We start from the raw sequence: 115343 nt of genomic DNA, 5'->3' as shown, positions 1-115343 counted from the left end.
ACAGGTTTTTTGCCAATAACACCTTCACCTTCAATGATTTCTTCGTTATTCAGCGCATCGAGAATTTTCCAATGACGAGAATTCAGCTGAACAGAATCTTTGCTTTGGTTCTCAATAGTTACTTTATAACCAAAGGCAAAATGCACTTTATAATTCTTATAAAATGTACCTTCAAAATTGGTTTCAACGGATATCTTAATTCCGCTTGTAACTTGTTGTACCATAAATTATTCTCGGAATGCGTATGCTAAAATAAAATAAATTTTCATTGAAGCCGCTAATTTTAGGTTAAGTAGCAGAAATTTTTAACATTTTCTCTGCAACAAAGGTTTCGAGGGTTTCAAAAAAGGCTAACACATCTTCTTTTTCTAGAACTGAATTGATGGTCACCATCCTTACAAATTCGTCATTATTGAAGGATCCAAATCCAACCATAAGCTTCGAATGCTCATACAAAGCTGTGCATAAATCCTTCGCCGGAATATCCTTGTAATTAAAACATACAGAGATAGAATCATCAAAACTGTAGAGTGTATAATCCTTGTTGTTTTTTATATAATCTCGTGCAATCTGAGCCATTTCAAATTGCTTATCTACGATTTTTTCTAAACCTAGAGTTCCAACTGATTTCCAAAGAGTCCAAATTTTTAAGGCATCATTACGACGACCGCATTGCATTGAAGTTTTTCCTAAATTGAAATCATCACCATCGGTTTGATAGAGATAATCGGCTTCGTTAGAAAAGGAATGATGCAACTGAGCTTTGTGCTGCGTCACAATTATTGAACAACTCAAAGGTGTGCCAAGCATCTTATGGGCATTTACACTAAAGGAATCTGAAAGTTGCAGATTGCTTAGAAGGTGTTTATAATTTCTACTGAAAATAACCCCGCCGCAATAGGCACCATCAACATGTAACCAAAGACCATACCTCTTGCATACCTTACTTATGGATTCTACGTCATCAAAAGCGCCAAGAACCGTTGTTCCAGCAGTGGCATTCACAAAAAATGGTGTGTAACCATTACTTATATCATTTTGGATGAGTTCATCTAAATGTTCGGCTAGCATTTCGCCCTTAGAATTTGTATCGACCAATCTCACTTGATTTCTGCCTAAACCGGTAAGCGCTGCGTTTTTGGAGATAGAGTAATGCGAAGCTGATGAGGTATAGAGTGTCATTTTAGGCGTAAGACCTTCAGCTCTAATATCTTCATTTTTTGCATCTCTTGCCATGATCATTGCCATCATATTACTCATAGAACCACCAGGTGCAAATGTGCCATCACTTTCCTCATGATATCCAGCTAAAGCACAAATGTTTTGAATGACTTGCTTTTCAATGCCAACTTGAGGACCGGCGACTTTATAAGTGTACATGCTATTATTGAACATCACTGCTAACAAATCTCCAAGAGTTGCTTTTCCGATTCTTCCACCAAACAACTGATTAAAAAATGACCGTGAAGCTGTTTTTGGAGTACTCTTAATAATCGCTTTGAGGGTTGCTTTTAAATCGTTGTCAATGCAACCTTCGGCATTAAGAGAAAGGTCTAATCTATCATATAATTCTGATGTGGGTATAGGTTCTGCAACAGGCACTTCCTTTTCATTTTGAAAAAGTGTTTCGCACAATTCTGAAAATAAGGCAATATCGTTTCGCATGCTGAATATCAAATAGTTGTGAAAGTTAACAAGAAAATTAGTCTAAATAAGTACAATTCCTTACAACTTAATTAGAAATATCTACTGAGGTGGTTTCACCATAACCGATTAATTTATCGAAACGAGCTCCAAGATCTCTATAATAAACTAAAGTTTTATAGTTATTTTCGGTTTGCCAGTAATTGCCACTAATGGCACCTTCATCTAATTCACCCGTTTCCTGATTGACAACTACATATTTGTAATTGTAGAACCCTTGTTTAAGTCGGAAACTGACTTCGTATTTCCCAGCTTCAGAATTATATTCCATTCGTGTTAAAGGCTCTAAAGCAAAGGCATTAAAATTACCATATACATATATGTCTTTTCCTTTCAATTCATTTTGAAAAAGTGAAAAATGAACCATAGTGTAATCTGCTTCAATATCAGTATCTAGTCTATCGGCAGCGGTGACTTGAAAGTTTCCATTTAAATCTGGGTTATAGGTGTAGGGTCTGCCTGTTCGAGCCCTATTGGGATACAGATAGCTTTGATAAATATCATCTAGATCTATAAATTGAACACCAATATTAGAGGTCCTCACATCCTTAGTTTCAAACCATAGGAATTCATTCCCGCCCCAAAAGGCAGATTCCGTATCATACCGATAAATAAGCTCATTGCCAAGCGTATATTGAGGTTTAAGATCTGAAATAGCTGTATTTAAATTATTATTCTGAATAATTAAGGTCTTAATAGTTTCAAGTGGATTATTAAAGTTGATACTATTTGTAGCCACTACGAGATCAACAGACTGAACCTCATCGATAAGAGTAACATCTCTCGAACGTTTAACGCGCACACCTACATTAACCAAATCTTCATAGATCATAAATTTTCTACTGAACATAAGCTCGTCGTATTCGTCATAAATGGAGATCATATAATTTCCACTTTTAAGAAGTCCTCTGGTTTGAATATTCGGAATTTGAAGCTTGTAGTGCGAATAGACCTGATACGTGTTAAATGAATTATAGTATTCTAGAATTCGTTGATTATCGAGTCCTCTTAAATATTCAGCTTTCACTAAAACTGAGGGCGTCCAATCAAAATTGAAATGCTCAATGACGTAATAAAAGTCTTCTTCATTAGCATTAAGGGCATCAAATTCCAGGATAAGTGGCTCACCTAATTTTAGAATCGGAAGCTGACCTTGGGTGGTATTACTTTTAAACGTAATCGTTTTTATAAAATCAGGTGGATTTACTTCAACGGCCTGAGCCATTGCTGTCATTGGTAATAACACAAGTAATAGTAAGCTGTAAAACGTCTTTTTCATTTGGAGTTGATAAAACATTGCTATAAATATAATCAAAATCCATGCCTTTGAATATTTAACTTATTTATAATGGCTATAAATAAAAAAGATGTGTCAAATTAAAAATTATTTGAGCATTAATTCTTAAATTTGCACGGATTTTTAGATAACTAATCTTTAAGTATATGTCAAAAGACATCAGAATTAAAAAAGGTTTAGACATAAAGTTGGTTGGCGAAGCCGAGAAAACTACAGAAAACGCCATTGTTAGCAACTTTTATTCTATAAGACCTGAAGATTTCCACAGTATAATTCCAAAACTTGTTGCAAAAGAAGGTACACGTGTTAAAGCAGGTGAGACGCTTTTTTACAATAAGGATAACGAAGCAATGAAATTTGTATCACCTGTATCTGGTGAAGTAACAGAGATTCAACGTGGACCAAGACGTCGTATAGACGCGATAAAAATTACTGCAGATAAGGAACAGTCGTTCGTTGATCACGGTAAATTTGATATGTCAGCAGATGCCGACAAAATTAAAGAACACTTGTTAGCATCAGGGTGCTGGGCGTTTATAAAACAACGTCCTTATGATGTGATAGCAAAAGCGGATAGTACACCAAAAGCTATCTTCATTTCTGGCTATGCAAGTGCACCTCTGGCGGCGGATCTCGATTTCACGCTTGCTGATAAGAAAGCAGAATTACAAGCCGCAGTTTCTGCCTTAGCTAAACTAACAGAAGGCAATGTTCATATTTCAGTAGGTAGTACTGATTCACCATTAGCAAATTTGAATGATGCCATTACTCATAAAGTTTCTGGTCCGCATCCTTCAGGGAATGTAGGAACATTGATTAATAAAGTAGACCCAATTAATAAAGGAGAAATCGTTTGGACAGTCAATGCCCAGGACCTTGTAATTATTGGTGAGCTCTTATTAACTGGTAAATTTAATGCTGAGCGCATCATCGCATTCGCTGGTTCTTCAGTGAAAAAACCAAGATATTTTAAGACGAAGATTGGTTCTGAAGTGGCCACTATGATTTACGATAATGGTGTTGAAAAGGATGGAAACGATCGCATCATTTCAGGAAACGTTTTATCTGGAAAGCAAATAGCTCCAGACGGAAATTTAGATTATTACAGCAATGTGATTACTGTAATTCCTGAAGGTGATGATTATGAATTCTTCGGTTGGAACAAACCAATATTTAATAAGGTTTCAACTTCCAGAGCATTTACGTTCTCTTGGTTAAATCCAAAGAAAAAATATGATCTCAACACAAACACAAACGGAGAACACCGTGCGTTTGTAGTGACTGGAAGCTACGAGGAAGTATTTCCATTAGATATTTATCCAATGCAAATCTTAAAAGCTTGTATGTATAAGGATCTTGATGAAATGGAAGCCTTAGGTATGTATGAAGTTGCACCTGAAGATTTTGCTTTGACAGAATTTATTTGTGTGTCTAAACAGCCACATCAAAAAATAATTAGAGAAGGATTAGATTTAATGCTTAAAGAGATAGGATAATGGGTTTAAAACAAAACTTACACAATTTTAAAGTAAAAAATAAGGATAAAAAGTGGCTCCCAGGATTTAATGCCCTTTTTACCTTTTTGTACACACCAAATGAAACAACTCACGGTGGAACTCATATTAAAGCAGCCGACGATCTAAAGCGTACCATGAATACAGTAATCTTGGCATTGGTACCGTGTTTGATCTTTGGGATGTTCAATGCGGGTTATCAACACTATGTTGCACAAGGTTTAATTGATTCTGCTGATGGATTTTTAGGAGCATCATTCTGGACATGGGATAACCTAGTCATCGGACTTTGGAAGGTTTTACCTTTAGTAGTTGTGTCTTATGGTGTAGGATTGGCCGTAGAATTTGTATTTGCTATTATAAAAGGTCACGAAGTTGAAGAAGGATACTTAGTAACAGGAATGTTGGTTCCTTTAATTGTACCAGTTGATATTCCTTTATGGATGTTAGCCGTAGCAGTTATCTTCGGAGTTGTGATCGGTAAAGAAGTTTTTGGTGGTACAGGAATGAATATTCTAAATCCAGCATTGACAATTCGTGCCTTCTTATTCTTCGCATATCCGACATGGATGTCTGGTGATAAAGTTTGGGTTCACGGAGCGGTTGAACGCGATGCAGCCATAGCAGCCGGTGAAAACTTAGATGCTTTCTCAGGTGAGACGCTTCTTGGATATTACGCTAAATCAGGACAAGAACTAACCGTAGCAGGTACAGATACAGTAACTACTTATGGTGACCGTGCAGCCGACTTATATTCTTATGCAGATATGTTCTGGGGAATTATTCCAGGGTCTGTAGGAGAGACCTCAAAATTCTTAATCATCATTGGTGCATTATTCCTCATCTTCACTAAAATCGGAAGCTGGAGAATTATGCTAAGTACAGTTATTGGTGCCTTGGTAATGGGATTAATATTTAACGGTGTTGTTGATGCAGGATGGATAGGCGAATCGAGCAAATTCTATGGCTTAATGAGCGTTCCTTTCTGGCAACATTTAATAATTGGAAGTATACTGTTTGGTGCTGTATATATGGCAACAGATCCGGTTACGGCATCACAAACAAATAAAGGAAAGTGGATTTACGGTTTCCTTATTGGTTTCATATCAATTATGATCCGTGTATTCAACCCAGCATATCCAGAAGGTGTATTCTTAGCTATTCTTCTAATGAATGTATTTGCACCAACTATTGACCACTACGTGGTACAAGGAAATGTGAAGAAAAGAATGAAACGTTTAAAAGCTAAAGTTGCATAGCGATGGAAAACAGAACAGATAAAAATTCATACACTGTAATTTTTGCCATAGGTATGGTGATCGTTGTAGGTGCTTTATTGGCCTACTTAGCATCATCATTAAAACCTAAGATTACAGAAAATCAAAGGTTAGAAAAACAGCAAAATATCCTTTATGCAATGGGCATAAATGAAAATGATGAAACAAGTGCTGTTTTCATTTCTACAGATAAAGCACCTGAAGCTTTCGATCAGAATGTAGCAGATCAAATTGTGATTACAATTGATGCTGATGGTAAGGTTATTAAAACGCAGTCTAGAGACGAGTATTTTGAAGAAACAAATCAGGAGCCGTACCTGATCGATGTAAAAAAGCAACAAGCAAATGCTAAGGATGGTAAGGAACGTAAATTACCTTTATTCGTCGGAAAAAATTCGGATGGGAAAACGGTTTACGTAGCGCCAATACGTGGTAAAGGTTTATGGGATGCTATCTGGGGTTATGTGGCTTTAGATGAAAATATGGTAGTTCAAGGAGCGTATTTCGACCACAAAGGTGAAACTCCAGGTTTAGGTGCAAATATCAAGCAGCGTTATTTTATGGACGATTTTATTGGTGAGCATCTATTATCTAAAAATGGAGAGTTTAAGGGTATTACAGTTGCTAAAGGTAATGCCGATCCAAAGAATAACGACAAGACTGATAATGAGGTAGATGCTATTGCAGGTGCAACAATTACTGGCGATGGTGTTACAGCGATGATCAAAAAAGATTTGAAATTGTACTTACCTTACTTTAATTCATTAAAAGGAAAATAAGCTATGGCAAAAGATAGTAGACTAATTTTAGACCCGCTAACTGACAATAACCCAATTACCATTCAGGTATTAGGTATTTGTTCTGCATTAGCAATTACTGCCGAACTCGAGGCCTCGATCGTAATGTCAATATCTGTATTATTCGTAATGGGTGTTGGTAATGTTGTGATCTCATTAATGCGAAATATTATTCCTTCAAAAATTAGAATTATTGCTCAGCTTATCGTTGTTGCAACGCTTGTAATTATCGTGGATTTAGTTTTGAAGGCATTTGCATATGAATTAAGTAAAACACTCTCAGTATTCGTTGGTTTGATTATTACAAACTGTATTATCATGGGACGTTTTGAAGCCTTTGCACTTGGTAATGGACCTTGGAGATCATTCCTAGACGGAATTGGTAATGCCTTAGGATACGGTATTATACTTGTTATCGTTGGATTCTTCAGAGAGTTATTAGGTTCTGGTACCTTATTAGGAATTCCTGTATTAGGAGATCCTATTGAAAAAACCGGACTTTACGCATACGGCTACGAAAACAATGGATTTATGCTATTATCACCAATGGCATTGATCGTTGTAGGTATCATTATCTGGGTACAGAGAACAAGGAATAAAGCATTAATCGAAGACTAAAATTAGTAAGCAGTTGGCAGTCACAGTAAAATAATACTTAAGACTGACCACTGAATACTGAATACTAAAAATATGGAACACGTAGAATTATTTTTTAAATCGATATTTATAGATAACATGGTATTTGCCACATTCTTAGGAATGTGTTCTTACCTGGCAGTATCTAAAAAAGTTTCAACAGCTGTTGGTCTTGGTGCCGCTGTAATTTTCGTATTAGCAATTACAGTTCCACTGAACTGGTTGCTAGATCAATACATATTACAACCTGGTGCTTTATCATGGTTAGGTGCAGAATATGCAAGTTACGATCTTAGTTTCTTGTCTTTTATTATGTTCATCGCAACCATTGCAACAATGGTACAGTTGGTAGAGATTGTAGTTGAGAAGTTCTCACCATCCTTATATAACTCCTTAGGTATCTTCTTACCATTGATCGCAGTAAACTGTGCGATCTTAGGTGGATCATTATTTATGCAATCTAGAGAAATTGCGACTTTAGGTCTTGCTTTAAATTACGGTATCGGATCAGGAATTGGATGGTTCTTAGCGATCTTAGCAATTGCTGCAATACGTGAAAAAATAAGATATAGCAGTGTGCCTCCTGCATTAAGAGGTCTCGGAATTACATTCATCATTACTGGGCTTATGGCCATCGGATTTATGAGTTTTGGTGGAATGTTAACAGGTGGTGACGAAGGTGCAAAGAAAGAAGAGAAAGCTGCGTCTATCGAAGTTATTGAAGAAGAAATTAATAAAGAAGAAGCTACAACTAAGTCTGACTTAGAACTAGCTCAAAACACAAATAAGTAATTGATGAGCATGATGATATTAGCCGCAAATACGATCGGAACTATAGTAGCTACTGTGGGTGCCTTTTTATTGGTAACCTTATTGTTAGTTGCATTGTTATTATTTGTAAAACAAAAATTATCACCTTCTGGTCCAGTTAAGATCAAGATCAACGGTGAAAAAGAAATCGAAGTAGCCTCTGGTGGTACATTACTTTCAACCTTAGGTGGAAACAAGATCTTCTTACCATCTGCTTGTGGTGGAGGTGGAACTTGTATTCAGTGTGAATGCCACGTACTTTCAGGTGGTGGTGAAGCACTTCCAACGGAAACGCCTCACTTTTCAAGAAAAGAATTACAACATGGAGCACGTTTAGCTTGCCAGGTTAAGGTGAAGCAAGACATGGAAATTACCATTCCTGAAGAAGTATTCGGAATTAAGAAATGGGAAGCAACTGTTGTGCGTAACTATAACGTAGCATCATTTATTAAGGAGTTTGTTGTTGAAATTCCTGAAGAGATGAATTATAAGGCTGGTGGATATATTCAAATTGAAATCCCACCTTGCGAAATTAAGTACGAAGATATTGACATTACTGCCCATCCAGAAGAGCATGATACTCCAGATAAGTTTCAGGCGGAATGGGATAAGTTTGGTTTATGGCCATTAGTAATGAAAAACAATGAAACTGTTGAGCGTGCCTATTCTATGGCTTCTTACCCAGCAGAAGGGCGCGAAATTATGTTGAATGTACGTATCGCTACGCCGCCATGGGACAGAGCTAAAAACCAATGGATGGCTGTAAATCCTGGTGTCGCATCATCTTATATTTTCGCTCAGAAACCAGGTGATAAAGTAACCATCTCAGGACCTTACGGTGAATTCTTTATTAATGAGTCTGAAAGTGAAATGCTTTACGTTGGTGGTGGTGCAGGTATGGCGCCAATGCGTTCACACTTATATCACTTATTTAAAACCATCAAAACTGGTCGTAAAGTAACCTATTGGTATGGTGGACGTTCAAAACGTGAGTTGTTCTACATTGAGCACTTCAGAGAATTAGAAAAAGACTTCCCTAACTTCAAATTCTATATGGCACTTTCTGAGCCATTAGAAGAAGATAACTGGAAAGTGAAAACAGATATCAATGATGAAGCAGGAGATGGGTTTGTAGGTTTCATTCACAACTGTGTGATCGACAACTATCTGAATCATCATGAGGCACCAGAAGATATAGAATTATACTTCTGTGGACCACCATTAATGAACCAAGCTGTTCAGAAAATGGGAGAAGATTTCGGAATCCCAGATGAGCATATCAGATTTGATGACTTCGGTGGCTAGTCGCTAAGAGGTTTATCAAAAAATGAAATAAAAAAGCCAGTTTTAAATGAACTGGCTTTTTCAGTTTATAGGGTAAATTTTTAATCTTGAATTGCGAGTTGTTTCACTTCGTAATTGAACAGATTTGAACAATCCATTACATTATCTCGTTGGTCTAATCGGCATAAAGTTGCAACAACTTCACTAAGACCATTGAATAAGATGTCTTTATCTTTAATAAAGTCTGGTTTATGGCAGAAATGATTTCCCAATCGATAACCACAACCTTTCAAGAATGAGGCTTCAATTTGAAGGAGTTCAAGCGGTGTATAACCGTTAAATCGTCTTCCTAAATTTTGATGCACTAATCCAACATAATTCAGCTTAACAGAACCGTGCATGTCGGTTAGGTGTTTCCAGCTATCTTTTTGATCTAGAATATTTCCAACGGCACACTGTGTGCAGTCTTCCGGATTTAAGGTATTGTTGTGAAATGCAGTGTACAATTTACTTACAGCAGCATCAAATCTATTTGAAGTATTCATTTGTAACTCTTTTTCTTTTTCAATTATGAAGATAAGAAAAAAGTATCATTTATGCTCAATAATTAAAAATACAGCAGTCGTCTCGCCAATGTTTACAGCTTCATGCACAATCTCTTCATCATTGGTAAAACTAAAGCCTGTTGGTATTTCAACCTCTCTAGAACCAGAACTATCTGTAATTCTAAATTTACCACCAGAAAGGGCATAACCAAAGTGTGGACTATGATAATGTTTTTCATGCCCAACGTTAGGTGGGAATGTGCATCGCAACACACGTACATTATCATTATCTTCAATGAGTTCGCATACCTTTTCGCCTTTCCAGCCGGCTTCTAAAGGGTCTGGTAGTGATTTGGTTTCTTCACAACTAAAACATAATAACAGGCCTGTAAGAATAAAGATTCTAAAGTAGTTCATAGGCTAAAAGATCAATGGTATAACAAACTGAAACATCAAGATGAGCAATCCAACCGAGATCAAGTTCAAAATAATTCCAACTCTAGCCATTTGATGTACTTTCACGTAACCACTTGCAAAGACAATCGCGTTTGGTGGTGTGGCCATTGGTAGCATAAATGCACAGCTACTTGCCATGGTTACAGGTATTAATAAATATAAGATTGGTAATTCCAAGCCAATAGCAATACCTGCAACAACGGGTGCCAAAACAGCTGTTAAAGCTACATTACTCATTAATTCAGTCATAAACAGCATCAGAACAATTAATAGTGAAGCTGTAAGTAGAATGCTAATATTACTACTAGCTATAGCGTTTGCAACGATATCTACAATTCCTGTGGCAGACATACCTTTTGCGAGTGCCAAACCACCACCAAAGAGAATAAGAATGCCCCAGGCTAACTTTTTTGTATCGCTCCAATGTAGTATGAAATCGCCTTTCTTAAGGTTGTGCGGTATGGCAAATAAAGCAATAGCACCTAAGACGCTGATCATGGTATCATCTATTGCTAAATCTGGAAGGAGTTTATTGATCAACGTCCTGAAAATCCAAAGCGAAACAATTACTGCAAAGGTATATAGCACTTGTTTTTCCTTGGGTGAAATTTTACCTAATTGTTTCAGTTCTTCGTTAATTACCGACTTTGAAGCATCGAAAACCAATCCTTTATTTGGAAATAACTTAATAAGAATAAAATAGATAATCGTAATCAATACAGCCGAAAACGGAAGTCCCATCACTAACCAATTAAGAAAGGTGACCTCGATCTGGTATTCGTTTTCAAGAAGACCAATCAAAACCGAGTTTGGTGGTGTACCAATAATAGTGGCAATACCACCTGCATTTGCAGAGAAGGCAATGCCCAACATTACGCTAAGCGCAAAGTTTCGGTCTTTTTTTGTAAATCCGTCTTCGTCATTAATCAATAGATGAATTACCGAAAGTGCAATGGGTAACATCACAACTGTACTGGCAGTATTACTGATCCACATGCTCATAAAAGCCGTTGCTAGCATAAAACCAAGAATAACCTTATTTGGTGTTGTACCAGTGAGTTTAATAATGCTCAAGGCAATGCGCTTATGCAGGTTTACTTTTTCTAAGGCAAGTGCTAAAACAAACCCTCCAAAAAATAAAAATACGATCGGACTCCCATAATTTGCCCCAACCTCGGCCATAGGCATAACCTTAAAAAGTGGAAAGATGAGTAAGGGTAATAATGATGTCACCGAAATGGAAACTGCTTCTGTGATCCACCAAATGATCATCCAAATTGCTGTAGCAATAACGGTATCTGCATTTTTTGAAATAAGCTCAAATGAAAATAATTGAAGACCAATAAATAACAATGGGCCTAAGAACAGACCAATACGTTTAGAAAGCGGATAATTCTTCATTGAAAGTAAAAATAAAAATTTAATACGAAACTTGTTATAAAAGACGTTCTGTACCTATGAAGAGATTATTACTTATTGTGGTTATCGTAGCGATCGTGCTTTTAGCCTTTCAGTTAAAACCTGTTGAAAAAACAGTAAATAAGGTGATTGCCTATGTGGAAACACCTAGTTTAATTAATAAAGATAGTCTAACTATTCGCACTCGAGTTAAGGTGCCTGAAGGGTATACGCGAGTTGCTTATCCGAAAGGTAGTTTTGAAGAATACTTGAGAAATTATAAACTCAAACCCTTTGGAAGTAAAATCATTAACTACGATGATTCTGAATATTTCTGGCAAGGCGGACATATTGGAATTTTAGATATTCCTGTGCCCAAGAACGGACTGCAACAATGCGCAGATGCACTTATTAGAGTTCGGAGTGAATACCTTTGGGACAATAACAGGAAAGATGAGATCGGTTTTAATTTTACCTCAGGACATTATTGTTCATGGAAATCTTACGCTCAAGGTTATCGCCCAAAAATAAATGGCAGTAAAGTGAGCTTTCATAAGACCGCCACCGAGGATCATTCGAAAACCAATTTCTATAAGTTTCTATACCTAATTTATACCTATTCAGGGACATTATCGCTGTATCATGAGCTAGACGCTGTAAAAGCAAAAGATCTAAAAATAGGAGATATGCTTATTAAAGGTGGTTCGCCAGGGCATATTGTTATGCTTTGCGACGAAGTGATTAATGCTGATGGAGATAAGTTGTTTTTATTGTTTCAAGGAAATACCCCAGCACAGAGTGTTCATTTGGTTAAAAACCTCGAAGATAATATTCATACACCTTGGTATTATTTAGAAGATGATGCGGTAATTTCCGTCTCTAATTACACCTTCGGAAATTCAAAATTTGTTCGATTTAAGTAAGCATCTTCGTATCTTTGCTAAAACAAATTTTACCGCTTTCGCGGGAATAGTATGAGCAAAGCTTTAAGTCCACAAGAATTACATAACCTGGCCATGAATCACGTCGGTAAAGATCTCGAAGCACGTGGTTTTGAATTTATTGCAGTAAATAGCAAATTGAAACGCCATCCACAATTTGTCTGCATTGATAAAAACAATCAATATTTTTTTGTGGTGGTTAGAGCAGTACTGCTTCCTGAAAACCCGAATAATTATGATGTGGTTTGGATGGAAACCTTCAAGAAGCACGCTTATGAAAAAGATGCCAAGGTTTTGTATGCTGGTGTAGGACTAGGAAATCCCAATGGTGAAGATCTACCAGTTTATTTGAATGAAGAATATCTTATTGAATACAATGGTATTCAAGTCATAGAAATGAATCTGAATTAATTCAAACCAAATTCAGTCGAAATTAAATTTTATAACATGAAAAAATTCACGTTTTTAGTCGTCATTGCAATCCTCAGTTTGTCTTGCAAGGAAGATAAAAAGCAAGTTGAATTGATTAAACTTTCCGGACCAGTATTCGGTACAGGTTTTAATATTCAATATTCAGATAATGAAGGGACTAATTATATTAATCAAATCGACAGCTTATTTGCCGTGGTTAATCAGTCTTTGTCGACGTACATTCCAGATTCAGATATTTCAAAAGTAAATAGAAATGAAGATGTTATTTTAGATGAACATTTTGAGCGTGTGCTAGCTTCTTCAAAAGATATTTATAGAGCAACAGAGGGCGTTTTTGACCCTACAATTGGCAATGTGGTAAATGCCTGGAATTTCGGAGCAGAAAACAATAAATTTCTAACCGATAGTACCACAATAGATAGCCTTATGCAATTTGTTGGATTAAATCGAATTGGTTTGGTGGCACGTAGAATTGTGAAACCCAAAACCAGTTATATAGAGTTTAATGCCATTGCGAAAGGTTACGGTGTTGATGTGATAGCTGAATTCTTAGAATCTAAAAATGTAGATCATTATTTGGTTGAAATAGGCGGAGAGATTCGTGTGAAAGGCAAAAATATCGAAAAAGATTCTCCTTGGAAGGTAGGTTTAGACGAACCACGTTTTGATGGCGAGCAGTCAGTTTTTAGAGCTTTAGCCCTAAAAGATGAAGCCATGGCAACCTCAGGTACTTATCGTAAGTTTAAAACCGATGAAAACGGAAACCGATATGCTCATATTATCAATACCAAAACGGGGTATCCAACAAAAACCAATGTTTTAAGTGTTTCTGTTATTGCAGAAGATTGTATGACCGCAGATGCCTATGCTACTGCTTTTCAGGCGATGGGCATTGAAAAAGTGAAAACATTTTTAGAAACCCGACCAGAATTAAAAGCCTATTTTATTTATGAAAATGAGAACAAGGAACTCAACACCTTAAGCCTCAATAACTTTCCTGAATAAAATGTGACCAATTCAAAAGTGCTGTGTCTTATAGATACTATTAACAACAATTAATATCCCTTAAGCTGCACTTTTGTTCGTTTTTTGTGCAGCTTTTTTTATTTTCTCACCAAAGGAATTATTTCACCTTTCGCTAATCGATACTTATCAATGGTTTCTTTTGAAAGTTGTTTGGTATAATCAATTTCTTCAACCTGAAATCCAATTGAACGCAGTTTATCAAAATAATCGCGACCATATATTCTAACATGATCGTATTGCCCAAATATTTTAGCACGTTCTGCTTTATCGGTAATGCTATCATCTTCAAAGGTAACCTCGCGACCTAAATCTTGTGGGATCTGGAAAATGCCCCAACCACCAGGTTTCATAACTCGATAGAGTTCTTGCATAGCTTTCGTATCGTCTGGAATATGTTCTAAAACATGATTACAGAAAATGACATCGTAACTGTTGTCTTCAAACGGTAAATTACAAATGTCGGCTTTCACATCGGCGATAGGTGAAAGTAAATCTGTAGTAGTATAGTTTAAGTTTTTGAGCTTTCTGAAGCGCTTCAAAAAACATTGCTCCGGTGCAAAATGTAGGACCTTAATTGATTTTGAAAAGAATTCAGTCTCATTAGTGAGATATAACCAAAATAGGCGATGGCGCTCGAGTGAAAGCGTCGACGGAGAAAGTACATTTGGACGTTGTTTACCGTAACCATAAGGTAAAAAAGTTCTAAATCCTTTACCATCAATTGGGTCCGTATAGGTGTTTCCTCTTAAGATAAAAGCCAGAATAGGTCTAATAACATAGCTGAGCCTTATTAATAAGGGTCTCGGAATAAGATTTAGAAAAAATTTAAATATTCTTGACATGTTTTTTAGTGCCTGTTCGTGTAATTCGTGTCAATATATGATTATTAAAATTTTATAGCTTAGTTGAACTATAGGCGTTGAAGAATTACTTACAAATAATCTTCTCGTACGGGCGTGAAAATATCTAGGATCTTACATGCTGTGATGGCCTTACCACTATGAGGAACATTTGATGGAATAACTAAAACCGAACCCGGTTTATGAACTTTGGTTACACCGTCAATAGTCATTTGAAATTCGCCTTCAAGAATTTGTGAGACCTGTTCATGAATGTGATTGTGCATAGGTAATTCGGCATTCGGCTCCACTACCCAAAAAGCTAAAGTCATAGAATCTGTATGAAGAAATCTGGCCTTATACCCTTTGACGATTTCCCTAGGCTCAATATCTAGAATGCGTTGGTCAACTGTCATAGTACCAAGGCATTTTGTCTGAACTCGTCTTCTTCGTCTGAAGTTATTCCAAGTGCTTCATGTACATATCCAAAAGTTGAGAGAATTTCTGGTTTCCCATCAACAATAGCAACATCGTGTTCAAAATGTACACTTGGTTTTCCGTCTTGGGTGACGATTGTCCAACCGTCTTTTAGTTGTTTCACTTTATGAGTACCCATATTGATCATAGGCTCAATAGCTACAACCATGCCTTCAATGAATTTTTTACCTCGACCGCGTCTACCGTAATTAGGCATCTCTGGATCTTCGTGCATCTTCCTACCTATACCATGACCAACTAACTCTCTCACTACGCCGTAACCTTCGGCTTCGCAATATTGTTGTATGGCATAACCTACATCACCAACGCGATTTCCAATGCGCAGTTGACGAATGCCTGCATAAAGTGATTCTTTAGTAATTCTGATGAGTTTTTTAGTAGCTTCATCAACATTACCAATTTCAAACGTATAGGCATGGTCTCCATAAAAGCCATTCATTAGTGCTCCGCAGTCTATGGAAACTATATCTCCATCTTCTAGCGGTCTGTCAGTAGGTAACCCATGAACTACGGCTTCGTTCACACTACAAAGCAGAGTTGAAGGGCAATCATACAACCCTTTAAAACCTGGTAAGGCACCATGATCTCTTATAAATTCTTCGGCTAAGGTATCTAAATGGTTAGTAGTTACGCCTTCTTTAACTTCACGAGCTAACATGCCCAAAGTCTTAGATACAATAAGCGCACTTTGGCGCATTAATTCAATTTCTTCACTGGTTTTTACAATAATCATGGCGATGTGAATTGAGCCACAAATATAGCTATTTATAACGATTAATTAATTTTGGAAAACATGATAAAAGACAGTTTTTTTCTACCTTATGAGTCTTAAGTTTGTCCAATAAAAAATTAGAAGATGTACACACCTGTAAGTGCCGAAGAAGCTTTAAAAATTGTAAGATCAAACGATAAAATTTATATACAAGCTGCTGCTGCAGCTCCTACTGTTTTAATTAATGCATTGGCAGAGCGACATGAAGAACTGAGAAATGTTGAGATATGCCAGCTACACACTGAAGGGCCAGCTCCGTATGCCAATCCAGAGTATGCTAAAAGTTTTCATGTCAACTCCTTTTTTATTGGGCGGAATGTAAGACATACCTTAAAAGCGGGCAACGGATCTTACACACCAGTGTTTTTAAGTGAAGTTCCTTTATTATTTAAGCGAAATATTGTTGATGTAAACGTGGCACTTATTCATGTATCTGTTCCCGATCAACATGGTTATTGTTCCTTAGGAGTTTCTGTGGAAGCCACCTTAGCTGCAATAGACAATGCCGACCATGTTATTGCTCAGGTAAATAAGCAAATGCCTAGAACATTTGGAGATGGTATAATCCATGTGACTGAAATAGATGCTTTTGTTGAGGTAGATGAACCATTGCCAGCCTTTCCGGTTACTCAACCCACTGATGTTGAAATAAAAATTGGTGATTATGTTGCCGAACTCATTGAAGATAGAAGTACACTTCAAATGGGAATTGGAAGCATTCCAAACGCTGTTTTATCACGTCTACACAATCATAAGGATTTAGGATTACATACCGAAATGTTTTCAGATGGTGTAATTGATCTTATCCTCAAGGACGTGATCAATGGAAATTATAAAGGAGTTAATCCAGGTCGCGCTTTAGCTACATTTTTAATGGGTTCACAGCGTTTATATGATTATGTCGATGACAATCCCTTTGTTGAAATGCGTTCATCAGATTATGTAAATGATGTTTCTGTCATTAAGATGAACCCTAGAATGGTAGCCATAAATTCTGCCGTTGAAGTAGATGTAACTGGGCAGGTTTGTGCGGATTCCATTGGTTCAAAGATGTATTCTGGAGTTGGTGGTCAAATGGACTTTATTAGAGGTGCATCTTTGAGTGAAGGAGGTAAGGCCATCATTGCATTACCGTCTGTAACAAAACATGGTATTAGTAGGATTGTACCAACACTTAAACCAGGAGCAGGTGTTGTAACTACAAGAGCACATGTTCATTATGTGGTAACCGAATATGGTGTAGCAAATTTATATGGTAAAACAATTCAGGAACGTGTTAAAGCCTTAGTAGAAATAGCGCATCCAGATCATAGAGAAACTATTGATAAGGCGTATTTTGAATTAATGTAGTCTTATTTGAACCAGCCGAATATTCCTTTTTTAGGAGGTTTAATATTCGGTTTTTCATTAGTAATTAATTGATAGATCTCTCCCCAACCGAGAATTCCACCGATATTACGATCGTCTATAAAAAGGTCTGCATGAATCTTGCGGCTTCTACTGTAATCGAATTTCTCTTCAGGAAAACTGGCATTAACGGCGTAAAAGTCAATTCCGTTGACTTTACAAAAATCGACAGCCTCTTGCAATTTGGTGCCACTGCGGTAGGTCCACAAGATGAGTCTATGTCCATCTTGCTGTAAACGTTTTAAGGTTTCGAAAGCAAAAATTCGGGTCTTTCCAATTTTTGGATAAGCATCTTCAACGATGGTGCCATCAAAATCAACTGCAATTATTAATCTATCCTGAAAATTCATGCTTCAATTTAATTGAAATGCAAAGTTACAACAATGCATTGGTTAAACAAGGCTATTTTGGGTCATGGCTTCGGGTTGCTCAATGCCAATTAATTTCAAAATTGTAGGAGCGAGATCGCCTAATATTCCGTCATTAATTGAAGTTAGTTCCTTATCGATCAAAATAATCGGTACTGGATTCGTGGTATGAGCAGTATGAGGTGTGCCATCTGGGTTAATCATAGTTTCGCAATTACCATGATCTGCTATTAACAATGTGGTATAATTATTTTCCAAAGCTGTATTAACAACATCTTTCACACATTCATCAACAGCTTCGCAGGCTTTTATGGCAGCTTCCATAACACCAGTATGACCAACCATATCACCGTTGGCAAAATTAAGACACACAAAATCAGCTTCGCCTTTTTGCAATTCAGGAATTAAAGCATCACGCAGTTCATAAGCACTCATTTCTGGCTTGAGGTCGTAAGTGGCAACCTTTGGCGAATTTCTCAGTATTCTTTTTTCACCTTTGAAAGGTTCCTCACGACCACCAGAAAAGAAAAAGGTAACATGAGGATATTTTTCGGTTTCAGCAATTCTTATCTGCTGTCGATTATGTTTTTCTAAAACTTCACCAAGAGTTTCGGTGAGATTATCTTTATTGAAAATAACGTTGATTCCTTTGAAATTATCATCATAATTAGTCATGGTTACGTAATGCAAATTCAGTTTATGCATATTATATTCATGAAAATCTTCTTGCGATAATGCCTGTGTTAATTGTCGACCACGGTCCGTTCTAAAATTGAAAAAGATAACCACATCATCCTCTTCAATTTTGGCCACAGGTTGCTCTTCATTATCCACTACAACCAAAGGTTTTATAAATTCGTCGGTAACATTCTCTTCGTAACTCTGCTGAATAGATTTCAAGATATTAGTTGTAGTAGTTCCTTGTCCAGAAACTACAGCATCATAAGCCAGTTTTACACGTTCCCAACGTTTATCTCTGTCCATGGCATAATAACGACCCGTTACGGTTGCGAGCTGACCAACGCTTTGTGCTAAGTGCTCTTCAAGTTCAGTAATGAAACCATATCCAGATTTGGGATCTACATCTCTTCCATCCGTAAATGCATGTACAAAGACATCATTAAGTCCATAATCTTTTGCTGCATCTAATAATCCAAACAAGTGATTGATATGAGAATGTACACCACCATCACTTACCAAACCTAATAAATGAACTTTTTTGTTGTGCTCCTTAGCATATTTAAAAGCATCTAAAAGTACCTGTTCTTGTTGCAATGTTTTATTCTGAACAGCTAGATTGATCTTCACCAAATCCTGATAAACTATGCGACCAGCACCAAGATTCATATGACCTACTTCGCTATTTCCCATTTGACCTTCGGGTAAACCAACATGAAGACCATCAGTTCTTAAGCTTGCATTAGGGTATTTTGTATAAAGCGCATCTATATAAGGTGTGTTAGCATGGTCTATGGCAGAAACTTTCGGATCAGGTGATTTTCCCCATCCATCTAAGATCATTAAGATAACTTTCTTATTCATTTTTTGGAATTTAGAAATTCAAATATAAGCTTTAGTAGACTACAACATATTTGTAAATCAAAAATTTTGAGAGTTAATTAAAAATTAACCTTTTGAACTCATAATGTTAGGCAATAAAATCAATTTGTGATAGCCTTAACATATTTGTTTTCAAAACGTTAAATGTATGTTATTTCAATTTTTGGAGTGTAACAAATTGTAATTATTGTCGTCTCTTAGATATAATCAAAAAACAAAATCAATTAAAAAAACCATTCATCATGAAAAAAACACTAGTAGTTTTAGCCTTAGCATTGGGCTTTTCAATCAGTAATCTAAATGCAACAAACGACATTACAACTTCTGAAAATTTAGACAAAGTATCTATTGAGCGTGTAGAAGTTAGCCCACTTTGTAAAGCAGTAGCAACAGGAAATGTTGAAGCTGTTAAGAATTTAATTAAGCAAGGTGCTGATGTAAACGCTAAATCTAATGGAATGAGCCCTATCCATTATGCTGCAAAGTATAACAGAGTTGAACTTATTAAAGTATTAATTACAGCTGGCGCTGATGTTCACAAATATTGTGACTTAGGCTACACCGCATTAAACCATGCGGAAAAGTCTAATGCAAAGGAAGCGGCACAGTTTTTGAAACGCTTTAAAAGAAAGACTGTCTAATTAAGACAATTATTTGAGTTAGTTAATTGTAAAAAGCATCCTTTTAGTCTAGGATGCTTTTTTATTTCTATACCTTTTGATGGCTTCTCTAATCTTTTCTATACGATTTTCGGGGTCGGGGTGTGTGCTTTGAAATTCAGGAACACGATTAGGACCAGCGGCGGCTTTTAATATTTTCATCACACCAATCATTTCCTCTGGGTTGTAACCAGCATCCATCATAAATTTTACGCCCAGTTCATCACTTTCCAATTCATCACCTCTTCCATTTTTTAGGAGTTGACCTTGCCCGTATTGTTGGGCCACACTTCCCATATCTATGGCAGAACTACCCATTGCAATAACCTTCCAGAAATTAGCATTTGTAATCCGTTCATTAGAGTGTTTACCAAGCACGTGACCAATTTCATGACCTAAAACTCCAGCGAGTTGATCCTGATTTTCAAGTTTTGATAACAAGGCGTAGGTAATAAATATCTGTCCACCAGGTAGGGCAAAGGCATTAATAGTACGTTCGTCTGCGAGCAAATGAAATTCATATTTATAAGGCGTGTTTTTCGCTATGCTGCTATTCACAAGTTTTTTACCGACATCATCCACAAGAGCTTGAAGTTTGTTGTCTGGATGAAGACCCCCATGCTGTTGCGCCATACCAGGAGCACTTTGCAAGCCAATAGCTATTTCTTGTTCAGGTGAAAGTGAGATGGCTTGTTTTTTTCCGGTATAAGGATTAACCTCTTCTTGGCTGCACTTTCTAATAAATGCAAAAGCAATAACCGCTACAGCAATTAATAACCTTACTTTTAAATTACCTCTTCTCATAATGATTTGCTTAGTCTGTTAAATGTACAAAAGTTTGACACAGTTTTAATTGAAAAGTCATCAGTTTTGCAGCCAAAACTTTAATAATTTATTTTTACACAAATAATTTTTCAGAATGAGTTATCAATTCAAAATACAGCCAGGTACTAATTTAGATGCTATTATTCCATTAGTTTATGAATTGAATGAGGGGCGAATTCCTGAAAGCGATCTTAGGGAACGTTTTGATGAAATGGCTCACCAAAATTACGAGTGTGCGGTTATACTTTATGATGATGAATATATTGGTGTTACAGGATTGTGGTATTGCACACGGCATTATATCGGAAAGTCGGTAGAGTTAGATCATGTTTACATTAAACCATCACATAGAAACAAAGGTTTAGGTAAACAGTTTATGGAGTGGATTCAAAACTATGTTTCCGAGAAAGGCTATCAGTCGATGGAACTCAATACCTATGTACAAAATTATCCTTCCCATAAATTTTATTACAATGAAGGATTTGAAATTTTGGGTTACCACTTTTTAAAAAAGCTCTAATTCAAATTTGAAAGATCAGTATTTGGAGCTATCTCGTAAGGCGCCTTACCATATTCGAATATTCTAGCATGCAAACTACCTCTTAGAGTGAGTTGATCATCCTTCACCTCAATCCAACTTCCTTCGCGTAAACCTACAACGGGCTGTGTGTTATAAGCATGAAATTCTTTAATTCGAGTTTCACGAGTTTCACCCATATGCGTGCTTTTTGAATCAGGATCTAAATAATGTGGATTTATATTAAATGGTACCAATCCTAGAGTTTTGAAGCTTGACGGATAAACAATCGGCATATCGTTGGTGGTGTTCATGGTAAGTCCGCAGATATTGCTACCGGCACTGGTTCCCAAGTAAGGAATACCGCTATTTACGGCTTCTTTTATGGCGATTAAGACATCGTTTTTATACAACTGATTCACTAATACAAAAGTGTTTCCGCCACCAGTAAAAATTCCTTTTGCATTCTGTATGGCTGCCTTCGGATCGTCGAATTCATGAATGCCTTTAACGGACTTTCCAATTTTATGGAACGCCTTTGCGACATTCGCCGTGTAAACATCATGAGTTATGCCACCTGGTCTGGCGTAGGGAATAAAAAGAATCTCATCGGTAGAGCCAAAATGAGTTTTTAGCTCGTCTAAAAGATAGTCTAATGGACCACTACCATGAACTGTTGAAGTGCTAGCAATAAGTATTGATTTCATTTTTCAAATCGAATTGATATCGTAAAAGTAAGATTATATGACTTAAAAGTTAAGGAATAGCTTTAACTATTTAACAAAGATTTATCAGCGAATTCTTATGAGAAATGAAGAATAACAACGACATTTATAGTACGATAAAACCAACATGAAACATATATTACTCATATTTTGCTGCCTTATTGGCATTTATACTTACGGACAAGAGGTTGAACGCGTTACCGTTAACGGTCGGATAGTGGTTTCGAGCGAAGATAAGGAAGGCGTAACAGTCTATAATACATCTTCAAACAAGGGTACGGTTACTGACGAAAATGGTGAATTTGAGATCAACGTTGCCTTAAATGATATTGTAGAATTTGGCGCACTTCAGTTCAAAGATTTTCAGATCACCATAACCGAAGATATTCTTAAATCTAAAAAGCTTACGGTCATCCTCGTGGAAGAAGTAAATAAACTAGATGAGGTGGTTTTATTACCCTTTGGATTAACAGGGAACATTAATGCCGATCTCGAAAATGTAAGAACCTATAATGTTAGCTTGGATGATGTGTATTTTGGATTGGATCACATTGAAGATTTTGAGTTTTCAGCCGATTTTAAAACAAAGGCTGAGAATGTGGCCTTTAACGAAAATAATCCACGGGTGGATAATATGCTAAATATTGTGAACTTAGCCGGATTTATTGTAAGTCAGGTGGTTGATATGGATAAAGAAAAGAAGACTGAAGAAGAAATAGCCATCGACCGCACGCCATTTAAAGAGGCCCTAGACAAGTATAGTGTCAATTACATACATACTAATTTTGAAATTCCACTCGAACAAGTCGGAGCATTTATCGATTATGTAGAACAAGAAGGTGTTGACCCAAAATTGTTGGAGAAGGACAAAGAATTAGAATTTTTAGAGCGCATTACCCAACTGAGCAAATCCTTTTTAAAAACTCAGCGTGAAGACGATTAAACAATTTTTTGGTCTTATTGCGCTGCTTTCTGTTATATCATTACATGCTCAGCGTAAAGAAATAAAAGGTCAGCTTGAAGCAGATGATGATGTAGAAGGCATACACATTCTGAATAAATCTGCGGCAAAATTTGCCATTTCAAATACCGATGGAAGTTTTACTATTCTGGCCAAAGCTTCAGACACACTACAAATTTCAAGTCTTAAATATGAAAACAAAGAGTTGGTTATTACTCAGGAAAATGAAAATAGTGGCACACTTACAGTGCCATTGGTAGAGAAGGTAACCTCTCTAAATAAAGTTTTAGTAGGAAGTACATTAACAGGAAGTTTACAATCTGATCTTGAGAACTCTAAAGCCAAAACAGATATTAATTTCTATGATTTAGGAATTCCTGGAAATACAAAGAAACCATTAACCCAAAATGAACGTAAACTCTACGATGCCGATGCCGGACCAATGGGCTATGTTGGATTAGGATTTGGACTAAATTTTCATAAGTTATTAAATAAAATTAGCGGCAGAACAAAAAAACTAAAAGCTATCGTAGAATTAGATGATCGTGATAGATGTATTACACGGCTTCGGAGTAACTACGAATCCATAATTTTTGAGAATGATAGTTTGGCTGCTAATCTTCGAAATGAATATTTTTTGTTTTCAATGGAAGACGAGAACTTTCTAAATTTGTGCAAGGAAAATAACGAAATTAAGCTATTAGAATATTTACAGGAAAAGCTAATCGCCTACAGAAAGAATAGAGAAGAGGCTGATAATGATTAATTTTGGAACACTTTTTGGAATTGTAAATGAAATTGAATTAAAATAATGAAACGAATATCCCTTATTCTAATCTTCTGTTTTAGTCTTATTTTGATATCGGGCAAAAAAATGCACGACTACTACGTAAGCGTAACTGTAATTGAATATTCTGAAAAACATAAATCGCTTCAAATCATTAGCCAAATATTTATTGATGATTTTGAAAAAGTGCTACGCGAGCGTTACGACGAGTCCCTAACACTTGCTGAAGATGACGAGCCTAAGATCGTCGATTCTTATATGAGAAAGTACCTTGCCAAAAAGTTGAAACTAAAAGTGAATGGCGAAGATGTATCCTTCAATTTTATTGGTAAAGAATACATAGACGACATCACTTACTGCTATCTCGAAGTTGAGAATATTTCAGAAGTAAAAACCCTTGAAGTTACCAATCAGACCTTATTCGATGTAATTTCAGAACAACAGAATATCGTTAGAATGAAAATGTTCGGTAAAAACAGAAGTTTTTTACTTTTTCCAGACAATGATAATTGCATGTTAAACTTTAACTAAAAATATGTTAAAGCCATATAAATTGGCTATTTTCGACATCATTTAAAAAAATTACTATTTCAGATGAAAACCTTAAAGTATTTCCTTTTTTCATTTTTGTTTATTTCTGCGGCAAGTTTTGCTCAGAATGAAATAAAGCCAGAGCGCAAACCTGGGCACACAAATCAGAACAAATTCAAGCAATTATACGACGAATTTGCAACCCCAAACATGTTCAGAACTGGTTCTGGAGCTCCTGGTCCTGCTTACTATCAGCAACAAGCAGATTACAAAATGGACATCGAAATCGATGATGTAAACGCAAGATTATATGGCGATGAAACCATTACTTACACCAATAATTCTCCAGATGTGTTGACCTACCTTTGGGTTCAGCTCGATCAAAACATGAGAGCTAAGGATTCTAAAAGTCCATTAATCAATGGTTCTGGTATTGGTCCGGCTACAACAGCAGGAAGAGCCGCACGATCTTACTTAAAAGAGCGATTTGATGGTGGATTTAACATAGAGCATGTAAAAGATATTAATGGAGATGACCTAGAGCATACAATCCATCGTACGATGATGCGTATCGAATTGCCTGAGCCAATGAAAACAGGTGATAAATTTTCATTCCAAATTAAATGGTGGTACAACATTAACGACCACGTAAAAGATGGAGGGCGTTCAGGATATGAATATTTCGAGGAAAACGATAATAGAATCTATGTCATGGCACAGTTCTATCCACGTATGGCAGTGTATAATGATGTGGAAGGATGGCAAAACTCTCAGTTCTGGGGGCGCGATGAATTCGCATTACCATTCGGTAATTTTGATGTAAATATAACAGTACCTGCAGATCACATTCTAGATGGTACAGGATATTTAGTGAACCGTGAAGAGGTTTACACAAAAGAAATGATGAAGCGTTACAATCAGGCTAAGAAATCTTACGATAAGCCAGTAATCATTGTAACAGAAGCTGAAGCTAGAAAGACTGAAAAGTCAAAAAGCACTAAAAAGAAAACTTGGAAATTATCTGCACAGATGGTTCGTGATTTCGGATTTGCAACATCACGTAAATTCATCTGGGATATGATGGCTGTAAAAATTGGAGATAGAGATGTTATGGCTGTTTCAATGTATTCTAAAGAAGGAAATCCACTTTGGGAGCAATGGTCTACAAAAGCTGTTGCAAGTACGTTAAAGTCGTACTCTCGTATGACCTTCGATTATCCTTACCACAAGGCTATTTCAGTTCATGCACCAATGGGGATGGAATATCCAATGATATGCTACAATTTCGGTCGTCCTGATGAAAACGGCAACTATTCAGATCGTACTAAATTTGGAATGATCAGTGTAATTATACATGAAGTTGGTCATAATTTCTTCCCAATGATCGTAAATAGTGATGAGCGTCAATGGACATGGATGGACGAAGGATTAAACACTTTCGTACAGTATGTTGCAGAGCAAGATTTTGGTGAGTGGTATCCAAGTGCACTATCTGAGGGAATGGATAAGTATCCATCGCGTCGTGGACCTGCTAAGAACATTGTAAGATATATGGGTGGAGATCAAGATTATATTGCACCTATTATGACTAAAGGTCTTAATACTTATCAATTTGGAAGCAATGCATATAGTAAGCCAGCAACGGGATTAAATATCCTTAGAGAAACCGTAATGGGTCGCGATCTTTTTGATTATTCTTTCAGAGAATATGCAAATCGCTGGATGTTCAAACATCCAACTCCTGAAGATTTCTTCCGTACCATGGAAGATGCCTCAGCGGTAGATCTAGACTGGTTCTGGAGAGGTTGGTTTTACACAACAGACTACACGGATATAGGTATTAAAGAAGTGAAAAAGTTTGCAGTGACTAATAATCCTAATGCAGAAGGAAAGCAGTTAGCTGAGCGTTATAATATCGATCCTAATTCATTAGTGTACTTTGTTGGTGAAGGTGAAGAAGGTTATGATGAGGCTTTAAACAATGGTTTGGCTATGGAAGACATGCCAACGGTTAAAGAATATATCATGGATAACTTCTCACCAGAGCAGCAAAAAGCCATGAAAAAATCACCGAAATATTTCTACCAGGTAACTTTTGATAAGCCAGGTGGTTTAGTGATGCCATTGATCGTTGAATATGAGTACGATGATGGTACAAAAGAAAAAATCACTTATCCTGCACAGATCTGGAGATTGAACGACAAAGAAGTGAGCAGAGCGATTGCTAGTGATAAAGCGATTGTAGCTATTACTGTCGATCCTGATTTAGAAACTGCTGATGTAGATACAACGAATAATTCTTGGCCAAGAGAGGTTGAAGAAAGTGATTTTGATAAGTTCAAAAATAAAGTAAAGGACTAACCGAGATAATATTAAATTATAAGCCGACTTTTTACAGTCGGCTTTTTTTTGTTTTTTTTGAATTATAATAGACCTTTCTAAACATGTATGGTCGAGGAGATTTATAATTTTAATTAAGATAATGTTAGTTAATATAAGTCTTAAACTAAGTATATTTGCATCGTGATGTATCCCAAACTTTTATTCATAGGAGGAACAGAAATTGTCTTTATACTATTCATTGTAGTATTAGTATTTGGTGCCGATAAATTACCCGAGATTGCCAGAGGGTTGGGCAAAGGAATGCGCACATTGAGAGATGCTACAAATGATATTAAACACGAGGTGACTAAGAGCGCTCAAGAGAGTAATATTGTAGATGTTGATGCTGCCAAGGAAATTCAGCAAGAGATCAATAAAGTGAAGGACGATTTAGAAGATTTTACCGGTTCTGTAAAGCGCGAAATGTAATTACTTCCTACGGCTAATGGTTAAGCCATCGCGAATAGGCAAAATAACAGTTTCTATTCGGTCATCATTTTTCAACATATCATTATAGTCTAATACTGCTTTAGTAGAAAGATCTTTTTCGTCGACGGGCTCCACTACTTTTCCATGCCAAAGGACGTTGTCTGATAAAATAATACCACCAGGAACAACCTTATCAATAATTAAGTTGAAATAGTTGCTATAGTTTGGCTTGTCGGCATCAATAAATATAAGATCGAAAGTTTTTTCCAAAGTAGGAATGATTTCTAGAGCATTTCCAACATGTTGAATAATTTGTGATCCGTGCCCTGATTTATCAAAATACTTTCTCTGAAAGTCAACTAACTCTTCGTTGATATCAATAGTATGAATCTCACCAGATTTATCTAGACCTTCTGCTAAACATAGCGTTGAATAACCAGTAAAAGTGCCAATTTCTAAGATAGATTTAGGTTGAATGAGATTAGATATCATACTCAGAACTCTACCTTGATAAGGTCCGCTAAGCATTATAGGTTGTAGTACTTTCTGATAAGTTTCCCGAGTCAATTGTTGCAATAATTCGGGTTCCTGCTCAGAATGGGCAACCACATAATTATCGATGGCTTCTGGCAAAAAATACATATTAGGCTTAATTTTATTGTAGTTATTCTGACGCCTCTTCTTCGGCAGTAGAATCTTGCTTAGAAGATTTACCAATAAAAAACAAAACGGCACCAATTAAAATCAATCCAAGCTTTACAGCTAAAGCTGTAGTTGGACCAAGTTTGTCAATTTCGCCAAAAAATTTAATGGTAAGATCAAAGTAAGGTAAGATTATCAAAGCTATACCAATGATCATAACATATACTCCAAGTTTTCGCATATCCTAGAAAGTTGATGATTTAGAATTTAAAGATAGAGATAAAAATTTTAGAGCAATTGATTAAGACATGATTCGTGTAATAAGCGCCTTCTTAGCCTCTTCATCGTCGCCACATAACCATCGGATGACATTATCTTCCCAAATGGCATCGCGTTCTTGTTCAGAAATAATCTGTCGATCTATGGCCAAATCTAATATTTTACCCGGATAAGATGATTGTCTGGTACTTTCCATTTCACCTAAAGGATAAGGATCATCTAGGCCCATTAATACTTGGTTACTCCCTTGATTTTTGATAAGTAATTCTAAGGAACCTGTATCATGAACCAAAGTGTCGAAGAAAATATTTTTATGACCAACCGCTTTTCTCGGATGTCTTTTACCTTCAAAAAGATCTGGTCGTCCATCAAATCCTTGAATACGTCTTCCAAGATTGATCTGTGCTAATTGTCCGCCATGCGCAAAACAAACACGCATGTTCTTATACTTTTCATAATAGCCATTCAAAGTGAGGAAATGGTAGGCATCTGCACATTGAGCTAGCATCCAAATCAGATGGAAGCGCCAAGAGGTATTTTCTAATTTAATAAACTTTTCGCCATCATACGGATGAATTTCTACCGCCAAATTGTACTTGTCAGCAAGTTCGAAAATTGGTTCATTTTCTTCATCAAAAATACATCGCCACGTGCCAATCGTGTCCATATAGTGTGTTGGCAAGCACAATAACTGAAGTCCTAATACTTCAACGCAGCGTTCTATTTCCCAACAAGCCCCGCGTACAAATCCTGGGTGTACTACAAAACCACAGGTAAATTTACTCGGATGGTCGCGCTGAATTCGAGCATTAAAATCATTCTGAAAACGTAATGCCTGTTTCATTTCTTCGAGGCGCAGGCCGTTGCCATAAAGCTGGGATAAGTTTAAAACGACGGCATGGTCTATTTTAAAATGCTCCATCCATGCTAATTTTTCGTCTAAGAAAAAACTAGAATCGGTGATAGGTCTATTCCAATCCTTTTGAAGCATGAATTTACGATCCTTATCCACCCAGAATATTCCTTTATCTCGCATAAAGTCTGGAATTTCTTCAGGATAGGGAAGAAGATGTGAGTGGCCGTTTATTCTAAGTTTGCGTTTAGCCATCAACTTTTACTTTTTTAGGTGGTTGCATTATGGCGTCGCAATTCGGACAACGACGTTTAGTTTCATCACTATAGTAATTATCGAATATCACCGGCATGTCGGTTTCAATATTGTCGAGTGTAAAGTCTTCTTCATAAAGTTTGGTGGTACAGTTTTCACAGAACCATAGTAGCGCATCTTTCACGCCTTCATCGCGAGGGTATTCTATTACCAAACCAACTGTATTTGCACCGCGTTGTGGTGAGTGTGGTACTTTTGGGGGTAAAAGAAATATCTCACCTTCCTTTATGTGTATATCTTTTGGGTGTCCGTCTTCGATAACTTTTAATACAATATCGCCTTCAACCTGATAGAAAAACTCAGGAGTCTCGTTGTAATGATAATCTTTTCTACTATTTGGTCCACCAACTACCATAACTATAAAATCGCCATCTTTCCAGACAACTTTATTGCCAACTGGTGGTTTTAGCAAATGGCGGTTCTCTTCAATCCATGCTTGGAAATTTACGGGTGGATATAATTTACTCATGATACTTTTGTTTAATAATTGCCGTTCTTAATGCTATTGAATGATCAGCGTTTTAAAGTTACAAACTTTTTGTTCTTCCTCCATCAACTGGTAAATTAATTCCATTGATGTAAGAAGCTCTTGCACTTGCTAAAAATGTAATAGCATCGGCCGTTTCTTCAGGTTGCGCAAAACGTTTTGCTGGAACTGAATTTTTCATTGCATTTGAAGCTTCTTCTTCGGTAATTCCGGTTTTATCAGATTTATTTTTAATGATTTGCGCTAAGCGTTCGGTTGCTGTTGCGCCAGGCAGAACATTGTTCACCGTAATACCAAATTGGCCCAGTTCGTTGGCTAAGGTTTTACTCCAATTGGCTACTGCTCCTCTTATCGTATTGCTCACACCCAATCCATCTAAAGGCTGTTTCACAGAGGTCGAAATAACGTTGATAATTCTACCATACCCTTCGCTTTTCATGTGTGGAACAAGTGCTTGTACTAAGACATGGTTGCATTTCAAATGTTGGGTAAATGCCATTTCAAAAGCATCTATATCGGCCGAGAAAGCTGGTCCACCTGGAGGTCCACCAGTATTATTTATCAATATATGAAAGCCGTGGTTTGAATTTATATATGCCTCAATCTTCTGCTTTAATCCTTTAGGATCTAAAAAATCGGCTACGATATAATCGTGTTGATTAGACTGCGGTAATTCGGCTAAAGTAGCTTTAAGCTTGTCTTCGTTGCGAGCAATTAAAGTGACAGTTACACCTTCGTTAGCTAATGCTATAGCTGTTGCTTTACCTATGCCCGCAGTACTTCCACAAACTAGCGCATATTTATTATTTAATTTGAAATCCATTTATGAATTTATTTTGAATGTATCTAGAATACTTGTGGCCACCTCTTGATATTTATCAAATTCTGCAAAGGTGCTCGTGAATGTAAGAATATAGGCCGTACCAGCATTGAGTACAACATATTGTTTGAACTTAAGTTGGAAACCATTACCAAAATCAGCAGACCAAATGGTCGATTTGGCCTCCATGCCATTCAGTGTTATATCTTCACTCTCTAAAAGCTTTGCTGTGGGAACTTGTTTTTTTATTTGACCGAGGGATAGTTCAATATATTCATCGAGGGTGAACTCTTGTCCTTGTAGATATTCGGTATTGAGGTTTATATTTTCCCAAAACATATCTTCTGTTTGCGAGGCTTCTTCTGCCTTTAATACAAACTGAATACTTGGTTGTGGTTTTTGGTCACTGTAGCTCCAATTTTCGGGATATTGAATTGAGTAATTGTCTTTTTCATAAGTTGTCCAGTCGTTTTCCTGACTGAAAAGCATCAAGCCAATAAATAAAGATAAAAGTGTTGCTATTTTAGTTTTCATGATATTTAGATTTAGTATTTAATACAAACATTTTTAGGTTCTGTAAAGAATCTGAGGGCTTCAAAGCCACCTTCGCGACCAACACCAGAGGCTTTAACACCACCAAAAGGCGTGCGTAGATCACGCATCATCCATGTATTTACCCAAACGATCCCGGCTTGCAATTCATTACTCATTCGCATGGTACGTTTAAGATTATTTGTCCAGAGTGTTGCGGATAAGCCATACTTTACTTTATTGGCCATTTGAAGAACTTTTTTTTCAGTTTGAAATGGCATTATCGTAACCACTGGTCCGAAGATCTCCTCTTGGTTGACGCGGCATTCGTCCGTAGGTACTTCAATAACGGTTGGTTCTAAATAATACCCATTTTCGTAACCTTCAACAACAACTTCATTTCCTCCGCAAAGGATTGTACCATTTTCTTCCTTAGCAATGTTAATATAACCCTTTACTTTTTCTAAATGTGGTTTTGATACCAATGCACCGATATTGGTTTCAGAATTAGAGGGGTGACCAACCTTGAGCTGTTTTACCTTTTCAACAAAATCACTTTTGAATTTATCATAAATCGAAGACTCTACAAAGATCCGACTACCACACAAGCATATCTGTCCCTGATTTGCAAAAGAGGAACGTACTGTGGTATTCAACATATCTTCATAATCACAATCACCAAAAATGATATTTGGATTTTTGCCTCCAAGCTCCAAAGAGAGTTTTTTAAACATCGGAGCCGCAACTTTGGCAATGTGTGCTCCGGTTGCTGTACCACCTGTAAAACTTATGGCTTTAATATTAGGATGCTCAATAATAGCTTGTCCTGCAGTTGTACCTAGTCCATGAACAATATTTAGAACACCTTTAGGCAAACCAGCTTCATTACAAATTTCACCTAAAAGATATGCTGTCATCGGAGTCACCTCACTGGGCTTGGCGACTACACAATTACCAGCAGCGAGTGCTGGGGCAATTTTCCAAGTGAATAAATAAAGTGGCAAATTCCATGGGCTAATACACCCAACCACGCCTATGGGTTGTCTTAATGTATAATTGATGGCATTTAAACCAACAGATTCATGGCTTTCACTGGCAAACTGTGTAATGGCATTTCCGAAGAACCTAAAGTTACTGGCTGATCTCGGAATATCCACTGATTTGGCTAAACTTACTGGTTTTCCGTTGTCTTTACTTTCTGCTTCTGCGAACCGTTGTAGATTGGTTTCTAGTAATTCTGAAATTTTAATTAGGATGCGACTACGGTCGATTAATGTTGTATTGGACCAAGTTTTGAAAGCTGATGCAGCGGCATTATAAGCGTCTTCTACATCTGCTTTTGAAGAATTCGGGATTTGGCTATAAACCTCGCCGTTAGAAGGATTGTAATTATCTATCCATTCCTTGGATTTTGGATTTTGAAAACTGCCGTTTATGTAGTTTTGAATGTTCATTTTAAGACTTCTTATAAGCCATTACTTTGATCTCCACCACTAAATCTGGATGAGGCAACTGATGCACTGCTACTGTGGTGCGTGTTGGTCCTGTTTCTTTATCAAAAAATTCAGCATAAGCTTTGTTATAACCCGCAAAATCATTCATGTTGACCAAAAAAGAGGTAACATCTACAACATCTTTGAGTGAGGCACCAACTTTTTGAAGATTCTTGTTAATATTCTGTAGAACCTCTCTTGTTTGGGTTTCAATATTTAATCGTTTTGTACCCATTTCATCAATAATATCTACGCCAGCAATGGTATTGTCTGCTCTGCGGGAACTTGTTCCTGAAACGAAGATAAAATCACCAACTTGTTTTACGTGAGGATAAGCTCCTCTTGGTGTTACGGTTTTGTTACTCATAATATCTTTTTGTCATTATGTTCATTTCTTCGATTTGACTTATATTTTACTAATCACTTCATGCTAGTATTCGACACGAATTTCACTAATATTCACTAATTAACTCATCTGCTAATTCGCTCATTTACTAATCAACCAAGTCCAGCTATTCTATCGTCTTCTAAAATGGCTTCAGTTTCCGCAGTGACTTTATCTAGTATATCATTAATGTCGTCTTCCACCGTGATCACTCCATCCGTAAGCATGTTAAGAATGGCTTTATCTTGAGCTCGTCCTCTCAGCATCGCTTCTCTATAGCCAATATGTTCGTTAAAGGTTACAAGGCTATATTTTGAAGAGTAATCTTCTGGAAACGTCTGTTCTAAGGCCATTTCAATTTTTCGCTTTTCCTGAAACACCGGATTGGCCACATGATCTTTCATTTCATGGAAATTATCGATAGCCAAATCGGCAATAGCATCGGTGTCTTTTTTTCTAAGCTTATTATATTCTGAAAATACCTTTTCCCAATCACCTTCGTACTGGTCTAAAATACTATCAAAGACCACAACATCTTCAAAGGAGGCGTTCATTCCTTGTCCATAAAAGGGAACTATGGCATGTGCTGAATCGCCCATCAATAGTGTATTGCCTTTATAATTCCAAGGAGAACATTTCACAGTTCCTAGAGGAGCGGTTGGGTTTTCAAAAAAGTCTTCAACCAAATTAGGCATTAATTCTAAAGCATCAGGAAATTCCTTTTCAAAGAATTCTGTAACGATTTCTGGGTTGGTGAGATTATTGAAATTGTATTCACCTTCATCGTAACTCAGAAATAAAGTTACGGTAAAACTTCCGTCGAGATTTGGCAATGCAATAACCATAAAATCACCTCGAGGCCAAATATGTAAGGCATTTTTGTAAGTTTTATAACTGCCATCATCATTGGGAAGAATAGTCAATTCCTTATACCCATGCGTTAACCATTGCTGTGAAAAACTGAACAAAAATTTCTTCTCTAAAAAGTAGCTTTGGCGTAAAGCTGAACCCGCGCCATCAGTAGCAATTATGCAATCTGCATCTTCAATAAACTCCTTTTTAGTATTATAATCTTGAAAATGTGCAGTGGTTTTTTCAAAATCGACTGATAGACATTTTTTATTGAAATGAATAGTAACATTCTCATGTTTTTCAGCCTCGTCTAAAAGCAAAGCGTTTAGCCCACCGCGCGAAATAGAATTGATATACTCATAATCGCGACCACTATAATTTGATAAGAAAGTATTGCCTTCTTTGTCGTGTAGCATTCGACCATTCATAGGAATACAAAGTGCCTTCACTTTATCTTCTATACCTACCATTTTCATTGCCTTATTTCCGCGATCTGAAAACGCTAGATTAATGGATCGCCCTGCTGAAATATCTGTGGTTCGTAGATCTGGTCGCATCTCGTAAACCGTGACGTTATAACCTCTTTGTCCGAGGCGTAAAGCCAGAAGACTTCCACATAGTCCAGCACCGATAATTAATATGTTTTGTTGTTTTTCAGTCATTTAATATCATTTTCAATTTTTCAACCATATGATAGACATCTTCAAAAGAATTGTACAATGGTACAGGCGCACATCTAATAACATCTGGTTCTCGCCAATCACTAATTACACCAGTATCTGTTAGTTTATTGAAAACCGTCTTATCCGCATCCAACACCTGAATGGACAATTGGCAACCGCGTTCATCGGGGTTTTGAGGCGTTATAATTCTAACCACATCTTCGCCTAATTGCTTCAGTAAAAACTCAAAATATCCTGTTAGTTTTTTCGACTTTGCAATAAGCTTTTCCATACCAACCTCATTAAAAATATCCAAGGAGGCTCTTATTGCGGCCATGGCGAGAATCGGTGGATTGCTCATTTGCCAACCTTCAGCACCTGGCAATACGTCAAATTCTTGGCGCATATTAAATCGCGTATCCTTGTTATGACTCCACCATCCTGTGAAACGATTCAGGTTTTTATCGTAGGCATGGCGCTCATGAACGAAGCAGCCAGATAAATTTCCTGGTCCAGAGTTCAAATATTTATAAGTGCACCAAATAGCGAAATCTGCACCAGAATTATGTAAATCTAAATCCACATTACCAGCACCGTGAGCACAATCAAATCCAACTTTACAACCATATTGATGACCGAGTGTTGAAATTCGTTTAAAGTCGAAAAATTGACCCGTATAATAATTAACACCGCCAATCATAATCAAAGCAATCTCTTGACCGTGAGCTTTAAGTATGTCCTCTAGATCTTCATAACGTAAAAGTTCTTCATTAGGTCTTGGCTTCCAAAGGATCAGTCCCTCTTTATCATCGTAACCATGGTGACGCAATTGCGATTCTACGGCATATTTGTCCGATGGAAAGGCATCACTTTCGATTAGAATCTTGTAGCGTTCTTTAGTCGGTTTATAGAACGATGCCATCATAAAATGAAGATTCGCCGTTAAGGAATTCATGGTCACAACTTCAATAGGTTTTGCACCCACTATTTTAGCTGTGGCTTCTGTTAAGAATTCATGATATGGCATCCATGGATTCTGGGCATGAGTATGACCTTCAACGCCAAGATTAGCCCAGTCTTCAAGCTCCTGATCGAGATAGGCTTTAGTCGATTTTGGTTGCAGTCCGAGTGAGTTGCCGCAGAGGTAAATAAGCTCCTTTCCATTTGTGTCTGTTGGAATATGGAATTGCTTCCTGTAGTGCGATAAATCATCTGCAGCATCTAGTTGTTTAGCATACTCCAGACCAAGTTTGAAGTCGGACAATGTAAGATTGATTTTTTCGATTTGTAACAAAAATAAGGATTTAAAAGCTAGGAGTAAAGCTGTTTTCAAACCATAATTATTTTATTTATCTTTAAAGAAAAAGATAGATCATGGGCAAAATAAAAGAATATAGTAATGGTGAAGTCACTGTGGTTTGGGAAGCCGGAAAGTGCATTCACTCAGCAATGTGTGTTAAAGGCTTACCAGATGTATTTCAACCAGATGCACGACCGTGGATTAGCGTTGATGCTGCTTCAACAGAAGAACTGATCGATACCATTAAAAAGTGTCCTTCTGGTGCATTGAGTTATTACATGAATGATTCTGAGGATAAATCCGCTGAAACTTTAGAAACCAAAGTTGAAGTTTTAGAAAACGGACCTCTTTTAGTGTATGGAACCTTGAAAGTAACTCTCAAAGATGGTTCAAAAGACACCAAAAACAGAACTACAGCATTTTGCCGATGTGGTGCTTCACAAAATAAGCCATATTGCGACGGTGCACATGTAGAGCAAGACTTTAGAGGATAAAAAAAAAGCGCTTTGGTTACAAAGCGCAGGTGAAAATATATAGACGCATAAAGCGGAAGTGTATTTTGTACATCATCTGAGTCGTTAATATGACGACATACTTACACTATATGTTACAAAAGTAATGCCAAAATATTTCCGATGTGTTAATCTAAGGTTATGCTAACATCGGCGAAGTTTAAATTCCAGTTACCTTCTTCTTTTTTATGGTCTATGGCAATCTTGATGCCATTGAAATCTTGATAATTTTCGAACGTATTTGCTAATGATGGTTCAGGAGAATTTCCTTGTCTGAAAACCCATTCTTTAATAAGAAAGTTTTCATCATAAAAAATATCGTAAGCATCACCAGGCGTGTAACCACCTTCATTAGGATAAGTTAAGGTAATCATTTGAAGGGTTTCCTTTTTAATTGGCGATTCCATTTCTTTTGGCTCTGAAATAGACGCTGAGGAATCCCATACCAATTGAAAAGGAATTAAAAGCCAAAACTTGTCATTAATGAAACCGCGATCTGCTCCGATATGGGCACTGTCGATTTGCCGTCTAGAATATTCAACTACAGCGTCACCAACGGTCATTTTAACCAAATCTTCTTTTGGTTTCCAAACCCAAGAACGGCCTTTGCCCTTGATACTGTCTCGGTCTACTTTGAAAGTAAATTGAACTTCAGAAACGTTTTTCCAGTTTTCAAAACCATGAGCGTTTGCAATTTTTTCTGCAATGGTTAATTCTTTGGTGCTATGATCTTCTGTGGTTTCTTTTTTTTCAGATTTACAAGCCGAAAGGCAAAAGAGACAAATAATTCCAAGGTATAGTGATTTCATAATTATAAGTTATTTTAGATGCAAAATTAACCAACGATGAACGACCATACTAATTATTTTAAGGTTAATAAGGCCACGTGGAACGAAAAAGTAAAGGTGCATTCGCAAAGTGGGATGTATAACATGGATGCTTTTTTGGCTGGCGAAACTACCCTGATGCCTTACGAATTAAAGGCCTTGAGAGATGTTTCAGGGAAGTCATTATTGCATTTACAATGTCATTTCGGTCAAGATACACTGAGTTGGAGTAGGATGGGCGCAAAATGTGTGGGTGTTGATTTGAGTGATGAAGGTATTAAATTGGCTAAAAAGCTAAATACAGAACTAGACTTAGATGCCGAGTTTGTGTGCTGCAATGTTTTAGATACTTCTGAACATATTAGTCAAACTTTTGATATTGTCTTTACTAGTTATGGTGTAATCGGATGGTTGCCCGACCTAAAACCTTGGGCAAAAATGATAGCAGAACGGTTGAAATCTGGTGGGACTTTCTACATTGTTGAATTTCATCCTATTATTTGGATGTTTGACTATGTGGATGGTACACCGAAAATGAAATACCATTATAACCAGAAGGAAGTAATCTATGAGGAATATGAAGGAACCTATGCAGATATGTCTTCAAAAATGGTAAGCAAAGAGTACGGGTGGAATCATGGTTTAAGTGAAGTCGTAAATGCGCTTATTGAAGCTGGTTTAACGATCGAATATTTAAATGAATATGATGAAAGTCCGTATAATGTATTTCCTGATCTGATAAAACAAGACAATGGTATGTACATCTTGAAGGATCAGTTATTTCCAATGTTGTTTGAAATTAAGGCGAGGAAGAAATAGTTCTCGACAAAAAAAGGTATCCTAATTTGAATACCTTTTCTTTTCTATTTTGATTAATGCTTTTCGTCTTCCTTCAATAATTCGGGAAACTTTGCTTTAAATCTGTTTAATCTTGGAATGGAAACACCACGAATATAGCGTTGGTTTGGGTTGCGTTTCTCAAAGTCTTGATGGTAAGCTTCTGCGATCCAAAACTTCTGGAATGGATAAATCTTTGCCGCAATTTCAGCATCGAGTTCTTTAGCTAAGGCTGCTTTTTTGTCTTCGATGATCTTCTTTTGTTCGTCATTCTGAAAGAAAATTATCGATCGGTATTGTGAGCCCCAATCTGGGCCTTGTCCATTAACTTGAGTTGGGTCTTGTGAGCCAAAATACACATCAACTAATGTTGCAAAACTAACCACTTCAGGATCGTAGATTACTTCAACAGCTTCAGCATGGCCAGTTCTTCCGGTGTTGCTTTTCTCGTAGGTAGGATTCTCGGTAAATCCACCAGAATATCCACTAATTACTTCATCTACACCCTTCACACTTTCATAAATTGCTTCAACACACCAAAAACAGCCGCTAGCAAAATAGGCTTTGGCCTTACCGTCTTCTAATGGCACTTCCACAGGATCGGCATCGATGACTTTTTGTTGTTCAGGATTTACTTGTGCCTGGTTCTGGCAACTAAAAAATAAGCTAATGCTTAGTACGTATACTAACTTTTTCATTGGTTTTAATCTTTTCTCTTTCTATAGACGTGTAAAATTACAATTCCTTAAAATGAATTGTTTTAAAATTATATTAAATAAAAAAGCCCTCACAATCGTGAAGGCTTTCATGTTATATTTTGAATGGATTATTTACTCAACTTAGCAAATAATTTATCCATTTTAGCTTTCTCTTCTTCAGCAAGTGCCGCATCAACTAAAATACGCCCACTATGCTCATCAGTGATAACTTTCTTGCGCGAAGCAATTTCAACTTGTACCTGTGGAGGAATAGTGAAGAACGAACCTCCAGAAGCACCACGCTCAATAGCAACAACAGCTAAACCATTCTTTACATTATTTCTTATTCTGAGGTAAGCTTTTACTAAGCGCTCGTCGATTTTCTTTTGAAATTCGTCTGACTTTGATAATAATGCTTCCTCTTCCTTTTCAGTTTCTTTAAGGATCTCGTTCAGTTCACCTTTTTTGTGCTTTAAGTGCGATTGGCGATCTTTTAAGCGGTCTTTAGTTTCAGAAATAACTTCTTTTTTCTGCTCTATTTGCGCTTTGAATTCTTTAATGTGCTTTTCAGCTAATTGAATTTCTAGCTCTTGGAACTCAATCTCCTTGGTTAAAGAATTGTACTCTCTGTTATTTCTAACATTATTTTGTTGCTCGCTATACTTTTTGATCAAGGCTTTGGCTTCTTCGATCAGATTCTTTTTGCCTTTAATTTCTTCATCAATAACCGCAAGGCTATCATTTAATTTCTCCAATCTTTTATTCAGTCCTTCTACTTCATCTTCTAAATCTCTTACTTCTAAAGGAAGTTCTCCACGGACATTTCTTATTTCGTCTACTCTAGAATCAATTAGTTGTAAATCGTAGAGCGCTCTTAATCGCTCTTCTACAGTAGCTTCAGCTTTTTTGGCCATAATTATAAATACTTTACCGGATTTGTATTTGTCGTTGATAAAATGATTGCAAAATTAGTAATTTTTTTCGAGAGATAGTCCACTAAAAACGTTTTTGTGAACTGTTCGCTTTCATAGTGCCCAATATCTGCTAAAACTATATTGTGTTCGGCACTAAAAAAATCATGATATTTTAGGTCTGCAGTGACCAGAAGATCAGCGCCTGCTGCCTTCGCAGCTCCTATAGCAAAGCTCCCCGATCCGCCAAGTACAGCTATCTTCTTAACCTTACGATTAAGAAGTTTTGAATGCCTTACAACAGTGGCATTCATTGAGGTTTTAATATGTTGAAGTGCCTCTTGTTCCGACAGTTCTCCCGAAACTTCACCAATCATGCCCATTCCAATATACGGACTTGAGTTGTCTAAAGTTGTGATCTCATAGGCAATTTCTTCATAAGGATGCGCATTAAATAAGGCCTTTAAAACCTTAGATTCAAAATGTTTTTCAAAAACGACAGAAATGGCAGTTTCATTTTCAGAATGTAATTGCCCTCTTTCTCCAATAGTTGGGTCTGAATCTTCATTGCCTTTATAAGTGCCTATGCCTTCAAAATTAAAACTACAGGCGTCATAATTACCAATACTACCTGCGCCAGCATCGGCTAATGCCTTTCTGAGTTCATCCGCATTAGCTTTTGGTATATAGGTTTGAAGTTTCTTAATCGTGTTTTTCTGAGGAATCAAAATCTGCTTGTTGACTAATCCTAAACGATCACAGATTATAGAATTTACCCCTTGGAAAGCGTTGTCTAGTGCTGTATGGATTGAAAATATAGCAATGTCATGTTTTATGGCTTTAATGACTACACGTTCAACATAGGTTTTACCTGTTAGTTTTTTTAATCCTTTAAAAATTATCGGATGAAAACTAACAATAAGGTTGCAATTTTTTTCGATGGCTTCATCTACAACGGCTTCGAGTGTGTCTAGGGTTACAAGGACATTAGTAACAGATTGATTTTTATTACCAACAAGTAGGCCTACATTATCAAAATCTTCGGCGTAGGTTAATGGCGCTAAATCGTGCAGTTGATTAATTACATCTTGAACAGTCATAAAAGCATATTTGTTTCAAAAATAATATATTTTAGTACTCGTGAAGTTTATCCGCATCATATTGTTTCCTATTGTGCCCATATACTATGTAGTAACATGGCTGAGGAATTACTTATATGATAGAGGCATAATGGCTTCAAAATCTTATGAAACTCCAGTTATATGTATTGGGAACCTGAGTACAGGTGGAACTGGAAAAACACCAACCATTGAATATTTAATTCGACTTTTAAAGGATAAAAAATCTGTTGCGACGCTAAGTAGAGGATATAAGCGTATTACCGAAGGATTTATTTTAGCTGATGATGAGGCTACAGCTGATACCATTGGTGATGAGCCCTTTCAATTTTTTAGAAAGTTTGAGGGAATTAAAGTGGCAGTTGACGGAGATCGTCAGAATGGTATAGAACAACTAATAGCATTAAAGGAAAAACCAGAGGTTATTCTTCTTGATGATGCTTATCAGCATCGAAGAGTAAAGCCAGGCATGAATATTTTATTGACAGCCTATTATAATTTATACTCTAAAGATATAGTTCTGCCCACAGGAAATTTGCGCGAACCTCGATCGGGTGCAAAACGTGCCGATATTATTGTTGTAACTAAATGTCCGGTTGATTTATCAGATGAGGAAAAGGAAAGAATTGCTTCAAAACTAAAAATTAAATCAGAGCAAAAACTTTTCTTCAGTCACATAGCTTATGCTGAAGAATTTATTTCGAAACAAGGGAAATTGGCATTGCGAACTTTGCCGAATTTCACATTGGTAACAGGTATTGCCAATGCAAAACCATTGGTTGAATTTTTAGAAAAGAAAAACCTGAAATTCAATCATATTGAATACCCTGATCACTACAGTTTTAAACCAAGTGATGTTGAAATGTTATCTAAAAAGGGTTTGTTGGTTACTACTGAGAAGGATTATGTACGCTTGTCTCATCATGAAAATTTAGAGCCTAACTTATACTATCTTCCAATTGAAATGGCCATGGATAAACCAGAGGATTTCAATGCGCTGATTGAGCAATATGTGGGTTAAAAGAAACTTGAAACAACACCTTTACCAGAAAGCACATCGTAAAGTTTACCTTCAAAATCTTCCTGTTTAAATGGTTTAGAAATGATATCATTAAATCCGGCTTCACCAAATTCATGCATTTTATCTTCTAAAGTAACTGCGGTTAGAGCAAAGATGACAAGTTCTTTATCAAATGTTCTAATGATCTTAGTGGCTTCAAGACCACTTATTCCTGGCATATGAATATCCATTAGTACCACATTGTAGCTCGTAGATTTAACTTGCTCTACTGCGGCTTCTCCGTTATCAACAACATCACAATAAAGCCCCATTTTATTGAGGATCTTCTTGGTGATCATTTGATTGATCTTGTTGTCTTCAACGACTAAAATTTTAACGTCACTTAGATCTAATTCTCCCATCTTATTAGATTGTTTGGTTTCTTCTACTTTAGGTGCTTCAACTTTTTCAGCTTTCTCTAAAGGAATTTCAAAGAAGAAGGTTGTGCCTTTGCCAAGTTCACTCTTCAAGTAGATTTTTCCTTTTAGAATTTTGATAAGTCCTTTTACAATAGATAAACCAAGACCAGTACCACCGTATTTTCGGTTAATTTGTACAGACCCTTGAGAGAAACTCTCAAACATCTCATCTTGTTTTTCTTTCGTAATACCAATACCATTATCTTCAATTTCGAAGCGTAAGCGATACATATCATCTTTCTGATCGATCTTGTACGCTCTCACCCAGATGTCTCCATCTTTCGTGAATTTAATAGCATTTCCTAGTAGGTTAATTAAGATTTGGGAGATCTTTAATTGGTCGCCATTATAAATTTCTGGCAAGCCATCTTCATAATCGAAATGTAATTCTGTACCGTTATCCTTCGCAGAATTTGAAAGGGCAGACATTACATTCTCTAATTTATTCTTCAGGTTGAAAATTTCGGGGTCGAGTTCAACTTTATTAGCTTCAATTTTATTGATCTGAAGAATATCGTTAATAAATGTCAATAAATAATCACCTGAAAACTTAAGTGATTTTAAATGCGGTACCTGGTGGTCCTTCGGATTTTCATCCAATAACATATTTGTTAAACCAGTAACCGCATAAAGGGGTGTACGAAGCTCGTGAGTCACCGTCGATAAAAAGTTGGCTTTAGTCTTAGAAGCAAGTTCCGCTTTTTCTTTTGCAACAATAAGCTCATCATTTTTCTTGTGAAGCATGTTGTTGGTCTTCAGCCTAATATTGTTGTTTTTATACAATGACAAAGTAAGCAGTGACAAGATTGTAATAAGTGCAATACTTAAAATTGTTGTAATTCTTGTAAAGTTACTTTCGGCATTTACTTCTTCAATTTGCTCAATAAGTTGCGCTTTTTCGGCGTCTTTATACTTATTAATGGATTGGCTTGTCATGCCAGGAGCCAAGCTTTCGCGCTTAATATCTAAGAGCGAATCTGATAGTCTTATATGCTTAGTAATGTAGTCGTAAGAGTTTTTATAATCACCTCGCGCTTTATGAATATCGCTTAAGGTTAAGTAAGCTTCATTTGTATTTTCAAGATGGTTGTATGCCTTAGCAATGACTAGACCTTCTTCTACTTGCGTCAGAGCCAATTCATTGTTGTTAAGAGCGCTCGAAACTTTACCACTTTGGATCAGCGCACTACTCAATAGGCGTCGCTGCTCATACTTTTTTGATAATATGATGGTTTTTTCTAAATGGGCTTTTGCTTCTTCATAACGCTGTAGCGCAATATACGCTTTGGCTTCATTGAGTGTAACTTCAGAAATATATTCTTCAAGATCTTCTTGCTCGTATAAGTTTTTAGCAGAATTATAATATTCTAAGGCATCTTCGTATTCCTTTTTAGTATTATGAATAACACCTTTAATATTGTAGGCTACGGCAAGATTAGCATAGTCATTATTTTCCCTTTGAAGTTGTATAGCTGTGTTCAGTGATACATAGGCATTATCAGTTTCACCAACGAGATATCTTACCTTGGCGATCTTTGTATGGATAATTCCTTGATTCTTTTTGTCGTTGATTTTTTCGGCAATCTCTAAAGCATTTTCAAGATTTCCTAAGGCGTCGTAATAGTCACCACGATCACTTTCTAATTTCGCTTGATTGATCCGCTCTTGTAGCCTCATAGTCAGCATGTCTGTATCTTCAATCCCATCTTGTTGGGCGAAAATCAGACTACAAAAACACGCTAAAAAAACAAATATGTAATATTTGATTCGGGACATTTCAGCTCTCTTTATAAGAACAAATATAATTATTTATTCGACAAAAGTGCTTTTTTATCCGATAAATTGCAAATTAAATCTAAAATTCTTGAGCTATAACCACTTTCGTTATCGTACCAACCTAGTATTTTCACCATGTTGCCGATAACGGAGGTCATTTGAGAATCGAAAATGCAAGAATGTCGATTTCCTACGATATCAATAGAAACTATCGGGTCCTCGGTATATTGCAAAATGCCTTTTAAATATGTTTCGGAGGCATTTTTGAAAAGCGCATTAACTTCAGCAATTGTGGTGCTTTGCTTAATATTTATGGTCATATCTGTAAGTGAACCATTTGCTACTGGTACTCGTATTCCACAACCTCCAATTACCTCTGATAGGTCTGGAAATATTTTAGTAAGCGCTTTTGCTGCACCTGTAGTTGTTGGTACTATCGATTGTCCGGCTGCACGTGCACGTCTCAAATCTCTATGAGGTTGATCGTGTAAACTTTGGTCTGTTGTATAGGAATGAACAGTTGTAATATAAGCTTGCTTGATCCCAAAATGTTCTCTAATTAAGGCCATCATTGGTGCCGCATTATTAGTGGTGCATGAGGCATTAGAGAGAATGGTTTCAGTACCATCTAGTGTATGATCGTTAACCCCTAAAACAATGGTTTTTATGTCATCTTCTAACGGTGGAACGGATAAAATTACCTGTGTTGCTCCGTTTTTTATATGGTGTTGAAGTTCGTTCTTTGATTTAAATTTACCAGTAGCCTCAATTACAAAATCAGGATTTACAGTGGTCCAATTAATCGATTTTGGATGCGATTCGTTATATAAAGGAATAGCCTCGCCATTCACAATAATATGATGATTATCTGCTGCGATGTTGAGGTCTAATACACCATGAATACTATCGTATTTGAGTAAATGACTCAAAGTTTTTGAATCTGCAAGATCGTTAATAGCAACAATTTGGATCTGCGGATGTTGAAGTGCTAATCTGAAGACACGGCGACCAATTCTACCAAATCCATTTATGGCAACCTTAATCATTAATTGATATGTTTTTGTGCCTTGTAAGATGATCTCACAAGTGCACTACTTTCCACATGTCTAAATCCAAGGTTTAAACCAATCTCTTTGTATTCTTCAAATTCATCTGGATTGATAAAGCGTTGAACCGGCAGGTGTTTTTTACTGGGTTGAAGATACTGCCCAATCGTTACCACATCAACATCATTTTCTCTCAAGTCGTGTAAAGTTTCTATGACTTCTTCTCGGGCTTCACCTAATCCAAGCATAATTCCAGACTTAGTTCTACGTTGTCCCTGTTGTTTTAAATATTTCAAAACACCCATACTGCGATCGTATTTCGCCTGAATTCTCACCTCGCGTGTTAATCGTCTAACCGTTTCAATATTATGAGAAACTACTTCTGGTGCAACTTCTATAATTCTATCAATATGGCGTTCTATCCCTTGAAAATCTGGGATAAGTGTTTCGAGGGTTGTTTCCGGATTCATTCTGCGAACAGCTTTCACAGTTTCTGCCCACATAATGCTACCCATATCTTTCAGGTCATCTCTGTCAACACTTGTTAAAACTGCATGTTTGATCTGCATGATCTTAATAGAACGAGCTACTTTTTCAGGTTCATCCCAATCAACAGTTTCTGGTCTACCGGTTTTTACACCACAAAAGCCACACGAGCGTGTACAGATATTACCTAAGATCATAAATGTAGCTGTACCTTCGCCCCAACATTCACCCATGTTAGGACAACTTCCAGAAGTACAAATTGTATTGAGCTTGTACTTATCAACAAGACTTCGGAGTTCGGTATATTTTTTACCTGTTGGTAATTTTACGCGTAACCATTTCGGTTTGCGTTCTGGTAAAATATTTGAAGCTACTTTCGTTTCCATTCATTTCCTTTTTCAGTTAGCAAAGATACGAAGTAAATAATTAAAATTGTTGCAACATTGTAATGTACCAAATGCTAAATCCTATCAAAAATAAAATCCCTGCCCACGATAGTATATGAAGGATTATACTTGGCCTCCAGGCCTCTGGTGTATGCTTACTTGAAATTAGTTTGTAATTGATTATTGCGTAGAAAGGCGCCGTTACGAATGATAAAATGGTAGCAATTTTAATGAGTAATCCCATTTCTGATGCAAATGCAAAAAAGATGAGCACAGTACCTATTGCGAGAATAAATATCCAGATGAGATATCCATATTTGTGTGTTTTATTGAAAAGTATCTCCAAAGACCTCGACATTACTCGTGGTGAGGCATCTAATGTTGTGATGGTGGTGCTAAACATGGTGGTGAATGCCGCAATACCAATAAGAATATAAGCCCAATTGCCTAAACTTTTTGTGTACAAGTCAATTAATTGGTTAGAAAATTCACCAGCCTTTGCACTGAAGGATTCACCTGTATTGAACATCACAAAATACCCTAAACACACAAATGAAATTCCAAGAATAATTGCGCCGATATACCCAATATTGAAATCGAGTAAGGCATTTTTAGGCGTAAAGCTAGCTTCGTCTTTTTTCTTTTCTATTGCCCAAATAGAATGCCATACTGAAATATCTAAAGGTGCAGGCATCCAACCCATAAATGCAATTAAAAAAACAATTTCAACTTTACTTTCAGGAAAGACCTGAACATAATTAATGGGCGCTTCAAACTCCGTAAAAGCAAAATAAACGGCCACCAAAGTACTAATGGTGAGAATCACAATAATTACTTTGATCAGTTTATCTAAAGTACTATACTTTCCGACGAAAAGAATAAATAGACAAAGACTAAGTATAATGATCGTCCATAGTTCTACACTACTAATGCTTTCTATTCCGAAGTTCAAAAAACTAATATCTCCAAAGAGCGAGTTTGCTAATCCGGCTGTGACAATTGTGACGGCCGTTTGAATGGTGAACATCACCGCTAAATTGAGAATAAAGTAAGTGATTAAAATTCCTTTACCGAGCTTGTGATAGCCTTCCAATAAGCTTTCACCAGTTGCCGAGGCATATCTTGGGCCATATTGAAAAAATGGGTATTTGAATAAATTCACAAGAATCAATGCCCAAATTAGCCCCAATCCGAAATCTGCACCGGCTCTCGTAGACTGCACCAAATGCGAAACACCAATTGCTGCACCAGCAAATAATAAACCTGGACCGAGCTTTTTTAATTGTGAAAACATTAGGCTTTTGTGATAATGGCAGCTAAGAGTTTCTTTGCCCTCAGCAGTTTTACCTTGACATTATTAATGGGTTCCTTAAGTTCTTCGGAAATTTCCTTGTAGCTCAATTCCTGAAAATACCTTAGGTTGATGACTTCCTGATAATGAGGTTTTAATTTTTTTATATCTCTTAGTAGCTTGGCCAGATTCTGTTCGGTGATAATTTTATCTTCAGGACTAGGCGAATCGTCAATGATCTCGAGATAGCTGTCTTCATTGTCTTTAGAAGTATTTTGAATAGACTTCTTCTGTCTTCGAACTAAATCGATATGAATATTTTTTGAAATGGTAATCAGCCAAGTTTTAAACTTATAGTCTTCGTTATACGTACTGATCTTATCAAAAGCCCTAGAAAACGTCTGAATGGTAATATCTTCAGCGTCGTTTTCGTTTTGAGTGCGTTTTAGCTGGAAGGTGTAAACGTCGTTCCAAAAAGAATCTAATAGAAAGTTGAACGCAATCTGATCATTCTGTTTGGCTTTGTTAATTGCGTCTTTTATTTCCAATGCTTGGGTGTAGATATTAGATTAGCAATAAAGATACTTAATTGCATACTAATTAAAAATATTTCTAAAAAAGGCGCCGTAAATACTAGATTTATTTCATCGAGTTTTTTCGCTGCCATACCAAAATTTAAAAGTTGAATGATAAACCGGAATAATGCGAGTGCCAAGAGCCACTGCCAATTATATCCGAGTAAAAACAGCAAAATAGCTAATACCCAGAACAAGAGTTGTGTTATATAGAATAAACCTAATAGTAGTTTATGTTTGAATTTATAAAACGTGGAAGTACTCACATGTCGCCTTTTTTGTAAAAACCAATCTTTGAAAGTGGTTTTGGGTTCAGAAATGGTGAAACTTTCTTTAGAAATACAGATCTCAGTGTTTGATGCATCAGCTACTTCATTAATAAAGAGATCATCATCACCAGATTTTATAGCCATATGCCCATTGAAGCCATTGTTAATGAAAAAGAGTTCTTTTCTGTAAGCCATATTTCTACCAACGCCCATATATGGCATTTTTAACCTAGCAAATGAAAAGTACTGAATGGCTGTGAGTACGGTTTCAAAACGAATCAATTGGTTGAGAAGTGAAAAGCGTTTTTTAGCATAAGCGCCATAGCCCAACACAATAGCTTTCTGATTTGAAAACTTACTACTCATTTGAGCTAACCAATTTTCTGAATTAGGTTTGCAATCGGCATCAGTAAAAACAAGAAAGTCATTCGAAGCTGCCTTTATACCTAGCGTTAAGGCGTATTTTTTATTACCCCAAAACGCTTCATTGGTTTTTACATCTACAATTTTAATATTGGAATTCTCAGCTTGAAACCGCTCCATGATCTGTAGGGTTTCATCTGATGAACCATCATTTACCAGTACTAATTCAAAATTTGAATAGTTCTGGTTTAAAATTTCAAGAAGATTTCGTTCTAAGTTTTCCGCTTCATTCTTGGCGCAAATAATTACCGAAACAGGAATTTGTTTCTTAAGTTTTATTTGTTCCGTCTTGCTCGAAAAAGAAAAAAAGAAAGAGAGATAATAAATAACTTGAATACCAACAACACCTACGAATACATAGAAAAGTATTGCTGTGAAACCCATTAACAATTAAGAATGTTGAGGTTCCTTACAATCTTTGAATTGGTCGGGTGTTTTACCGCAAAAACCACAAGCTTCACCTTCTCTGTTGAGCATTGGGTTTTGACTGGCACATGTACCAGCAAATTCACCGTCTTTTTTTGCCCATAATTTAATGGCTATACCTGCAATTGCAAGGGCTAACATGCCAAGCGTAAGAAGAAGTAATTTCATAGTTTTACTAAATTTAATGCAAAGATAATGCTTTTATGTATATTTAGTATGCCTCCTGCACTGTGACTTCACCATTAATTCTTGTGTCACATAATTATTAAACATTTTTTACTAACTAATTATTTATCAATTATGAAAAAATTATTTGCTGAGTTTTTCGGGACATTTTGGCTTGTATTTGGTGGTTGCGGTAGCGCAATCTATGCTGCAGGTATACCAGATCTTGGAATCGGATTTGTAGGAGTAGCATTAGCTTTTGGTCTAACGGTCTTAACTATGGCATATGCTGTTGGTCATATTTCTGGCGGGCATTTCAATCCTGCTGTGTCAATTGGACTTTGGATCGGAGGAAAGTTTGAAGCCAAAGATCTCATCGGTTACATCCTTGCGCAGGTTGTAGGTGCAGTTGCTGCTGCGGCTGTATTGTATCTCATAGTTTCAGGTAAATCTGGATTTGAGTCTGTTGGTGGATTTGCTGCAAATGGCTATGACGACCTTTCACCTGATGGTTATAACATGATGTCAGCACTAGTCGCAGAAATTGTATTAACTGCGTTTTTCTTATTAGTGATTTTAGGAAGTACAAATGCGAGAGCTCCTAAAGGTTTTGCGCCTATTGCTATTGGTTTGGCTTTAACCCTAATTCACTTAATTAGTATACCAATAACAAATACTTCAGTTAACCCTGCAAGGTCATTAAGCCAGGCTTTATTTGCTGATGGCGCTTATATGTCTCAAGTTTGGTTGTTCTGGGTGGCGCCAATTGCAGGTGCCATTATCGGCGGTATTATTCATAAGGCTTTATTCGAGAAAGAATAATTCTCAAAAATAAAAAAGGCACCGATTAAGGTGCCTTTTTTATGTAGTTGAATTTGATTATTCGTTTTCTTTCAAGGAGATCTCGGCTACTTCAGTATTATTTTCGTTGGTTTCTTCTCCATCTTTTCCAATTTTAATACTTAAGGCAAGAGCGTCTTCCATGTAAGGAATTTGCTTGAGCTTGCGATTTGATTCGTCTAAAATGCCCAAATTAACCATACGGTCCTGAAGTTCAGCCCATATCTGGTAATGCTGATCTTCTGGGAGCTGAGGAAGTGTAATAACATCGATCATTGATGTTTTTTCAACAGGGTTAATATAGGCTACAGTTTTTAAACTCTTGTAGCGTTCGTTACCATTGATTACGTATTTCCGAGCATCAGGATGATTCAATTTATTGAGCTCCGCTGACAATTCATCAAGTTTAGCATTGTTCTTTTCAATATCACTTCTGAGGTCAAAGATCTCTTCAACAACAACATTGTTTTCGTCCATTAAACCTTTGTTTTTCTGATATAAAAAGAAAGATGATACTGCAAATAAAACAGCAGCAGCTGTAGCAGCAATACTATACCATGGTGTTTTCTTGTTTTGAACTAACTGAATAACTTTTGTTTCGTTAGTTTCATCTAAAGCATTCAAGATATTACCCAAAACATGATTTGGAACATCAACTGCACCGGCCTTGGCAATTAAATCTAAATTATTCTGAAGTTTTTCATAGGCCTCAGCCGCTTCAGGATAATTAGATATGAAAAATTCTACCTCCTTAGTTTCATCATAGGAAGCTTCACCTACCAAATATTTATTGAGTAGGTTAGAATTTAAAAAGCTATGTAATTTTGTTTCCATATAAATTCATTTATGGATCGTAAACTTTTTTAAGTTCTCGTAATCCTATTTTTAATCTCGACTTAATCGTACCCAGCGGAATGTCTAATTCATCACTAGCTTCTTGCTGTGTCATGCCCTGAAAAAACAAGGCGTCGAGGACAATTTGGTACTTTTCTTCTAATCGACCAACGTGCTCCTTAATATCCAAAACATCTTGGTTTAAATTACTTGATGGTAAGATATATACGTTAGAAGTGTCGATTTGGACTTCCTTCTGAAAGCGATTATTATAACTACGCAATTTATCTATAGCCGTATTACGAGCTATCCGGAACAACCATGTGAATAATTTAGCTTTGCTCGGATCGTATTTATGCGCATTTTTCCACACTTTAATAAAGGTTTCTTGCAATGCATCTTCAGCTATTTCCTCATTAATTGTGATCTTTAAAATTACACCGTATAAGCTATTAGAATAGTTCTCGTAAAGTAGATTTAAAGCGCGTTTATCACCCTTTTCAAGTAAATCAATAATTTTTTGCTCTGTTGGTGTAATGCTCAAAATAGGAAGTCGCTTTTGTAATTTTTAAAATTTAGAAAACTATTTATTAGGGTAAATATACTATAATACAAAAGAAACAAAAGGACTTAACTTAAAAGCCTTACGACTTGTTAAATTATATTCACTTCGGTTTCTATGGTAATATCAAAAATTCGTTTTACCGTTTTTTGAATTAATAGTGCTAAATCATATATATCGCTGCCTTTAGCACCGCCATAATTAACTAAAACCAATGCCTGTTTATTGTGTACGCCATAGTTATTGAAGCGCTTCCCTTTAAAGCCAGCTTTTTCAATGAGCCATCCTGAGGGTACTTTTACAAGGTCTTCTGAAACGCTGTAAGACGGCACTTTCGGGAAGTTTTCTTGTAGCTTTTGAAATTGTAATTTGCTTATAACTGGATTTTTGAAAAAACTACCGCTATTACCAATTTCGTTTGGGTCGGGGAGCTTGCTTTGTCTAATGGCAATGACTGCATTTGAAATATCACGGATTGATGGTGAATCAATATTGGAATCTTTTAGCTGCTGCTTAATGGCACCATAATCTGTATGAAGCTTGTGGTTCGTTTTGGTTAATTTGAAGGTAACACTTGTAATAATATATTGACCTTTTAAATCTTGTTTGAAAATAGATTCTCTATAGCCAAACTGACAATCTTCCTTAGTGAAGGTTACTGATTCTTGATCTTTAATTCTTATGGTTTCACAACTCACAAAAACGTCCTTAAGCTCAACACCATAAGCACCAATATTTTGAATAGGTGCTGTACCTACATTTCCGGGGATCAACGACAGATTTTCAATACCGCCATAATTATGATCAAGACACCAAAGTACAAACTCATGCCAATTTTCACCGGCCATTGCTTTAATTAGGACGGTTTCATTTGTTTCTTCGACAACTTCAATTCCCTTAATATTAATATGCAATACCAGGGCTTCAATATTTTTGGTGAGTAGCATATTACTTCCACCGCCCAAAACAAAAAGTGGTTGGTTTTGATGTTCGCGTAGTTGAATCTTAAGTGCTTCGACCGAAGAAATATTGCAAAATGATTTTGCATTAACATCAATACCGAAGGTGTTGTAAGGCCTTAAAGAAACGTTTTCTTCAATCATTAGTCCTTATAAACTTTTAGAGCTTCATCTAAGATTTTAATCGCTTTTTTAAGGCGCTCTTCATTCAAAACATATGCAATTCTGATTTGATTCAATCCGACACCAGGAGTGGAGTAAAACCCTGCGGCTGGTGCAACCATTACGGTGCTATTATCATAATCAAACGATTCTAACAACCACCTTGCAAAGTCATCAGAATTTTTTACAGGTAATTCTGCAATACAGTAGAAAGCTCCATTTGGTTTGGCAACCTTTACACCTGGAATATTTTCTAGTCCTTCAATAAGGATATTTCGGCGCTTTACATACTCGTTGGTTACATCGTCAAAATAACTCTGAGGTGTATCTAAGGCGGCTTCACTGGCAATCTGAGCTAGTGTTGGTGGGCTTAAACGTGCCTGTGCAAATTTTAAAGCTGTACTTATAACCTCTTTATTTTTTGAAACTAAATAACCAATTCTAGCGCCACACATACTGTAACGTTTTGAAACAGAATCCACAACGATAGCGTGTTCTTCTAGTCCTGCTTCTTCAAGAATTGAGTAATGTGAAATACCGTCGTACACAAATTCTCTATAAACTTCGTCTGCAATAAGGAATAGATCGTGTTTCTTAACAATTGCTGCTAGTTTTTTTATTTCCTCTTTTGAATACAAATAACCTGTTGGGTTTCCTGGATTACAAATGAGGATGGCTTTTGTTTTGGGTGTGATTAATTTTTCAAATTCTTCAATTGGAGGTAATGCAAAGTTATTTTCAATCTTCGATATTACTGGAACTACATTAATCCCTGAAGCTGTTGAAAATCCATTGTAATTGGCATAAAAAGGTTCAGGAATAATGATCTCATCATCTTGGTCCATAATACTTCCGAAGGCAAACAATAAAGCCTCACTACCGCCAGTTGTTACTATGATATCGTTATGTGAAAGGGCAATGCCATTACGATCGTAATACTCAGCAATTTTCATTCTGTAAGATTCAGATCCTTCCGAACGCGAATACGCCAAAACTTCTATATTACTCGCTTTGATAGCATCGAGAGCTATGGTTGGTGTTTTTATATCGGGCTGACCAATATTGAGGTAATATACGGTCTTTCCGTTTTTATGAGCTTCTTCTGCATAGGGTACCAATTTTCGAATTGGCGATTCGGGCATTTCAAAACCTTTACTTGAGATCTTTGGCATTGTTATCGTTTTAGAATGCAAATTTCTGAAATTTCTTAAAGTTTATTAAAAAAATTACACTTTAAATACATAGTCGAATAAAGATTCGTAAATTCATTTTATATACAAAGTGTTTTGAAGTTTTTTGCACGACATATAATACTGCTCTTTTTAGGCTTATTTTCTTCTCAAATTATTGCCCAAGGAGGATTTATTTTGAATAGTAATTCTACAAGTAAAATCAATTTTGAATTTGTAAGCAACCTAATGATCATTCCTATTGAGATCAATGATGTGAAACTCTCATTTGTGTTAGATACGGGCGTGAGTAAACCTATACTTTTTAATTTGAGTAATAAAGATTCGTTAGGTCTTAAAAATGCGAAAACCTTTTATTTACATGGTTTAGGAGGTGATGGCCAGATTGAAGCATTGAAATCTGGTAATAATAAGTTTAGACTTGGTGAGGCCATCAATCCGAACCAAGACCTTTATGTGGTTTTTGATAAATCTATCGACTTTACACCACGATTGGGCGTTTTGGTTCACGGAATAATTGGCTATGATATCTTCAAGGATTTTGTGGTAGAGATTAATTATAACTCTAAGTATATCCGATTGCATAAACCAAGTGCTTTCAAGAAAAAGTCTTCAAAAAAGTGGGAAACAATTCCGATGGAGATTTACAATAAAAAACCATTTATTGAAGCTAAGGTTGATATTGATAATGATATAAAGGATATTAAATTATTAATTGATACGGGTAGTAGTGATGCACTTTGGCTGTTTGAAGACCAAGAGAAAGGTCTGATGCCTAATGATAGTTTGTTCTTTCGTGATTATTTAGGGAAAGGATTAAGTGGTTCTGTTTATGGCAAACGATCAAAGATTAAGAACTTTAATCTCAGTAATTTCAATTTGAAACAGGTTAACGTTGCTTATCCAGATTCTGCGTCAATTGTTATTGCCAAGACCTATAAAGATAGAAATGGCAGTTTAGGTGGTAACATTTTGAAGCGTTTTAATCTCTTTTTCGATTATCAGAATCAACAATTACATCTCAAGAAAAATTCTAATTTCAACGATGCTTTTACATACAATAATAGCGGTATTGTATTAGAGCATAATGGAACTATGTTTGTGAAAGAACGCATAAAATTGCCTTCAGGTAATGATTGGGGAATTCAGAATAAAAATAAATCTGTACAGATAGACTTATCGTACAATTATACCATGGTTTTAAAACCTATTTATCGTATCGTAGAATTGCGTGAGTCCTCCAACGCGTACAAAGCAGGTTTAAGAATAGGCGATATATTAATTACAATAAATGGTAAACAAGCCTACAATTTTAAGCTACCCGTGATCAATAGGACTTTACATGGAAAGACAGGAAGCACTATTAGGGTAAAGGTCGAAAGAGAAGGTAAGCCAATGTCTTTCAAGTTTAAATTAGATAATGCATTCAAAAAAAATGAGCCCTCAAATTGAGAGCTCATTATACTTTAATTAGACTGAGTTTTTTACTGCTCAATCATACTTTTTTCTTTCTTTTCTAATACACTCGATTTATCAGGGTCTACAACTAGTCCTTTAATTTTAAGTGCAACAGTTGGAGTTTCAGCATTAGAAATTACTGTAATTGTTTTTCTAATTGGGTTTACTCTATTGGTATCATATTTAACCTCAATTTCACCAGTTTCACCAGGCATAATTGGCCCTTTTGGTTTCTTTGGTACGGTACATCCACAAGTAGATTTTACACTAGAGATTATTAATGGAGCATTACCAGTATTGGTAAATACAAATGTTCTTACGCCATCCGATCCTTTTTCAATGGTTCCATAATCAATAACATCAGTCTTAAACTCAATTTTCGCTACCTTCTTTTCTTGAGCAAACGCGCCTAAACTGAAGATTCCAACAAATAAAATAACTATTAAATTTTTCATCATTTAAGTTTTTAATTGATAATCAAAACTACTTACTTTTTTAGTCTCCTCAAAATTAATTAGATGTATTACACTTCATTTAACAGTATTTAGTGCTTTTTAAGATAGAATAACCAACTAATAATTTTTCAAAAAAAGAAATATAAGTACTTTTGTCAGTTACTTAGCAAAAACAATACCAAAACATGGAAATCCCTTCTAAATATAACGCCTTGTCAGTTGAGAAAAAGTGGTATGACTACTGGATGCAGCACAACTATTTTCATTCTACTCCAGATGAAAGAGAGCCGTATACAATCGTAATTCCTCCACCAAATGTAACGGGCGTACTTCATATGGGGCATATGCTTAATAATACCATTCAAGATGTATTAATAAGACGTGCAAGGTTGTTGGGTAAAAATGCCTGTTGGGTACCAGGAACAGACCACGCGTCTATTGCGACTGAAGCAAAGGTTGTAGCCAAACTAAAATCTGAAGGAATTGACAAAAATGACCTCACTCGCGAAGAATTCTTAAAGCACGCTTGGGAATGGAAGGAAGAGTATGGCGGTGTTATTTTAGAGCAGCTTAAAAAGCTAGGATGTTCCTGCGACTGGGATCGTACTAAGTTCACTATGGATGACGATATGTCGGAAGCTGTGATCAAAGTATTTGTTGATCTCTACAATAAAGGAATGATTTACAGGGGCTACAGAATGGTAAACTGGGATCCCGAGGCCAAAACAACACTCTCTGATGAGGAAGTTGAGTATGTTGAAAAACAAGGGAAGCTCTATTATGTTAATTACAAGATCGAGGGATCAGATGATACTTTAACTATTGCAACCACGCGGCCTGAAACAATTCTTGGTGATACCGCAATTTGTATCAATCCTGAAGATCCTAGACATCAGAATTTACGAGGTAAAAAAGCAATTGTACCGATTTGTAATCGCGTAATCCCAATCATTGAGGATGATTACGTTGATGTTGAATTCGGAACAGGATGCTTAAAAGTAACCCCAGCACATGATGAAAATGATAAGGTGTTAGGTGAGAAACATCAGTTAGAAGTGATAGATATTTTTAACGAAGACGCCACACTAAATAGCTATGGACTTCACTATGAAGGGCAAGATCGATTTGTTGTTCGTAAGGGCATCGTCAAAGAACTTGAAGAACTCGGTCATATAAATAAGATCGAAGACTATAATAACCGAGTAGGAATTTCTGAACGTACTAAGGCCATCATTGAACCACGTTTGAGTGATCAGTGGTTTTTAAAAATGAAAGACCTTGCGCAGCCTGCTTTAGATTCGGTTCTTAAAACTGGTGATGTGAAGTTATTTCCTAAAAAGTTTGAAAACACATATCGCCATTGGATGGAAAACATCCGCGATTGGAATATTTCTCGTCAACTTTTCTGGGGACAGCAGATTCCTGCCTATTATTTCGGTGATGGAAAGGAAGATTTTGTAGTTGCTGAAACCATTGAAGATGCCCTGAAAATGGCTCAGGAGAGATCAGGAAATGAATCACTAAAAGTTTCAGATTTAAAACAAGATGCCGATGTTCTCGATACGTGGTTTAGTTCTTGGTTATGGCCAATGAGCGTATTCGATGGCATTCGTCATCCTGAAAACGACGAAATCAATTATTATTACCCTACTAACGATCTCGTTACAGGGCCAGATATATTATTCTTCTGGGTAGCGCGAATGATCATTGCAGGTTACGAATATAAAGGCAAACGTCCGTTTGAAAATGTGTACCTCACTGGTTTAGTGCGCGATAAGCAACGTCGTAAAATGAGTAAGCAATTAGGTAATTCTCCAGATGCACTTAAATTAATTGAAGCTTATGGTGCAGATGGTGTTAGAGTAGGCTTACTTCTCAGTTCTGCCGCTGGAAATGATCTAATGTTCGATGAAGCGTTGTGCCAGCAAGGGAAACAATTTGCTAATAAAATTTGGAATGCCTTCAGACTAGTTAAAGGTTGGAATATCGATGAAAACATCGAACAGCCCAACTCTAGCAAGATCGCTATCGATTGGTTCGAATCTAAATTCCAACAAACCATAGCTGAAATTGAAGATCATTTTAGTAAATATCGACTTAGTGACGCTTTAATGGCCACTTATAAATTGATTTGGGATGATTTTGCTTCATGGTTATTAGAAATTGTAAAGCCAGCATATCAACAGCCAATTGACAGAACAACCTACGAGGATGTGATTCGATTGTTTGAGAATAACTTAAAAATTCTTCATCCGTTTATGCCATTCTTAACTGAAGAAATATGGCAGTTTATTGAGGAGCGTTCGCCAGAAGACGCACTAATTGTGTCGGCATGGCCAGCAGCAACGGATATTAATAAAGAACTAATTGCTGAGTTCGAATTTGCTGCTGAAGTCATTTCAGGTATTAGGAATATTAGAAAGCAAAAGAACATCGCTTTTAAAGACGCCATAGATTTTTCGATAGTTAATAACGAAGGTGTAAAATCTACCTTCGATGCGGTGATTTCAAAAATGGGTAATCTTGAAAGCTATAATTATGTAAATGAAGCCGTTGAAGGTGCTCTAACGTTTCGTGTTAAATCGAATGAGTATTTCATTCCGATGGCCGGAAGTATTGACATTGAAGCTGAAATTAAAAAACTTACGGAAGAGTTAAATTACACTGAAGGTTTTTTAAGATCTGTTCAGAAAAAACTATCTAACGAACGTTTTGTAAACAATGCCCCGGAGCAAGTGGTAGCTTCTGAAAAGAAAAAAGAAGCTGATGCCTTGGCTAAAATTGAAACGATCAAAGCCAGTTTAGAAAGCCTTAATTAGTTAAAATTTCTTAAAATAATTGAAGTCAAATCTGGCTTCAAACAGTCAAATTCTTAGTATTTACCTGCTACGAAAACGTTTTCTATAAATGTTGTTTATATATATCATAAGAAACATATATAAAAATATATAGAAAATGAATATCATCTTTGTATAACAATTTAAAAACGCAATTATGATAAAAGTTTCTTTGGCAAAAGGTGATGGTATAGGTCCAGAAATTATGGACGCTACACTCAATATTCTTTCTGCAGCAGGTGCCGACATAACATTCGAGGAAATCGAAGTTGGTGAAAAAGTGTATTTATCTGGTAATTCTACCGGAATTTCAGATGAAGCATGGGACACCATCAGAAGAAATAAAGTGCTCCTAAAAGCGCCAATTACAACACCACAAGGAGGTGGATACAAGAGTTTGAATGTTACGATGCGAAAAACATTAGGCCTATATTCTAATGTAAGACCATGTCGCAGTTTACATCCATTTGTAACTACCAAACATCCAGATATGGATGTGGTAATCATTAGAGAAAACGAAGAAGATCTTTATGCAGGTATTGAGCATCAACAAACCGATGAGGTGGTTCAATGTTTGAAATTGATCAGTCGTCCTGGTTGTGAAAAAATTGTAACCTATGCTTTTGAGTATGCCAAGAAATACGGCAGAAAGAAAGTTACTTGTTTCACCAAGGATAATATTATGAAGCAGACCGATGGGTTATTCCATCAGGTATTTGATGAGGTTGCCTCGCGTTATCCAGATATCATAAACGAACACTGGATTGTAGATATTGGTGCTGCTTTATTAGCGGACTCTCCAGAAGATTTTGATGTTATTGTAATGCCAAACTTATATGGTGATGTCATGTCTGATATCGCTGCGCAAATCACAGGTTCTGTAGGTTTAGCAGGATCAGCAAACATCGGACAAGAGTGCGCTATGTTTGAAGCTATACATGGTTCGGCTCCTGATATTGCCGGTAAGAATATTGCAAACCCTTCAGGATTAATCAATGGTGCGGTTATGATGCTGAATCATATCGGTCAGAGTGATGTTGCCGAAAAAATTCAGAATGCATGGCTCAAAACCATCGAGGATGGTGTTCATACCAACGATATTTACGACCCAATAATGAGTACAAGACGCGTTGGAACCAAAGAATTTGCTGAAGCGGTGATTCAAAATTTAGGTCAAAAGCCGAAGCAACTTCCAGAGGTAATTTTCGAAGATAGAACTCCATTAATTCTTCCGAAGTACCAAAGAAAACCTTCAAAAGATAAAAAAGTAGTAGGAGTAGATCTGTTTGTGGATTGGCATGGCTATGATGCTAACATTCTCGCAGAAAAACTTCAAAAACTAAATAATGATGAGTTAGAACTCTCCATGATCACTAATAGAGGAATAAAGGTTTGGCCAGATGGTTTTGAAGAGACCTTTTGCACAGACCATTGGAGATGCAGATACTCTGCGAAAGATGGGAAAGAATTGTCAAAAAGAAAAATTATTGAAGTATTACAGGCGGCTATGGAGCACGATATAGACGCTATTAAAACTGAAAATTTATATACGTTCGATGGCGTAAGAGGTTACTCTCTTGGTCAGGGACAGTAACATATTGAGCAACTTACATTACACGGAACTAAAAGGGAGTTAGTAATGGTTATCGTGTAATGTAAGTTAAAATGTAGAGACACCATGACACTGGTAGATTCAGGATTGGTAAATTTTTTCATAGGTTGTTACATACTAATTATTCTACTTCTGTGTATTGTTGTGCTTAGGTCACAGAAGAATCTTAAGGGTAAAATAGTCTGGTTAGTATTATTGTTGTTTTTACCTGTGCTTGGTGTCTTCTTTTTTATTATGTCTGAAACGTTTACGACAAAAAATATTGGTTAATAGTAATTAATAGCAAAACGTAACTATTACAATAAGAGACTGCCTTTCATATCGGGCAGTCTTTTTTTACCATTCGTTGATTTTATTGCTATCTAACTTCACAAAAATGAAAAGTAAAATTGTGAAACCCCAAAGTCCGGAGCCACCATAACTGAAGAATGGAAGTGGTATACCAACAGTTGGAATTAACCCCATAACCATACCGATGTTTATCGTAAAGTGAATAAAGAGTATGGAGGCAACGCCATATCCATAAACGCGGCTAAATTGTGATTTCTGAGCTTCAGCGAGATATAAGATCCTGATAATGAGAAGTACAAATAAAATGACGACAGCACTACTTCCGATGAATCCCCATTCTTCACCAACTGTACTAAAGATATAATCAGTTTCTTGTTCGGGTACAAATTTTCCGGTGGTTCGGGTACCTTGCATAAACCCTTTACCATTCAACCCTCCAGAACTAATTGCTTTTTCAGACTGGATAAGGTTATAAGCTTCTCTTTTACGCATTTGTTCTAATTTCACAGGATCTTTTTCCAATCTCAAGAAAATAGAAATTCGGTTTTGTTGATGGGCTTTCAGGCCATGCTGATAAAACATTTTAACACCGTATGAAAACCCAGATGCAATAATTAAGACTAAAATATATTGAAGTATTGAGGCTCCTTTCCTTTTGGCTAAAAAATAATGAGCAATTAGAATTAGAGCTGTTGCAACGGCGGTTATAACAATACCAAATTTTAAGGCTAATACTGCTAATACGATCAAGGATAGCGCAACGATTAGATAGATTTGCTGAAGCCCTTCACGATAGAAGACAAAGAAGAAAGCCAAATACACCATTGTACTACCAGCGTCGTTTTGCAGTAAGATGAGTAGAGCAGGAATAAATATTATTGCTGCTACACGTATCTGATCTTTTAAGGTTTGCATATTGGTTTGCAAATCGCTAATATATTTAGCAACAGCCAATGCAGTGGCAAACTTGGCAAATTCACTGGGCTGAATGGTCATACTACCAATGCCATACCATGATCTGGCACCATTGACATCTTTACCAAATACAAACAGACCTAGCAATGCCAATATTGCGACCAGATATATAATACTCGCAAACCGTTCATAAAATTTTGCTTCAAACGAAAGTATTAGAATAATTAATACAAATGTTAAGCCAATAAAAATGAGTTGTTTACCGTAAAGTTGAGAGGTGTCAAAATAGCTAGTGATTTCACCAATATGCGATGCTGAAAGGATGTTTACATATCCAAACCCTACCAACAATAAGAAGAGAATTATGGTGAGCCAATCAAATTTAAACCGTCTTTGGTTTTCTCTAAGCATAAGGTTAAGACTTGGGTATTTCTGCTTTTTGTTTCAGTAAATCCTGAAACGCCTTTTCATCAATCGCTTCTAAGGTGGTCTGTCGGTTTATACCAAACGGTTCATCTGAAAAAGGCTTTTGGTATTCGTGCTCTAAAGAATAACGAAGCACAAAATTTTCCATATCCTTTCTGCTGATATCACCTTTAATATAATATTCAATCATAAGACTTGCCATACGTCCAGCAAAACGGCTTCCGAAGTAGCCATTCTCTACAAAAACCGCAATTGCAATTTTCGGATTGTCTTTAGGCGCGAAGGCTACAAAAATTGAGTGATCCGTTAATTGCGTTTTAACGCTATCAATAATTGCAAAGTTTTCGGCGGTACCTGTTTTACCACAAATTTCTATACCATCAACTTGCAACATGTCTGCTGTTCCTTTGTTATAAACGTCGAACATTCCCTGAATAACAGGCTCAAAATGGCGCTTATCTATGGTTGTTTTTTTAGGTGTTGTAAATTGTTCAGGGATTTCTTCACCTTCAATTTCTTTAATGATATGTGGTGTATAATAATATCCACGATTTCCAATAGCGGCCGCCATATTAGCTAGCTGAATAGGTGTAGCCAATACTTCTCCTTGTCCGATGGCATTTGAAATTGTAAAGGTCGTATACCATCTATTTTTTCCATAGCCGCGATCATAAGTTGCCGCCGTTGGCACCTTGCCAGGTTGTCCTACAGAAAGATCATTATTGAGGTAATTGCCCAAGCCAAAACTTTTAACATGCTTACTCCAATTATCCATGCCTTCAGCAGGCGAATCGTACTTGTCAATTATACGTCTGTAAACATTTGCAAAGTAAGCGTTACACGATTCATAAATACCGATGTTCATGTTTGCCGGACTCCGATGTACGTGGCATCCCATTTTGCGATTTCCATAACGATAGCCCATATTACAACTAAAGCGATCCTCAGTGGTAACAACACCTTCCTGTAAGGCAATTAATGCATTTAATGTTTTGAATGGTGAACCCGGAGGGTACATAGCTTGTAAACCTCTATCGAATAAAGGGTTCGCAATACTGTCTCGATATAGTTTGCTGAAGTTTTTTGAACGATCTCTACCTACTAATAAATTCGGATTGTAAGAAGGTCCAGAAACCATGGCTAAAATCTCACCAGAACTCGGTTCTATCGCTACAATTCCGCCGCGCTTGTTCGTCATTAGTAGCTCGCCATAAGCCTGAAGCTTGGCGTCGATCGTTATTTTAATGTCTTTTCCTGGAACGGGTAAAGTATCTAATTTACCCTCTTGAAAAGGGCCTAAGTCTTTATTAAATCGATCCTTTTGAATAAAACTTATTCCCTTAACACCGCGGAGTGTTTCTTCATAAGTCTTTTCTACTCCTTGCTTTCCAATAAGGTCACCCAGTTTGTAGTAAGGTTGCTTTTGTATGATACTTCGATTCACCTCTCCAATATCACCAAGAACGTTCGCACCAATAGTGGTTTGGTAAGAACGTAGTGACCGCTTTTGAATATAAAAGCCTACATATTTCCACATTTTTTCTTGAAGAACAGCATAGTCGGCTTTTGAGAGCTGCGGTACAAAAGGTGATGGAATCCTGTAAGAATAGTTTTTGGCGCGTTCTAGTTTTTTATCATAATCTTCTCTTGAAATTTTCAAAAGTTGACAAAATTCTTCAATAGCTTCGTCACTTAAGGGTTGAACTTCTCTCGGTATAACCATAACATCATAAGATGGCTGATTAGCAACTAAAAGCTTACCATTTCTATCGTAAACATAACCCCGTTTTGGATAAGTGTATTCCTTCTTTATTGCGCTATCATCAAAAACATCGTATTCATAACCACCATAGATCTGAAGATAGAATAACCGTGCAATAAATGTTAAACCAACAAGTACGACTATAGCTAAAAGTAGAAGTTTTCTCATTTTTTGTTGCGACTAAATAGAATTATGATAAGAAGGCAAAGTATTATAGTAAAAATACTGGAGAATAACGTCTTTTTTAATATTAAAAGTATGCCAGAGATGTTAAAAATCTCTAGTGAAAATAACACCAAGTGATGGATTAAAGTGCCAAATGTTATGTAGGTAATTAAACTTCCTATTTCAGTGTTACTAAATTTTATGCTTTGGTGCTCATAAAGCATACCGAAGGATGTCTTTAATAGTATTGGTCTGGTGTAAGCTAAGAATACCGATGCGGCAGCATGCACACCACCCGAATCTAAAAACATATCAACTAGCATTCCGAGTAAGAAACTAGTTAGTAAAAGGACCAAGCGATTTTCCCGAATAGGAAATAAGAAAATAAATATGATATAAATGTATGGGTTGATATAACCTAAGAAATTTATATGACTACAGATCACTACTTGTACCAGAAGTAATGCAATGAATCGAATGCTATGTAACCCAAAAACACTATTCATTGTTACTACTCTCTAAGTCTAGAATTTCTGCTCTGTCGAGATTTTCGATAATATAAATAGTACCGATATTAGTCATATCGTTAAATAGTTTCACCTGAAGTGTGTAAGTGTCTCCACTAATATCTTTTTCGATGCTATCTACGGTGCCAATACCTATGCCTTTTGGGAAAATAGCTGATTCTCCACCAGTCTCAATGGTATCACCAACTTTTACCGGTGCAAAAGTTGAAATGTCTTCAAGTTGGGTAAAATGAGGTGATTTACCATCCCATGTTAAAGAGCCTTTATGGGTAGTTGACTTTAATTTTGCATTGATCTTACTTTTCTTATTTAAAATGGAAAGAACCGTAGCATAATTACCAGAGATATTATCAATAATACCAACAATTCCTTTTGAAGTGATCACGCCAAAATCTTGCTGAATACTATCGTTTTTACCTTTGTTAATGGTGAGGTAATTGTTTGTAAGCGAATAACTATTCTTGTACACCTCGGCAGTTCTTACTTTGAAAACCTTACCTGCAAACGAAGAATCAACAGTAACACCATTGCTTGAATTTTTTAGATTGAAGAGTGCTTCCTTAAGCTGCTTATTTTCTTCAGATAGAATTTCGTTTTCCTTTTTCAGACCAAAATAACCGTCTACTGAATTTGAAATACTGTAAACACCACCAGTTAAACTGTTGGCTGAGTTTATAAACTTGCTTCGGTGATAAGAATGCGATTGAATGGTTAGGGCTAGAGCAATGCTAAAAAGTAAAAAAAACAACAGGAACGTTTTGTTTCGTATAACAAAATTGATGATTTGTTGCATTATTTACTGTTTATTTTATCAATACGCTTTTGTATTTTGAAAGGTTCTTAAGAACAATCCCGGTTCCTCTTACAACAGCTCTAAGCGGATCTTCAGCGATGTAAACAGGTAGGTCAGTCTTTTGTGATAAACGTTTATCTAATCCTCTCAACATAGAACCTCCACCAGCAAGATAAATTCCGGTGTTATAAATATCGGCGGCCAATTCTGGAGGTGTCTGTGATAAGGTCTCCATTACTGAATCTTCGATACGCAGAATGGACTTGTCAAGTGCTTTAGCAATTTCACGATACGAAATCTGAACCTGTTTAGGTTTACCCGTAAGTAAATCTCTACCTTGAACACTCATATCCTCAGGAGGTAATTCTAGATCTTCGGTTGCAGCACCAATTTGAATCTTAATTTTCTCAGCCGTTCTGTCTCCAACGTAAAGGTTATGCTGTGTACGCATGTAGTAAATGATATCGTTGGTAAACACGTCACCTGCAACTTTCACAGATTTATCGCACACAATACCACCTAATGCGATTACTGCAATTTCTGTGGTACCACCACCTATATCAACAATCATGTTACCCTTAGGTTGCATAATGTCTACTCCAATACCAATTGCAGCAGCCATAGGTTCGTGGATGAGGTATACTTCCTTTCCATTAACACGCTCACACGATTCTTTAACAGCACGCATTTCAACTTCTGTTATCCCAGATGGAATACAAACCACCATGCGTAATGCCGGATTGAAGAATTTCTTTTTTAACGCAGGGATATTTTTTATAAACAAACTGATCATTTGCTCTGAAGCATCAAAATCGGCAATTACACCGTCTTTTAGTGGTCTAATCGTTTTGATGTTTTCATGAGTCTTACCTTGCATCATATTGGCTTCCTTACCAACTGCGATAATCTTACCACTAATTCGGTCTCTGGCCACAATAGAAGGGTTATCTACAACTACCTTATCATTGTGAATGATAAGCGTATTTGCAGTTCCTAAGTCTATAGCTATTTCTTCTGTCAGGAAATCAAAAAATCCCATGCGCTGTTCTGTAAATTAATTTGGGTTATAAGTAATACGTAAAAGTAATAAATCCTTTAATATAAACGCATCTTAATTCAATTAACTTCAAGTATTAGTTTAATTAAAACTGATTCAGCAGTCTGGTGAAACTTACCTTAAGTGCATTTTGCTGTATTTCAACACGTTAAAATAGTTTTTCTGATTGTGTTAGCTGGCTAACATTTTATGAGAATTCATGAAACTAATTTTATGAAATCAAAAAAAGCATTATTAAAAATGAAGCAAAAATTACAATTTAAGACGATGTTAAAGGCTGTAATATCCTTTACATTTTTTTTCACAGGATGCCTTGTTAGTTTAGCTCAAGGCGCCACTTTTACCAGTGTTGATCCTGTATCCGATGTGTTAACGATCACTAATACAGGATCGTCAATGGTAGATATTAATAATTATTGGCTCTGTTTGGGGCCTGGAACTTATGTCCGTGTAGGTACAGTAACTCCAATTAGTGGAGATTATATGTTATCACCGGCTGAATCAGTAACCTTAACCTACAACGTTACTGAAGCCCAAGATGGTCTAAGTCTATTTAGCACGAATAGCTTCGGATCTTCAGACCCAAATATTTTAGTGGCCTTTGTGCAGTGGGGCGCTGGAAATCAACCTAGAGTCGGACAAGCAGTAACCGCAGGGCGTTGGGATAACGCTAGTAATTTTGTCTCCGGATCAGGACCATATACAACAACCAATGGTGGTTCAGCAGCTGCATGGTCTTCCTGCGATGCAGAAGGCGGTATGATTCAGATAGCAGGAACCACTGACACATCAGCAACCATTTGTGTTGGTGAAGGCGTTGATGACCTTATCGATGTTGAATTCGTTGACATGAGTGTGCTTTCAGGAGACAGTTCAACATGGGTAATTACCGACCAAGCAACGGGTGATATATTGGGTGCGCCAGCAACGGTTCCACCAGGTGGATTTAGTTTAGAAGGTGCACCAACAGGAGTTTGTGATATCTGGTATCTGAGATATACAGGAGATATTGGCTTAGGAAGCGCAACTAATGTTGCTGATCTTTCAGGATGTTTTGATTTATCGAATCCGATTTCAGTATCAAGAAATGCAGTTAATGGTGGTGCTATCCAGATTGCAGGAACTACTGATACAACAGCAACCATTTGTGTTGGTGAAGGCGTTGATGATCTTATCGATGTTGAATTTGTTGATATGAGTGTACTTTCAGGAGACAGTTCAACTTGGGTGATTACCGATCAGGCAACTGGAGATATATTGGGTGCACCAGCAACAGTTCCCCCAGGTGGATTTAGTTTAGAAGGTGCGCCATCAGGAGTTTGTGATATCTGGTATCTGAGATATACTGGAGATATTGGCCTGGGTACAGCAACTAATGTTGCTGATCTTTCAGGATGTTTTGATTTATCGAATCCGATATCGGTATCAAGAAATGCGGTTAATGGTGGTGCTATTCAGATTGCAGGAACCACTGATACGACAGCGTCAATTTGTGTCGGTGAAGGAACTGATGATCTTATCGATGTAGAATTTGTTGATACGAACATTTTATCTGGTGATAGTTCAATTTGGGTAATCACCGACCAGGCAACCGGAGATATTTTAGGTACTCCTGCGGCGGTTCCACCAGGTGGATTTAGTTTAGAAGGTGCACCAGCCGGAATCTGTGATATCTGGTATCTGAGATATACAGGAGATATTGGTTTGGGTACAGCAACGAACGTAGCAGATCTTTCAGGTTGTTTTGATTTATCGAATCCGATTTCTGTATCAAGAAATGCAGTTAATGGTGGAATGATCCAGATTGCAGGAACCACAGATACAACAGCAACCATTTGTGTTGGTGAAGGTGTTGATGATCTTATCGATGTTGAATTCGTTGATATGAGTGTGCTTTCAGGAGACAGTTCAACTTGGGTAATCACCGACCAAGCAACGGGTGATATATTAGGTGCGCCAGCAACAGTCCCACCAGGTGGATTTAATTTAGAAGGTGCGCCAACAGGAGTTTGTGATATCTGGTATCTGAGATATACAGGAGATATTGGATTAGGCACAGCAACTAACGTAGCCGATCTTTCAGGTTGTTTTGATTTATCGAATCCAATTTCGGTATCAAGAAATGCGGTTAATGGTGGTGCTATTCAGATTGCAGGAACCACTGATACGACAGCGTCAATTTGTGTCGGTGAAGGAACTGATGATCTTATCGATGTAGAATTTGTTGATACGAACATTTTATCTGGTGATAGTTCAACTTGGGTAATCACCGACCAGGCAACCGGAGATATTTTAGGTACTCCTGCGGCGGTTCCACCAGGTGGATTTAGTTTAGAAGGTGCACCAGCCGGAATCTGTGACATTTGGTATTTGAGATATACAGGAGATATTGGCCTAGGAACAGCGACTAACGTCGCAGATCTTTCAGGGTGTTTTGATTTATCCAACCCCATCTCGATTACACGATTGACAGGAACAGACTGTGATGCCCTAAGCATTGATGAATTTGAAACAGCATTCGATTTTGAAGTTTTTCCTAATCCTTCAAAAGAGAAAGTAAATATCGCCTTCAACGGTAACCGAACTGTTGCTGTTGAAATTCAGATCATTAATATGTTAGGTCAACGTGTTCTTAGTGCAAAATTCGAAAATGAATCGCGCATGACTATGGATATTTCTAATCTAGAAAATGGCACTTATTTTATGAATATTATAGAGCAAGAATCGGGAAATAGATCTGTAAAACGCATTATGAAAAACTAGGGCAACGTTCTAGATCAATGTTAGGTTTATAAAAAAAGAGCATCAATATTGATGCTCTTTTTAATTTTATTTTAATGTTTGAAATGGCGCGTACCGGTAAACACCATGGCAACATCATTGTCGTTGCAATAGTTGATACTTAGTTCATCTTTAATAGAACCACCTGGTTGAATAACAGCTTTTATTCCGGCATTATCTGCAATTTCCACACAATCCGGGAACGGGAAGAAGGCATCACTTGCCATGACAGCTCCGTCCAAATCAAAATTAAATGATTTCGCTTTGTGAATGGCTTGATTTAAGGCATCAACACGACTTGTTTGCCCTGTGCCACTTGCACAGAGTTGCTTGTTTTTAGCAAGAACAATAGTATTAGATTTGGTATGCTTACAAAGTTTCGATGCAAATATCAAATCTTCAAGTTCAGCTTGAGTTGGTGCTGTGTTAGTCACCGTTTTCAGGTCTTCCAAAACATCAGTTTTAGCATCGCGCTCTTGAACTAATGCACCATTTAAACAAGTTCTCACGGTAGTTTTTGGTAATTCTACATCGTGAAGAATTAATAGAATTCTATTTTTCTTTCCTTTCAAAATGTCTAAGGCCTCATCAGAAAATGACGGTGCAATAACCACTTCACAGAATAACTTATGAATTTCTTCGGCAGTGGCTTTATCTATTTCAGAATTACAAATTAGGATTCCACCAAATGCAGAAACAGGATCACCTGCCAAGGCATCAACATAGGCTTGTTTTACTGTTGAACGCTGAGCAAAGCCACATGCATTGTTGTGTTTTAAAATAGCGAATGTTGGGTCTTCACCTTTAAATTCGAGGATTAAATTAACCGCTGCATCAACATCAAGAAGGTTGTTATAACTAAGTTCTTTACCGTGTAATTTGGTAAACATGGCATCAAAATCACCAAAGAAAAAGCCTTTCTGATGTGGGTTTTCACCATAGCGAAGTACTTTACCTTTTGTTTCGCTTATTTTAAGGACGGCTTCTTCATGATTGTTGAAGTAATTGAAAATTGCTGTGTCATAATGTGATGATACATTAAATGCCTTAGCTGCAAAACGCTTTCGGTCGTCTTCAGAAGTTTCACCATTTTTTACTTTAAGCAATTCTAAAAATTCAGCATAGTCTTCAACGGATGACACACATGTAACGTCTGCATAATTTTTGGCTGCAGCTCTTATGAGTGAAATTCCACCAATGTCTATCTTTTCAATAATATCTTGATTACTTGCACCTGAAGCAACAGTCTTTTCAAAAGGGTATAGATCTACAATAACGAGATCGATCTGCGGAATTTCAAACTCCGCTAATTCAGCGACGTCACCATCGTGATTTTGACGATTAAGAATCCCGCCAAATACCTTCGGGTGTAGTGTTTTTACGCGTCCACCGAGAATAGATGGGTAAGAGGTAACATCTTCTACCGGAACAACATCAATACCTAAGTCTCTGATGAATTTTTCTGTTCCTCCCGTAGAGTAAATTGTAACGTTAAGGTCGTTTAGTTTTTTTACAATTGGTTCTAATCCATCTTTACTAAATACAGAAATCAGTGCCGAGGATATAGTTTTGTTGTTCATAATGATGTGTTGTGATTTTGATTTTGCAAAAATAAAACAATGAGGATGATTATTGGTTTACAGATATTACTTTCTTTAAGTTTTTTGTAACAATATACTGTTGAAAACGTCCTATCTTTAAATCGATTTAATCTAGCTAACCCATGCTTGTCTATTTAAGAGTATTTAAAGAGAGCTTTTCGTTTGCGCTTAATGCCCTTAGAAATAACAAATTACGGACCTTTCTTTCCCTTTTAGGAGTTACCGTAGGTATATTTTCTATTATTGCCGTATTGGCGGCTGTAGATTCCTTAGACCGCGATATTAAAGAAAATCTTTCTGGTCTCGATAAGAATACAATGTATCTTACGAAGTATTCATTTGGTCCGACGGAGGTGCCAAGATGGAAGCGTGATAATTTCCCGCAAACAGAATATGACGATTATGAGTTCGTACGACGAAATATTCCTGACATTGAAGAATCTGCCTATGTAATTTTCGGTGGAAATGAGACGATTCGCTATCAGGCAGAAACGGTTAGTAATGTTGAGGTAACACCTATTTCACACGGAATTTATGTTATAGATGATTTGAAGATTGGGCAAGGTCGATTTTATTCAGAATTAGAATCGGATACAGGTGCACCTGTAATTGTTATTGGGTCTGAACTTGCCGAAAATTTATTTGGTACATCAAATCCGATCGGTAAAGTCGTACGCGTTTACGGTAGAAAATTAACGGTCATTGGCGTACTTCAAAAATATGGATCGACTTTAGGGGATTCGCCAGATGGTAAAGGTTATGTGCCGGCAAATTTTGTGAGGAGATTTCGAAATGGTGGTGCAGATGGATTACCTGGAGCCGTTGTTATAAAGCCTAAAGCCGGGGTTGATATGGGCGCTTTTGAAAGTGTGCTTCGCCAAAAATTCAGAGCCTACAGAGGCCTAAAAGCCGATGAGGACGACGACTTCTTTATTAATAAATTATCGGGTCTGGTATCATTCATTGATGCTATTATCGGAACTTTAAACCTTGTTGGTTGGGTCATTTCAGGATTCTCGCTATTAGTTGGTGGCTTCGGTATTGCAAATATTATGTTTGTCAGTGTGAAGGAGCGGACAAATTTGATCGGAATTCAGAAATCGCTTGGTGCCAAAAACCGTTTCATCATGTTTCAATTTTTATTTGAGGCTGTTATACTTGCCGTAGTTGGTGGTTTAATTGGTTTATTCTTTGTTTGGATCACTTCACTAATTATGAACAGTTTTATCGGAGATGACTTCACGTTTGTATTGTCTTTTGGTAACATGTTCCTCGGGTTTGGTTTGTCCACATTAATTGGTTTGATTTCGGGAGTTATACCTGCCTTTTCAGCATCGCGATTAGACCCTGTGGAAGCCATCAGAACTGGGATGTAAGAATCTTTTCAATATTTTAAGCATTCTATAACCTTTCTTATAGTCTAAAGCCTTTATCTTTAGGCATCACTTAAGGATGCCTTATGCTTTTATATTTACGTTTGCTAAAAGAAAGTTTCTCATTTGCATTCAACGCGTTAAGAAACAACAAATTACGTACCTTTCTATCACTACTGGGTGTGACCATTGGTATTTTCTCAATTATAGCGGTACTTGCCGCTGTTGATTCTTTAGATAAACAGATTAAATCACAGCTGAGTTCTTTAGACAGTAATACCATGTATGTTGCTAATATTTCATTTGGGCCTACCGAAGTGCCTCGATGGAAATATGAGACCTTTGATGAGATTTCCTATAATGAATATAAATTTCTGAAAGCTGGATTAGAAAATGCTGAACATGTGGCATTTCAGTTGTTTGTAAGACGAGAGAATATTCGGTATGAGTCTGAATTGGTGAGCAGTGTTAACACTGTGGTAGTTTCTAATGAGTTTACCGATATTCAATATTTAGAGTTTGAAAAAGGTCGATTTTATAACGAATCTGAATCTAATGCCGGAAAACCGGTTGTGGTTATAGGATCTGAAATTGCAAATTCATTATTCGGAAACTTAGAGCCAATAGGCAAGAAGGTCCGTATTTATGGACAAAAGTTTACCGTAATTGGCGTTGTTAAAAAAGAGGGTTCAGGTTTATTTGGTGATAGTAACGATATTTCAATTTTCTTGCCTGCCAACTACGTTCGAAATCGCTATGGTGACAACAATAGGAATTTCAAGAATATTGTAATTATTAAACCAAAGGAAGATGCTGATATCGCCGGATTAAAAGCTGATGTGACTCAGATTTTAAGGAATCGAAGAGGCATTAAGCCCGAAGAAATCGATTCGTTTTTTATTAATATTATTTCAGGTTTACAAGATGCCATAGACAGTATCATCGGAACAATGAACACCATAGGTTGGGTAATTAGTGGTTTCTCCTTGCTTGTTGGAGGCTTTGGAATTGCCAATATTATGTTTGTAAGTGTGAAAGAACGCACAAATCTTATTGGTATTCAGAAATCATTAGGTGCCAAGAACAGGTTTATTCTTTTTCAATTTTTGTTTGAAGCCGTAATCCTTGCCCTTGTTGGTGGGTTATTTGGTTTAATTATGGTTTGGTTAGGTACTCTTATTGGAAACAATGTCACAGAAGATTTTGAGTTCATTCTGTCTGCAAAGAATGTGTTTTTAGGATTTACAATTTCTTCATTTATCGGATTGATTTCTGGTGTAATTCCGGCCTTAACCGCCTCGAGATTAGACCCTGTTGAAGCGATCAGAACAGGTATGTAATTTCTAGAAGATGAAACGCTTTCTTAAATATTTTATCAGTAGTGCCACCATCTTAATTGTGATCTCCTTAGTTTATCTAAGTACTAGCGATACTATTGGTTTTAATAAAACAGTAAGTTGGGTCTGGGATCTCAGTAATGTAAACATCTGGATCATCGTAGTGACCTACGCACTTTTTCTGCTAGTAATGATCAGTGTAGTAGCGCTGTTAATTCTACAGTTAAGAGATAACCTGCGGAAAAGGACTAAAGAATCTTAGCGACCTCTTTACAAACAAACTCTAAAAATCGTTCGTCAGCTTCGGTAAATGGATCGGGTGTGTTAGAATCGATATCGATCTGACCAATATTTTCACCATTAATAAAAATTGGAACTACAATTTCAGCCTTTACGGTAATACTGCAGGCTATATAGTTGTCTTGTGCAGACACATCAGGAACTACAAAATTCTGATTGCTCACAGCTACTTGTCCGCAGATACCTTTCCCAAAAGGAATGATAGTATGGTCTGTTGGTTCGCCAACATAAGGTCCAAGTTTTAACTCTAATTTGTCGCCATTTTTAAAATAAAAACCTACCCAGTTGTAATAGTCAACATTACTTTCAAGCACTTCGCAAATGCTCAGCAGACGTTCATCTACACTGCGTTCATTCTGTGCAACAATTTGTTTTATTTCAGATTTAAGGGATTCAAAGGTCATAATTGTATAAACTTTTGGTAAAAGTATTTAATTCGTTCAATTTTAAAATAGGGTTTTCATAAATTTAACAGCAAACTAACACTATCAATTTTATTGAGAGAGCTCATTACAAAATATAAATTGGTTATTCGTTTCATAATCACATTTTTAGTGGTTTATGGCATTCTTACCATTGGTCATTTTATATATTTGAATCTCTCTGATGGCTCTAAGTTTTATCCTGATTACATGACTAACTTAGTAGCACGGCAGTCAAATTCCTTACTAAATAGCATCGGCTATAATTCAGAAATTATACCACATACCGGCGAACCATCTATGAAAATCATTATTAATGGAGAATTTGTAGCACGCGTAATTGAAGGTTGTAATGCCTTAAGTGTAATCATATTATTTCTGTCGTTTATCATTGCCTTTGCCGGAAAACTGAAAACCACAATTTTCTTTGGTTTCGCGGGTTGTATTATAATTTACGCATTTAACTTAATTCGTATTGTCATCTTATCCGTCGGATTGTATCATTATCCTGACCAAGAATATCTGATGCATAAAGTTGTTTTTCCAATGTTGATCTATGGAACTGTATTTTTACTTTGGATGGTTTGGGTGAATCGATTTTCAAAAACTGTAAATGCCAATGCCTAAACTTACACGTTACATATTTGTTGGTATACTGATTCTTGTTTTGATGGCTATACGTGGTTTTGAGGATTATTTATTTTATGATCCCTACCTGAAGTTTTTCGAAAATGACTACTTGTATATAGACAATCCAAGACGTGAAGTCGCTAAGCTCGTGTTCTTTACGAGTCTGAGATATCTGTTGAACACATTGGTATCTCTAGGTATTCTTTACTTGATTTTTAACGATAAGATTATGATTAAGTTTGCGGTTTTATTGTATGTCATTGCTTATGTGTTGCTGTTGATTCCGTATCTCTATTTTGTGATCAATCCGAAGCAAGAAGACTATTACCTTTTCTTTAATGTAAGGCGCTTTTTAATTCAACCTATTGGTGTAATACTCCTTTTACCAGCCTTCTATTATTACAAATTGAATCGTTAAGGATTTTATAATTTCAATGGTAGTAATGGGATTTTCGTAACTTTGCATTATGAAATTATCAGTTTTTCATAAAGTGTTCTCAGTAATCCTAGCTTTTTTGGTGTTGGGCTCAACGATGTCATTGGTTATTGAAAAACATTTCTGTGGAGGTAACCTAGTCGATGTTGCTATATTTTCTGAAATAGATAAATGTTGTGGTGGCAAAGTTGATTCTGATAGCATGAAGGTGACCAAAAAATCATGTTGTGAGAATGAAGTAGATATCGTTGAAGGACAAGATGATCTGGCTCTCAAATCATTTGATGATCTCAATGAAACGCAAAAGCAAGTCTTAGTTTCCTATGCTTATGTTTTAGCAAATCTATATGAGAGCCTGCCAAAACAAATAATTCCACACAGAGACTATTCTCCGCCCTTGCTCATTAGGGATATTCAGGTCTTAGACGAAACTTACCTTATTTGATTGTAATATAACCCCGTAAAGGAGTGGTGCATTACGATGCGCTTATTGTTATACCTACAATCAAATAAAAAAATGAAATCATATATAATAATATTATTTATCTGCTTGTGTTCAGCGATGCCTGCACAAGAAGAATTAAAAGGCATTGTTTTAGAGACTACGAGCTCTAAAGAATTGCCGTTACCAGGTGCCAACGTGTATTGGTTGGGCTCATCTATAGGAACCATTACTCTTGAGGATGGAACCTTCACGATTCCCTATAAATTTTCGTTTAATAAATTGGTGATCAGTTATGTCGGTTTTAAGACAGATACGCTTACCGTAAACGAAAACAAATTTATAAGACATATACTGCAATCTTCAGATGAATTGGATGCCGTGGAGGTATCTTACAGAAAGCAAGCGACTTCAAAATCATACTTAAGAGCAGAAAATACGCTTTTTGTAAGTAGTGACGAATTGCTTAAAGCAGCATGCTGTAATCTATCCGAGAGTTTTGAAACTAACCCTTCAATTGACGTTAATTTTGCTGACGCTGTTTCTGGGACAAAACAAATAAAAATGTTGGGCTTAAATTCTCCTTACATTTTAATCGCCACAGAGAATATTCCTGCTATTCGTGGGGCTTCACAAGCTTACGGACTAAGTTTTATACCGGGTACGTGGGTAGAAAGTATCCAAATCACCAAAGGTGCCGGAAGTGTAGTCAACGGTTATGAAAGTATTGCGGGACAAATTAATGCTGAATTGGTTAAACCCTCAACCGATGACCGCTTATTTGTAAATGCATATGGTTCGGTAAACGGTCGATTAGAGCTCAATACCCATTTCAATCAAGAATTGAACGATAAATGGAGTACAGGTTTATACCTGCATGGAAATGTACGTAATCAGAAATTCGATAGAAACGACGATTCTTTTCTCGATGTGCCGTTAAAGGAGCAGATCAATATCTTAAATCGATGGCAATATACCGACGGCGAAAAAGGTATTGTTAGCTTTATAAGTTTGCGATATCTCAATGAAGAAGTTCAGTCTGGACAATTAGATTTCAATCCAGATAGAGATCGTGGTACTACCAATTTTTGGGGCAGTGAAATCAATACTGAACGCTTTGAAGTGATGACTAAATTGGGCTATGTGAACCCTGAAATTCCATATCAGAGTTTAGGTTTTCAAACGTCTTTCAGCCACCATAGACAAGATTCTTACTTCGGATTGAATATCTATGATATTCAGCACAATAGTTTTTATTCAAACTTAATTTACAACAGTATTATTTCAGATTCTAGACACAAGGTAAAAACTGGTGTTAGCTTTACACTAGATCATTATGACGAATTGGTAAATACCCAGAATTTTGAGCGCACTGAGAACTCAGTTGGGGCATTTTTTGAATATGCTTATGACGATCTAGATAAGTTTACCATGACGGCAGGAGTGAGGGTTGATCAGCATAATCGATTAGGATTCTTTGTAACGCCTCGTTTACATGTGCGTTATACGCCATGGGAAAAGTCAGCATTTAGAGCATCTGTTGGCCGAGGAAAGCGCAGTGCGAATATTTTTGCTGAAAACCAGAATTTGTTTTCTAGTTCTAGACAAATAAATATTCAAGATGCTGGTGGTAAGATCTATGGATTAGATCCTGAAATTGCCTGGAATTATGGCTTCAGCTATTTGCAAGGGTTTAACTTGTTTAATAGAAAAGCCGATATTACTCTTGATTTTTACCGTACAGATTTTCAAGATCAAGTGGTTGTTGATTGGGAAAATCCATTTGAGATCAATTTTTATAATCTCGAAGGAAAAAGCTATGCGAATAGTTTTCAGTTCGAATTCAATATCAATGCTTTTGAAGGCTTTGATCTAAGAACAGCATATAAATATTACGACATTAAAACCGATTATAATTCGGGTAGATTGGCTAAGCCACTAATTCCTGAAAATCGATTATTTGCCAATGCTGCTTATGAAACAAGTAAGACGGAAAGTGGCAGTCAATGGAAGTTTGATGCGACTTACAATTGGTTAGACGTTCAACGTTTTCCAAGTACCGAATTAAGCCCGGTTGAATTTCAATTAGACGAATTTTCACCAACAGTTGGTACTTTAAACCTTCAGGTGACTAAAGTGTTTTCTCCAAAGTTTGAAGTATATTTGGGAGGAGAAAATGTGACCAATGTAAGACAACCGGATCCTATAATTAGTCCTGATAATCCATTCGGAGCTAATTTTGATAGTAACTTTGTTTACGGTCCGATTTTTGGAAGTATGTATTACGCCGGATTACGGTACAGAATAAATTAACCGTCATGTCGAGTGATTCAGATGTTAGATTGAGCGCAGTCGAAATCATATCTGAATTTTAATTGAAATCACCCGACCTGACGATCTAAAATAAATTAAAATGAAACAACTATTAACAATACTAGCAGTACTCGTAACATCAGTAAGTATTGCTCAAAACAAAAATGCAAAGGCTACCATGGAAGTTGATGGCGTTTGTGGTATGTGTAAAGCACGCATTGAAAAAGCGGCTATTAGAACTAAAGGTGTAAAATCTGCCGTTTGGAGTATTGAAACTCACGAATTAAAACTCATCTACGATGAGCGAAAAACAGATTTGAAAACCATTGCTAAAAAGTTAGCTGAAGTAGGTCACGACACTAAGTATGTAAAGGCAAGTGATGAAGCCTATGGTAAAATTGACGCATGTTGTAAATATCGTGATGAGGAAGTGGTGAAAGCTCACCATTGAAAATAGAAGTTCTAAAAAAGCCTGAACGAATGTTCAGGCTTTTTTTTATTTCAAAATCTTCAAGATACTATCACAGCTTTTTATACCATTCTCAGTAGCTGTTTTTTTAATAATAAAGGAACCACGAACGGCTTGCATCATATTCTTTAATAGCTTTTCATCTTTGAAAGGCGACTTTCCTTCTTGCATGAGATCGTAATCCGTGTTGTAGATAAAATAGTTGCCTAAATAGTCCTTATTGATGGCTTCTTGGCGTTTATAAGCGTCAGTGATGGATTTGTAATTAGCATAGTGTTTTTCGATGGCCTTTTTTAGTTCTAGGTCATCAATAAGTTTAAGATCACCAGAATTTACCAAAGCCTGATAAGTAAAATCTTTAGGTGTGAAAATGGTAAGTTGTGCAATATTGTAAATTCCCCTTAGTTTAGTCGATTTTTGCGGGTCGTTCGATCCAAGAACTGGGAGAATTGCAGAACTCATTTCTACCTTTTGAACAATCTGTTGGAGGTTGTTTTCGAGTTGTGTTTTATCGGCTAGAATATCTTGTTCTAAACTATTAATATATTGTTGCTTTTGAGCTTCGTTTTTATGGTCTTCTGAGCATTTGTTCAAACTGAAGGCCAATGAAATTCCAATAATAACAATAAGAATTTCACCTAAGGCATATGTAAATCTCTTTTTCACGAAATGATAAAGTGTTGGTTTGCTCTAAGTTATAATAATTGTTGAACAAAAAAAAGCCCCCGACGCGTGTCAGAGGCTTAATAGTTATTGTAGCAGCTATGAATTACATCATACCTGGCATTCCGCCGCCGCCCATTGGAGGCATGGCCGGAGCATCTTCTTTAATGTCTACTAATGCACACTCAGTGGTTAGGATCATTCCAGCAACTGATGCTGCATTCTCTAAAGCAATACGCGTCACTTTTTTAGGATCGATGATTCCTTCTTTCATCATATCTACATAGACTTCGTTTTTCGCATCGTAACCGAAGTCTTTCTTACCTTCTAATACCTTGTTGATTACTACAGAACCTTCACCACCAGCATTCTCTACGATTGTTCTAAGAGGCGCTTCGATCGCTTTATTAACGATTTGAACTCCAGTAGTTTCATCAAGATTTTCAGTTTCTAGCTTTTCGAGTGTTTTCTTAGCTCTCACTAAAGCAACACCACCACCAGCAACAATACCTTCTTCAACAGCTGCTCTAGTAGCATGTAAGGCATCATCAACACGGTCTTTCTTTTCTTTCATTTCAACTTCTGAAGCAGCACCTACGTATAATACGGCAACACCGCCAGCTAATTTAGCTAAACGCTCTTGAAGTTTTTCTCTGTCGTAATCAGATGTAGTAGTTTCGATCTGCGCTTTGATCTGATTCACTCTAGCTTTAATGTCTGAAGAATTTCCGTTACCATTAACAATAGTTGTGTTGTCTTTGTCGATCATTACAGACTCAGCTGTTCCTAACATTGAAAGGTCAGCGTTTTCAAGAGAGAATCCTCTTTCTTCAGAAATGACAGTTCCACCGGTTAAGATGGCTATGTCTTCTAACATGGCCTTACGACGATCACCAAATCCAGGTGCTTTAACTGCGGCGATTTTAAGTCCACCACGTAGTTTATTCACTACTAAAGTAGCTAAAGCTTGTCCTTCAACATCTTCAGCAATAATTAATAACGGACGTCCAGATTGAGCTACTGGCTCTAAGATTGGTAGTATTTCTTGAAGATTAGAGATCTTCTTATCAAATAATAAGATATATGGATTTTCAAGATCAGCAATCATCTTGTCAGCATCAGTCACGAAGTAAGGTGATAAGTAACCTCTATCGAACTGCATACCTTCTACAACGTCTACATAAGTATCTGTTCCTTTTGCTTCTTCAACAGTGATAACACCTTCTTTACCAACTTTACCAAATGCTTCTGCGATTAATTCACCAATCGTATTATCGTTATTTGCTGAAATTGAAGCTACTTGTTGAATTTTTTCTGAAGAGTTTCCAACTTTTTTAGCTTGCTTTTCAAGATCAGAAGTAATTGATTCTACTGCTTTATCGATACCGCGTTTAAGGTCCATCGGATTAGCGCCTGCTGCAACATTTTTAAGACCCTCTTTTACTATAGCTTGAGCTAACACAGTAGCGGTAGTAGTACCATCACCAGCAAGGTCGTTAGTTTTGGATGCAACTTCTTTTACCATTTGAGCTCCCATGTTTTCTAACTCATCCTCAAGCTCAATTTCTTTAGCCACAGAAACACCATCCTTTGTTACTTGTGGTGCGCCAAATGATTTGCCAATAATTACATTACGTCCCTTAGGACCAAGAGTTACCTTAACTGCGTTTGCTAAGGCATCAACACCGCGTTTTAATCCATCGCGTGCTTCAATATCAAATTTTATATCTTTTGCCATTTTCTTAATTTTTGTCATTCCTGCGAAGGCAGGAATCTAGTTAATGTTAGTTTTTGTTAAGTGAGATTCGCTTTAGTTCCGAGTTTATTTATTCTAAAATAGAATCGGGAGTTACGAATACGACTGAAATAATTAAACAATCGCTAAGATGTCACTTTCGCGCATCATCAAATAGTCTTTTCCTTCAAGTTTTAATTCGGTGCCACCATACTTTCCGTATAATACGGTATCACCAACTTTAACGGTTAAAGGTTCGTCTTTTTTTCCGTTGCCAACTGCAACAACAATTCCCTTTTGCGGTTTTTCTTTTGCATTATCCGGAATAATAATACCCGAAGCTGTGGTTGTTTCAGCTTCCATCGGTTCAACAAGAACGCGATCTGCTAAAGGTTTAATGTTTAAGCTCATTCTATTTAAAATTTTAATGATTAATTATTGTTTTAACGCTTTAGCGTTATTCGAAAATTATGCCAAGTACTAATGACTGACAAACTTGCAGATATTGTTTGGTCTGCATAGGAAATAAAAAAAGCCAGTTGAAAAAACTGGCTTTATACATTATCTTGAATTCAATTAGTTTCCTGCTGAATCGTCAAGGTTTGTGGTGTCATCAGAAACTGGAGGTGTTGTTACCGGTGTTTCTGTGGTTTCATTTTCATCTAACGCTGTTGAACCAGCACTGTTTCCTGAATCTAAGGTTAGGTTAGATGTTAAGATGAGAACAATAAGCGCAGTGGCTAAAAACCAAGTACTCTTATCTAAAAAATCTCCTGTCTTTTTTACACCACCTAATTGTTGTGTGCCTCCACCACCGAAAGATGATGATAATCCACCACCTTTTGGGTTTTGTACCATAATTACTGCAACTAATAAGAACGCTACAACAACAATTAAGATTAAAAATATACTAAATGCACTCATTTTATTATGTGTTATGATCTTTTAATTCTTCGACCAATTTTATTTGGTCTGCAAAGAAACTACTTTTTTCTGGATATTTCAAACTTAAAATCTTATAAGATTGAATAGCTTTATCGTAGTTTTTTTGCTCTAAATATATACGTGCCAGTGTTTCTGTCATGAGACTTTCAGAAACGTCGTCATCATTATTCACTAATTCAGGCTTGGGAGCATGGCCTGCAACTGGTTTTATCTTTGGGTTTTCGGTAATGAACTTGTCGATAATATCCAATTTACTTTGCAATGGCTGAGTTACCTTGGCTTCAGATTCAGTAGTCTCCTCTGTTTCTTCATCTCTTACAATAGGTTTGAAACTTGTTATTTTCAACCATTCCGTGAATGAATGAATTTCATTCTTATCGAACTCTAATGGCTTCCCGATATTGAGTTGTTTTTCGGGAGTAATATTTTCAACGTCAACTGAAATAATAGAATCTTCAATCTTTGGGGGCTCCACTGTTGATATGGGTTCAACTTTGGCTTCAAACAAATTAGGGTCTAACACACCTTCAGTGGCTTTAATGTGCTCTTTAAGGGCATCATCAATCGTTACGCTTTTGTTCACAGAAATGTCATCTGCTTCACTGACCTCTATGGATTTTATATATTCTGAATTTTGCTTGATCTGCTCTGAGATCTTATTCTGATTAAAGACTTCAGAAGTAATGTAATCAAAGAGAACACTGCGATCTGCTGTATGTGCTGCAGTTACTTTAAGCGTGTTATTATACTTGTAACTGTCTTTTTGTTTTAAACCTTTCAGATATAAAGCACGTAAAGGTTGAAAATACGGAAACTCCTTAATTTTTTGATCGAGTTGCTCAGTCTGAGCACTTGTGATAGCCTCTGGATGTTGCAGCAGATATGTGAGTTCTTGAACATTCATAGCCTACCAATCTGCCAAAGATGCATTAATAATATCTTGTGTAAGTCGCTCAAAGATGACCTCGTGTGCTTCTTCTCTTAGACTACCTAGTAATTGCTCATTTGCGCCATAATCAAAGAAGAAAGAAAAGCGTTGTTCAAAATCCTTTTCTTCGTCTTTGGTGTTTATGTATCTTACATTAACTGTAATTGTGAGTCTGTTTTGAGCCGCTCTATTATCTGATGTGGCGGTCATTGGTGCAATTCGGTATTCAGTGATCTCACCTTCATAGATCACTTCGCCGCCAGTGTTTACTAATTGAGCGCTCGATTGATTTTGAATTAGATCTTGAAGGGCATTTGTGAATTGAATATCTAGCCCAGGTTCTACTAAATCCGCATTATTTTGAAAGAAATTCACCTGAAAGGTTTCAGGAGTTTCGGTCAAGCCTGTGAAGGAATAATTTACTTTACAACTGCTGAGTAAAATTCCTAAGCTAAATAGTATGATATAAAATCTAGATCTCATCTAGTAGGTATTAGGTCGTTTCATTGTGATAAAAGCATAGATATAACCTGCGTTGTCTGCCACATCAAAATCAACATTTATGAGTCTATAGCCTTTATAATGTTTATCGTTAATAAGCTCTTCTGCTTCTTGTCGGATAGCCTCAGAACTGTTTGGTCTGAACGATTTTCTGATCATAAATATTTCTACAGCTTTCATTTGAAAATTTTAATATTAAGTCGGTTTTATAAAGCTCCTTAATTAGAACTCTGAAAAGTATGAATTCTTTTAGAAGATATCATAAACTTCTCTTAAAGATCGTATTGCTTAATTTTTCTGTATAGCGTTCGTTCACTAATGCCTAACTCGGCAGCTGCCAATTTTCGTTTGCCTTTGTGACGCTCTAACGATTTTTTGATCAATTCGAGTTCTTTGTCTTGTAAAGATAAAGTTTCTTCTTCTTCGATCTCTTCAGCAAAATGATATTTGTCCTCAACCTCTATGTCGCTAGATTCATTAGATTCCGTATGCTCTGGTATAGATAGTACCTCAAGGTCTTCAACAGTAGATGCTGTTTCGTATTCTTCATCCGTATCCTCACCATATATCTTTTGAATAAGGTGCTCATGTTCCTTTTGAACTTCAGATACACTTCCTTTCTTCATTAATTCCATAGTAAGTTTTTTGAGATCATTGAGGTCACTTTTCATATCGAAAAGAACCTTGTAAAGAATCTCTCGCTCACTACTAAAATCACTTTCATTTTTAGTGCTACTTACAACAGCAGGTAAATTAGTTCCGGTATTAGGAAGGTAGGACTGAAGGGTCGAAGCATTAATAGTTCGGTTATGTTCTAATACAGAAACTTGTTCTGCTACATTTCGCAACTGACGAATATTACCATTCCAGCGATACTTTAAAAGAAGGGCAACAGCATCATCAGTTAACTTAATCGTTGGCATTTTATATTTTAGAGCAAAGTCGCTCGCAAACTTTCTGAATAATAAATGAATATCTTCTTTACGATCGCGCAATGCTGGCAGATTGATTTCTATAGTACTAAGGCGATAATAAAGATCTTCTCTAAACTTTTCGCGCTTAATAGCCTCGAACATATTTACGTTGGTTGCCGCTACAATTCGTACGTCCGTTTTCTGAACTTTACTAGATCCTACTTTTATAAACTCACCATTCTCTAGGACTCGTAGCAATCTTACTTGAGTGGTTAATGGTAATTCACCAACTTCATCTAAAAATATGGTTCCGCCATCGGCTACTTCAAAGTAACCTGATCGTGTTTGGGTTGCGCCCGTAAATGCTCCTTTTTCGTGTCCGAATAATTCACTATCTATGGTACCTTCAGGAATTGCGCCACAGTTTACAGCAATATACTTACCATGCTTTCTGTGCGACAATTGATGAATAATTTTAGGAATACTCTCCTTACCAACACCACTTTCACCAGTAACGAGCACAGAGATATCTGTAGCTGCAACCTGAATCGCTTTTTCTATAGCGCGATTGAGCTTAGGGTCATTACCAATGATACCAAAACGTTGTTTTATGGCTTGAACTGATTCCATTTATTATTAGTCATAATAGGTATATTCTCTATCTCTCATTAGGCCTTCGGTTTCCTCATTTGTACTGGTGTCGATCGTGGTATTGATCTCACTTGAACTCGTAGGAAAGTCAAATTCGTTATAGGTGTATGTAAATGTTGTTAATCGTTGCTCTGTTGAGTTTGAATAGTTTCTTGTTATTGTGAGTATGTTTCTGTTGTTGTAAAATCTGCTATGGCTTGAAATTCCGTAAACTAAAGGCCTAACTACGTCGGGATCGAGCACTATAAGCGGATTAGTTTCAAACAATACTCTTAGTGGATTAAATTTATCATCATAGGTATATACCTCGGTATAATCTACCTCTAACATCTCTGTAGTATCATTATACTCGAGTCTGGTAATTTGAGAGATATTCAATTCAGAATCGTATTGATATTCAAATCTATAATTCGGATTCGACGATGCATTTACGTAAGGAATCGTTGATTCGGAACTTATGAGTTGTTGAAAGGTATTATCTGCGAACACATAGACAAATCTTCCTTCAAAATTTCCACTAACATTCACAATAATTTGGTTGTTGCTATAGTCTAGAGTGTAGGTATTACCTGGACCAGAAACCACATCGGTGACCTGAGTTAGCACATTATCTTGATAGGCGAAATTAACAGCATTGGTTTCAAAACCGTTATTGTTTTTATTATAGGATGTCCTCAAACCATTACTGTTATATGCAATTTCTTCAATAGAAGTAAATATTGTGTTTTGTTGAGTGAAATTGGCATCTGATGACGTGTGTCTACCCGTTGGATCAAAATAATTGATAAACTCACGCTGGAAGTCATTGAGCTCTGTGGTTTTTAATTCGTTCAGAATAAGCTGCACTGGAGGTGGTTCAAAAGGATCTGTTGGATCTTCCTGTTGTTGCTCGCCTTGAATGGATTCGTTTTCACATGAAAAGATTAGCAATCCAAGGGTGATAAGAAAGAAAAGAGATTTTATGGATTTAAAAAATAGCTGCATAAAATTTTGAATTTAATTCTGGTAATTAAAGCGCTCATCAATACTTACCATTAGTTCGGCTCCGAAATCGTAATCTATATCTCTACTAATAATTCTTCCAACAGAATTATATTGAAGATCGAAAGTAAATGAATCTCCGTTGAAGGTTGCGCCATTCCAGTTGTTAGTTGAATGAAATTGAGCAATGATAGGTCCAACTTCATCAGAATAATCATCTGCTAAGAAGTTTAACAGGTAATTATCGCCATAAACAACTTGAAGAGGGTTAGGATTATCATCAAAATTATAGGTGTTGTTAGTATCTATTTCACCAGAGCCAATGCTACTATTTATATTACCTGCACCATTATAAGTGATGTCTTCAGACTGAATTGAGAACGTACCATCAAATGATTCTTTCTTAATGATTCTGTCAAAACCATCAAGGGTAAATTCCGTAGTAATAGTTGATCCTTCTTCTGTTCTTGTAATGACATTCCCTTCGTAGGTGAAGTTATAAACATAGTCGTCGAAGTCGTCTTCAAAATAATCATAGGTTATTTGAGAAATACGTCCTTCAGAATAGGTAATAATATATTCGTTGGTAGTTACACCACCTGAATTTACAGAAATATTACTTGTAATTTGGCCTTCAGTATTTCTTGTGTAGACTTGTGTTTCTGTTTCAGCAGGAGCGCCTTCGACCTCAATTAAAACATCACTAGATTGAATCTTATTATCAGAAATATTTATATCTGAATTGGTAATAGTTCTAATTGGAAATCCGAAAAAGCTCAAACTAATATCAGTGTCTAACTCATAGACCTCCATAGTAAGATCACTACTGTCACTTCCATCATCTCCACCGTCATCACCACCATCATCATCACCACCGGTATCATCAATCTGACCGATTAATCCTGGATCTATTGGTTCGTTTTCACATGAAGTGATTAAGGCTAAGGTGAAAAGAATAAAAACTAATTTTTTCATTTAAATTTATTTAAGATTGATTTTTTGAGTAGCCAACAGCTTCTCCTATTAAAGTGGCGCTAGTACAATCGAGTATTTTTACGTTGACGAAGTCGCCTGGTTTATAATGCTCTTTTGGAAAAACAGCCATCATGTTTTGACTGTTTCTTCCTGCCCAATGATCATCAGATTTTCTTGATGTTTTTTCAATCAAAACTTCTTGAATTTTTCCTACATGCTGTTGGGCGCGGTATAAGCTATGTCTTCTTTGTAAAGCCTGAATTTCATTCAAACGTCTTTTCTTAACGTCAGCCGGAATATCATCTTCCATTTTACGGCCAGCCAGTGTTCCAGGACGTTCAGAATATGCAAACATAAATCCGTAGTCGTACTTCACGTAATCCATTAGACTTAATGTGTCTTGATGATCTTCTTCAGTCTCAGTAGGAAAACCAGCAATCATATCTTGGCTAATACCAACATCTGGGATAATTCTTCGGATGTTATCGATTAACTCAAAATATTCTTCCCTAGTATGTAAGCGATTCATAACTTTTAAAATACGATCGCTTCCACTTTGAACAGGAAGGTGAATATAGTTGCAGATATTTTCGTATTTACCCATGGTTTCTATAACATCTAAGGTCATATCCTGAGGATTAGATGTTGAAAACCTAAAACGCATTTTTGGTTGAGCCTTGGCGCATAGCTCTAATAACTTAGCAAAGTTAACTGCTGTGGCTTTTTGTAAGTCTGACGCTTTGTCGAAATCCTTTTTCAAACCGCCGCCATACCAAAGGTAACTATCAACATTCTGACCTAAAAGTGTGACCTCCTTGTATCCCTTTTTCCATAGGTCGTTCACTTCTTCAATAATACTTTGAGGGTCTCTACTTCGTTCTCTACCTCTAGTAAAAGGAACCACGCAAAACGTGCACATATTATCACAACCACGTGTGATGGAAACAAAAGCCGTTACGCCATTACTGTTTAGTCTCACAGGAGAAATATCACCATAAGTTTCCTCTTTTGAGAGAATCACATTTATAGCTTCTCTTCCTTCTTCAACATCTTCTAAGAGGTTAGGTAGATCTTTATACGCATCTGGGCCAACAACCAGATCGACGATTTTTTCTTCTTCAAGGAATTTTTTCTTAAGACGCTCCGCCATACAACCTAAAACACCCACTTTCATGTTTGGATTCTTATCCTTCATGGTGTCGTAGTATTTTAAACGCTTTCTTACGGTCTGTTCGGCTTTATCTCTGATAGAACATGTATTCACCAATACCAAATCTGCTTCTTCCAAACTTTGAGTAGTGTTATAACCTTGTTTAGATAAGATTGAAGCTACAATTTCGCTATCGCTGAAATTCATTTGGCAACCGTAACTTTCAATAAAAAGTTTTTTCTCGTTGCCTTCTTTATGTTCAATGATTAAAGCTTCACCTTGCTTATTTTCGTCAATTATTTTTTCCATCTCATATATTGCGCTTATGCGAAAAATCTTAGTTTCTACATAACTCAATTAGCATGCAAAGATAGCATTATTTATGAGATTATGACAAAGTGTCAGCTAGATATTTAATTTGAAAAAGTCCTAAAAATTGAATTACTTTGAAGCAACTAATCAAATCGATCATCAATGCATATTTCAGAAATACAAAGCCGTATCCAAAATGCTAAACATTTAGATTTTGGAATTATTTTCAACGACTCCATAGAATTATTTAAAAAGGTGTGGGTGCAAGGATTAGTTACTGTTCTGTTGAGAACAGTTTTGATTATTCCTTTTGCTATGATTGTTTATATCCCACTGTTTTTTCTCGGGCTTTTTGATATGTATCCTTCGGGTTATGGCGGCTATGATTCTTACGGTTACTACGACTCGTATTATGAGCCAGATGTAAGTCCTTTGTTTTTTCTAGTAATGATACCGATGTACTTGTTTTTTATTGCGGGTATTAGTACCATTTCCTTTGGATTGCAGGCTGCTTTTTATCGCATTTGCAAAATGAAAGATTTTAATGAAGTGGGTAGAGAGGATTATTTTTACTTCTTTAAAAAGCCCTATTTAGGAAAGACCATTAAGTTAGGGTTGGCTTTAGCTGGGATTGCAATCGTTGCTACAATGTTGTGTATTATACCTATAATATACGCGTTCGTTCCCTTATACTTTATGTATGTTGTTTATGCTTATAATCCTGATAAATCAGTCTCTGAGATTATCAATTTGAGTTTTGCACTCGGTAATAAGAAATGGGGAATTTCATTTGCACTTATTTTTGTTTGTGGTTTTCTAGCCTCTATCGTTGGTTTTCTAATGTGTTTTGTAGGAACCTATGTAACGCAATCATTTGTGTTTTTACCTAACTATTATATTTATAAGGAAGTCGTCGGATTTGAAAGCGAAGACAATAGCATGCAAATGGTAGAAGATGTAAATTTTTAACGCAACCATTTTGAAATCAGTCCATCTACATTAAAAGTGATGACATGAAACATTCAAAGGCAATACTATTTCTTTTTGCAATTCTTCTTTTGAATTTTCAATGTGAGGATGACGATATACAATTACCGCCCACAGATTGTGACCGTTTCGCCGTAGTAGATAGTAATGCATACCAAAATGCAAATTCTGATTTCTTCAATATTAATAGTGCAGAAATTGAAGGCGATTGTTTAAGTATTGAAATTAGTGCAAGCGGCTGCAATGGAGAAACATGGATTCTTCAGCTGTTTTCTTCAGAAGGTGTTATGGAATCATTACCTGTGCAAAGAAATATTAGAGCAGTATTAATTAATGATGAAGCATGTCTTGCTGTATTCACCAAGACCTTCACATTCGATCTCAGAGATCTTCAGGTTGAAGGTGAACAACAAGTGAGCTTTAATCTTCTAGATTATTCAGAACCAATACTCTACTCATATTAATTATAACAACATTAACATTTGTTAATAAGCCTTGTTTTTTACAAGGCTTATTTTGTTTTAGAACCACTTCAAATAGCGATAAAGTGTATGCTATTTCAGACCAAATTAGGATTGTAAATTTATTTTCGCATACATTTGTAACCTCAAAAAAATAAAGAATGCCGAAGAATTTAGTCATAGTTGAGTCACCTGCAAAGGCAAAAACAATAGAGAAATTTTTAGGAAAAGATTATAAAGTTGAATCTAGTTTCGGGCACATTTCTGACTTGCCATCTAAAGAACTAGGTGTTGATGTCGATGGCGATTTCGAACCAAAATATAGAGTTTCTAAAGACAAAAGAGATGTCGTAAAAAAACTCAAGGAATTGGCAAAGAAAGCTGAAATGGTTTGGTTGGCAAGTGATGAGGATCGAGAAGGAGAAGCCATTGCTTGGCACTTAGCTGAAGCATTAGGATTAGATAAGGAAAAGACCAAGCGCATCGTGTTCCATGAGATTACCAAAAGCGCCATAAACAGAGCTATTGAAAATCCAAGAAGTATAGATTATAACTTGGTAGATGCCCAGCAAGCCAGACGAGTGCTAGACCGAATCGTTGGTTACGAACTTTCCCCAGTTTTATGGCGAAAGGTTAAAGGCGGATTATCTGCAGGAAGAGTGCAATCTGTTTCTGTGCGTTTGATAGTTGAACGTGAGCGTGAAATCCAGAATTTCAATCCTACCGCTTCTTATAGAGTAGATGCAGAATTTACCTCACAAGAAGGCAAGTCGTTTAGAGCTAAACTTCCTAAAAATTTTGGTTCTGAAGAAGAGGCATTAGATTTCTTAGAAGCAAATAAAGAAGCATGGTATCAGGTTTCAGATTTGCAAAAAAAACCAGCAAAAAAATCGCCAGCAGCACCGTTTACAACGTCGACTTTACAGCAAGAAGCTTCACGTAAACTGGGCTTTTCTGTAAGTAGAACTATGAGTAATGCACAGCGTCTATATGAGGCTGGTTTAATTACTTATATGAGAACTGATAGTGTGAATTTATCAGAAGAAGCACGAAGAGGAGCAGAAAGCGAGATCATATCGGCTTACGGTTCAGAATATAGTAATCCAAGAAATTATAAAGGAAAAGCTAAAGGCGCGCAAGAAGCACACGAAGCTATTAGACCTACAAACTTTGCCAACCACACGGTTAATGTTGAACGTGATCAGGCGAGATTATATGGTCTTATTTGGAAACGTGCTATTGCCTCTCAAATGAGCGATGCAAAACTTGAACGTACCAATCTCAGAATCAAAATTAATGCGTCTAAAAAAGTAGACGAACAGTTTACTGCAAATGGTGAGATCATTACATTCGATGGGTTCCTTAAAGTTTATCTTGAAGGTACCGATGATGAGCATGCAGAGCAAGAAGGAATCCTACCACACCTCGAAACAGGAGAGAAGCTAAACAATAATTATATAACAGCAACACAACGATTTACCAGACCACCTTCAAGATATACCGAGGCATCACTGGTAAAGCAGTTAGAAGAATTAGGCATTGGACGTCCATCAACTTACGCACCAACAATATCAACAATTCAAAATAGAAATTACATCGAAAAAGGTAGCCACGAAGGTGAAGAAAGAGGCTATCAGCAGATCGTACTTCAAGATGGTGCTATGAAGACTAAAAACTTATCCGAGAAGGTAGGTTCAAATAAAGGTAAGTTGGTGCCAACAGATACGGGTATGATCGTTACAGATTTCCTTGTCAATCATTTTGAAAATATTCTCGATTACAATTTTACCGCCAGGGTAGAAGAAAGCTTCGATGATATTGCAGAAGGAAAGGAAGATTGGCGAGCCATGATGAAAGACTTTTACAAAGGCTTCCATCCTCAGGTCGAAGACGTACAGGAAAATGCTGAGCGCGAATCTGGAGAACGCATCCTGGGAACAGATCCAAAAAGCGGGCGTCAGGTTAGTGTGCGTTTAGGAAAATTTGGACCAATGGTTCAGGTTGGAACGGTTGACGATGAAGAAAAACCAAAATTTGCAAGTCTTTCACCAGATCAGCAGTTAAGTTCTATAACGTTCGAAGAGGCTATGGATTTATTCAAACTTCCAAAATCTTTAGGACATTATAAGGATGATGAAGTTGAAGTAAACAACGGACGCTTTGGTCCGTATGTGCGTTTTGGGAAAAAGTTTGTGTCTTTACCAAAAGGTGTTGATCCATTAAGTGTGGATCTCGACGAAGCCATCGTATATATAAAGGAGAAAGAAAAAGCGGACGCACCAATTTATACCTATCAAGGATTAGAAGTTACCAAAGGCAAAGGCCGATTTGGACCATTCATAAAATGGAATAACATGTTCATAAATGTTAATAAAAAATATGATTGGGATAACTTATCTGAAGAAGACATCGTAACTTTGATCGAGGATAAAATTCAGAAAGAAAAAGATAAACTTATCCACGTTTGGGAAGACGAAGGTATCAGAGTAGAGAAAGCTAGATGGGGAAGACACAATGTGATTAAAGGAAAGCAGAAAGTTGAACTCGCTAAGACGGTCGACGTTTCTGAAATGACTCTGGAAGAAGCAAAAGCCATTCTCGAAAAAAACGCTCCAAAAAAGAAAACAAGAAAAAAAGCGACCAGTAAAAAGAAATAAGAATAATGAATTTTAATTTTCTAACGCCTGTTTCAGATGCAGTTTTAGCTCATACCGAACTAATAGCCCAACAAGCACTAGGAAAAAAAATTAAAATTCACTCTCGTCAAAACGGCATGCCAGATCTCGATGGCGTGCAACTTGCCATTATCGGAGTGCAGGAACATCGTAACGATGTCAACTACATGGGGATTGAAATTAATTTCGATTCGATTCGTAAAACACTGTATTCGTTATTTCCTGGAAATTGGGGTACCACAATTGCTGACCTTGGTGATATAGAACCAGGTGAATCGGTGGAGGACACCTACTTTGCAATTAGAACAGCAATTACAGTTTTAATTGAAAAAAATATCATACCAATAATACTAGGTGGAAGTCAAGATTTAACATACGCCAACTATAGAGCTTATGATTCGGTAATGCCAATGATTAATATCGTTAATATCGATACTAATTTTGATTTGGGTGATGCCAACTTACCAATCCGAAATAATAGCTACGTCGGAAAAATTATTGTTGAAGAACCGTATAACCTTTTTAATTATTCTACTATAGGTTACCAAACCTATTTTAATGCTCAAGAAGAGATCGACTTAATGGAGAAGCTTTATTTTGAAGCCTACCGTTTAGGTGAAATCTCAAACGAGATAACAATGGTAGAACCCTTATTAAGAGATGCACATATTGTTTCGATAGATCTGAAATCTATACAAGCCTCTGAAGTCAGTGATAATCAAAAATATTCCCCAAACGGATTTACTGGTAAAGAGATTTGTGCAATTTCGCGTTATGCAGGAATAAGTAATAAGGTATCGTCGTTCGGAATTTATGAGTACAAGAATTCTAAAAATGACAATGCTACATCCATGCTATTAGCTCAGATGATCTGGTATTTTATTGAAGGCGTTAATTGTAGAGTGAAGGATGATAATTTCACTAATGATAGACAGTTTCAGAAGTACAATGTCTTAGTTGAAGATGATGAGTTAATCTTTTATAAAAGTTTGAAGACTGGACGTTGGTGGATTGAAATTCCATTTTTACCAGATGTTAATAATAAATTAAAAAAGCACACGTTATTACCATGCATGCACGATGATTATGTGCTTGCTACTCAGGGAGAAGTCCCTGAACGATGGTATAAAGCCTACAGGAAGAACAGCTTTTAAATCGTACACTTCGTCGATAATTTAACATTAATTTCATCGATGAAATGCATTTTTTAAGGACGAAATGCAAAAAAAATTAGAAAAAAGTTGTTTTTTCGAAAATATATAAATATGTTTACGACCTTAAAATTAAGGACGACTAATTTAACCTCGAGTTACTATGAATATTAAGAAATTTATTTTACTAAGCGCCGTTTTGGTTTTGGTTGCCAGTTGTAATTCTGGAGACCGTGGACAAGTCGTCGGTGTAAAAGGTAAAAAATGGCACCCAGAAAAGCCTTATGGTATGACATTAGTTCCTGGTGGAGCTTTTATTATGGGTAAATCAGATGATGATATTGCTGGTGTTAAGGATGCTCCAACTAAAACTGCTACTGTACGCGCGTTTTATATGGACGAAACCGAAATTACAAACAGCGAGTATCGCCAGTTCGTATTTTGGGTACGCGATTCTATACTTCGACTTAAATTGGCTGAGATGGCTGATTTAGAAGGAAAAACTCCAGGTAATGGTGATATCGGAGAATTCGCTTACTTAGATTCTAACCCAGAGGATCTAAATGCCTATGAAAGCTATATGCAAAATACTTATGGTAATGAGCAGCGTAAGATTAATCGTGATGTAGATTTAATTTTTGATACTGACGATTATCCAGACGAATTATATGCTGAGGTTATGGATGGTATGTACTTACCATTAGAAGAATCTTATAATGGTCAGCGTACTTGGGATGTGAAGCAATTCAAGTTTCAGTATACATATATGGACATCGCCAAGGCTGCCAAAGACAGAAGCTTAAGACGTTCAGAAGTAATTGAACAAGAAGAAGTAGAGGTTTACCCAGATACTACGGCTTGGATCAGAGATTTCGCTTATTCATATAATGAGCCAATGCATAATGATTATTTCTGGCATGACGCTTATGGTGATTACCCAGTTGTAGGTGTTTCTTGGAAACAAGCGCAAGCATTTTGCCAGTGGAGAACACTATATCATAATGGATATCAAAGAAGTAAAGGTAGACAACCTGTAAATGCTTACAGATTACCTTCAGAAGCTGAGTGGGAATACGCAGCTCGTGGTGGTCTTCAAGGTGCGTCTTACCCATGGGGTGGACCATATACTAAAAATGACAGAGGTTGTTTCATGGCAAACTTTAAGCCTTTAAGAGGTGATTACGCAGCGGATCAAGCATTATATACTGTTGAAGCAGATGCATATGATCCAAATGATTTCAACCTGTATAATATGGCTGGTAACGTTTCAGAATGGGTAAATGGTTCATACGATCCTGCATCTTATGAATTTTCTTCAACCATCAACCCAAATGTGAACGATCCTGAAAATTCTCGTAAAGTAGTTAGAGGAGGTTCTTGGAAAGATGTTTCGTACTTCTTACAAGTAAGTTCAAGAGACTACGAATATGCGGATTCAGCGAGAAGTTATATCGGATTTAGAACTGTTCAAGATTACATGGGAACAGAAGTAACCAACAACGCAGCAACAAATTAACATCGCATAAAACATAACCCAAATTAAATTAACCTACTTAAGTTATACCAATTAACTTAAACTAAAAACTAAACAAATTATGGCACAGAAAGGTAAAATGACACTAACAAACATGATCTACGGATTAGGAGCGGCAATCGTAATCGTTGGAGCATTATTTAAAATTCAGCACTGGCCTTACGGTTCAGAGATCTTAACTATCGGTATGATTGTGGAAGCCTTAGTATTTACATACTCTGCATTCGAAAAACAACAAGCAGATTTAGACTGGTCTTTAGTGTACCCTGAATTAGCAGGTGGTCAAACTTTAGGAAAGAAGAAAAAAGAAGAGCCTAAAGATGCTGAAGGATTATTATCTAAAAAGTTAGACAACTTATTAAAAGAAGCAAAGATAGATGGTGAATTAATGGCAAGCCTTGGTAACAGTATTAAAAACTTTGAAGGTGCTGCTAAAAACATTACCCCAACTGTAGATTCTATCTCAGCTCAGAAGAAATACAGCGAAGAATTATCTTTAGCTGCTGCACAAATGGAGTCTTTAAATAGTCTTTATAAAGTACAAATGGAGAGTGCAAATCGTCAGGCTGCAATCAATGAAGAAGCCGTAGAAAATGCAACGAAATTAAAAGAACAAATGCAATCTCTTGCCTCAAACCTATCATCTTTAAATGGTGTATACGGAGGTATGCTTTCTGCTATGAACAAAAACTAATTAGTTTTTATTATCAATTTAATTAATTAACAACATTTAAAAACTAATTACAATGGCAGGAGGAAAATTATCTGCAAGGCAGAAAATGATTAACTTAATGTACTTGGTATTTATTGCTATGATGGCGATGAATATGTCAAAAGAAGTACTATCCGCTTTCGGTTTGATGGAAGCGAAGTTCTCAGCTTCAAATACTGTTGCTGATGAAAAGAACGATGCACTTTTAGCCGATTTAGGAAGAAAGGCTGAAGAGAAGCCAGCGGAATTCCGTGTTCCAGCAAATAAAGCGGCTTTAGTAAGTGCAGCTTCAGACAAATTTTATAAATACATCGAAACTTTAAAGCAAGACTTATTAAGAGAAGGTGGTTATAAAATTGATGAAGAAACTGGTACTTTACCTTTCGAAGCAATGGATAAAACTGACATCTTAGATGAGATGTGGTTTACAGGTGATCGTTACACTAAGAAAGGTGACGAAGTTGTAGCTACAATTCAGGCTTACAAAAATGAGATCAAAGATATCTTAGGAACAGATGTTAAGTATAAAAAAGCAATTGAGCGTTTTGATGAAAGATTCAGCTTAGAAAAAGTTGAAAACAAGAAAATCAACAAAAAGATCGATTGGTTAAACTACCACTTCCAAGGATTCCCAGCAATTGCGTCGTACACAAAGCTTACAGCTATGCAAAATGACGTTATGGTAACTGAAGCAAACTTATTCAACCTTTTCTTAGGAAATTCATTAGACGAGGCTGTATCACTTAAAAAATACCAAGCAATTGTATTGGCTGATAAATCTGCTTTCTTTGCAGGTGAAAAATTCCAAGGTAAAGTAGTATTAGGAAAATATGCAAACGTAACACCAACTGAATTAACAGTTCAAGGTCAAGAGATCAACGTTTCTGAAGTATTAGACTCAACCGGAGCTGCAAAATTAGATTTCAACGTAGGAAATGTAGGTGAGCATTCCATTGACGGTAAGTTCACTTTCTTAGAAGATGGTAAACCATTAGAAATTCCAATCGTTGGTAACTATGTGGTAGTACCGCGTCCAAACTCTGCAACTATTTCTGCAGATAAGATGAACGTTGTGTACCGTGGTGTTGCTAACCCAATGACAATTTCTTTTGCTGGTGTGCCAGACAATAAAGTAAATGCGTCAGGATCTGGTTTATCTAAAGGATCAGGTACTGGTAAATATATCATGAACCCAGGAACAGGTAAAGAAGTTACAATCAATGTAACTGCAACTTTAGATGATGGTTCTAAAGCTAGCGATAGTAAGACTTTCAGAATTAAAGATATTCCTGCTCCAACCGGTACAATTGCTGGTCAAACAGGATTAGTAAAATTACCAAAGCGTAACGTACAGATCGGTACAGTAGGAGCTGCTCTTGAAGATTTTGTATTTGATTTACCAATTCAGGTGAATTCATTCAAGATCAAAGTGCCAGGGCAACCAACTGTTGATGTATCGGGTACAAGAATGAGCCCACAAGCCGTTGCTGCCATTAAGAAAGCACGTCGTGGTGACAACATTACGATCTTTGGTATCAAAGCAAAAATTAAAGGTAACTCAGCTTACAGGTTGAAAAATGTATCTCCTGTAATTGTTGAGGTGACCAACTAGAAAATTGATTAAAAGCGAAAAACCCAAATTATAAGTAAGATGAAATTGAAGCGTTTTTTATATGTAGGAGTAGCAATGCTAGCAGCACAAACGTTGTTTGCACAAGCTAACGTCCTAAATGCAAAAATACCTGAAGAAATAGGTATGAAAACCGAAGCTGAATTACTTTTAGATAATGACAAGCCATTAGAATATGGTTATGTAGGTGACAGAGACATCTTATTTTCTAAAATGATTTGGGAAAAAGTCGTATTAGATGAGCGTGTAAACTTTCCGTTGTACTTTCCAATTGAAGGTAACTTAGGTGATGATAGAAAATCACTTTATCAAGTTCTTATGGAAAATGTGAAGGATTCAGTTTACGGTGTAAGAATGTATGCAGATTCTTATTTCACTGAAGAGCGTACATTGAAAGATCTTGAAGCGTCAATGTCTAAAATTGACACCTTAGATATTGGTATTGAGCAATACAATGCTGAAGGTTTTATCGACGAGCAATATATCACAAGAAGAGATATCGGTCCTGCTGATATTCAGTCTTACTTAATAAAAGGATTGTGGTATTTTGATAAGCGACAAGGTGAATTAAAGTACAGAATTTTAGCACTAGCACCAGCTGCACCAGACGTAAACTTTATTGATGGTAACGATTTTGGTGGAGATGAATTCGGTGATTACGGTGGAGGCGGTGACGCAAATTCTGAGCCTATTCCATTATTCTGGGTTTTCTATCCTGAAGTTAGGGATATTCTGCACGATGCCAAATCATTCAATAATGAGAATAGTGCAACACCTATCTCTTTTGATCACTTACTCAACAGTCGTCGTTTTCATGGACTCATTTACAAGGAAGAAAATGTATATGGCGATAGAAAAGTAGAAGAATATATCTCTGAAAATGCATTAATGCAGCTCTTAGAATCAGAGCGAATTAAAGATAAGATCAGAGATTTTGAACAAGATATGTGGAGTTACTAAACAACACAGATAATATTTAAAACGCCCACCATTTGGTGGGCGTTTTTTTGTATATAAGTGATGGTGAACCTATTCTTTTTAATAATTTCGTAGCCATGAAAGAAGTCGATTATATTATTGTTGGTTGTGGCTTGGCAAGTATTGCATTTTGCGAACAATTAAGAGTGCATAATAAGACCTTTGTGGTTTTTGATGATAACTCACAACAATCATCTATAGTCGCTGCAGGGATGTATAACCCTGTGATCTTAAAACGATTTTCTGAAGTTTGGAAAGCCAAAGAACAACTCGATATCTCAATTCCGGTTTACAATAAAATTGAAGATGAGTTAGATATCAAAGTTGATCATAAACTGCAACTTTTAAGACGATTTTCGTCAATCGAAGAACAAAACCTTTGGTTCAGTGCTGCCGACAAACCCAAATTAGAGCCTTTTCTTTCAACCACACTAGTGAAAAACACTAATGAAGCTGTAGATGCACCATACAGTTTTGGAGAAGTGCTACATGCTGGTCGATTGGATACAGAGAAATTTATTGAATCGTATAAAACGCTATTAAGAGATTCAGCTATACTAATAGAAGAACGGTTCAAATATGAGGAACTTGAAACGGCTTTATCCTGTCTTCAGTATGCGGATATCAGATCTCATCATATTGTTTTTGCAGAAGGCTATGGGTTAAAAAACAATCCGTATTTCAGCCATCTTCCACTTAATGGTACAAAGGGTGAAGTCTTAACCATAAGAGCTCCAAAACTTAATTTAAAGGCAGCTATTAAATCCTCAGTATTTATCATTCCTATCGGAAATGATTTATACACTGTAGGATCTACCTATAGATGGGACGATAAAACAAATGCCCCAACCGAAGCAGCTAAGACCGAATTACTTTCGAAATTAAAAACCTTTATCAAGTACGATTTTGAAGTGGTGAAACACGTTGCTGGCATTAGACCAACGGTTAAAGATAGAAGGCCTCTTGTTGGCCAACATCCTGAATACGCTAATGTATATGTACTTAATGGTCTTGGTACTAGAGGTGTTATGATTGCCCCTTATGTGGCGGATAAACTTTTTCAATATATCGAAAACAATAAACCTCTAGATGCTGAAATCGATATCAATCGATTTTCTTCTTAACTAAAGTCTTGTCGTAACTCATAAAAAGATTGATCCAAATATTTCTGGAAAGACGCATAATGACTGGTAGAAAACAAATTAAGGTGAGTACAATACTGATAAATGCCGTTATCAGAGAAGATTCTAGTATCACAAAACTTACAATAAAGGCCGCAACAGCAAAAGCTATACCCACACCATAGCTAACATACATAGAGCCATAAAAGAATGAAGGTTCCATTCTATAACGTGTGCCACAATGAGAACAATGATCATTGATCTTTAGCGTATCAGAAAGTATATAAGGGTTCTTTACAGTGTACATGGATTCTTGGTGACATTTCGGGCAGGCACCAAAAAGAATACTATATAGTTTCATTCCTTTTCTAATCATAACTAAAACCTTTACTTTTGCATGTTTTGTAGCAATACAAAGGTAAATTATTATCAAGCTTAAAACTGTAACAATTGTAACTTAATTACAATTGTAGGATTCAAAAATACTATGCTAAATATCCATAACTTATCTATTTCTTTTCAAGGTGAATACCTCTTTGAAGATATTACGTTTAAGCTCGGACTTGGTGACAGGATAGGTTTAATAGGTAAAAATGGTGCCGGTAAATCTACTATGCTCAGAATTTTGGCTAAAGAGCAGGAATCAGATACCGGACAAATGGCCGCGGATAAAGATCTAAAGATCGGTTTTCTAAAACAAGACATCGATTTTGACTTCGGAAAAACAGTTCTGGAAGAATCTTATGAAGCCTTCAAAGAAATAAAAGCATGTGAAGCAAAGCTCGAAGAGATTAATGTACAATTAGCCGAACGTACCGATTACGAATCTGAAGCCTATAATCAGTTGATGATAGATCTCAATGATATTCAGCATCAATATGAAATTCTAGGAGGCTATAATTATCAAGGCGAAACCGAGAAGATATTACAAGGTTTAGGATTTAAACGTGAAGATTTTAATAAGTTAACCGATACATTTTCAGGCGGATGGCGCATGCGTATCGAACTTGCAAAGTTGTTACTACAAAACAACGATCTGTTACTTCTCGACGAGCCAACAAACCACTTGGATATCGAATCGATTATTTGGCTTGAAAACTTTTTGAAAAACTATACCGGTGCAGTTGTAATAGTATCTCACGATAAAATGTTTTTAGATAATGTGACCAACCGTACTATTGAAATTTCCTTAGGACGCATTTACGATTACAATAAACCATACACTAAATTTCTGGCACTCCGTAAGGAGATGAAAGTGCAGCAATTAGCAGCTCAGAAAAACCAGGAAAAACAAATTCAGCAGACCGAAAAGCTCATAGAAAAATTTAGAGCTAAAGCCTCAAAGGCCTCAATGGCACAATCACTTATTAAAAAGCTAGATCGTATGGATCGTATTGAGGTAGATGCAGACGATAATAGCGTAATGAGTGTAAGTTTTCCGGTTTCAATTACACCAGGAAAAGTAGTTGTTGAGCTTGAAAATGTGTCTAAAAATTACGGGGATTTAAGAGTGCTAACTAATGTAGATCTGAGCATAGCACGAGATACCAAAACCGCATTTGTTGGGCAAAATGGACAAGGTAAATCAACGCTTGCCAAGATCATAGTTGGTGAGATAGAACACCAAGGCCATATGAAGTTGGGCCATAACGTACAGATCGGTTACTTTGCGCAAAATCAGGCCGATTATCTCGACGGTAATAAAACGGTATTAGATACCATGATCGACGCGGCTAATGAATCTAATAGAAGTAAAGTTCGAGATATTTTAGGTTCCTTTTTGTTTAGAGGCGAAGAGGTAGAAAAGTATGTAAAGGTACTATCTGGAGGTGAGCGTAATCGTTTGGCTTTAGCCAAATTATTATTACAACCTTTAAATGTTTTAATAATGGATGAGCCGACCAATCATTTAGATATTAAATCTAAGAATGTTCTGAAAGATGCCTTAAGCAAGTTTGAAGGGACTCTGATTTTAGTATCGCACGACCGTGAGTTTCTTCAGGGGTTGGCTGATACCGTTTATGAGTTCAAGGATCAGAAGATAAAGGAGTATTTAGGCGATATTGATTTTTATTTAGAGCAGCGTAATCTTGAAAACTTAAGAGAGGCCGAAAAGCGAACTGTTATAGAAAAGCAACCAAAAGCTAACAATAACAAGAAAAGTTACGAGGACCAAAAGAAACTGAAGGCTTTAAATAATAAACTTAGCAATATTGAGTCTAAGATTAATCAACTCGAAAAGGACATCAAAAACGACGATGTGGCCTTAGCAACTAACTACGATGAAACTGTTTCAGATCCTAAATTCTTTGATGGATATCAGTCAAAAAAAGCTGAATTAGAAAAGTTTATGATTGAATGGGAATCTATTCAGGAGCAAATTGATCATTTTAACAATTAAGTTTTTTTTAACGGCATAACACAGCGATATAGGTAAATTTGCAGCTGAAAACAACCATCAGCTTCATGCGCAAAATTATATTGTTTCTGCTGGGAGTCCTTGTAATTATTGGGGCTTACTTTGCCAGCAAATCTATCGCCAATAGTAAAAATCGTAAAAGACCAACGCCAGAAAAGGTCGTAAAAACGGTCTTTACTGATACCGTACAAAATACTAATGTTCAAATTGTTATTCCGGCTAACGGTAATTTGGTCGCCAAGCGACGCGTTGAATTATTTGCAGAAGTACAAGGCGTTTTTAAACGTGGCGCGAAGCTTTTCAGACCCGGACAAAAGTATTCTAATGGCCAGACATTAATCCGTATTGATGCTTCCGAATATTATGCGAGCGTTCAGTCTTCAAAAAGTAATTTATACAATTCTATTGCTGCTATCATGCCAGATCTCAGATTAGATTTTCCTGAAGTTTTCGACAAATGGCAATCTTATCTCAATGGTTTCGATCTGAGTAAATCCACACCAGAACTTCCAAAGATGACCAGTGATAAGGAGAATTATTTTATTACCGGAAGAGGTATTGTTTCAAACTATTACAACGTCAAGAATTTAGAACAACGACTTGCTAAATACAATATCAAAGCACCGTTTACGGGTATTCTTACCGAGGCTTTGGTTACTGAAGGATCCTTGATTAGAAACGGACAAAAATTAGGAGAGTACATAGATCCATCGGTTTACGAAATGGAAGTGGCCTTAAGTAAAACCTATGCCAGTTTATTGAAAGTAGGTGAAGAAGTTAAGCTTAATAACTTAGAGAAAACCGAAACCTATACCGGAACTGTGTCAAGAGTGAATGGCAGTATCGATGCGACTACTCAAACCATTACAGCCTATATTGAGGTGAAAAGTGATATCCTCAAAGAAGGAATGTATCTCGAGGCCAACCTAAATGCAAAGAAGGAATCTGACGCAATTGAAGTGAATAGAAATTTAATGCTCGATGGCGATCAGATTTTTGTGGTTAGAGATAGTATACTAGATATCATCGATGTGAATCCAGTCTATTTTTCAGACACTAAGGTGGTATTGAAAGATATTCCAAATGGTACAATAATACTGTCTAAACCTGTGCCAGGCGCCTATGCCGGTATGAAGGTGAAGCCATTCTCAGATCAAAACACAAACACCAATTAAAATGAGAAGTCTAATCTCGTATTTTATTAAACACAGTGTTGCTGTAAATGTGGTTATTTTGGCATTTCTGGTGTTTGGCTTGTTTGGTTATTCGAAATTAAAGTCCTCTTTTTTCCCATTAGTAGATTCCAAAAACATCAGCATAAATGTTACGTATCCTGGTGCATCGCCACAAGAGGTTGAAGAAGGAATCATATTAAAGATTGAAGACAATCTAAAAGGATTAAACGGCGTTGAACGCGTAACCTCCACATCGCGGGAGAATAGCGGAACCATAAATGTTGAAATTGAAAAAGGGAAGGATATAGATTTCATGCTTCTCGAAGTAAAGAATGCTGTAGATCGTGTACCAACATTCCCAACCGGAATGGAACCGTTAGTAGTTGCGAAACAAGAAGCGCTGCGCCCAACGATTACATTTGCTATTAGCGGCGATAAAATTCCTTTAGCTACGCTGAAGCAAATAGGAAGGCAAGTTGAAAATGACCTAAGAGGTATTGATGGCATCTCACAAATTCAAATTTCAGGTTATCCGGAAGAGGAGATAGAAATAGCCTTGAACGAAACCAGTTTATTGGCTTATGATCTCACCTTTGCAGAAGTTGCGCAAGCTGTTAATCAGGCTAGTTTAATAACTACAGGAGGAACAATAAAGACCGATGCTGAAGAGTATTTGATAAGAGCAAATAACCGTTCTTATTTCGCAGATGAGTTGTCTAATTTAATTGTGAAATCTGATCCTTCCGGAAGAAAAATTCAGTTGAAGGATGTAGCCATAGTAAGAGATCAATTTTCTGAAACACCTAACGCGAGTTATTTCGATGGTAACCTGTCAATTAATGTTACCATCACCAGTACCAACAATGAAGACCTCATTTCCTCAGCTGAAAAAACAAAAGCTTACATTGAAGATTTCAATCAGAAGTACGATAATGTGCAGTTAAATGTAGTTAGGGATCTTTCAACAACGCTAGTTCAACGTACCCAACTGCTTGCGGAAAATGCACTAATCGGAATGATCTTGGTATTAACCTTTTTATCATTATTTCTGAATACGCGTTTAGCATTCTGGGTGGCTTTCGGTTTACCAGTAGCCTTTTTGGGGATGTTTATGTTTGCCGGATATTTTAATGTCACAATCAATGTTCTTTCACTTTTTGGGATGATTATTGTCATTGGTATTTTGGTAGACGATGGTATTGTGATCGCAGAAAATATTTATCAGCAATATGAAAAAGGTAAATCTCCAACCGAAGCTGCGATAGATGGTGTTATGGAGGTATTACCTGCAATTGTTTCAGCTATTTTAACAACCATACTAGCCTTTGGAATTTTCTTGTTCTTAGATGGTAGAATTGGTGAGTTTTTTGGTGAGGTCTCGGTTGTTGTGATATTAACTCTGGTAGTTTCACTTGTAGAAGCATTGATTATTCTTCCAGCGCACTTAGCACACTCAAAGGCATTGAGACCACAAAGCACTAAGAAAAAAGGTGGTCTTCTTGGATTCTTTCAAAAGGTATTTTCAAAACTTAGATATATAAATACTTTTGGTGATAAGATCATGAGATGGTCTAGAGACAAGATGTATAGTCCTGTATTACGTTTCGCCTTAGGTAATAAATTCTTAACCTTCGCCATTTTTATTGCCTTCTTTATGCTCACCAATGCGAGTTTTCAAGGTGGAATTATTCGAGGTGCATTCTTTCCTAGAGTGGCCAGTGATAGAGTAGACATTTCACTGAATATGCCAAATGGTACTAACGAGAGGGTAACAGACAGTGTTATCTCATTTATTGAAGCAAAAACCAAAGAAGTGACTAAGGAGATCAATGATGAATATTTAGGTGAAAACTCTGAGAAGTATTTAGTTGAAAACATCATAAAGAATGTTGGTCCAGGATCGGCTACGGCATCCTTGGTTATTAATTTATTACCAGGGGAAGAACGACCTAATGAAATTACCTCTGGCTTGGTTGCAAATCGAATTAAGGAGCGCGTTGGTAATATATTTGGTATTGAAAGTCTGGTGTATGGAAGTGGTGGAAATTTCGGCGGACTGCCAGTTTCGGTGTCTTTATTAGGAAACAATATTGAAGAGTTGAAAGCTGTTAAGTCTGAACTTAAGCAGAACCTAGAGAATAATGTCCTTCTTAAAGATGTCACGGATAATGATCCGGCGGGGATTAAAGAGATCCGATTAAAATTGAATGAAAGTGCCTATGCTTTAGGTTTAGATCTTAGGAGTGTTATGACCGAAGTAAGATCAGCATTTTTCGGTGCGCAGGCCCAACGTTTTCAGCGTGGGCAAGATGAAATCAGAGTATGGGTGCGTTACGACAGAGAGAACCGATCTTCGATCAATAATTTAGATAATATGCGCATCTCTATGCCAAATGGCGAGCGCGTACCACTTAAAGAAATAGCGAGCTATGAGATTCTGAGAGGCGATGTGGCAATTAACCATTTGGAAGGGCGAAGAGAAATTCAGGTGTCGGCCGATATCAAAGACCCGAAGAAAACCAGTGCCACAGATATTATGGCGGAGATCAGAAATGAAATAATGCCTGAAATACTTTCAAGATATCCTACAGTGACCCCTTCATACGAAGGTCAGAATAGAGAGCGACTTAAGCTAATGAACTCATTAGGACCAGTAGGTCTTATTGTACTTTTATTGATCTATGTCGTCATTGCCTTTACCTTCCGAAGTTATAGTCAACCCCTATTACTATTGCTACTCATTCCGTTCAGTTTACCAGCAGTGGCTTGGGGACATTGGATTCATGATTTCTCTGTCAATATCCTTTCGATGTTAGGAATTATTGCACTCATCGGAATTATGGTGAACGACGGTCTGGTCTTAATCAGTAAGTTCAATATTAATTTAAAGTCAGGGCTGTCATTTGATGAAGCACTTTACGAAGCTGGCAGATCGCGTTTTAGAGCCATATTTCTAACCTCGTTAACCACAGTTGCTGGTCTGGCACCATTAATTTTTGAAGAAAGCCGACAAGCACAGTTCTTAATACCTATGGCAGTTTCTATAGCATACGGTATTGGATTCGCTACGGTGCTAACACTGGTATTATTGCCAATATTTTTGTCGTTTAGTAATTCAGTTAAGACGAGTGCAAAGTGGCTTTGGACAGGCGATAAAATCACCAAGGAAGAAGTTGAAAGAGCCATTAAAGAAAAGGAAGAAACCACATTGATCGGTAAAACGGCAATGAGCGATCATCAATAACTATTTATTTGAGGAAGACCATGAAACTGAATAAAATATTTATAACAAGTTTAGGACTTATTTTTCTTTCACTTTTGAAAGGAAACACTCAGCAGGTTATTAATCCTTCAGAAGCCATTGAACTTGCGCTTGAGAATAACTACGGAATTAAAATTGCGAACAATAATGTTCTAGTGGCAGAAAATAATAAGGACATTTTGAATTCGAGATATTTACCGACATTAACAGGTATTGCCTCTGCAACTGCCAATCGCGATAATATTACAGCGGAATTTTCAAACGGCAATCCACCAGCGGTATTAAACGGAGCTGAGAGTTCTAGATACAATGCGAGTCTCAATTTAAACTACACACTTTTTGATGGTTTAGGGAGACTTTACGATTACAAGCGCCTTAAGGAAGAATATAATCTCAGTGAAGTTCAGGCAAGAGAAACGATTGAAAACACGGTTACACAGTTACTAACAGTTTATTATGATGTTGCTCGACGTTCAGAAAATTTGAAGTCGCTAAAGGAAACCTTAGATATTTCGAACGATAGACTAACGCGATCGAAATATCAGTTCGATTATGGACAAAATACAAAGCTAGACGTGCTTAATGCCGAGGTAGATATCAATAATGATAATATCAATATTATAAACGCTGAACAAGGCTTGGTGAATGCCAAACGCGATCTCAACTTTGTTACTGGTAATACCATTACTAATGAATTTGTTGTAGATACTACAGTTACATTTTTACTTCAACTGAATAAAGAAGATCTTTTAGAAAAGCTTTTCAGGAATAATGTGACGCTTCTTCAGAATGAAAAGAACATCGCCATAAACGAGTTTACCTTAAAGGCGAATAGATCGGGATACTTACCAACGATAGGATTGGTTGGAACTTATGGTTGGAACGAAAACAACAATAATGCCGCTTCGTTTGTTGCAGTTTCTACGAACACCGGACTTTCAGCCGGCATAAACTTAAATTGGAATTTATTTGACGGTGGCGGTACGATCACCAGAGTAAAGAATGCTCGGATAGATCTTGAAAATCAAAAACTTCAGAAAGAGCAGTTAAAACTAGATATTGAGCGCAATTTTAATAATGCCTGGGACGATTACCAGAACAAGCTTACGATTTTTGAAGTTCAGGAAGATAATATCAAAACCGCCAAAAATAATTTTGAACGTACTCAAGAAAAGTTCAAACTTGGTCAGGTCACTTCGATTGAATTTAGACAAGCGCAGCTCAATTTACTTACAGCGGAGCTGAGCAGAAATCAAGCAAAATACGATGCTAAGTTAGCTGAAGTTATTGTGCTTCAGATCAGTGGCGAATTACTTAATGTAGAGTTTTAAATCAATTCGAAATGGAAGAATATTTTTTTCAATGTCCATACTGTTGGGAAGAAATTTCTATGTTGGTAGATACCTCTCAATACCATCAAAATTACGTTGAAGATTGTGAGATTTGTTGCAATCCCATTCAGGTTTCTGTATGGTCTGAAAATCAAGAAATTACCCAGTTTCAGGCTGAAAATTTAGAACAATAGTTATTTTTTAAAATACTGATAATCAAATAGTTGAATTTTTAGACTATGTAGTTCGTCGAAAAAATTTGTACTTTAGACGTTTAGCTTCTATATTCGAAGTATAAATGTGCCCCTCCACAGAAATCTGCTATTATGAAAACTATAAAACTAACCCTACTATGTTGCTTGCTTTCTGCATTTACATTTGCCGACGTATCACAAAGCGAAAAAGACGCCCTGTTGGCGCTTTATAATTCCACAAATGGTGATTCATGGAAAACTTCTTGGAATACTAATGAACCAGTTTCAGATTGGTTTGGAGTTACGGTTGAAGATGATAAAGTAGTTGCAATTAGATTAACTTTCAATAATCTTGAAGGTCAAATTCCAGAGGAAATTTCAGGTTTATCGCACTTAAAAAGTTTAAATCTTTCTTTCAATAGATTGAGTGGAGAATTGCCTAAGACGATTACTGAAATGATCAGTCTAGAGGAATTGCAATTATATTCTAATCAAATATCAGGATCAATACCGGCAGAAATAGGAAACTTATCTCGTCTAAGAACTTTGGAGTTATACAATAATGATTTCTCTGGTGAGATTCCTACATCGATAGGAGATCTGTCAAATCTAGAAGTTTTGATCTTAAGTAGTAATCAATTAATGGGTAAGTTACCTACTAGTATTACTGGTCTTAAGTCTTTAAAAGTATTAAGCTTATTTGATAATAGTTTATTAGGTACAGTGCCGTCTTCAATTGGCGAGTTAACACAGTTGGAGGAATTGGTGTTGTCTAATAACGCATTCTATGGAAATTTACCAGGTGAATTAGCAGAACTTTCTAACCTTAAAACCTTGCTTTTAAGCAACAATGGATTCAAAGGAAATTATGCTAGTCTTAAGGACAAGTTGCCAAATATTGTAGATTTTGATTTAGATGAAGTGAATATGAAAGGCGCTTTAGCGACTTTAGATTCTGAAGACGACGACGATTAACATATAGAGTTTTAATTATATTGGTGAAATAGCGCTCAACTTGTTTTGAACGTTATTTTTTTGTTTTAATGCTTGCTAAAATTAAAAAGGATTGTATATTTGCTGTCCGATATCGCGGGATAGAGCAGTAGGTAGCTCGTCGGGCTCATAACCCGAAGGTCACAGGTTCGAGTCCTGTTCCCGCTACAAAGTGTAAATCACTCTAAAACAAACGGTTTAGTTCACTCTAAACCGTTTTTTTATGCAAAATATTTACAAATTAATTACTTTAGAGAGTGAAAATGAACACGATTTAGAACACGATTTGAAACAAAAAAGACAATTCTCTGAGCCAAGAATCTTCGATGCCGATGGCGACCTGGACAAGCGTTGGTATGTATATTTCTCATATCGCAACCCAAAGAGTGGCAAACTCCAAAGGATGAAAAATATCTATGGTAAAACAAACCGTTTTAAGACTAAGGCGGAGCGTTATGCTATTTTAAATATTTATAAAAAAAGGCTCTCAAAATTTCTTAAAGAAGGCTACAATCCATTTGAAGATAATACGGATCGATATAGGTCTCAACAAAACAACAAGGTTCAAGCAAATACAAAAGCTGAAAAAAGTGTTGTAGAACAAACAATAGAACAGAAGACGATTGTATTGCAGAAACCAACATTTTCAATACAGGAGGCCTTTGATAAAGCGATTGCTTTGAAGGTTAATATTATAAGTGCTACTACACTGAATGACTACAAGAGCCGCGTCAATCAGTTTAAAAGATGGTTCAATACCAAAACATCAGCTAACAATTCTACAACAACGAACATCAATGAAATTACCAAAAAAGTAATGGTTGATTTTTTAAACGATGTTCAACTTAGAACATCAGCAAGAAACAGGAATAACTATAGAACTGTATTTAGTAGCCTATTTCAAGTTTTAGAGGACAATGATATCATGGAAAAGAACTTTATGTCTCAGATCAAAGCTATAAGAACCAAACCTGTTAGACACAAAACATACTCTCTGAAGGACCAAGAATCGATATTTGATTTTTTAGAAAAGAACGACAAATTATTATTGCTTTACATTAAATTTATTTCGTATAACTTTTTAAGACCAATAGAAGTCAACAGGCTACGAATAAAGGATATTAATAAAGAACAAGGAACACTGCAATTTCAAGCAAAGAATAAGGCTTTAAAGACAAAAATCATTCCTGAACTGTTGTTAAGGGAACTTCCAGACCTGTCTAAATTTGATGGAGATATGCTTTTGTTTACCCCCGATGGCTTTGGTGGAAAATGGGATACCAAACTTACCAATAGACGTGACTATTTTAGTAAGCGTTTTAAGACTGTTGTAAAGATTCCCTTTGAACTGGATCAGAATTATGGACTTTACAGTTTTAGGCATACCTTTATTACAAAACTATACAGGGCATTATTAAAGGATTCCTCTCCGTTTGAGGCCAAAAGCAGACTGATGCTTATTACCGGTCACAACACCATGGTAGCCTTGGAGAAGTATCTTAGAGATATTGATGCAGAACTACCTAATGATTATTCTGATCATTTGTGAAGAAAATACTATGAATAGCAACTTAGAAAAATTATTGCAAAAGATAAATCGTAAGATCATTTTTTATGTACCCAAAAAGCTTTTTGAGAGTATATCAGGAGTAGATCTGAATGTTTATGATGAAATCGGACTAACCAGCAACTTGATCATCATAAAGGAAGATGGTAAAATTGAATCTATCAACACAGGCTTAGAGGGATTTCTATTATTGAGCAAAGAAAAGGACTTAAAGTCAAATTGTTTTGAGCTATTAAAAATGAAAGGAGAAATTGAAGAGAAGGCCATGAGCTATTTATTAGATAACTACTATAAAGAATTGGATACCTATATTACCCTTAGTGACTATGTAAACGAAAATGCAAAAAAAGAAGCGTTGAATTACGTTGCGCACATACAATCAACCTTGAATTTACAGCATCAAGTTCTAGTCGAGCATAAAAAAGAACTCAGAGGTCATTTTGGTCATTGGAAAGCCATGGTTGATTTAGAACGGATTTTTGGAAACACTAAACCAAAGTTAAAGGATCGACTTAAGGACAAAAGCAAAATTAATAATACAGACATTACTGGTTCAAAGAAAGTTTTAGAAAAAGGCAAGAAGCTGCCGATAATAACCAATGATGAGGCTGATGCCTATTTGTTGACCTCGGTGTTTAATGTGGATTTATCTCTATTTGAAGACAAAAATTAGGATAAATTGCGTATTTTACGTCAAATAAACGTAAATATGACGTAAAAATGAGAGATTCGAGATACTATACATGTAATTATTGTTTTAAGGAATTTGAACCAAAACGGCGAAGAGTTCAGAAATATTGCAGCAACTCCTGTCGCTCAAAAGCATACCATGCTAGAAAAAGTATGAATGAAATTCAGGATTTGAGCTTACCCGAAAAACATTCAAATAAGGACAATTCTAAAGCATCAGAAAGTGTGTCAGTAGCTGGAGTAACTAATGCAGCCACTGGAAGTTTAATAGCAGATGGAATCAAAGCATTGGCTACTAAGAAAGAAAACAGACCTGCCACCAAGGGTGATCTCAACTTAATGATTGAAAAATTTCTTGGGCGATATCACCTAGTTAAAAATTTACCAGCCAATGCCTTTGGACAATATCCCTATTATGATATTATTACTAATGAAATCGTTTATTTGCAAAATGAAGTTTAGATGATACCTTAACCATTAAAGTTTACGCTGAAGTTTTACACAGGCTGAATCAAAATCTATTTTCGATTTATCACTTAATTGATTTTAGACGTTATTTACGCTGATATTAGTAATTGGACAACGTATAAATATGTTATACAAGTTCGAGGATTTTGGATTCATATTATCCTATTGGTTTAAATTCTGAAAAAATCCTATGTGTTAATCAATAATCGAATTGTGTTAAACTATTTGTAAAAATATACCTACATTTAGATATGAGCTATAAATAAGTTTGTTTTTAAAATATAATTTAGTATTTACACAATTAAGTTATGAGATCTAATAAACACATTACCTTATATCACCTTTTGATTGATAATAAGAAATATATTGGCTTAAAATTTCCTGCAGATAAAATTTTGACAAGTCTAGTGAGAGATTTGAAGGATATTAATTGGAATGATGAATTTTCAATGTATTGTGTCCCTAACAATAAATATAACATTGACGCTATTTTTAATCAATTTAGAGGAATTGCGTGGATAAACACGAATTACTTTTTTGACTGATCTAAGTCCAAAAACCTTCAAGAAGAATTTGATATAAATTGGTTTCGGAAAAGAGAAAAACCAACTGGCTATCGTCATTGTCCAGAGTCCTACTTAGATAAACTAGAGTTAAAAAGATATGCAAATAATACAGTTAAATCATATGTTTCCTGTTTTGAACGATTTATTAATTTTTATCCCGATAAGAGCATAAATGAATTAGATGAACTTGATGTCAGACAATTTCTTAAATGGTTGGTGCGAAATAATTGGTCCAATTCATATATCAATCAAAGTAAAAATAGTATTAAATTTTATTATGAAGTTGTTCTTGGAATGCCAAACAGATTTTATCAAATCGAACGTCCAAAAAAAGAGAGAAAATTACCGACAGTACTTTCAAAATCTGAAGTTCGGGAATTAATTAATGTTACCAGAAATATTAAACACAAGTGCATTTTATCTCTTCTTTATTCTGCGGGTTTAAGAAGAAGTGAAGTCCTCAATTTAAAGCCTAAAGATATTGACAGTAAAAGAATGCTAATAAAAGTAAATGATGCAAAAGGGAATAAGGACAGGTTTACATTACTTGCAAAGTCGACTTTAACTGATCTTAGAACTTATTATAAACTATATAGACCTCAGACCTATTTATTTGAAGGTCAAAAAAAGGAAAAATATAGTCCCACAAGCATTGCAAGAATAATAACATCTGCAGTTAGGAAAACTAGTATTAAGAAACATGTCACTGCACACACTTTTCGCCATAGTTTTGCGACTCATTTATTAGAAAATGGGACTGATTTACGGCATATTCAGATGTTACTTGGACACAGTTCTACTAAAACAACAGAAATTTATACTCACGTTGCATCTAATACTTTTAATTCCATAACTAATCCTATAGATTTGTAAGAATTATACTTAAATTTATAGGTATAAACATAATGGGAATAAACGTAATACGTTTATTCCGTTGTTAGAGCACATTCAGCTGAAGCTGACTTGTGTTGCTACGTTCTACGAACTCTCACCCCACAAGTAAATGTGCTCTAACGCCCTGCTAAACCAAATTGCAATAGTTAATATCAGCAAAAAACAGCTCCAGCTGACGGACTCAAGTCCTTAACGTGCCATAACAATAAGCTAAAAGCAATTTGGTACCGTATCTTGAATTCCCAATCTAATAAATCCGACGATTAACGCCACGACATAGCGTGGCTAATCGAGAATCAATGATTTGAATCCAATCCCTAAAAATATTTGATCTTTATCCAAATCATTGCTAACGAATTTATTATCTTTTCATTCGCAATACGGAACTGCGTTTAGCAGGGCGTTGTGCAACATATGCGAAACTTCTCTGAAAAACATTTGAATTGAATAAAATAAAAGTCTTCATAATAGTATTTATTTTCGGAATTGTTGGTTGCGAAAAAATAAATTCGGACGGAACTGAAAAACGAATTGCGGAAAGAATTGCGAAACATATAATTGAAAAAGACTCTCTGAAAAATCACACATATTCTGGAGACGTTTTTTTGCATATTAAATCGGAAAAATTAAATGATAAAAGTTATAAAACTCTCATTTCATTAAATGGATTAAAATCAAAGTCAACTGAATTCCGTGCTGAAAGAATTAATATCGACGGATTCGAAACTGTTGTTTATTATGACAAATCAAAATCGAAATATAATTTACCTGAACCATTTTTTGTTCCCGATTCCAAAGGTTGGAGCTATTTAGCGGAATTAATTGACGACGAAATAATTTTACGTAAACTGGTATTGGAAGTATCAATTGATAAAAACGAAACTGAGGAATTAGATGAGATTGACTTTTAAAAAAATACGTTGCACAACAATGTATAACCGCAATTACGGCGGATTCGACTACGTCCGAATCCACTCGGAATTGCTAACGTCTGTGCCAAACCGAAAATTAACGCATATTAACCCGTAACTGCCGGTTATACTAGACCGTTGACAACAAGTTAAAAAAACCTCAAATTGAATAAATACTTTTTTATACTAATTCTTCTGACAAGCAATCTTTATAGCCAATCAGAAATAATTGAATTTAATAAAGTTGATAGTCTGATTGTAGAATCATTAATCTCAGCTTATTCAATTTCTAAAAGTAGAGCCAAAGGAATCAAAGACTCATTAGTAATAAAAAAATCAATGGAAAATGATTTCTACTATGCTTATTACGAAAGAGAAAAGTTTACTTATTACAGTAAGTCAAAAAAATGGAAAAAAAGAAAAAGCAAACCAAAATTAAAATCACAACTCAATTCTGAATTGATTTCCCAGCTAATTAATCAAATAGACTCATTTCCTAATAACAATTTCGAAATAGATAGTACAAGACTTATTCAATTAGCGAATAAAAAAAGAATTTTACAAATAGCGAAGCGTTATGATGTCGACTGGCATTTTAAAAAAAGATTTAACTCTGATAAAGACATTGAATCGTTGTATAAATCTGTGCAATCGCTAGAGTCATTCAATCAATTTATCCAGAAAGTATTTACAAATGACTATGGCTATAATCCAACTGACTATTCAAATTACATTAGACTTACAATATTTGCAAATAATGAAACACGAGTAATTAACGGATATTATCCTAACCCAGTTAAGCAACCTTGGTTATTAGAGCCAAAAGAATTGGGTAATGAGCCAACACCAATCTTAAATCTGGAAATAAATAAAACACCTTTTGAATTACTTCCTTCAGATTTTCTGAATCGAAATTCTATAAGTGAATCCGCATTAATTAATATATATATAATCTGGAATTTAAGACAGCAGAAACTATTATAAAACCAGTTGCCAACACCGTGTATAATTCATTGCTAGTAAAGTCTTGCTTACGAAAATTCCGCTGGAATTTTCTATCCGTGTTTATTTGCTAACTTTAGTGATTAAACACGCCACGAAATCATACACAAAACCGTTGTGCATAATATGAGAAATACCACACTGAGAACAATGATATTGATAGGAATTGTGATTTCAGCATATTCTTGCGGAATAAATAAAAACGTGAAATCTAACTCAAATTCTGAATTACCAATAGAACTTTTCCAACGTTGGGAATTGGATTATGGAATGGCAAACGGAGAGAAAATAAGTGGGCTTCCAAAATCACCAAGTAATGATTACGAATTTAAACGGAATGGAGAATATCTTCTTTACAACGCGGATGAAACTTATATGACAGGAACGTGGGAATATAATAGCAATGAAAAAATAATATATACGAAACGTAACAACGGAGAATTAAATGGAATAGTAGCGGATTTAAAACCTGAAAGCATAACTCTTGTTCCGGCTGGAAAAGCTGTTGAGGGAACGCCTTTTGAAAACTTCCGATTTTATTACAAACCAAAAACTGAATAAAATACTATGCACAACAAAGAACTGAGTTAAAAAACAAGTCTTTTTAGCTTAATCTAGATACATAATTTTCATCATAAGGTAATCCTGATTTTGCAATGGCAAATGCTTGTTTCAACAATTTGTTTGCTACTGCGAT

At 36.3% G+C, this 115343-nt stretch carries 113 protein-coding genes and 1 tRNA gene (1 of these 114 running past the window's edge); 57 read left to right on the top strand and 57 right to left on the bottom strand.

The genetic code is table 11. The features are described from left to right. From apaG to DDY94_RS00565, 3 genes are all read right to left on the bottom strand, one after another. On the bottom strand, positions 1 to 224 hold the 5' portion of the coding sequence (gene apaG / locus DDY94_RS00575) for a Co2+/Mg2+ efflux protein ApaG (protein ID WP_111682085.1). It extends 163 nt beyond the left edge of the window; only the first 224 of its 387 coding nucleotides appear in the window; the start codon lies at positions 222 to 224; the stop codon falls past the left edge of the window. A gap of 64 nt (positions 225 to 288) precedes the next feature. After that, positions 289 to 1665, bottom strand: a complete 1377-nt coding sequence (locus DDY94_RS00570) for a pyridoxal phosphate-dependent decarboxylase family protein (RefSeq protein ID WP_111682084.1) — start codon at positions 1663 to 1665, stop codon at positions 289 to 291. 67 nt (positions 1666 to 1732) lie between these two features. After that, on the bottom strand, positions 1733 to 2983 hold the full coding sequence (locus DDY94_RS00565) for a type IX secretion system plug protein (protein ID WP_111682083.1): 1251 nt from the start codon (positions 2981 to 2983) through the stop codon (positions 1733 to 1735). Positions 2984 to 3147: 164 nt separating this feature from the next. On the opposite strand from DDY94_RS00565, the gene DDY94_RS00560 reads away from it, so the two are divergent. The 6 genes from DDY94_RS00560 (at position 3148) to nqrF (ending at position 9340) form a co-directional block, all read left to right on the top strand. Further along, complete coding sequence (locus DDY94_RS00560; protein ID WP_111682082.1) at positions 3148 to 4497, top strand: Na(+)-translocating NADH-quinone reductase subunit A; 1350 nt, start codon at positions 3148 to 3150, stop codon at positions 4495 to 4497. After that, positions 4497 to 5774: an NADH:ubiquinone reductase (Na(+)-transporting) subunit B gene (locus DDY94_RS00555; RefSeq protein WP_111682081.1), complete on the top strand. Its 1278-nt coding sequence runs from the start codon at positions 4497 to 4499 to the stop codon at positions 5772 to 5774. Before DDY94_RS00560 ends, DDY94_RS00555 begins: the two co-directional genes overlap by 1 nt. A gap of 2 nt (positions 5775 to 5776) precedes the next feature. Beyond that, positions 5777 to 6571 carry a Na(+)-translocating NADH-quinone reductase subunit C gene (locus DDY94_RS00550; protein ID WP_111682080.1) on the top strand — a complete coding sequence of 265 codons (795 nt, stop codon included), beginning with the start codon at positions 5777 to 5779 and terminating at the stop codon, positions 6569 to 6571. Positions 6572 to 6574: 3 nt separating this feature from the next. Beyond that, positions 6575 to 7207: an NADH:ubiquinone reductase (Na(+)-transporting) subunit D gene (locus DDY94_RS00545; RefSeq protein WP_111682079.1), complete on the top strand. Its 633-nt coding sequence runs from the start codon at positions 6575 to 6577 to the stop codon at positions 7205 to 7207. 72 nt (positions 7208 to 7279) lie between these two features. Further along, positions 7280 to 8017: an NADH:ubiquinone reductase (Na(+)-transporting) subunit E gene (nqrE, locus tag DDY94_RS00540; protein ID WP_111682078.1), complete on the top strand. Its 738-nt coding sequence runs from the start codon at positions 7280 to 7282 to the stop codon at positions 8015 to 8017. 12 nt (positions 8018 to 8029) lie between these two features. Then, complete coding sequence (gene nqrF / locus DDY94_RS00535; protein WP_111682494.1) at positions 8030 to 9340, top strand: NADH:ubiquinone reductase (Na(+)-transporting) subunit F; 1311 nt, start codon at positions 8030 to 8032, stop codon at positions 9338 to 9340. An 80-nt stretch (positions 9341 to 9420) separates the two neighbouring features. Here nqrF and DDY94_RS00530 read toward each other — a convergent pair whose 3' ends face one another. From DDY94_RS00530 to DDY94_RS00520, 3 genes are read right to left on the bottom strand one after another with little or no spacing between them, the layout of a single operon-like run. Beyond that, positions 9421 to 9864 (bottom strand): Na(+)-translocating NADH-quinone reductase subunit F, encoded by a 444-nt coding sequence (locus DDY94_RS00530; protein ID WP_111682077.1) that lies wholly within the window; start codon positions 9862 to 9864, stop codon positions 9421 to 9423. Between the two features lie 45 nt (positions 9865 to 9909). Then, on the bottom strand, positions 9910 to 10281 hold the full coding sequence (locus DDY94_RS00525; RefSeq protein WP_111682076.1) for a cupin domain-containing protein: 372 nt from the start codon (positions 10279 to 10281) through the stop codon (positions 9910 to 9912). A 3-nt stretch (positions 10282 to 10284) separates the two neighbouring features. Beyond that, entirely contained in the window at positions 10285 to 11721 is a 1437-nt protein-coding gene (locus DDY94_RS00520; protein ID WP_111682075.1) for an SLC13 family permease, read from the bottom strand. 56 nt (positions 11722 to 11777) lie between these two features. On the opposite strand from DDY94_RS00520, the gene DDY94_RS00515 reads away from it, so the two are divergent. The 3 genes from DDY94_RS00515 to DDY94_RS00505 are packed head-to-tail and all read left to right on the top strand — an operon-like array spanning position 11778 to position 14096. Further along, on the top strand, positions 11778 to 12641 hold the full coding sequence (locus DDY94_RS00515; RefSeq protein WP_111682074.1) for a DUF4846 domain-containing protein: 864 nt from the start codon (positions 11778 to 11780) through the stop codon (positions 12639 to 12641). Between the two features lie 51 nt (positions 12642 to 12692). Continuing rightward, positions 12693 to 13070, top strand: a complete 378-nt coding sequence (locus DDY94_RS00510) for a Na(+)-translocating NADH-quinone reductase subunit F (protein ID WP_111682073.1) — start codon at positions 12693 to 12695, stop codon at positions 13068 to 13070. Positions 13071 to 13106: 36 nt separating this feature from the next. Next, a complete protein-coding gene (locus DDY94_RS00505; protein WP_111682072.1) occupies positions 13107 to 14096 on the top strand; it encodes an FAD:protein FMN transferase in 990 nt (329 codons plus the stop codon). 98 nt (positions 14097 to 14194) lie between these two features. Here the strand turns inward: DDY94_RS00505 and DDY94_RS00500 are convergent, their stop codons facing one another. From DDY94_RS00500 to map, 3 genes are all read right to left on the bottom strand, one after another. Further along, positions 14195 to 14959, bottom strand: coding sequence for a class I SAM-dependent methyltransferase (locus DDY94_RS00500; RefSeq protein WP_111682071.1), 765 nt, complete (start codon positions 14957 to 14959; stop codon positions 14195 to 14197). A gap of 89 nt (positions 14960 to 15048) precedes the next feature. After that, positions 15049 to 15372, bottom strand: a complete 324-nt coding sequence (locus DDY94_RS00495; protein WP_111682070.1) for a cupin domain-containing protein — start codon at positions 15370 to 15372, stop codon at positions 15049 to 15051. Next, the gene (gene map, locus DDY94_RS00490) at positions 15369 to 16187 is read right to left on the bottom strand and encodes a type I methionyl aminopeptidase (protein ID WP_111682069.1); all 819 of its coding nucleotides are present in this window, start codon (positions 16185 to 16187) and stop codon (positions 15369 to 15371) included. The genes DDY94_RS00495 and map overlap by 4 nt, the downstream gene beginning before the upstream one ends. A gap of 123 nt (positions 16188 to 16310) precedes the next feature. On the opposite strand from map, the gene DDY94_RS00485 reads away from it, so the two are divergent. Continuing rightward, positions 16311 to 17576, top strand: a complete 1266-nt coding sequence (locus DDY94_RS00485) for an acetyl-CoA hydrolase/transferase family protein (protein ID WP_111682068.1) — start codon at positions 16311 to 16313, stop codon at positions 17574 to 17576. 2 nt (positions 17577 to 17578) lie between these two features. On the opposite strand, the gene DDY94_RS00480 is transcribed toward DDY94_RS00485, so the two are convergent. Together DDY94_RS00480 and gpmI are read right to left on the bottom strand one after the other, a co-directional pair. Continuing rightward, on the bottom strand, positions 17579 to 17983 hold the full coding sequence (locus tag DDY94_RS00480; RefSeq protein WP_111682067.1) for a BT0820 family HAD-type phosphatase: 405 nt from the start codon (positions 17981 to 17983) through the stop codon (positions 17579 to 17581). Between the two features lie 42 nt (positions 17984 to 18025). Next, complete coding sequence (gene gpmI, locus DDY94_RS00475) at positions 18026 to 19543, bottom strand: 2,3-bisphosphoglycerate-independent phosphoglycerate mutase (RefSeq protein WP_111682066.1); 1518 nt, start codon at positions 19541 to 19543, stop codon at positions 18026 to 18028. Between the two features lie 260 nt (positions 19544 to 19803). Between gpmI and DDY94_RS00470 the strand changes: the two genes are divergently transcribed. Next, a complete protein-coding gene (locus tag DDY94_RS00470) occupies positions 19804 to 20202 on the top strand; it encodes an ankyrin repeat domain-containing protein (protein ID WP_111682065.1) in 399 nt (132 codons plus the stop codon). 48 nt (positions 20203 to 20250) lie between these two features. Here DDY94_RS00470 and DDY94_RS00465 read toward each other — a convergent pair whose 3' ends face one another. Then, positions 20251 to 21024: a M48 family metalloprotease gene (locus DDY94_RS00465; RefSeq protein ID WP_111682064.1), complete on the bottom strand. Its 774-nt coding sequence runs from the start codon at positions 21022 to 21024 to the stop codon at positions 20251 to 20253. Between the two features lie 115 nt (positions 21025 to 21139). Between DDY94_RS00465 and DDY94_RS00460 the strand changes: the two genes are divergently transcribed. Beyond that, a complete protein-coding gene (locus DDY94_RS00460) occupies positions 21140 to 21565 on the top strand; it encodes a GNAT family N-acetyltransferase (RefSeq protein WP_111682063.1) in 426 nt (141 codons plus the stop codon). Here DDY94_RS00460 and pepE read toward each other — a convergent pair. Then, the gene (gene pepE, locus DDY94_RS00455) at positions 21562 to 22269 is read right to left on the bottom strand and encodes a dipeptidase PepE (protein WP_111682062.1); all 708 of its coding nucleotides are present in this window, start codon (positions 22267 to 22269) and stop codon (positions 21562 to 21564) included. The two genes, DDY94_RS00460 and pepE, sit on opposite strands and share 4 nt — an antisense overlap. Before the next feature lie 145 nt (positions 22270 to 22414). On the opposite strand from pepE, the gene DDY94_RS00450 reads away from it, so the two are divergent. From DDY94_RS00450 to DDY94_RS00430, 5 genes are all read left to right on the top strand, one after another. Further along, a complete protein-coding gene (locus DDY94_RS00450; RefSeq protein ID WP_111682061.1) occupies positions 22415 to 23230 on the top strand; it encodes a carboxypeptidase-like regulatory domain-containing protein in 816 nt (271 codons plus the stop codon). Then, complete coding sequence (locus DDY94_RS00445) at positions 23217 to 24014, top strand: carboxypeptidase-like regulatory domain-containing protein (RefSeq protein ID WP_111682060.1); 798 nt, start codon at positions 23217 to 23219, stop codon at positions 24012 to 24014. The genes DDY94_RS00450 and DDY94_RS00445 overlap by 14 nt, the downstream gene beginning before the upstream one ends. Positions 24015 to 24122: 108 nt before the next feature. Next, positions 24123 to 24566 carry a DUF6702 family protein gene (locus DDY94_RS00440; protein ID WP_232817789.1) on the top strand — a complete coding sequence of 148 codons (444 nt, stop codon included), beginning with the start codon at positions 24123 to 24125 and terminating at the stop codon, positions 24564 to 24566. 63 nt (positions 24567 to 24629) lie between these two features. Further along, positions 24630 to 26927 carry a M1 family metallopeptidase gene (locus DDY94_RS00435; protein WP_111682058.1) on the top strand — a complete coding sequence of 766 codons (2298 nt, stop codon included), beginning with the start codon at positions 24630 to 24632 and terminating at the stop codon, positions 26925 to 26927. 165 nt (positions 26928 to 27092) lie between these two features. Continuing rightward, positions 27093 to 27377 carry a Sec-independent protein translocase subunit TatA/TatB gene (locus tag DDY94_RS00430; RefSeq protein WP_111682057.1) on the top strand — a complete coding sequence of 95 codons (285 nt, stop codon included), beginning with the start codon at positions 27093 to 27095 and terminating at the stop codon, positions 27375 to 27377. Here the strand turns inward: DDY94_RS00430 and DDY94_RS00425 are convergent, their stop codons facing one another. The 10 genes from DDY94_RS00425 to kynU all read right to left on the bottom strand — a co-directional run bounded on the left by DDY94_RS00425 (position 27378) and on the right by kynU (position 35960). Further along, on the bottom strand, positions 27378 to 28019 hold the full coding sequence (locus DDY94_RS00425; protein WP_111682056.1) for an O-methyltransferase: 642 nt from the start codon (positions 28017 to 28019) through the stop codon (positions 27378 to 27380). Between the two features lie 22 nt (positions 28020 to 28041). Next, a complete protein-coding gene (locus DDY94_RS00420) occupies positions 28042 to 28260 on the bottom strand; it encodes a hypothetical protein (RefSeq protein ID WP_111682055.1) in 219 nt (72 codons plus the stop codon). A 60-nt stretch (positions 28261 to 28320) separates the two neighbouring features. Continuing rightward, a complete protein-coding gene (locus DDY94_RS00415; RefSeq protein WP_111682493.1) occupies positions 28321 to 29406 on the bottom strand; it encodes an amidohydrolase family protein in 1086 nt (361 codons plus the stop codon). Then, positions 29399 to 29935, bottom strand: a complete 537-nt coding sequence (locus DDY94_RS00410; RefSeq protein ID WP_111682054.1) for a 3-hydroxyanthranilate 3,4-dioxygenase — start codon at positions 29933 to 29935, stop codon at positions 29399 to 29401. The genes DDY94_RS00415 and DDY94_RS00410 overlap by 8 nt, the downstream gene beginning before the upstream one ends. Positions 29936 to 29993: 58 nt before the next feature. Then, complete coding sequence (locus tag DDY94_RS00405) at positions 29994 to 30776, bottom strand: SDR family oxidoreductase (protein ID WP_111682053.1); 783 nt, start codon at positions 30774 to 30776, stop codon at positions 29994 to 29996. Next, positions 30777 to 31307, bottom strand: a complete 531-nt coding sequence (locus DDY94_RS00400; RefSeq protein ID WP_111682052.1) for a PsbP-related protein — start codon at positions 31305 to 31307, stop codon at positions 30777 to 30779. Positions 31308 to 31318: 11 nt separating this feature from the next. Next, positions 31319 to 32758 (bottom strand): aldehyde dehydrogenase, encoded by a 1440-nt coding sequence (locus DDY94_RS00395; RefSeq protein ID WP_111682051.1) that lies wholly within the window; start codon positions 32756 to 32758, stop codon positions 31319 to 31321. Position 32759: 1 nt separating this feature from the next. Further along, complete coding sequence (locus tag DDY94_RS00390; protein ID WP_111682050.1) at positions 32760 to 33164, bottom strand: RidA family protein; 405 nt, start codon at positions 33162 to 33164, stop codon at positions 32760 to 32762. A gap of 131 nt (positions 33165 to 33295) precedes the next feature. Continuing rightward, complete coding sequence (locus tag DDY94_RS00385) at positions 33296 to 34696, bottom strand: FAD-dependent oxidoreductase (RefSeq protein WP_111682049.1); 1401 nt, start codon at positions 34694 to 34696, stop codon at positions 33296 to 33298. Continuing rightward, positions 34689 to 35960, bottom strand: a complete 1272-nt coding sequence (gene kynU, locus DDY94_RS00380; protein WP_111682492.1) for a kynureninase — start codon at positions 35958 to 35960, stop codon at positions 34689 to 34691. Before kynU ends, DDY94_RS00385 begins: the two co-directional genes overlap by 8 nt. Before the next feature lie 110 nt (positions 35961 to 36070). Here kynU and DDY94_RS00375 point away from each other — a divergent pair, with 110 nt between their 5' ends. Further along, positions 36071 to 36490, top strand: coding sequence for a (4Fe-4S)-binding protein (locus DDY94_RS00375; protein WP_111682048.1), 420 nt, complete (start codon positions 36071 to 36073; stop codon positions 36488 to 36490). Between the two features lie 146 nt (positions 36491 to 36636). On the opposite strand, the gene DDY94_RS00370 is transcribed toward DDY94_RS00375, so the two are convergent. Then, a complete protein-coding gene (locus tag DDY94_RS00370; RefSeq protein WP_111682047.1) occupies positions 36637 to 37317 on the bottom strand; it encodes a hypothetical protein in 681 nt (226 codons plus the stop codon). 36 nt (positions 37318 to 37353) lie between these two features. On the opposite strand from DDY94_RS00370, the gene DDY94_RS00365 reads away from it, so the two are divergent. Continuing rightward, positions 37354 to 38154 carry a class I SAM-dependent methyltransferase gene (locus tag DDY94_RS00365; protein ID WP_111682046.1) on the top strand — a complete coding sequence of 267 codons (801 nt, stop codon included), beginning with the start codon at positions 37354 to 37356 and terminating at the stop codon, positions 38152 to 38154. A 53-nt stretch (positions 38155 to 38207) separates the two neighbouring features. On the opposite strand, the gene msrA is transcribed toward DDY94_RS00365, so the two are convergent. From msrA to DDY94_RS00350, 3 genes are all read right to left on the bottom strand, one after another. Beyond that, the gene (gene msrA / locus DDY94_RS00360) at positions 38208 to 38870 is read right to left on the bottom strand and encodes a peptide-methionine (S)-S-oxide reductase MsrA (protein WP_111682045.1); all 663 of its coding nucleotides are present in this window, start codon (positions 38868 to 38870) and stop codon (positions 38208 to 38210) included. 128 nt (positions 38871 to 38998) lie between these two features. Further along, complete coding sequence (locus DDY94_RS00355) at positions 38999 to 39784, bottom strand: zinc ribbon domain-containing protein (RefSeq protein WP_111682044.1); 786 nt, start codon at positions 39782 to 39784, stop codon at positions 38999 to 39001. Positions 39785 to 39786: 2 nt separating this feature from the next. Next, positions 39787 to 40881, bottom strand: coding sequence for a Nif3-like dinuclear metal center hexameric protein (locus DDY94_RS00350; protein WP_111682043.1), 1095 nt, complete (start codon positions 40879 to 40881; stop codon positions 39787 to 39789). A gap of 40 nt (positions 40882 to 40921) precedes the next feature. On the opposite strand from DDY94_RS00350, the gene lpxK reads away from it, so the two are divergent. Then, positions 40922 to 41920 carry a tetraacyldisaccharide 4'-kinase gene (gene lpxK / locus DDY94_RS00345; RefSeq protein WP_111682042.1) on the top strand — a complete coding sequence of 333 codons (999 nt, stop codon included), beginning with the start codon at positions 40922 to 40924 and terminating at the stop codon, positions 41918 to 41920. On the opposite strand, the gene DDY94_RS00340 is transcribed toward lpxK, so the two are convergent. From DDY94_RS00340 to DDY94_RS00310, 7 genes are all read right to left on the bottom strand, one after another. Continuing rightward, complete coding sequence (locus DDY94_RS00340; protein WP_232817788.1) at positions 41917 to 44055, bottom strand: ATP-binding protein; 2139 nt, start codon at positions 44053 to 44055, stop codon at positions 41917 to 41919. The genes lpxK and DDY94_RS00340 overlap by 4 nt on opposite strands. Before the next feature lie 128 nt (positions 44056 to 44183). Further along, positions 44184 to 45200, bottom strand: a complete 1017-nt coding sequence (gene gap, locus DDY94_RS00335) for a type I glyceraldehyde-3-phosphate dehydrogenase (RefSeq protein ID WP_111682040.1) — start codon at positions 45198 to 45200, stop codon at positions 44184 to 44186. Beyond that, a complete protein-coding gene (gene lipA, locus DDY94_RS00330; RefSeq protein WP_111682039.1) occupies positions 45200 to 46072 on the bottom strand; it encodes a lipoyl synthase in 873 nt (290 codons plus the stop codon). The genes gap and lipA overlap by 1 nt, the downstream gene beginning before the upstream one ends. Positions 46073 to 46112: 40 nt before the next feature. Beyond that, a complete protein-coding gene (locus tag DDY94_RS00325) occupies positions 46113 to 47366 on the bottom strand; it encodes an NRAMP family divalent metal transporter (RefSeq protein ID WP_111682038.1) in 1254 nt (417 codons plus the stop codon). Continuing rightward, positions 47366 to 47911 carry an RNA polymerase sigma factor gene (locus tag DDY94_RS00320; RefSeq protein ID WP_111682037.1) on the bottom strand — a complete coding sequence of 182 codons (546 nt, stop codon included), beginning with the start codon at positions 47909 to 47911 and terminating at the stop codon, positions 47366 to 47368. Before DDY94_RS00320 ends, DDY94_RS00325 begins: the two co-directional genes overlap by 1 nt. Beyond that, entirely contained in the window at positions 47902 to 49014 is a 1113-nt protein-coding gene (locus DDY94_RS00315; protein WP_111682036.1) for a glycosyltransferase, read from the bottom strand. The genes DDY94_RS00320 and DDY94_RS00315 overlap by 10 nt, the downstream gene beginning before the upstream one ends. 6 nt (positions 49015 to 49020) lie before the next feature. Beyond that, complete coding sequence (locus tag DDY94_RS00310) at positions 49021 to 49224, bottom strand: membrane or secreted protein (RefSeq protein ID WP_111682035.1); 204 nt, start codon at positions 49222 to 49224, stop codon at positions 49021 to 49023. A gap of 132 nt (positions 49225 to 49356) precedes the next feature. Between DDY94_RS00310 and aqpZ the strand changes: the two genes are divergently transcribed. Next, on the top strand, positions 49357 to 50043 hold the full coding sequence (aqpZ, locus tag DDY94_RS00305) for an aquaporin Z (protein ID WP_111682034.1): 687 nt from the start codon (positions 49357 to 49359) through the stop codon (positions 50041 to 50043). Between the two features lie 57 nt (positions 50044 to 50100). Here the strand turns inward: aqpZ and DDY94_RS00300 are convergent, their stop codons facing one another. The 4 genes from DDY94_RS00300 to DDY94_RS00285 form a co-directional block, all read right to left on the bottom strand. Further along, a complete protein-coding gene (locus DDY94_RS00300; RefSeq protein WP_111682033.1) occupies positions 50101 to 50895 on the bottom strand; it encodes an anti-sigma factor in 795 nt (264 codons plus the stop codon). A gap of 10 nt (positions 50896 to 50905) precedes the next feature. Further along, positions 50906 to 51439, bottom strand: coding sequence for an RNA polymerase sigma factor (locus DDY94_RS00295; RefSeq protein ID WP_111682032.1), 534 nt, complete (start codon positions 51437 to 51439; stop codon positions 50906 to 50908). A gap of 110 nt (positions 51440 to 51549) precedes the next feature. Further along, a complete protein-coding gene (gene murB / locus DDY94_RS00290; protein WP_111682031.1) occupies positions 51550 to 52560 on the bottom strand; it encodes a UDP-N-acetylmuramate dehydrogenase in 1011 nt (336 codons plus the stop codon). After that, entirely contained in the window at positions 52560 to 53750 is a 1191-nt protein-coding gene (locus DDY94_RS00285; RefSeq protein WP_111682030.1) for a pyridoxal phosphate-dependent aminotransferase, read from the bottom strand. The genes murB and DDY94_RS00285 overlap by 1 nt, the downstream gene beginning before the upstream one ends. A 114-nt stretch (positions 53751 to 53864) precedes the next feature. Between DDY94_RS00285 and DDY94_RS00280 the strand changes: the two genes are divergently transcribed. Further along, positions 53865 to 55220, top strand: coding sequence for an aspartyl protease family protein (locus tag DDY94_RS00280; RefSeq protein WP_111682029.1), 1356 nt, complete (start codon positions 53865 to 53867; stop codon positions 55218 to 55220). 32 nt (positions 55221 to 55252) lie between these two features. On the opposite strand, the gene DDY94_RS00275 is transcribed toward DDY94_RS00280, so the two are convergent. Then, the gene (locus tag DDY94_RS00275; protein ID WP_111682491.1) at positions 55253 to 55681 is read right to left on the bottom strand and encodes a DUF1573 domain-containing protein; all 429 of its coding nucleotides are present in this window, start codon (positions 55679 to 55681) and stop codon (positions 55253 to 55255) included. A 185-nt stretch (positions 55682 to 55866) separates the two neighbouring features. Here DDY94_RS00275 and DDY94_RS00270 point away from each other — a divergent pair, with 185 nt between their 5' ends. The 3 genes from DDY94_RS00270 to DDY94_RS16335 all read left to right on the top strand — a co-directional run bounded on the left by DDY94_RS00270 (position 55867) and on the right by DDY94_RS16335 (position 60400). Next, on the top strand, positions 55867 to 58500 hold the full coding sequence (locus DDY94_RS00270) for a valine--tRNA ligase (protein WP_111682028.1): 2634 nt from the start codon (positions 55867 to 55869) through the stop codon (positions 58498 to 58500). Between the two features lie 175 nt (positions 58501 to 58675). Continuing rightward, a complete protein-coding gene (locus DDY94_RS00265; RefSeq protein ID WP_111682027.1) occupies positions 58676 to 60112 on the top strand; it encodes an NADP-dependent isocitrate dehydrogenase in 1437 nt (478 codons plus the stop codon). Positions 60113 to 60196: 84 nt separating this feature from the next. Further along, on the top strand, positions 60197 to 60400 hold the full coding sequence (locus DDY94_RS16335) for a PLDc N-terminal domain-containing protein (protein WP_111682026.1): 204 nt from the start codon (positions 60197 to 60199) through the stop codon (positions 60398 to 60400). Between the two features lie 66 nt (positions 60401 to 60466). Here the strand turns inward: DDY94_RS16335 and rodA are convergent, their stop codons facing one another. The 4 genes from rodA to DDY94_RS00235 form a co-directional block, all read right to left on the bottom strand. After that, positions 60467 to 61747 carry a rod shape-determining protein RodA gene (rodA, locus tag DDY94_RS00255; RefSeq protein ID WP_111682025.1) on the bottom strand — a complete coding sequence of 427 codons (1281 nt, stop codon included), beginning with the start codon at positions 61745 to 61747 and terminating at the stop codon, positions 60467 to 60469. 4 nt (positions 61748 to 61751) lie between these two features. Next, positions 61752 to 63692 (bottom strand): penicillin-binding protein 2, encoded by a 1941-nt coding sequence (gene mrdA, locus DDY94_RS00250; RefSeq protein ID WP_111682024.1) that lies wholly within the window; start codon positions 63690 to 63692, stop codon positions 61752 to 61754. Between the two features lie 495 nt (positions 63693 to 64187). Further along, entirely contained in the window at positions 64188 to 64964 is a 777-nt protein-coding gene (mreC, locus tag DDY94_RS00240) for a rod shape-determining protein MreC (RefSeq protein ID WP_317047164.1), read from the bottom strand. A 55-nt stretch (positions 64965 to 65019) separates the two neighbouring features. Further along, complete coding sequence (locus tag DDY94_RS00235) at positions 65020 to 66048, bottom strand: rod shape-determining protein (protein WP_111682021.1); 1029 nt, start codon at positions 66046 to 66048, stop codon at positions 65020 to 65022. A gap of 231 nt (positions 66049 to 66279) precedes the next feature. On the opposite strand from DDY94_RS00235, the gene DDY94_RS00230 reads away from it, so the two are divergent. Continuing rightward, positions 66280 to 68829 carry a T9SS type A sorting domain-containing protein gene (locus tag DDY94_RS00230; protein WP_157957203.1) on the top strand — a complete coding sequence of 850 codons (2550 nt, stop codon included), beginning with the start codon at positions 66280 to 66282 and terminating at the stop codon, positions 68827 to 68829. A gap of 71 nt (positions 68830 to 68900) precedes the next feature. Here the strand turns inward: DDY94_RS00230 and purH are convergent, their stop codons facing one another. Further along, a complete protein-coding gene (gene purH / locus DDY94_RS00225) occupies positions 68901 to 70427 on the bottom strand; it encodes a bifunctional phosphoribosylaminoimidazolecarboxamide formyltransferase/IMP cyclohydrolase (RefSeq protein ID WP_198658891.1) in 1527 nt (508 codons plus the stop codon). Between the two features lie 143 nt (positions 70428 to 70570). On the opposite strand from purH, the gene DDY94_RS00220 reads away from it, so the two are divergent. The 3 genes from DDY94_RS00220 (at position 70571) to DDY94_RS00210 (ending at position 73420) form a co-directional block, all read left to right on the top strand. Beyond that, positions 70571 to 71824 (top strand): ABC transporter permease, encoded by a 1254-nt coding sequence (locus DDY94_RS00220; protein ID WP_111682018.1) that lies wholly within the window; start codon positions 70571 to 70573, stop codon positions 71822 to 71824. Positions 71825 to 71907: 83 nt separating this feature from the next. Next, entirely contained in the window at positions 71908 to 73161 is a 1254-nt protein-coding gene (locus DDY94_RS00215; protein WP_111682017.1) for an ABC transporter permease, read from the top strand. 10 nt (positions 73162 to 73171) lie between these two features. Next, positions 73172 to 73420 (top strand): hypothetical protein, encoded by a 249-nt coding sequence (locus DDY94_RS00210; protein ID WP_111682016.1) that lies wholly within the window; start codon positions 73172 to 73174, stop codon positions 73418 to 73420. On the opposite strand, the gene DDY94_RS00205 is transcribed toward DDY94_RS00210, so the two are convergent. Beyond that, positions 73407 to 73862 carry a GAF domain-containing protein gene (locus DDY94_RS00205; protein WP_111682015.1) on the bottom strand — a complete coding sequence of 152 codons (456 nt, stop codon included), beginning with the start codon at positions 73860 to 73862 and terminating at the stop codon, positions 73407 to 73409. The genes DDY94_RS00210 and DDY94_RS00205 overlap by 14 nt on opposite strands. Positions 73863 to 73955: 93 nt before the next feature. Here DDY94_RS00205 and xrtF point away from each other — a divergent pair, with 93 nt between their 5' ends. The 5 genes from xrtF to DDY94_RS00180 all read left to right on the top strand — a co-directional run bounded on the left by xrtF (position 73956) and on the right by DDY94_RS00180 (position 78152). Then, positions 73956 to 74507 carry an exosortase family protein XrtF gene (gene xrtF, locus DDY94_RS00200; RefSeq protein WP_111682014.1) on the top strand — a complete coding sequence of 184 codons (552 nt, stop codon included), beginning with the start codon at positions 73956 to 73958 and terminating at the stop codon, positions 74505 to 74507. Further along, positions 74500 to 74928, top strand: coding sequence for an exosortase F system-associated membrane protein (locus DDY94_RS00195; RefSeq protein WP_111682013.1), 429 nt, complete (start codon positions 74500 to 74502; stop codon positions 74926 to 74928). The genes xrtF and DDY94_RS00195 overlap by 8 nt, the downstream gene beginning before the upstream one ends. Positions 74929 to 74977: 49 nt before the next feature. After that, complete coding sequence (locus DDY94_RS00190; protein WP_111682012.1) at positions 74978 to 75391, top strand: HYC_CC_PP family protein; 414 nt, start codon at positions 74978 to 74980, stop codon at positions 75389 to 75391. Between the two features lie 72 nt (positions 75392 to 75463). Beyond that, positions 75464 to 77701, top strand: coding sequence for a TonB-dependent receptor (locus DDY94_RS00185; protein ID WP_111682490.1), 2238 nt, complete (start codon positions 75464 to 75466; stop codon positions 77699 to 77701). Between the two features lie 100 nt (positions 77702 to 77801). Beyond that, complete coding sequence (locus DDY94_RS00180; RefSeq protein WP_111682011.1) at positions 77802 to 78152, top strand: heavy-metal-associated domain-containing protein; 351 nt, start codon at positions 77802 to 77804, stop codon at positions 78150 to 78152. A gap of 45 nt (positions 78153 to 78197) precedes the next feature. Here the strand turns inward: DDY94_RS00180 and DDY94_RS00175 are convergent, their stop codons facing one another. From DDY94_RS00175 to miaB, 11 genes are all read right to left on the bottom strand, one after another. Beyond that, a complete protein-coding gene (locus tag DDY94_RS00175) occupies positions 78198 to 78836 on the bottom strand; it encodes a DUF6090 family protein (protein ID WP_111682010.1) in 639 nt (212 codons plus the stop codon). 103 nt (positions 78837 to 78939) lie between these two features. Further along, entirely contained in the window at positions 78940 to 80571 is a 1632-nt protein-coding gene (gene groL, locus DDY94_RS00170) for a chaperonin GroEL (protein ID WP_111682489.1), read from the bottom strand. Positions 80572 to 80703: 132 nt separating this feature from the next. Next, positions 80704 to 80979 (bottom strand): co-chaperone GroES, encoded by a 276-nt coding sequence (locus DDY94_RS00165; protein WP_111682009.1) that lies wholly within the window; start codon positions 80977 to 80979, stop codon positions 80704 to 80706. 165 nt (positions 80980 to 81144) lie between these two features. Continuing rightward, entirely contained in the window at positions 81145 to 81492 is a 348-nt protein-coding gene (gene secG, locus DDY94_RS00160; RefSeq protein ID WP_111682008.1) for a preprotein translocase subunit SecG, read from the bottom strand. Between the two features lie 4 nt (positions 81493 to 81496). Beyond that, positions 81497 to 82417 carry a hypothetical protein gene (locus tag DDY94_RS00155; protein WP_111682007.1) on the bottom strand — a complete coding sequence of 307 codons (921 nt, stop codon included), beginning with the start codon at positions 82415 to 82417 and terminating at the stop codon, positions 81497 to 81499. A 3-nt stretch (positions 82418 to 82420) separates the two neighbouring features. Further along, the gene (locus DDY94_RS00150; RefSeq protein ID WP_111682006.1) at positions 82421 to 82924 is read right to left on the bottom strand and encodes an LptE family protein; all 504 of its coding nucleotides are present in this window, start codon (positions 82922 to 82924) and stop codon (positions 82421 to 82423) included. Next, positions 82925 to 83122 carry a hypothetical protein gene (locus DDY94_RS00145; RefSeq protein ID WP_111682005.1) on the bottom strand — a complete coding sequence of 66 codons (198 nt, stop codon included), beginning with the start codon at positions 83120 to 83122 and terminating at the stop codon, positions 82925 to 82927. A gap of 92 nt (positions 83123 to 83214) precedes the next feature. Further along, positions 83215 to 84486, bottom strand: coding sequence for a sigma-54 interaction domain-containing protein (locus DDY94_RS00140; protein ID WP_111682004.1), 1272 nt, complete (start codon positions 84484 to 84486; stop codon positions 83215 to 83217). A 6-nt stretch (positions 84487 to 84492) separates the two neighbouring features. After that, positions 84493 to 85491, bottom strand: a complete 999-nt coding sequence (locus DDY94_RS00135) for a hypothetical protein (protein WP_111682003.1) — start codon at positions 85489 to 85491, stop codon at positions 84493 to 84495. A 12-nt stretch (positions 85492 to 85503) separates the two neighbouring features. Beyond that, a complete protein-coding gene (locus DDY94_RS00130; protein WP_111682002.1) occupies positions 85504 to 86463 on the bottom strand; it encodes a hypothetical protein in 960 nt (319 codons plus the stop codon). A gap of 10 nt (positions 86464 to 86473) precedes the next feature. After that, complete coding sequence (gene miaB, locus DDY94_RS00125; RefSeq protein WP_111682001.1) at positions 86474 to 87922, bottom strand: tRNA (N6-isopentenyl adenosine(37)-C2)-methylthiotransferase MiaB; 1449 nt, start codon at positions 87920 to 87922, stop codon at positions 86474 to 86476. Between the two features lie 165 nt (positions 87923 to 88087). On the opposite strand from miaB, the gene DDY94_RS00120 reads away from it, so the two are divergent. The 9 genes from DDY94_RS00120 to DDY94_RS00080 all read left to right on the top strand — a co-directional run bounded on the left by DDY94_RS00120 (position 88088) and on the right by DDY94_RS00080 (position 99177). Continuing rightward, on the top strand, positions 88088 to 88894 hold the full coding sequence (locus DDY94_RS00120; protein ID WP_111682000.1) for a hypothetical protein: 807 nt from the start codon (positions 88088 to 88090) through the stop codon (positions 88892 to 88894). Between the two features lie 44 nt (positions 88895 to 88938). Continuing rightward, positions 88939 to 89376, top strand: a complete 438-nt coding sequence (locus tag DDY94_RS00115) for a hypothetical protein (protein ID WP_111681999.1) — start codon at positions 88939 to 88941, stop codon at positions 89374 to 89376. A gap of 158 nt (positions 89377 to 89534) precedes the next feature. After that, positions 89535 to 92030, top strand: a complete 2496-nt coding sequence (gene topA, locus DDY94_RS00110; protein WP_111681998.1) for a type I DNA topoisomerase — start codon at positions 89535 to 89537, stop codon at positions 92028 to 92030. A gap of 5 nt (positions 92031 to 92035) precedes the next feature. After that, on the top strand, positions 92036 to 93202 hold the full coding sequence (locus DDY94_RS00105; RefSeq protein WP_111681997.1) for a formimidoylglutamase: 1167 nt from the start codon (positions 92036 to 92038) through the stop codon (positions 93200 to 93202). 166 nt (positions 93203 to 93368) lie between these two features. Next, a complete protein-coding gene (gene porK / locus DDY94_RS00100) occupies positions 93369 to 94715 on the top strand; it encodes a type IX secretion system lipoprotein PorK/GldK (protein ID WP_449489477.1) in 1347 nt (448 codons plus the stop codon). 79 nt (positions 94716 to 94794) lie between these two features. Then, positions 94795 to 95427: a type IX secretion system motor protein PorL/GldL gene (porL, locus tag DDY94_RS00095; protein ID WP_111681995.1), complete on the top strand. Its 633-nt coding sequence runs from the start codon at positions 94795 to 94797 to the stop codon at positions 95425 to 95427. Positions 95428 to 95479: 52 nt separating this feature from the next. Next, positions 95480 to 97057: a type IX secretion system motor protein PorM/GldM gene (porM, locus tag DDY94_RS00090; protein ID WP_111681994.1), complete on the top strand. Its 1578-nt coding sequence runs from the start codon at positions 95480 to 95482 to the stop codon at positions 97055 to 97057. A 39-nt stretch (positions 97058 to 97096) separates the two neighbouring features. Continuing rightward, entirely contained in the window at positions 97097 to 98035 is a 939-nt protein-coding gene (porN, locus tag DDY94_RS00085; RefSeq protein WP_111681993.1) for a type IX secretion system ring subunit PorN/GldN, read from the top strand. A 95-nt stretch (positions 98036 to 98130) separates the two neighbouring features. Continuing rightward, entirely contained in the window at positions 98131 to 99177 is a 1047-nt protein-coding gene (locus DDY94_RS00080) for an NAD(P)/FAD-dependent oxidoreductase (RefSeq protein WP_111682488.1), read from the top strand. Here DDY94_RS00080 and DDY94_RS00075 read toward each other — a convergent pair. After that, the gene (locus DDY94_RS00075; RefSeq protein ID WP_111682487.1) at positions 99158 to 99550 is read right to left on the bottom strand and encodes a DUF983 domain-containing protein; all 393 of its coding nucleotides are present in this window, start codon (positions 99548 to 99550) and stop codon (positions 99158 to 99160) included. The genes DDY94_RS00080 and DDY94_RS00075 overlap by 20 nt on opposite strands. A 111-nt stretch (positions 99551 to 99661) precedes the next feature. Between DDY94_RS00075 and DDY94_RS00070 the strand changes: the two genes are divergently transcribed. The 14 genes from DDY94_RS00070 (at position 99662) to DDY94_RS00005 (ending at position 115207) form a co-directional block, all read left to right on the top strand. Then, complete coding sequence (locus DDY94_RS00070) at positions 99662 to 101575, top strand: ABC-F family ATP-binding cassette domain-containing protein (protein WP_111681992.1); 1914 nt, start codon at positions 99662 to 99664, stop codon at positions 101573 to 101575. A 65-nt stretch (positions 101576 to 101640) separates the two neighbouring features. Beyond that, positions 101641 to 102768 carry an efflux RND transporter periplasmic adaptor subunit gene (locus DDY94_RS00065; protein WP_111681991.1) on the top strand — a complete coding sequence of 376 codons (1128 nt, stop codon included), beginning with the start codon at positions 101641 to 101643 and terminating at the stop codon, positions 102766 to 102768. Between the two features lies 1 nt (position 102769). Further along, a complete protein-coding gene (locus DDY94_RS00060; RefSeq protein WP_111681990.1) occupies positions 102770 to 106012 on the top strand; it encodes an efflux RND transporter permease subunit in 3243 nt (1080 codons plus the stop codon). A gap of 20 nt (positions 106013 to 106032) precedes the next feature. Further along, positions 106033 to 107361 (top strand): TolC family protein, encoded by a 1329-nt coding sequence (locus tag DDY94_RS00055; RefSeq protein ID WP_111681989.1) that lies wholly within the window; start codon positions 106033 to 106035, stop codon positions 107359 to 107361. Between the two features lie 11 nt (positions 107362 to 107372). Then, complete coding sequence (locus DDY94_RS00050; protein ID WP_111681988.1) at positions 107373 to 107555, top strand: CPXCG motif-containing cysteine-rich protein; 183 nt, start codon at positions 107373 to 107375, stop codon at positions 107553 to 107555. 132 nt (positions 107556 to 107687) lie between these two features. Then, entirely contained in the window at positions 107688 to 108530 is an 843-nt protein-coding gene (locus DDY94_RS00045) for a leucine-rich repeat domain-containing protein (protein ID WP_232817787.1), read from the top strand. A gap of 113 nt (positions 108531 to 108643) precedes the next feature. Further along, positions 108644 to 108716: transfer RNA gene (locus DDY94_RS00040), tRNA-Met, on the top strand. Between the two features lie 55 nt (positions 108717 to 108771). Continuing rightward, entirely contained in the window at positions 108772 to 110097 is a 1326-nt protein-coding gene (locus DDY94_RS00035) for a tyrosine-type recombinase/integrase (RefSeq protein ID WP_111681987.1), read from the top strand. 10 nt (positions 110098 to 110107) lie between these two features. Further along, complete coding sequence (locus DDY94_RS00030) at positions 110108 to 110788, top strand: hypothetical protein (protein WP_198658890.1); 681 nt, start codon at positions 110108 to 110110, stop codon at positions 110786 to 110788. Positions 110789 to 110958: 170 nt separating this feature from the next. Continuing rightward, the gene (locus tag DDY94_RS00025) at positions 110959 to 111267 is read left to right on the top strand and encodes a hypothetical protein (protein WP_111681985.1); all 309 of its coding nucleotides are present in this window, start codon (positions 110959 to 110961) and stop codon (positions 111265 to 111267) included. A 584-nt stretch (positions 111268 to 111851) separates the two neighbouring features. Next, positions 111852 to 112712: a site-specific tyrosine recombinase/integron integrase gene (gene xerA, locus DDY94_RS16315; RefSeq protein ID WP_394347002.1), complete on the top strand. Its 861-nt coding sequence runs from the start codon at positions 111852 to 111854 to the stop codon at positions 112710 to 112712. 464 nt (positions 112713 to 113176) lie between these two features. Beyond that, the gene (locus DDY94_RS00015; RefSeq protein ID WP_111681984.1) at positions 113177 to 113644 is read left to right on the top strand and encodes a hypothetical protein; all 468 of its coding nucleotides are present in this window, start codon (positions 113177 to 113179) and stop codon (positions 113642 to 113644) included. A 165-nt stretch (positions 113645 to 113809) separates the two neighbouring features. After that, on the top strand, positions 113810 to 114628 hold the full coding sequence (locus DDY94_RS00010) for a hypothetical protein (RefSeq protein WP_111681983.1): 819 nt from the start codon (positions 113810 to 113812) through the stop codon (positions 114626 to 114628). A 144-nt stretch (positions 114629 to 114772) separates the two neighbouring features. Next, on the top strand, positions 114773 to 115207 hold the full coding sequence (locus DDY94_RS00005) for a hypothetical protein (RefSeq protein WP_157957200.1): 435 nt from the start codon (positions 114773 to 114775) through the stop codon (positions 115205 to 115207). The last annotated feature ends 136 nt before the right edge of the window (positions 115208 to 115343 follow it).

Source organism: Winogradskyella tangerina (genome assembly GCF_003260205.1).
Lineage (GTDB): Bacteria > Bacteroidota > Bacteroidia > Flavobacteriales > Flavobacteriaceae > Winogradskyella > Winogradskyella tangerina.
This window is presented reverse-complemented; position numbering and strand designations above follow the sequence as displayed.

Excerpts from the sequence above, each read along its gene's own strand:
- DDY94_RS00495 (WP_111682070.1), bottom strand. The coding sequence starts at position 15,372 with ATGACAGTTGACCAACGCATTCTAGATATTGAGCCTAGGGAAATCGTC.
- DDY94_RS00140 (WP_111682004.1), bottom strand. The coding sequence starts at position 84,486 with ATGGAATCAGTTCAAGCCATAAAACAACGTTTTGGTATCATTGGTAAT.
- DDY94_RS00190 (WP_111682012.1), top strand. The coding sequence starts at position 74,978 with ATGAAATTATCAGTTTTTCATAAAGTGTTCTCAGTAATCCTAGCTTTT.
- DDY94_RS00450 (WP_111682061.1), top strand. The coding sequence starts at position 22,415 with ATGAAACATATATTACTCATATTTTGCTGCCTTATTGGCATTTATACT.
- nqrE (WP_111682078.1), top strand. The coding sequence starts at position 7,280 with ATGGAACACGTAGAATTATTTTTTAAATCGATATTTATAGATAACATG.
- DDY94_RS00055 (WP_111681989.1), top strand. The coding sequence starts at position 106,033 with ATGAAACTGAATAAAATATTTATAACAAGTTTAGGACTTATTTTTCTT.
- DDY94_RS00035 (WP_111681987.1), top strand. The coding sequence starts at position 108,772 with ATGCAAAATATTTACAAATTAATTACTTTAGAGAGTGAAAATGAACAC.
- DDY94_RS00385 (WP_111682049.1), bottom strand. The coding sequence starts at position 34,696 with ATGACTGAAAAACAACAAAACATATTAATTATCGGTGCTGGACTATGT.
- pepE (WP_111682062.1), bottom strand. The coding sequence starts at position 22,269 with ATGAAATCAATACTTATTGCTAGCACTTCAACAGTTCATGGTAGTGGT.
- DDY94_RS00560 (WP_111682082.1), top strand. The coding sequence starts at position 3,148 with ATGTCAAAAGACATCAGAATTAAAAAAGGTTTAGACATAAAGTTGGTT.
- DDY94_RS00300 (WP_111682033.1), bottom strand. The coding sequence starts at position 50,895 with ATGGAAACAAAATTACATAGCTTTTTAAATTCTAACCTACTCAATAAA.
- DDY94_RS00570 (WP_111682084.1), bottom strand. The coding sequence starts at position 1,665 with ATGCGAAACGATATTGCCTTATTTTCAGAATTGTGCGAAACACTTTTT.
- DDY94_RS00420 (WP_111682055.1), bottom strand. The coding sequence starts at position 28,260 with ATGCGAAAACTTGGAGTATATGTTATGATCATTGGTATAGCTTTGATA.
- DDY94_RS00075 (WP_111682487.1), bottom strand. The coding sequence starts at position 99,550 with ATGATTAGAAAAGGAATGAAACTATATAGTATTCTTTTTGGTGCCTGC.
- DDY94_RS00115 (WP_111681999.1), top strand. The coding sequence starts at position 88,939 with ATGAAACATTCAAAGGCAATACTATTTCTTTTTGCAATTCTTCTTTTG.
- DDY94_RS00275 (WP_111682491.1), bottom strand. The coding sequence starts at position 55,681 with ATGAAAAATTTAATAGTTATTTTATTTGTTGGAATCTTCAGTTTAGGC.
- DDY94_RS00180 (WP_111682011.1), top strand. The coding sequence starts at position 77,802 with ATGAAACAACTATTAACAATACTAGCAGTACTCGTAACATCAGTAAGT.
- DDY94_RS00530 (WP_111682077.1), bottom strand. The coding sequence starts at position 9,864 with ATGAATACTTCAAATAGATTTGATGCTGCTGTAAGTAAATTGTACACT.
- DDY94_RS00005 (WP_157957200.1), top strand. The coding sequence starts at position 114,773 with ATGAGAAATACCACACTGAGAACAATGATATTGATAGGAATTGTGATT.
- DDY94_RS00080 (WP_111682488.1), top strand. The coding sequence starts at position 98,131 with ATGAAAGAAGTCGATTATATTATTGTTGGTTGTGGCTTGGCAAGTATT.
- DDY94_RS00480 (WP_111682067.1), bottom strand. The coding sequence starts at position 17,983 with ATGAATTTTCAGGATAGATTAATAATTGCAGTTGATTTTGATGGCACC.
- DDY94_RS00325 (WP_111682038.1), bottom strand. The coding sequence starts at position 47,366 with ATGTTTTCACAATTAAAAAAGCTCGGTCCAGGTTTATTATTTGCTGGT.
- DDY94_RS00440 (WP_232817789.1), top strand. The coding sequence starts at position 24,123 with ATGCACGACTACTACGTAAGCGTAACTGTAATTGAATATTCTGAAAAA.
- DDY94_RS00505 (WP_111682072.1), top strand. The coding sequence starts at position 13,107 with ATGAAAAAATTCACGTTTTTAGTCGTCATTGCAATCCTCAGTTTGTCT.
- DDY94_RS00285 (WP_111682030.1), bottom strand. The coding sequence starts at position 53,750 with ATGCCAAAGATCTCAAGTAAAGGTTTTGAAATGCCCGAATCGCCAATT.
- DDY94_RS00135 (WP_111682003.1), bottom strand. The coding sequence starts at position 85,491 with ATGCAGCTATTTTTTAAATCCATAAAATCTCTTTTCTTTCTTATCACC.
- DDY94_RS00265 (WP_111682027.1), top strand. The coding sequence starts at position 58,676 with ATGATAAAAGTTTCTTTGGCAAAAGGTGATGGTATAGGTCCAGAAATT.
- porN (WP_111681993.1), top strand. The coding sequence starts at position 97,097 with ATGAAATTGAAGCGTTTTTTATATGTAGGAGTAGCAATGCTAGCAGCA.
- DDY94_RS00500 (WP_111682071.1), bottom strand. The coding sequence starts at position 14,959 with ATGTCAAGAATATTTAAATTTTTTCTAAATCTTATTCCGAGACCCTTA.
- DDY94_RS00435 (WP_111682058.1), top strand. The coding sequence starts at position 24,630 with ATGAAAACCTTAAAGTATTTCCTTTTTTCATTTTTGTTTATTTCTGCG.
- groL (WP_111682489.1), bottom strand. The coding sequence starts at position 80,571 with ATGGCAAAAGATATAAAATTTGATATTGAAGCACGCGATGGATTAAAA.
- purH (WP_198658891.1), bottom strand. The coding sequence starts at position 70,427 with ATGAACAACAAAACTATATCCTCGGCACTGATTTCTGTATTTAGTAAA.
- murB (WP_111682031.1), bottom strand. The coding sequence starts at position 52,560 with ATGATTGAAGAAAACGTTTCTTTAAGGCCTTACAACACCTTCGGTATT.
- DDY94_RS00395 (WP_111682051.1), bottom strand. The coding sequence starts at position 32,758 with ATGAACATTCAAAACTACATAAACGGCAGTTTTCAAAATCCAAAATCC.
- DDY94_RS00405 (WP_111682053.1), bottom strand. The coding sequence starts at position 30,776 with ATGGATTTCAAATTAAATAATAAATATGCGCTAGTTTGTGGAAGTACT.
- DDY94_RS00370 (WP_111682047.1), bottom strand. The coding sequence starts at position 37,317 with ATGAAATCACTATACCTTGGAATTATTTGTCTCTTTTGCCTTTCGGCT.
- DDY94_RS00165 (WP_111682009.1), bottom strand. The coding sequence starts at position 80,979 with ATGAGCTTAAACATTAAACCTTTAGCAGATCGCGTTCTTGTTGAACCG.
- DDY94_RS00515 (WP_111682074.1), top strand. The coding sequence starts at position 11,778 with ATGAAGAGATTATTACTTATTGTGGTTATCGTAGCGATCGTGCTTTTA.
- gap (WP_111682040.1), bottom strand. The coding sequence starts at position 45,200 with ATGATTAAGGTTGCCATAAATGGATTTGGTAGAATTGGTCGCCGTGTC.
- porL (WP_111681995.1), top strand. The coding sequence starts at position 94,795 with ATGGCACAGAAAGGTAAAATGACACTAACAAACATGATCTACGGATTA.
- DDY94_RS00415 (WP_111682493.1), bottom strand. The coding sequence starts at position 29,406 with ATGGCTAAACGCAAACTTAGAATAAACGGCCACTCACATCTTCTTCCC.
- topA (WP_111681998.1), top strand. The coding sequence starts at position 89,535 with ATGCCGAAGAATTTAGTCATAGTTGAGTCACCTGCAAAGGCAAAAACA.
- DDY94_RS00410 (WP_111682054.1), bottom strand. The coding sequence starts at position 29,935 with ATGAGTAAATTATATCCACCCGTAAATTTCCAAGCATGGATTGAAGAG.
- DDY94_RS00545 (WP_111682079.1), top strand. The coding sequence starts at position 6,575 with ATGGCAAAAGATAGTAGACTAATTTTAGACCCGCTAACTGACAATAAC.
- DDY94_RS00485 (WP_111682068.1), top strand. The coding sequence starts at position 16,311 with ATGTACACACCTGTAAGTGCCGAAGAAGCTTTAAAAATTGTAAGATCA.
- DDY94_RS00030 (WP_198658890.1), top strand. The coding sequence starts at position 110,108 with ATGAATAGCAACTTAGAAAAATTATTGCAAAAGATAAATCGTAAGATC.
- DDY94_RS00045 (WP_232817787.1), top strand. The coding sequence starts at position 107,688 with ATGAAAACTATAAAACTAACCCTACTATGTTGCTTGCTTTCTGCATTT.
- DDY94_RS00155 (WP_111682007.1), bottom strand. The coding sequence starts at position 82,417 with ATGAATGTTCAAGAACTCACATATCTGCTGCAACATCCAGAGGCTATC.
- nqrF (WP_111682494.1), top strand. The coding sequence starts at position 8,030 with ATGATATTAGCCGCAAATACGATCGGAACTATAGTAGCTACTGTGGGT.
- DDY94_RS00550 (WP_111682080.1), top strand. The coding sequence starts at position 5,777 with ATGGAAAACAGAACAGATAAAAATTCATACACTGTAATTTTTGCCATA.
- DDY94_RS00375 (WP_111682048.1), top strand. The coding sequence starts at position 36,071 with ATGGGCAAAATAAAAGAATATAGTAATGGTGAAGTCACTGTGGTTTGG.
- DDY94_RS16335 (WP_111682026.1), top strand. The coding sequence starts at position 60,197 with ATGACACTGGTAGATTCAGGATTGGTAAATTTTTTCATAGGTTGTTAC.
- mrdA (WP_111682024.1), bottom strand. The coding sequence starts at position 63,692 with ATGAGAAAACTTCTACTTTTAGCTATAGTCGTACTTGTTGGTTTAACA.
- porM (WP_111681994.1), top strand. The coding sequence starts at position 95,480 with ATGGCAGGAGGAAAATTATCTGCAAGGCAGAAAATGATTAACTTAATG.
- DDY94_RS00235 (WP_111682021.1), bottom strand. The coding sequence starts at position 66,048 with ATGGGATTTTTTGATTTCCTGACAGAAGAAATAGCTATAGACTTAGGA.
- DDY94_RS00025 (WP_111681985.1), top strand. The coding sequence starts at position 110,959 with ATGAATGAAATTCAGGATTTGAGCTTACCCGAAAAACATTCAAATAAG.
- DDY94_RS00130 (WP_111682002.1), bottom strand. The coding sequence starts at position 86,463 with ATGAAAAAATTAGTTTTTATTCTTTTCACCTTAGCCTTAATCACTTCA.
- secG (WP_111682008.1), bottom strand. The coding sequence starts at position 81,492 with ATGAGTGCATTTAGTATATTTTTAATCTTAATTGTTGTTGTAGCGTTC.
- DDY94_RS00185 (WP_111682490.1), top strand. The coding sequence starts at position 75,464 with ATGAAATCATATATAATAATATTATTTATCTGCTTGTGTTCAGCGATG.
- DDY94_RS00195 (WP_111682013.1), top strand. The coding sequence starts at position 74,500 with ATGCCTAAACTTACACGTTACATATTTGTTGGTATACTGATTCTTGTT.
- DDY94_RS00270 (WP_111682028.1), top strand. The coding sequence starts at position 55,867 with ATGGAAATCCCTTCTAAATATAACGCCTTGTCAGTTGAGAAAAAGTGG.
- DDY94_RS00220 (WP_111682018.1), top strand. The coding sequence starts at position 70,571 with ATGCTTGTCTATTTAAGAGTATTTAAAGAGAGCTTTTCGTTTGCGCTT.
- gpmI (WP_111682066.1), bottom strand. The coding sequence starts at position 19,543 with ATGAATAAGAAAGTTATCTTAATGATCTTAGATGGATGGGGAAAATCA.
- lipA (WP_111682039.1), bottom strand. The coding sequence starts at position 46,072 with ATGGAAACGAAAGTAGCTTCAAATATTTTACCAGAACGCAAACCGAAA.
- DDY94_RS00315 (WP_111682036.1), bottom strand. The coding sequence starts at position 49,014 with ATGGGTTTCACAGCAATACTTTTCTATGTATTCGTAGGTGTTGTTGGT.
- DDY94_RS00400 (WP_111682052.1), bottom strand. The coding sequence starts at position 31,307 with ATGAAAACTAAAATAGCAACACTTTTATCTTTATTTATTGGCTTGATG.
- DDY94_RS00065 (WP_111681991.1), top strand. The coding sequence starts at position 101,641 with ATGCGCAAAATTATATTGTTTCTGCTGGGAGTCCTTGTAATTATTGGG.
- DDY94_RS00555 (WP_111682081.1), top strand. The coding sequence starts at position 4,497 with ATGGGTTTAAAACAAAACTTACACAATTTTAAAGTAAAAAATAAGGAT.
- DDY94_RS00310 (WP_111682035.1), bottom strand. The coding sequence starts at position 49,224 with ATGAAATTACTTCTTCTTACGCTTGGCATGTTAGCCCTTGCAATTGCA.
- DDY94_RS00430 (WP_111682057.1), top strand. The coding sequence starts at position 27,093 with ATGTATCCCAAACTTTTATTCATAGGAGGAACAGAAATTGTCTTTATA.
- map (WP_111682069.1), bottom strand. The coding sequence starts at position 16,187 with ATGATTATTGTAAAAACCAGTGAAGAAATTGAATTAATGCGCCAAAGT.
- DDY94_RS00520 (WP_111682075.1), bottom strand. The coding sequence starts at position 11,721 with ATGAAGAATTATCCGCTTTCTAAACGTATTGGTCTGTTCTTAGGCCCA.
- DDY94_RS00565 (WP_111682083.1), bottom strand. The coding sequence starts at position 2,983 with ATGAAAAAGACGTTTTACAGCTTACTATTACTTGTGTTATTACCAATG.
- DDY94_RS00230 (WP_157957203.1), top strand. The coding sequence starts at position 66,280 with ATGAAATCAAAAAAAGCATTATTAAAAATGAAGCAAAAATTACAATTT.
- miaB (WP_111682001.1), bottom strand. The coding sequence starts at position 87,922 with ATGGAAAAAATAATTGACGAAAATAAGCAAGGTGAAGCTTTAATCATT.
- DDY94_RS00390 (WP_111682050.1), bottom strand. The coding sequence starts at position 33,164 with ATGAGTAACAAAACCGTAACACCAAGAGGAGCTTATCCTCACGTAAAA.
- DDY94_RS00525 (WP_111682076.1), bottom strand. The coding sequence starts at position 10,281 with ATGAACTACTTTAGAATCTTTATTCTTACAGGCCTGTTATTATGTTTT.
- DDY94_RS00105 (WP_111681997.1), top strand. The coding sequence starts at position 92,036 with ATGAATTTTAATTTTCTAACGCCTGTTTCAGATGCAGTTTTAGCTCAT.
- DDY94_RS00120 (WP_111682000.1), top strand. The coding sequence starts at position 88,088 with ATGCATATTTCAGAAATACAAAGCCGTATCCAAAATGCTAAACATTTA.
- DDY94_RS00350 (WP_111682043.1), bottom strand. The coding sequence starts at position 40,881 with ATGACTGTTCAAGATGTAATTAATCAACTGCACGATTTAGCGCCATTA.
- aqpZ (WP_111682034.1), top strand. The coding sequence starts at position 49,357 with ATGAAAAAATTATTTGCTGAGTTTTTCGGGACATTTTGGCTTGTATTT.
- DDY94_RS00205 (WP_111682015.1), bottom strand. The coding sequence starts at position 73,862 with ATGACCTTTGAATCCCTTAAATCTGAAATAAAACAAATTGTTGCACAG.
- DDY94_RS00050 (WP_111681988.1), top strand. The coding sequence starts at position 107,373 with ATGGAAGAATATTTTTTTCAATGTCCATACTGTTGGGAAGAAATTTCT.
- DDY94_RS00070 (WP_111681992.1), top strand. The coding sequence starts at position 99,662 with ATGCTAAATATCCATAACTTATCTATTTCTTTTCAAGGTGAATACCTC.
- msrA (WP_111682045.1), bottom strand. The coding sequence starts at position 38,870 with ATGAAAAAGTTAGTATACGTACTAAGCATTAGCTTATTTTTTAGTTGC.
- DDY94_RS00210 (WP_111682016.1), top strand. The coding sequence starts at position 73,172 with ATGAAACGCTTTCTTAAATATTTTATCAGTAGTGCCACCATCTTAATT.
- DDY94_RS00215 (WP_111682017.1), top strand. The coding sequence starts at position 71,908 with ATGCTTTTATATTTACGTTTGCTAAAAGAAAGTTTCTCATTTGCATTC.
- DDY94_RS00460 (WP_111682063.1), top strand. The coding sequence starts at position 21,140 with ATGAGTTATCAATTCAAAATACAGCCAGGTACTAATTTAGATGCTATT.
- rodA (WP_111682025.1), bottom strand. The coding sequence starts at position 61,747 with ATGCTTAGAGAAAACCAAAGACGGTTTAAATTTGATTGGCTCACCATA.
- DDY94_RS00425 (WP_111682056.1), bottom strand. The coding sequence starts at position 28,019 with ATGTATTTTTTGCCAGAAGCCATCGATAATTATGTGGTTGCCCATTCT.
- DDY94_RS00150 (WP_111682006.1), bottom strand. The coding sequence starts at position 82,924 with ATGAGATCTAGATTTTATATCATACTATTTAGCTTAGGAATTTTACTC.
- DDY94_RS00145 (WP_111682005.1), bottom strand. The coding sequence starts at position 83,122 with ATGAAAGCTGTAGAAATATTTATGATCAGAAAATCGTTCAGACCAAAC.
- DDY94_RS00060 (WP_111681990.1), top strand. The coding sequence starts at position 102,770 with ATGAGAAGTCTAATCTCGTATTTTATTAAACACAGTGTTGCTGTAAAT.
- DDY94_RS00355 (WP_111682044.1), bottom strand. The coding sequence starts at position 39,784 with ATGGCCAAAAAAGCTGAAGCTACTGTAGAAGAGCGATTAAGAGCGCTC.
- DDY94_RS00470 (WP_111682065.1), top strand. The coding sequence starts at position 19,804 with ATGAAAAAAACACTAGTAGTTTTAGCCTTAGCATTGGGCTTTTCAATC.
- DDY94_RS00365 (WP_111682046.1), top strand. The coding sequence starts at position 37,354 with ATGAACGACCATACTAATTATTTTAAGGTTAATAAGGCCACGTGGAAC.
- DDY94_RS00340 (WP_232817788.1), bottom strand. The coding sequence starts at position 44,055 with ATGAGGCTACAAGAGCGGATCAATCAAGCGAAATTAGAAAGTGATCGT.
- DDY94_RS00465 (WP_111682064.1), bottom strand. The coding sequence starts at position 21,024 with ATGAGAAGAGGTAATTTAAAAGTAAGGTTATTAATTGCTGTAGCGGTT.
- DDY94_RS00510 (WP_111682073.1), top strand. The coding sequence starts at position 12,693 with ATGAGCAAAGCTTTAAGTCCACAAGAATTACATAACCTGGCCATGAAT.